At 50.3% G+C, this 115,343-nt stretch carries 91 protein-coding genes and 1 CRISPR repeat array (2 of these 92 cut by a window edge); of the genes, 54 read left to right on the top strand and 37 right to left on the bottom strand.

Features of this window, described 5'->3' with window-relative positions; all coding sequences use genetic code 11:
* The 4 genes from SD10_RS06040 to SD10_RS06025 form a co-directional block, all read right to left on the bottom strand.
* Positions 1 to 140 carry the start of a Rad52/Rad22 family DNA repair protein gene (locus tag SD10_RS06040; protein ID WP_046376134.1) on the bottom strand. It extends 364 nt beyond the left edge of the window, so only the first 140 of its 504 coding nucleotides appear in the window; its start codon is at positions 138 to 140; the stop codon falls past the left edge of the window.
* Positions 141 to 168: 28 nt separating this feature from the next.
* Positions 169 to 2,844, bottom strand: coding sequence for a DNA mismatch repair protein MutS (gene mutS / locus SD10_RS06035; RefSeq protein WP_046376133.1), 2,676 nt, complete (start codon positions 2,842 to 2,844; stop codon positions 169 to 171).
* A gap of 150 nt (positions 2,845 to 2,994) precedes the next feature.
* Positions 2,995 to 3,411, bottom strand: a complete 417-nt coding sequence (locus SD10_RS06030) for a putative toxin-antitoxin system toxin component, PIN family (protein WP_046376132.1) — start codon at positions 3,409 to 3,411, stop codon at positions 2,995 to 2,997.
* On the bottom strand, positions 3,411 to 3,653 hold the full coding sequence (locus tag SD10_RS06025) for a hypothetical protein (protein ID WP_046376131.1): 243 nt from the start codon (positions 3,651 to 3,653) through the stop codon (positions 3,411 to 3,413). The genes SD10_RS06030 and SD10_RS06025 overlap by 1 nt, the downstream gene beginning before the upstream one ends.
* Positions 3,654 to 3,745: 92 nt before the next feature.
* Between SD10_RS06025 and SD10_RS06020 the strand changes: the two genes are divergently transcribed.
* The 3 genes from SD10_RS06020 to SD10_RS06010 all read left to right on the top strand — a co-directional run bounded on the left by SD10_RS06020 (position 3,746) and on the right by SD10_RS06010 (position 5,922).
* Entirely contained in the window at positions 3,746 to 4,276 is a 531-nt protein-coding gene (locus SD10_RS06020; protein WP_046376130.1) for an RNA methyltransferase, read from the top strand.
* A gap of 75 nt (positions 4,277 to 4,351) precedes the next feature.
* Positions 4,352 to 4,828, top strand: a complete 477-nt coding sequence (locus SD10_RS06015; protein ID WP_046376129.1) for a hypothetical protein — start codon at positions 4,352 to 4,354, stop codon at positions 4,826 to 4,828.
* Between the two features lie 236 nt (positions 4,829 to 5,064).
* The gene (locus tag SD10_RS06010) at positions 5,065 to 5,922 is read left to right on the top strand and encodes a sensor histidine kinase (protein WP_227699157.1); all 858 of its coding nucleotides are present in this window, start codon (positions 5,065 to 5,067) and stop codon (positions 5,920 to 5,922) included.
* 98 nt (positions 5,923 to 6,020) lie between these two features.
* Here SD10_RS06010 and SD10_RS06005 read toward each other — a convergent pair whose 3' ends face one another.
* The 3 genes from SD10_RS06005 to SD10_RS05995 all read right to left on the bottom strand — a co-directional run bounded on the left by SD10_RS06005 (position 6,021) and on the right by SD10_RS05995 (position 11,892).
* Positions 6,021 to 9,788, bottom strand: coding sequence for a PVC-type heme-binding CxxCH protein (locus SD10_RS06005; protein WP_046376127.1), 3,768 nt, complete (start codon positions 9,786 to 9,788; stop codon positions 6,021 to 6,023).
* A 33-nt stretch (positions 9,789 to 9,821) separates the two neighbouring features.
* On the bottom strand, positions 9,822 to 10,934 hold the full coding sequence (locus SD10_RS06000; protein WP_046376126.1) for a Gfo/Idh/MocA family protein: 1,113 nt from the start codon (positions 10,932 to 10,934) through the stop codon (positions 9,822 to 9,824).
* Between the two features lie 67 nt (positions 10,935 to 11,001).
* Positions 11,002 to 11,892, bottom strand: a complete 891-nt coding sequence (locus SD10_RS05995) for a sugar phosphate isomerase/epimerase family protein (protein ID WP_046579117.1) — start codon at positions 11,890 to 11,892, stop codon at positions 11,002 to 11,004.
* A gap of 135 nt (positions 11,893 to 12,027) precedes the next feature.
* On the opposite strand from SD10_RS05995, the gene SD10_RS05990 reads away from it, so the two are divergent.
* Positions 12,028 to 12,900 carry an AraC family transcriptional regulator gene (locus SD10_RS05990; RefSeq protein WP_046376125.1) on the top strand — a complete coding sequence of 291 codons (873 nt, stop codon included), beginning with the start codon at positions 12,028 to 12,030 and terminating at the stop codon, positions 12,898 to 12,900.
* 57 nt (positions 12,901 to 12,957) lie between these two features.
* Here SD10_RS05990 and SD10_RS05985 read toward each other — a convergent pair whose 3' ends face one another.
* Together SD10_RS05985 and radA are read right to left on the bottom strand one after the other, a co-directional pair.
* Entirely contained in the window at positions 12,958 to 13,851 is an 894-nt protein-coding gene (locus tag SD10_RS05985) for an alpha/beta fold hydrolase (RefSeq protein WP_046376124.1), read from the bottom strand.
* Between the two features lie 116 nt (positions 13,852 to 13,967).
* Complete coding sequence (gene radA / locus SD10_RS05980) at positions 13,968 to 15,353, bottom strand: DNA repair protein RadA (protein WP_046376123.1); 1,386 nt, start codon at positions 15,351 to 15,353, stop codon at positions 13,968 to 13,970.
* 238 nt (positions 15,354 to 15,591) lie between these two features.
* Here radA and SD10_RS05975 point away from each other — a divergent pair, with 238 nt between their 5' ends.
* The gene (locus SD10_RS05975; RefSeq protein WP_046376122.1) at positions 15,592 to 16,266 is read left to right on the top strand and encodes a porin family protein; all 675 of its coding nucleotides are present in this window, start codon (positions 15,592 to 15,594) and stop codon (positions 16,264 to 16,266) included.
* Between the two features lie 121 nt (positions 16,267 to 16,387).
* Here the strand turns inward: SD10_RS05975 and SD10_RS05970 are convergent, their stop codons facing one another.
* Both SD10_RS05970 and SD10_RS05965 read right to left on the bottom strand, forming a co-directional pair.
* Positions 16,388 to 16,807 (bottom strand): LytR/AlgR family response regulator transcription factor, encoded by a 420-nt coding sequence (locus SD10_RS05970; protein WP_046376121.1) that lies wholly within the window; start codon positions 16,805 to 16,807, stop codon positions 16,388 to 16,390.
* Between the two features lie 242 nt (positions 16,808 to 17,049).
* The gene (locus tag SD10_RS05965) at positions 17,050 to 17,481 is read right to left on the bottom strand and encodes a LytR/AlgR family response regulator transcription factor (protein WP_046376120.1); all 432 of its coding nucleotides are present in this window, start codon (positions 17,479 to 17,481) and stop codon (positions 17,050 to 17,052) included.
* A 364-nt stretch (positions 17,482 to 17,845) separates the two neighbouring features.
* On the opposite strand from SD10_RS05965, the gene pheS reads away from it, so the two are divergent.
* The 4 genes from pheS to SD10_RS05945 all read left to right on the top strand — a co-directional run bounded on the left by pheS (position 17,846) and on the right by SD10_RS05945 (position 21,994).
* Positions 17,846 to 18,910, top strand: coding sequence for a phenylalanine--tRNA ligase subunit alpha (gene pheS / locus SD10_RS05960; RefSeq protein ID WP_046376119.1), 1,065 nt, complete (start codon positions 17,846 to 17,848; stop codon positions 18,908 to 18,910).
* Between the two features lie 108 nt (positions 18,911 to 19,018).
* Complete coding sequence (locus SD10_RS05955; protein WP_052731088.1) at positions 19,019 to 20,230, top strand: exodeoxyribonuclease VII large subunit; 1,212 nt, start codon at positions 19,019 to 19,021, stop codon at positions 20,228 to 20,230.
* Positions 20,231 to 20,311: 81 nt separating this feature from the next.
* On the top strand, positions 20,312 to 20,500 hold the full coding sequence (xseB, locus tag SD10_RS05950) for an exodeoxyribonuclease VII small subunit (RefSeq protein ID WP_046376117.1): 189 nt from the start codon (positions 20,312 to 20,314) through the stop codon (positions 20,498 to 20,500).
* A 147-nt stretch (positions 20,501 to 20,647) separates the two neighbouring features.
* On the top strand, positions 20,648 to 21,994 hold the full coding sequence (locus SD10_RS05945) for a DUF937 domain-containing protein (RefSeq protein ID WP_046376116.1): 1,347 nt from the start codon (positions 20,648 to 20,650) through the stop codon (positions 21,992 to 21,994).
* A 58-nt stretch (positions 21,995 to 22,052) separates the two neighbouring features.
* Here SD10_RS05945 and SD10_RS05940 read toward each other — a convergent pair whose 3' ends face one another.
* On the bottom strand, positions 22,053 to 22,613 hold the full coding sequence (locus tag SD10_RS05940; protein ID WP_046376115.1) for a DUF4136 domain-containing protein: 561 nt from the start codon (positions 22,611 to 22,613) through the stop codon (positions 22,053 to 22,055).
* 153 nt (positions 22,614 to 22,766) lie between these two features.
* On the opposite strand from SD10_RS05940, the gene SD10_RS05935 reads away from it, so the two are divergent.
* From SD10_RS05935 to SD10_RS05915, 5 genes are all read left to right on the top strand, one after another.
* Entirely contained in the window at positions 22,767 to 23,849 is a 1,083-nt protein-coding gene (locus SD10_RS05935; protein WP_046376114.1) for an SDR family NAD(P)-dependent oxidoreductase, read from the top strand.
* A gap of 66 nt (positions 23,850 to 23,915) precedes the next feature.
* Entirely contained in the window at positions 23,916 to 24,866 is a 951-nt protein-coding gene (locus SD10_RS05930; RefSeq protein ID WP_046376113.1) for a hypothetical protein, read from the top strand.
* A gap of 218 nt (positions 24,867 to 25,084) precedes the next feature.
* Positions 25,085 to 27,706, top strand: a complete 2,622-nt coding sequence (gene clpB, locus SD10_RS05925; RefSeq protein WP_046376112.1) for an ATP-dependent chaperone ClpB — start codon at positions 25,085 to 25,087, stop codon at positions 27,704 to 27,706.
* Positions 27,707 to 27,895: 189 nt separating this feature from the next.
* Complete coding sequence (locus tag SD10_RS05920) at positions 27,896 to 28,093, top strand: hypothetical protein (RefSeq protein WP_046376111.1); 198 nt, start codon at positions 27,896 to 27,898, stop codon at positions 28,091 to 28,093.
* 121 nt (positions 28,094 to 28,214) lie between these two features.
* The gene (locus SD10_RS05915; RefSeq protein WP_052731087.1) at positions 28,215 to 28,514 is read left to right on the top strand and encodes a PIN domain-containing protein; all 300 of its coding nucleotides are present in this window, start codon (positions 28,215 to 28,217) and stop codon (positions 28,512 to 28,514) included.
* Between the two features lie 16 nt (positions 28,515 to 28,530).
* Here the strand turns inward: SD10_RS05915 and SD10_RS05910 are convergent, their stop codons facing one another.
* Positions 28,531 to 29,304 carry a M48 family metallopeptidase gene (locus tag SD10_RS05910; RefSeq protein WP_046376110.1) on the bottom strand — a complete coding sequence of 258 codons (774 nt, stop codon included), beginning with the start codon at positions 29,302 to 29,304 and terminating at the stop codon, positions 28,531 to 28,533.
* Between the two features lie 261 nt (positions 29,305 to 29,565).
* Here SD10_RS05910 and SD10_RS05905 point away from each other — a divergent pair, with 261 nt between their 5' ends.
* On the top strand, positions 29,566 to 29,967 hold the full coding sequence (locus SD10_RS05905; RefSeq protein WP_046376109.1) for a Dabb family protein: 402 nt from the start codon (positions 29,566 to 29,568) through the stop codon (positions 29,965 to 29,967).
* Positions 29,968 to 30,027: 60 nt separating this feature from the next.
* Here SD10_RS05905 and SD10_RS05900 read toward each other — a convergent pair whose 3' ends face one another.
* Positions 30,028 to 31,500: an MFS transporter gene (locus tag SD10_RS05900; protein WP_227699156.1), complete on the bottom strand. Its 1,473-nt coding sequence runs from the start codon at positions 31,498 to 31,500 to the stop codon at positions 30,028 to 30,030.
* 161 nt (positions 31,501 to 31,661) lie between these two features.
* On the opposite strand from SD10_RS05900, the gene SD10_RS05895 reads away from it, so the two are divergent.
* Positions 31,662 to 32,810: an acetamidase/formamidase family protein gene (locus tag SD10_RS05895; RefSeq protein WP_046376107.1), complete on the top strand. Its 1,149-nt coding sequence runs from the start codon at positions 31,662 to 31,664 to the stop codon at positions 32,808 to 32,810.
* Between the two features lie 34 nt (positions 32,811 to 32,844).
* Here SD10_RS05895 and SD10_RS05890 read toward each other — a convergent pair whose 3' ends face one another.
* Together SD10_RS05890 and SD10_RS05885 are read right to left on the bottom strand one after the other, a co-directional pair.
* Positions 32,845 to 33,267: a hypothetical protein gene (locus tag SD10_RS05890; RefSeq protein ID WP_227699155.1), complete on the bottom strand. Its 423-nt coding sequence runs from the start codon at positions 33,265 to 33,267 to the stop codon at positions 32,845 to 32,847.
* An 87-nt stretch (positions 33,268 to 33,354) separates the two neighbouring features.
* Positions 33,355 to 35,019 carry an ArnT family glycosyltransferase gene (locus SD10_RS05885; RefSeq protein WP_046376106.1) on the bottom strand — a complete coding sequence of 555 codons (1,665 nt, stop codon included), beginning with the start codon at positions 35,017 to 35,019 and terminating at the stop codon, positions 33,355 to 33,357.
* 304 nt (positions 35,020 to 35,323) lie between these two features.
* Between SD10_RS05885 and pgi the strand changes: the two genes are divergently transcribed.
* The 5 genes from pgi (at position 35,324) to SD10_RS05860 (ending at position 40,341) form a co-directional block, all read left to right on the top strand.
* Positions 35,324 to 36,982 carry a glucose-6-phosphate isomerase gene (pgi, locus tag SD10_RS05880; RefSeq protein WP_046376105.1) on the top strand — a complete coding sequence of 553 codons (1,659 nt, stop codon included), beginning with the start codon at positions 35,324 to 35,326 and terminating at the stop codon, positions 36,980 to 36,982.
* Between the two features lie 161 nt (positions 36,983 to 37,143).
* The gene (locus SD10_RS05875; protein WP_046376104.1) at positions 37,144 to 38,010 is read left to right on the top strand and encodes a porin family protein; all 867 of its coding nucleotides are present in this window, start codon (positions 37,144 to 37,146) and stop codon (positions 38,008 to 38,010) included.
* A gap of 140 nt (positions 38,011 to 38,150) precedes the next feature.
* On the top strand, positions 38,151 to 39,053 hold the full coding sequence (locus SD10_RS05870) for a hypothetical protein (protein ID WP_046376103.1): 903 nt from the start codon (positions 38,151 to 38,153) through the stop codon (positions 39,051 to 39,053).
* 156 nt (positions 39,054 to 39,209) lie between these two features.
* Positions 39,210 to 39,776 carry a precorrin-2 dehydrogenase/sirohydrochlorin ferrochelatase family protein gene (locus tag SD10_RS05865; protein ID WP_046376102.1) on the top strand — a complete coding sequence of 189 codons (567 nt, stop codon included), beginning with the start codon at positions 39,210 to 39,212 and terminating at the stop codon, positions 39,774 to 39,776.
* Positions 39,777 to 39,792: 16 nt separating this feature from the next.
* Positions 39,793 to 40,341, top strand: coding sequence for an NADPH-dependent FMN reductase (locus SD10_RS05860; protein WP_046376101.1), 549 nt, complete (start codon positions 39,793 to 39,795; stop codon positions 40,339 to 40,341).
* 3 nt (positions 40,342 to 40,344) lie between these two features.
* Here the strand turns inward: SD10_RS05860 and SD10_RS05855 are convergent, their stop codons facing one another.
* From SD10_RS05855 to dtd, 6 genes are all read right to left on the bottom strand, one after another.
* Positions 40,345 to 40,680 (bottom strand): MGMT family protein, encoded by a 336-nt coding sequence (locus SD10_RS05855; RefSeq protein ID WP_046376100.1) that lies wholly within the window; start codon positions 40,678 to 40,680, stop codon positions 40,345 to 40,347.
* 125 nt (positions 40,681 to 40,805) lie between these two features.
* On the bottom strand, positions 40,806 to 41,957 hold the full coding sequence (locus tag SD10_RS05850) for a serine hydrolase domain-containing protein (RefSeq protein ID WP_046376099.1): 1,152 nt from the start codon (positions 41,955 to 41,957) through the stop codon (positions 40,806 to 40,808).
* 509 nt (positions 41,958 to 42,466) lie between these two features.
* The gene (locus tag SD10_RS05845) at positions 42,467 to 43,039 is read right to left on the bottom strand and encodes a DUF3109 family protein (RefSeq protein WP_046376098.1); all 573 of its coding nucleotides are present in this window, start codon (positions 43,037 to 43,039) and stop codon (positions 42,467 to 42,469) included.
* Between the two features lie 105 nt (positions 43,040 to 43,144).
* Complete coding sequence (locus SD10_RS05840) at positions 43,145 to 45,562, bottom strand: LysM peptidoglycan-binding domain-containing protein (RefSeq protein ID WP_046579114.1); 2,418 nt, start codon at positions 45,560 to 45,562, stop codon at positions 43,145 to 43,147.
* Between the two features lie 16 nt (positions 45,563 to 45,578).
* Positions 45,579 to 46,223 carry an O-methyltransferase gene (locus SD10_RS05835; RefSeq protein ID WP_046376097.1) on the bottom strand — a complete coding sequence of 215 codons (645 nt, stop codon included), beginning with the start codon at positions 46,221 to 46,223 and terminating at the stop codon, positions 45,579 to 45,581.
* Between the two features lie 90 nt (positions 46,224 to 46,313).
* Positions 46,314 to 46,766 (bottom strand): D-aminoacyl-tRNA deacylase, encoded by a 453-nt coding sequence (gene dtd / locus SD10_RS05830; protein WP_046579112.1) that lies wholly within the window; start codon positions 46,764 to 46,766, stop codon positions 46,314 to 46,316.
* Between the two features lie 590 nt (positions 46,767 to 47,356).
* On the opposite strand from dtd, the gene SD10_RS05825 reads away from it, so the two are divergent.
* Entirely contained in the window at positions 47,357 to 47,653 is a 297-nt protein-coding gene (locus SD10_RS05825) for a hypothetical protein (protein ID WP_046376096.1), read from the top strand.
* 17 nt (positions 47,654 to 47,670) lie between these two features.
* On the opposite strand, the gene SD10_RS05820 is transcribed toward SD10_RS05825, so the two are convergent.
* Entirely contained in the window at positions 47,671 to 49,587 is a 1,917-nt protein-coding gene (locus SD10_RS05820; RefSeq protein ID WP_227699154.1) for a S9 family peptidase, read from the bottom strand.
* Positions 49,588 to 49,864: 277 nt separating this feature from the next.
* Between SD10_RS05820 and SD10_RS05815 the strand changes: the two genes are divergently transcribed.
* The gene (locus tag SD10_RS05815; RefSeq protein WP_046376095.1) at positions 49,865 to 50,650 is read left to right on the top strand and encodes a DUF2490 domain-containing protein; all 786 of its coding nucleotides are present in this window, start codon (positions 49,865 to 49,867) and stop codon (positions 50,648 to 50,650) included.
* On the opposite strand, the gene SD10_RS05810 is transcribed toward SD10_RS05815, so the two are convergent.
* The 3 genes from SD10_RS05810 to SD10_RS05800 form a co-directional block, all read right to left on the bottom strand.
* On the bottom strand, positions 50,647 to 51,915 hold the full coding sequence (locus tag SD10_RS05810; protein ID WP_046376094.1) for a sensor histidine kinase: 1,269 nt from the start codon (positions 51,913 to 51,915) through the stop codon (positions 50,647 to 50,649). The two genes, SD10_RS05815 and SD10_RS05810, sit on opposite strands and share 4 nt — an antisense overlap.
* Positions 51,912 to 52,589 carry a response regulator transcription factor gene (locus SD10_RS05805; protein WP_046376093.1) on the bottom strand — a complete coding sequence of 226 codons (678 nt, stop codon included), beginning with the start codon at positions 52,587 to 52,589 and terminating at the stop codon, positions 51,912 to 51,914. The genes SD10_RS05810 and SD10_RS05805 overlap by 4 nt, the downstream gene beginning before the upstream one ends.
* A gap of 178 nt (positions 52,590 to 52,767) precedes the next feature.
* The gene (locus SD10_RS05800; RefSeq protein ID WP_046376092.1) at positions 52,768 to 53,352 is read right to left on the bottom strand and encodes a hypothetical protein; all 585 of its coding nucleotides are present in this window, start codon (positions 53,350 to 53,352) and stop codon (positions 52,768 to 52,770) included.
* A 236-nt stretch (positions 53,353 to 53,588) separates the two neighbouring features.
* Between SD10_RS05800 and SD10_RS05795 the strand changes: the two genes are divergently transcribed.
* The 3 genes from SD10_RS05795 to SD10_RS05785 all read left to right on the top strand — a co-directional run bounded on the left by SD10_RS05795 (position 53,589) and on the right by SD10_RS05785 (position 59,703).
* Complete coding sequence (locus SD10_RS05795) at positions 53,589 to 55,025, top strand: TolC family protein (protein WP_082111529.1); 1,437 nt, start codon at positions 53,589 to 53,591, stop codon at positions 55,023 to 55,025.
* A 97-nt stretch (positions 55,026 to 55,122) separates the two neighbouring features.
* Complete coding sequence (locus SD10_RS05790; RefSeq protein WP_052731086.1) at positions 55,123 to 58,350, top strand: efflux RND transporter permease subunit; 3,228 nt, start codon at positions 55,123 to 55,125, stop codon at positions 58,348 to 58,350.
* Between the two features lie 210 nt (positions 58,351 to 58,560).
* Entirely contained in the window at positions 58,561 to 59,703 is a 1,143-nt protein-coding gene (locus tag SD10_RS05785; protein ID WP_046579105.1) for an efflux RND transporter periplasmic adaptor subunit, read from the top strand.
* 42 nt (positions 59,704 to 59,745) lie between these two features.
* Here the strand turns inward: SD10_RS05785 and SD10_RS05780 are convergent, their stop codons facing one another.
* A complete protein-coding gene (locus SD10_RS05780; protein ID WP_046376091.1) occupies positions 59,746 to 60,978 on the bottom strand; it encodes an FAD-dependent oxidoreductase in 1,233 nt (410 codons plus the stop codon).
* Positions 60,979 to 61,067: 89 nt separating this feature from the next.
* Here SD10_RS05780 and SD10_RS05775 point away from each other — a divergent pair, with 89 nt between their 5' ends.
* Complete coding sequence (locus tag SD10_RS05775; protein ID WP_046376090.1) at positions 61,068 to 61,553, top strand: ankyrin repeat domain-containing protein; 486 nt, start codon at positions 61,068 to 61,070, stop codon at positions 61,551 to 61,553.
* A 61-nt stretch (positions 61,554 to 61,614) separates the two neighbouring features.
* On the opposite strand, the gene SD10_RS05770 is transcribed toward SD10_RS05775, so the two are convergent.
* Positions 61,615 to 62,331, bottom strand: coding sequence for an SDR family oxidoreductase (locus tag SD10_RS05770; RefSeq protein ID WP_046376089.1), 717 nt, complete (start codon positions 62,329 to 62,331; stop codon positions 61,615 to 61,617).
* 236 nt (positions 62,332 to 62,567) lie between these two features.
* Between SD10_RS05770 and SD10_RS05765 the strand changes: the two genes are divergently transcribed.
* Positions 62,568 to 63,956: a glycoside hydrolase family 88/105 protein gene (locus tag SD10_RS05765; protein ID WP_082111528.1), complete on the top strand. Its 1,389-nt coding sequence runs from the start codon at positions 62,568 to 62,570 to the stop codon at positions 63,954 to 63,956.
* 318 nt (positions 63,957 to 64,274) lie between these two features.
* Here SD10_RS05765 and SD10_RS05760 read toward each other — a convergent pair whose 3' ends face one another.
* Positions 64,275 to 64,667 carry a nuclear transport factor 2 family protein gene (locus SD10_RS05760; protein WP_227699153.1) on the bottom strand — a complete coding sequence of 131 codons (393 nt, stop codon included), beginning with the start codon at positions 64,665 to 64,667 and terminating at the stop codon, positions 64,275 to 64,277.
* 279 nt (positions 64,668 to 64,946) lie between these two features.
* Between SD10_RS05760 and SD10_RS05755 the strand changes: the two genes are divergently transcribed.
* From SD10_RS05755 to SD10_RS05730, 6 genes are all read left to right on the top strand, one after another.
* Positions 64,947 to 66,884: a tetratricopeptide repeat-containing sensor histidine kinase gene (locus SD10_RS05755; protein WP_046376087.1), complete on the top strand. Its 1,938-nt coding sequence runs from the start codon at positions 64,947 to 64,949 to the stop codon at positions 66,882 to 66,884.
* Between the two features lie 54 nt (positions 66,885 to 66,938).
* Positions 66,939 to 68,864: a tetratricopeptide repeat-containing sensor histidine kinase gene (locus tag SD10_RS05750; protein ID WP_046376086.1), complete on the top strand. Its 1,926-nt coding sequence runs from the start codon at positions 66,939 to 66,941 to the stop codon at positions 68,862 to 68,864.
* 114 nt (positions 68,865 to 68,978) lie between these two features.
* A complete protein-coding gene (locus SD10_RS05745) occupies positions 68,979 to 69,455 on the top strand; it encodes a DUF6252 family protein (RefSeq protein WP_046376085.1) in 477 nt (158 codons plus the stop codon).
* 3 nt (positions 69,456 to 69,458) lie between these two features.
* Entirely contained in the window at positions 69,459 to 70,100 is a 642-nt protein-coding gene (locus SD10_RS05740; RefSeq protein WP_046376084.1) for a response regulator transcription factor, read from the top strand.
* 17 nt (positions 70,101 to 70,117) lie between these two features.
* A complete protein-coding gene (locus tag SD10_RS05735; RefSeq protein WP_046376083.1) occupies positions 70,118 to 70,876 on the top strand; it encodes a hypothetical protein in 759 nt (252 codons plus the stop codon).
* Between the two features lie 61 nt (positions 70,877 to 70,937).
* Positions 70,938 to 71,837 carry a helix-turn-helix transcriptional regulator gene (locus SD10_RS05730; protein WP_046376082.1) on the top strand — a complete coding sequence of 300 codons (900 nt, stop codon included), beginning with the start codon at positions 70,938 to 70,940 and terminating at the stop codon, positions 71,835 to 71,837.
* On the opposite strand, the gene SD10_RS05725 is transcribed toward SD10_RS05730, so the two are convergent.
* Both SD10_RS05725 and SD10_RS05720 read right to left on the bottom strand, forming a co-directional pair.
* Positions 71,819 to 72,001, bottom strand: coding sequence for a hypothetical protein (locus SD10_RS05725; protein WP_046376081.1), 183 nt, complete (start codon positions 71,999 to 72,001; stop codon positions 71,819 to 71,821). The two genes, SD10_RS05730 and SD10_RS05725, sit on opposite strands and share 19 nt — an antisense overlap.
* A gap of 22 nt (positions 72,002 to 72,023) precedes the next feature.
* Entirely contained in the window at positions 72,024 to 72,464 is a 441-nt protein-coding gene (locus SD10_RS05720) for a DUF6934 family protein (RefSeq protein ID WP_046376080.1), read from the bottom strand.
* Between the two features lie 143 nt (positions 72,465 to 72,607).
* On the opposite strand from SD10_RS05720, the gene SD10_RS05715 reads away from it, so the two are divergent.
* The 14 genes from SD10_RS05715 to SD10_RS05650 all read left to right on the top strand — a co-directional run bounded on the left by SD10_RS05715 (position 72,608) and on the right by SD10_RS05650 (position 99,363).
* The gene (locus tag SD10_RS05715) at positions 72,608 to 74,527 is read left to right on the top strand and encodes a TIGR02556 family CRISPR-associated protein (protein WP_046376079.1); all 1,920 of its coding nucleotides are present in this window, start codon (positions 72,608 to 72,610) and stop codon (positions 74,525 to 74,527) included.
* Positions 74,528 to 74,531: 4 nt separating this feature from the next.
* Positions 74,532 to 75,425 (top strand): type I-B CRISPR-associated protein Cas7/Csh2, encoded by an 894-nt coding sequence (gene cas7b, locus SD10_RS05710; protein ID WP_046376078.1) that lies wholly within the window; start codon positions 74,532 to 74,534, stop codon positions 75,423 to 75,425.
* Positions 75,422 to 76,177: a type I-B CRISPR-associated protein Cas5b gene (cas5b, locus tag SD10_RS28615; protein WP_052731085.1), complete on the top strand. Its 756-nt coding sequence runs from the start codon at positions 75,422 to 75,424 to the stop codon at positions 76,175 to 76,177. The genes cas7b and cas5b overlap by 4 nt, the downstream gene beginning before the upstream one ends.
* Positions 76,178 to 76,224: 47 nt before the next feature.
* On the top strand, positions 76,225 to 78,642 hold the full coding sequence (cas3, locus tag SD10_RS05700; RefSeq protein ID WP_158500542.1) for a CRISPR-associated helicase Cas3': 2,418 nt from the start codon (positions 76,225 to 76,227) through the stop codon (positions 78,640 to 78,642).
* Positions 78,642 to 79,385 carry a CRISPR-associated endonuclease Cas6 gene (locus SD10_RS05695; RefSeq protein ID WP_046376076.1) on the top strand — a complete coding sequence of 248 codons (744 nt, stop codon included), beginning with the start codon at positions 78,642 to 78,644 and terminating at the stop codon, positions 79,383 to 79,385. Before cas3 ends, SD10_RS05695 begins: the two co-directional genes overlap by 1 nt.
* Positions 79,386 to 79,438: 53 nt before the next feature.
* A complete protein-coding gene (gene cas1 / locus SD10_RS05690) occupies positions 79,439 to 80,485 on the top strand; it encodes a CRISPR-associated endonuclease Cas1 (protein WP_046376075.1) in 1,047 nt (348 codons plus the stop codon).
* A complete protein-coding gene (cas2, locus tag SD10_RS05685) occupies positions 80,482 to 80,772 on the top strand; it encodes a CRISPR-associated endonuclease Cas2 (RefSeq protein ID WP_046376074.1) in 291 nt (96 codons plus the stop codon). Before cas1 ends, cas2 begins: the two co-directional genes overlap by 4 nt.
* A 2-nt stretch (positions 80,773 to 80,774) precedes the next feature.
* A complete protein-coding gene (gene cas4, locus SD10_RS05680; protein ID WP_046376073.1) occupies positions 80,775 to 81,362 on the top strand; it encodes a CRISPR-associated protein Cas4 in 588 nt (195 codons plus the stop codon).
* Between the two features lie 196 nt (positions 81,363 to 81,558).
* A CRISPR array of direct repeats spans positions 81,559 to 84,692; the repeat unit is 37 nt; unit sequence CTTCCAGAGGCTAATCCACGAGAAGAAGGATTGAAAC.
* Between the two features lie 290 nt (positions 84,693 to 84,982).
* Positions 84,983 to 86,677, top strand: coding sequence for a hypothetical protein (locus SD10_RS05675; RefSeq protein ID WP_046376072.1), 1,695 nt, complete (start codon positions 84,983 to 84,985; stop codon positions 86,675 to 86,677).
* The gene (locus SD10_RS05670) at positions 86,661 to 92,750 is read left to right on the top strand and encodes a hypothetical protein (protein ID WP_148562383.1); all 6,090 of its coding nucleotides are present in this window, start codon (positions 86,661 to 86,663) and stop codon (positions 92,748 to 92,750) included. The genes SD10_RS05675 and SD10_RS05670 overlap by 17 nt, the downstream gene beginning before the upstream one ends.
* The gene (locus SD10_RS05665) at positions 92,750 to 93,940 is read left to right on the top strand and encodes a hypothetical protein (protein WP_046376070.1); all 1,191 of its coding nucleotides are present in this window, start codon (positions 92,750 to 92,752) and stop codon (positions 93,938 to 93,940) included. Before SD10_RS05670 ends, SD10_RS05665 begins: the two co-directional genes overlap by 1 nt.
* Before the next feature lie 28 nt (positions 93,941 to 93,968).
* On the top strand, positions 93,969 to 96,086 hold the full coding sequence (locus SD10_RS05660) for a fibronectin type III domain-containing protein (RefSeq protein ID WP_046376069.1): 2,118 nt from the start codon (positions 93,969 to 93,971) through the stop codon (positions 96,084 to 96,086).
* Between the two features lie 2 nt (positions 96,087 to 96,088).
* Positions 96,089 to 98,926 carry a fibronectin type III domain-containing protein gene (locus SD10_RS28610; protein WP_052731084.1) on the top strand — a complete coding sequence of 946 codons (2,838 nt, stop codon included), beginning with the start codon at positions 96,089 to 96,091 and terminating at the stop codon, positions 98,924 to 98,926.
* A complete protein-coding gene (locus tag SD10_RS05650) occupies positions 98,923 to 99,363 on the top strand; it encodes a hypothetical protein (RefSeq protein WP_046376068.1) in 441 nt (146 codons plus the stop codon). Before SD10_RS28610 ends, SD10_RS05650 begins: the two co-directional genes overlap by 4 nt.
* A 16-nt stretch (positions 99,364 to 99,379) precedes the next feature.
* On the opposite strand, the gene SD10_RS05645 is transcribed toward SD10_RS05650, so the two are convergent.
* Complete coding sequence (locus tag SD10_RS05645) at positions 99,380 to 101,104, bottom strand: GMC oxidoreductase (RefSeq protein ID WP_046376067.1); 1,725 nt, start codon at positions 101,102 to 101,104, stop codon at positions 99,380 to 99,382.
* A gap of 238 nt (positions 101,105 to 101,342) precedes the next feature.
* On the opposite strand from SD10_RS05645, the gene SD10_RS05640 reads away from it, so the two are divergent.
* Both SD10_RS05640 and SD10_RS05635 read left to right on the top strand, forming a co-directional pair.
* Complete coding sequence (locus SD10_RS05640; RefSeq protein WP_046376066.1) at positions 101,343 to 102,701, top strand: cytochrome P450; 1,359 nt, start codon at positions 101,343 to 101,345, stop codon at positions 102,699 to 102,701.
* A gap of 210 nt (positions 102,702 to 102,911) precedes the next feature.
* A complete protein-coding gene (locus SD10_RS05635) occupies positions 102,912 to 103,289 on the top strand; it encodes an HPF/RaiA family ribosome-associated protein (RefSeq protein ID WP_046376065.1) in 378 nt (125 codons plus the stop codon).
* An 88-nt stretch (positions 103,290 to 103,377) separates the two neighbouring features.
* Here the strand turns inward: SD10_RS05635 and metK are convergent, their stop codons facing one another.
* The 4 genes from metK to SD10_RS05615 all read right to left on the bottom strand — a co-directional run bounded on the left by metK (position 103,378) and on the right by SD10_RS05615 (position 107,897).
* Positions 103,378 to 104,655 carry a methionine adenosyltransferase gene (gene metK, locus SD10_RS05630; RefSeq protein ID WP_046376064.1) on the bottom strand — a complete coding sequence of 426 codons (1,278 nt, stop codon included), beginning with the start codon at positions 104,653 to 104,655 and terminating at the stop codon, positions 103,378 to 103,380.
* Between the two features lie 85 nt (positions 104,656 to 104,740).
* Complete coding sequence (locus SD10_RS05625; protein WP_046376063.1) at positions 104,741 to 105,937, bottom strand: lycopene cyclase family protein; 1,197 nt, start codon at positions 105,935 to 105,937, stop codon at positions 104,741 to 104,743.
* 146 nt (positions 105,938 to 106,083) lie between these two features.
* Positions 106,084 to 106,977, bottom strand: coding sequence for a lipoyl synthase (gene lipA / locus SD10_RS05620; protein ID WP_046376062.1), 894 nt, complete (start codon positions 106,975 to 106,977; stop codon positions 106,084 to 106,086).
* A 134-nt stretch (positions 106,978 to 107,111) separates the two neighbouring features.
* Positions 107,112 to 107,897, bottom strand: a complete 786-nt coding sequence (locus SD10_RS05615; protein WP_046376061.1) for a hypothetical protein — start codon at positions 107,895 to 107,897, stop codon at positions 107,112 to 107,114.
* A gap of 249 nt (positions 107,898 to 108,146) precedes the next feature.
* On the opposite strand from SD10_RS05615, the gene SD10_RS05610 reads away from it, so the two are divergent.
* Positions 108,147 to 108,581: an OsmC family protein gene (locus tag SD10_RS05610; protein WP_046376060.1), complete on the top strand. Its 435-nt coding sequence runs from the start codon at positions 108,147 to 108,149 to the stop codon at positions 108,579 to 108,581.
* A gap of 5 nt (positions 108,582 to 108,586) precedes the next feature.
* Here SD10_RS05610 and SD10_RS05605 read toward each other — a convergent pair whose 3' ends face one another.
* On the bottom strand, positions 108,587 to 109,288 hold the full coding sequence (locus tag SD10_RS05605) for a hypothetical protein (protein WP_052731333.1): 702 nt from the start codon (positions 109,286 to 109,288) through the stop codon (positions 108,587 to 108,589).
* Positions 109,289 to 109,965: 677 nt separating this feature from the next.
* Here SD10_RS05605 and SD10_RS05600 point away from each other — a divergent pair.
* The 3 genes in view from SD10_RS05600 to SD10_RS05590 are tightly spaced (at most 52 nt apart) and all read left to right on the top strand, a layout consistent with a single transcriptional unit that may run on beyond the window.
* Positions 109,966 to 110,754: a FecR family protein gene (locus SD10_RS05600; protein WP_046579098.1), complete on the top strand. Its 789-nt coding sequence runs from the start codon at positions 109,966 to 109,968 to the stop codon at positions 110,752 to 110,754.
* Positions 110,755 to 110,784: 30 nt separating this feature from the next.
* On the top strand, positions 110,785 to 113,889 hold the full coding sequence (locus tag SD10_RS05595; protein ID WP_082111527.1) for a SusC/RagA family TonB-linked outer membrane protein: 3,105 nt from the start codon (positions 110,785 to 110,787) through the stop codon (positions 113,887 to 113,889).
* Between the two features lie 52 nt (positions 113,890 to 113,941).
* On the top strand, positions 113,942 to 115,343 hold the 5' portion of the coding sequence (locus tag SD10_RS05590) for a RagB/SusD family nutrient uptake outer membrane protein (RefSeq protein ID WP_046376059.1). 311 nt of this gene lie beyond the right edge of the window; only the first 1,402 of its 1,713 coding nucleotides appear in the window; its start codon is at positions 113,942 to 113,944; the stop codon falls past the right edge of the window.

The following is a 115,343-nucleotide window of genomic DNA, read 5'->3' as shown; positions in this document are numbered from 1 at the left end:
TGGTCGTCGAACCGCTGCATCACGCAGCGATTGGTAATGTACGGCACGACGATGATCTTCTGGCCATCTTTGGTTTGGCTTTGCACGCGCCATTCAATTTCCTGTACCGTTAGTGGAGCAGTTAATGCTTTCAGTTCCATTAGTTGTTCGTTGTTTACTTGGGTTTACTTACTCCGCCATTTTCAGCAGTTCATTCAGCTTCAATAAGGCTTCGATGGGTGTCAGGCGATTTACGTCGATGGTGCGTAGTTTTTCCTTAATTGCTTCGGATTTCGGATCGCCGGACTCGATGATACGCAGGGCCAGTTCGCGTTCCTGAGGCACGGCTTCCCGAATTTTTTCCCGGTTGTTCTCCCGATGGTGCGATGACTCCAACTGCTTCAGAATTTCATTGGCCCGGCTAACGATCTGAGCGGGCATACCGGCCATCTGGGCTACGTGAATGCCAAAGCTATGTTCTGAGCCGCCTTCTTTTAGCTTACGCAAAAAGATCACTTTGTTACCCAGCTCCTTCACCGAGACGTTGTAATTTTTGATCCGTGGGTTGTCCGTTGCCAGGTCGTTTAGTTCGTGGTAATGGGTGGCAAACAGTGTTTTCGGTCGACAATCTGTTTTGTTATGCAGGTATTCGGTAATGGACCAGGCAATCGAAACGCCGTCATACGTGCTCGTACCACGTCCGATTTCGTCCATCAGAATCAGGCTTCGTTCGCTCAGGTTGTTAAGAATACTGGCCGTTTCAGTCATTTCGACCATAAACGTACTTTCACCCCGCGAGAGGTTATCCGACGCCCCTACCCGCGTAAAAATCTTGTCGACCAGCCCCAGTTCGGCTACCGATGCAGGCACAAAACTACCCGACTGGGCCATCAGGACAATCAGCGCCGTTTGGCGCAACAGCGCCGACTTTCCGGCCATATTGGGCCCGGTAATGATGATAATCTGCTGGGTTTCGTCGTCCAGATAAATATCATTGGGAATATACGGCTCGCCGGGGGGCAATTGTTGCTCAATGACCGGGTGCCTTCCGTCTTTGATATTCAGCACTTTACTTTCGTTGATCGACGGTCGGACGTATTTATTTTTAACCGCAACCCGGCCAAACGAAGCCAGCACATCCAGCACCGACAGCACCCGGGCATTTTGCTGAATGGCCCCTACGTACTCACCGGCCGCAATCACCATGTCGTTGAACATCCGGGCTTCGATCTGGAAGATCTGCTCCTCGGCGTTCAGAATTTTATCTTCGTATTCTTTGAGTTCCGGGGTGATGTAACGCTCTGCATTCACCAGCGTCTGTTTCCGAATCCAATCGTCAGGGACGCGGTTTTTGTGCGCATGGGTCACCTCCAGGTAATACCCGAACACTTTGTTATACGCTATTTTGAGCGAGCTTATGCCCGTCCGCTGCACTTCGCGCTCCTGCAATTGCAGCAGGTAATCTTTTCCCGAATAGGCAATCGCGGTTAGTTCATCCAGCTCCGCATTGATTCCCGGCTTGATCATGCCGCCCTGGTTGGCGAGTGTCGGTGGATCTTCGCGCAGTTCCGTTTCAATACGGTCGAGCAGGAACGAAACCGGATTCAACTGATCCGCATACTTTTTAAGGGATCCTGCGTGAAGGCCAGGCGATTCATGCTGGCTCAGCGCCGTAATCAATAACTCTTTGATGGGCAGCACATGCTGCAACGACCGTTTCAGTTGCAGCAGCTCACGCGGGCTGATACGCCGTACGGCCACCTTCGAGACCAGACGCTCCAGATCGCCGATTTGCCGCAAGTGGTTTACCATCGTATCGGCCAGGTCGATGTCGTTGACGAGGAGTTCAACCATATTGAGTCGTTCGTCGATCAGGGCTTTCTCCTTGAGTGGCAGGTTGAGCCACTTGCGCAGCAGTCGAGCGCCCATCGGCGTAACCGTCTGGTCGAGAATCTGAATCAATGGAATGCCTCCCTCCTGCTGGGCGGTCGTCAGTTCGAGGTTGCGGATGGTGAAGCGATCCAGCCAAACATACCGGTCTTCTTCGAGCCGGGTTACGCGGGTTATGTGCTGAAGGTCCTTGTGCTCTGTTTCGTTCAGGTAGTGCAGAATGACACCAGCGGCAATGATCCCGTCGGGCAACCCATCAATACCAAATCCTTTGAGAGAGGTCGTCTGAAAATGCTGCTTCAGAAAGTTGTACCCGAAGTCATACGTAAACGCCCAGTCTTCGAGCGTATAGGTGTGAAATTTATCGCCAAACAGGGAGCCGAACTCCTGCCGATTACGCTTGCAATAGAGCACCTCCGACGGATTGAAGCTTTGCAACAGTTTATCGACATAAGCCGCATTTCCCTGCGATGCCAAAAATTCGCCGGTTGAAATATCCAGAAAAGAGATACCAAACTGATCATCCGGATTACCGGCACTGCCCTTGCCAAAATGGACCGCAGCCAGGTAATTATTACGCCGGGTATCGAGCACATTGTCGTTGAATGAAACACCGGGCGTTACCAGTTCGGTAACCCCGCGCCGAACGATTCCTTTTGCCACCGACGGGTCTTCCAGTTGGTCACAAATGGCAACCCGCTCGCCCGCCCGAACGAGTTTAGGCAGGTGGGTATCGAGAGAGTGATGGGGAAAGCCAGCCAGTTCTTCATTCGATCCGCCGTTGTTTCGTTTGGTCAGGGTGATGCCCAGAATCTTGCTGGCCCGAACGGCATCTTCGCCGAAGGTTTCGTAGAAATCACCGACACGGAAAAGCAGCAGCGCGCCGGGATATTTGGCTTTAATCTGGTTGTATTGTCGGTTGAGGGGCGTTTCGTTTTTCTTGACTTGTGGCTTTGCTGCGGTGGCTGATTTCACTGATTTTCGTTGGATTGTCGTTAACAAAAATAGTGATTTTTCAGGGGAAAAACGAGACCAAAAGCAAAGAGACGGAACAATTATCTTAGCCTAATTATTGATATAGCCCGCGTTTACCCATTTCAATACGAAGCCGTACACAACAGCATTTTAGTTATCCACACCTCGTAGTAATGCTAAAAATTCCTGAAGACTGATAACGGTTAATGAAGGAAAACTGATTCTCTCAAGAATGGCGTAATCCTTGTCATTACTGACAAGATAATCGGCATTGACACCAATAGCTAAATCCGAAAATTTATTATCATCCGGGTCACTTTCAATGAGCTCCCACCGGTAGAATGGTTCGGCAAAAACGATGTTCGGGGCTACAGTTAATGTGTGCAGGACAAGATGGGCCGTCAGCTCAGAGTACGTCAAGCTAAGGATCTCCTCATACTCCAGTAAAATTTCTGTACTGACATACCAGGTAAATAACCCTTCTTCAAAAGAGCGATAAAGGTCATAGAAAGGACTCTTCGGGGGAATAGAAGCCCGTAGGCAGTTCGTATCAATAACAACCCGCATCAACTCTTTTTGCGGGTTACGGGGAAGTCGTCATCAACCAGCATCCGATGAAAGTCATCTTCGGTATACCCTTTTTCCTCTACTGCACGATTTACCTCTTCCGTGAGTTGACTGGAAAAATGATTCATTAGCAAGCGACGAATCTCTAATGTCTGCTGCTGATTCAATCCTTGATCGAATAAACGCAGCAAGCTGATTTGTAAGTCAGTCAACTTACCAGCATGGGCATTTTCGGATACCATAGTTCAGCTAATTATAGATCTCTACTCCCAAAACTAACTATTTTCGAGCTTCTTCCGTTCTTTACAACTTAGTTTCCATTTAACTACACCTAATGCCTCTCCGCAAACTCGCTCTTGACGAACTCAACCGGCTATCGGTTTCTGATTTCAAAGACGTTGAAAAATTTCCGTACTGCCTGATCTTAGATGACATCCGTAGCCTGAACAATGTAGGCTCGGTCTTTCGTACGGCCGATGCCTTTCGGGCTCAGAAACTTTACCTGGGTGGCATCACCGGGCAGCCGCCCCACCGCGATATTACCAAGACAGCGCTTGGCGCTACAGAGTCGGTTGCCTGGCAACACGTGCCCGATGTCATTACGCTTGTTAAACAACTCCAGGCCAACGGTTGGCTGGTAGCCGCTGTGGAGCAGGCTGAAGGCAGTACGTCACTGGCCGATTTTGTCCCTGAGTCAAACAAACCCTATGCGTTTGTGTTGGGTAATGAGGTAACGGGCGTTCGGGAGGAGATCATTCAACTGGCGGATCTGGTGCTCGAAATTCCCCAGTATGGCACCAAGCATTCGCTGAATATTGCTGTCACAGCCGGGATTATTTGCTGGGACTTTCTCCAGAAAATGTAACAAAAACTTAACATTAGACTTTTGATTGTCACTAAAAAACCGTATTTATTTGTAAATTTTTTTCTTTCAAGTCAAATGGCAAACAAAACGGCAAAAACCAAACACAAATCGCTGGCATCCGATATCGCCAGTTCGATTCAAACCAAGCTCAGCGAAGCGGGTGAGGCTACAAAAAAAATGAAAAAATCCATCGAGAAATCGGCGGATAAACTAGCCAAAAAATTAGCTAAACTGATGCAGAAGGCCGAAAAGAAGGTGGCTAAGCCAGTGAAGTCGAGCGAAAAGAAATTAAAAAAAGAAGCGTCTAAAGCGAAGAAAAACGCCCAAAAAGCCGAGAAAAACGCTAAACGTACCGCCAAGAAAGCCGTTGCACTCGTTTCTGAAGCGGTTGACACCGCGACAAAAGCACCAGCGCCGAAAACAACTTCCCGCCCAGCACGCACCCAATCAACGGCCGCAAAACCAGCCGCCCCAAAAACGACCCGCCCAGCAGCCGCTAAAGCGACCAATCCTGTTGCGGCACCCGTAGCAACCCCGGAAGAAAACGCCTAGTACCATTCAGTACAATCACTATTTATTGAGTGCCCGCTTTTCGCGGGCATTTTTGTTGTAGCCTATTATTTTTATAGGCATCTTAGTGTGACATTTACAATGAGACCTCGTCTACTATAGGCTATATCTGCTTATGATACTAGTCCTTACTTAATCCCGAACAGACGATTAATCTAATTTAAGACGGCTTTATGCCTTACCGTTCAACTGCCGTTCCTCTATCAATATTCGCTTTTGTGTTGATACTCACAGCTGGCTGTGGGTTTAGAAGCTGGCTGTCGCTGTCAACAACCGACCCTACAGGCAATCCATCATCTGAATGGCTCATCCTGTTTGCCCTGGCTTTAGCTTTGCAAACACTGGCAGGCTATGGGCTATGGTGGTGGCTGCGCCGACGGCAGCGATCCGTGGTACAAACAGAAGTTCTGCATTCAATTGTCCACGAATTCCAGACACCCATTACGGCCATTCGAATGGCCGCCGATATTCTGGATTCTCCTATTGCCCGTAATCAGCCTGAACGAACTGAAAAATACGTCCGCATCATTCGGGAGGAAACAGAGCGGCTGCAACACCAGGTTGAAACGATGCTGACTCTGGCTCGCGCTGACCGCAACACGCTAACGCTTAACCTGGAGCCCATTCAACTCCATCAACTGCTTCACTCAGTAGCCGAACGACATGGTGAATACCTGACGCTGAGGCTGCTCGACGCAGACTCGCACATTCTGGCCGACCGGCTTCATTTAACAAATGTGCTGTACAATCTGCTCGATAACGCCGTAAAATACAGTTCGGATCAGCCTCGCATCATGATTCGGACCCGAGCCGATCAGGATGGCCTGACCATCGCCGTCCGCGATGAAGGCGTTGGAATTCCAGCCAAATTAATTTCTCAGATTTTTCAGCCTTTTTTTCGGGTTCATGACCGCAGCCAGGCGAGTGTCAAAGGCTTCGGATTAGGACTCAGTTATGTGCAGCGAATCGTTCAGTCGCATAACTGGACCGTATGGGTAAAAAGTGAACAGGGAAAAGGTAGTGAGTTTATCATTCAAATTCCGCCACCCTCTATTTTACCTCCCACTTCTGGCTAAAATCTGACAAGGCCAACAGCCACCTGATTACAGGCCTGTTAAAAGACAACGGGCAGCCATCATTCGATGGCTGCCCGTTGTCTTTTAAACGGTGTAGGTTATTTGGCGCTTATGCCTACAGGGGCTTTTGTCACTTTCATAATGCCATTCATCATCCGCCAGTGGCCGGGAAATGTGCATACGAATGGGTAATCACCAGGCGTAGCGGGCGCGGTGAATTTCAGCCGGTACGTTTGGTCCGGGTTCACCAACGGCGTGGCCGCAATGATCTGCGCTATCGAGGGCACATAGTTCTTTTCAGCACCATCTTTGGCCGTAATCAGTTTGTCGGCAGCGGCTCCAATAATCTCCATGCTCTTTTGTTTGCCAATGACCAGATTATGCTGCATGGCATCGGGATTTTCCAATACGATCTCAACTTGTTTACCGGCTGTCACGGTAAACTCTTTCTTGTCAAAGCGCATTTCTTCCCGAACCGTTTTCATCCGAACGACTTCTACATTGGGATCGGTGGGTTCGGTTTTGGCCAAGCCCCATACTTCATATAGGCGGGCTAGCCGTTCGCGGTTATCGGTCGATACGGTATTCGTCAGGCTAGCCAGAAATGTCTTATCCGCATCCCGGACTTGAGCCGTCTGCTTCATGTTCCAACCCTCCAAAACCCCTTTCATAATGGCTTCGCCCTGAATAGACCCCAGTTTTTGGCTTTGCCGCAGCAAGGCAACAATCGAGTCGACAGGCGCTACGGACGCATAGCTGCGCGTGGCCCGCTCCAGCGCATAAGCACTCAGGCTTTGCGGGGCACGGTAAACGAGCGTATGGGTCGCGTTGTTGTTCTGTTCGTTGCTTTCGGCAATGGCGTTTTCCCGGTCGAGCATAACGGAGATCGTGTAGTCACCGGGGCGCTCAAACAGTACGCCCATGTCGCCAACCCAGGGGCCGTTATTCGACTTGCTGATGGTTACCGTTTCACCGGGTTTGATGCCGGTATCGTGCGTCACACTCACAAAGTTGATCTTGGCACCTTCCAGATTACCCTTTGGGCCTTCAATTCGGACAGACATCGGAATAACGGTCCCGGCCGGAATGGCCACGCCCCCAGCGTTGGTAACGTCCACAAAAATACGGGCTCCCTCCCGAACCGAAGGCGACTCGGGTGTTGTCCGAATGGCCGCTACCACCAGGTCGGGCTGATTACCAGCGGGCGTTACGGTGGCTCTCTGCTCGGGCGCGCTAGGACCGTGCCCCTTGGTCGAATGACTGCTCATGTCGTGGGCAGGTTTCGGCTGAGAAGGCGCGCTCATGGCTAGTTGCCCCATGTATTTTTTCAGAAGTTGCCCATTCTGCCCCGTCAAAGCACAGGCGAAGGCGTCGGGCAACCAACGATCATTGGTTTCGGTGGCTTTATCGAGACGGGCAAGAATTGCTTTTTCCGTGGCGTCACTTTGCGGAGATTCCGACAGAGCCAGCACCGTATTCAGTACAACCAGCGGTTCCTTATCATTCAGCAAATCTGCGCTTAGCAACGTGCCAGCGGTTTCCTGTGTGTGTGGCAATACCTGAATGGCCGTTTTACGAACGCCAGCATCCTGATGTTTTAGGGCGCCCATAGCAGCCTGCGTCGCGGCACTGTTCGATCCATCCAGAGCACCCAACCCCTGCAAGGTCCACAAGGCATGAATGGCGGCCGGATTGATGCCAATTTCATCCACAGATTGATCATTCACCAGTGCAATGAGTTGGGGCACTACGTCTTTATTGTTCCGGTCAATCAGCAAACGTTGCGCCGTTGTCCGCCAGAACATATTTGTGTTTTTCAGCGCAGCTACCAGTTCCGCCGGGCGGTCTTTGCTCAAGGCCATTGGCGTATAAGCGGGTGCATTTTTGTACCCGACACGATAAATTCGACCATGCGTAAAATCACGAAGGGGCGTATCATACGCATTACCCGAACCGTTGGTAGCCCCTTTAGGCGTTGGGTTGTGCTGAATGATGAAACTGTACCAGTCAACGACCCAGACGGCCCCATCGGGACCAACTTCGGCAAACACCGGTGCAAACCACTCATCGGCCCCCGCTACCAGGTTGAAGCCTTCCGCATCTTCGAAATTAGTACCCGTTTTCTGCATCACGTTCTGGTGCAGAATGTGGCCCGTTGGTTCAGCGACGAAGGCAATTTTGTTCCAGTACTTTTTCGGGAAGGCGCGGGCCGTATAAAAATTATGCCCCGCAGCCGCCGTGAAGCCACCAAAGACATCCACCTGCCGAACCTTTTCGGTAATGGGCTTCATGTCCTTGTGGGTATCCGTGCTACGGCTGCCATTTTCGCGAATGTGGGCGGCACCGTGGTAATACCGATTAGGAATGGCCATGTACCAGCCGTGCGAGTTGTTGGCGGTTGACCCGAAAATATCGCCCGTTTCCGAGAAACCCAGCCCCCAGGTATTGTTCGATGTGCTGGTTACGTATTCAAGTTTAGATCCGTCGGGTTTGAAGCGAAAAAATCCCTGCGAGAACTTCACGCTGTCGGCACCCACCTTTCCCTTAAAGCCCGAATACCCCACGCTTCCCCAAATCCAGTTGTCGAACCCATAATGCAAATTGCTCGGTCCAGCATGGGTATCGAACGTACCAAAACCCGTAAAAACGATCTTCTTCACATCAGCCTTGTCGTCGCCGTTTGTATCCTGTAAGAACAGCATATGCGGTGCCTGCGACACATAGAGGCCGCCGTTGCCAAAAGCCATCCCGGTTGGAATGCTCAGCCCTTCGGCAAAATTGGTGAACTTGTCGGCCTTGCCGTCTTTGTCGGTGTCTTCGCAAATAACGATGTAATCGGAGCCACCTTCGGGCTTGCGCTCATTGGGATAATCTTTCGTAATCAGCGCATAAAGCCGTCCGCGTTCATCCCAGGCCATGGCTATGGGGTGCATCACATTTGGCTCGTGGGCAAACAAATCGAGCGTAAAATCCACGGGCACCTGAAGGTGCTTCATGGACTCTTCCGGCGAAAGAGGTTTTTGTTCCAGCTGTGGACCAGGGCGTTTTTCGTAGTTCGGTAGCTGCGCTTCCGTATACGCGAAAGGTTGAGGCTTCAGGTCGTCGTGCCGCTTTTTCACGTCGTCGCCGACTGCCCACAAAATACCCCGCTCCAGCAGTTGCTGAAATCCGGGCTGGCTCCAGGTGCGTTCGTCATGCCCATAAGCAGTGTAGAATACCCGCCCTTTACCATACTGCCGTGTCCAGGTGTAAGGTTCTTCCTTGACATTAGGTTTATCTGATGCCTGATCAGCTTTAATATCCCGAACGGCCAGCACGTTGTTGTCGGCTTGCAAATGGCTGTGCAGATACGTTTCGTCGTACGCTTTAAACGAAGGCAGACCTGCTACAATTGGGTTGTTAGGCTGCGTAAAATGGGTTTGAATGGTGTCCATTTTGTGGCGCCAGAACTGCCCGCCCACAACTTTATCGACGTATTCGGTTGAATTTCGGAAACAGTACGACGCACAGTGAACGGGAATAAGCCCTTTTCCCGAGGCTACATAGTCGAGCAACGCTTTTTCCTGTGGCTTTCCGATGCTGTCCCAATTGGCAAAAATCAGCAGGCCGTCATATTTATTGAGGTTGTCGGCGTTCAGGTCTTCCAGTTTATCCGTATACGTAATGTTAATGCCCTTGTTGCCCAGCGCGGCCATTAATTGCGGCACCCGCTCAATGGGCCGGTGGTGCCCGTTATCGCCCAGAAACAGGATTTCCGTCCGGCGCGGCTTCAGGGATTCCTGCCGACTAGCGGTTTGTGTCGCCGTTTGGCGGGCACATTGGGCAAGAACCAGTACTACCCCAATTGCTGTGAGTATCTTTTTCATAACTTTTATCATAACCGGCCGGCAAGGGCGGTTCTACATCGTATAATCAGGTAATTTAATCAATGCTCCACCCTGTAAAGCTGATTCGTGAGCCAGAATACCCACACTCGTCCAGTTGGCCGACTGTGCTGCATTAGGGAACGGATCACGGTCTTCAACGATGGCCGATACAAATTCATGCACCATGTGCGGGTGTGAGCCCCCATGGCCGCCCCCCTGTGTAAACGACAAATGTTGCTGTTCATCCGCATCATACACACCTTTGGTCGTAAAGCCGGCAATTTCAGCAGGCAACAGCCGGCCATAATCAGGAACAGTCACTTTCTCCGGAATCTCCGGCTCTGGCTTTTTGGCAGTGTGAATAACCGGTTGGTCGTCCTCAATCAACTGCCACTCAAACGATTTTTTATCCCCATACACTTCGAAACTCTCCCGGTATTGCCGGGCCACGTCGAACAGCGACCGATAGACATAAGCCGACAAATCGCTGTTCTTAAATTTAATATGCGCCGACTCGACCGCAAACGGCGAGTTGTGAATTTTGGCCAACTCTTCCCGAATGGTGCCCGATCCAAAGCAAGACACATAATCGGCCTCGAGTTTAAGCAAACCCGCTACGGGTCCTACGCAGTGGGTTGCGTAGTGCATGGGAGGCAGACCGGGCCAGTAGTCGGGCCACCCATCCATATCCTGCTGGTGGCTGGCTTTCAGAAACTGCACTTTCCCGAGTTCGCCCTTTTCATATAACTCTTTCACAAACAGAAACTCGCGGCTATACACCACTGTCTCCATCATCATGTATTTTTTACCTGACTCCTTACAGGCCTTCACGATTTCCATACACTCCTCCACGGTCGTTGCCATAGGCACCGTACAGGCGACGTGTTTGCCGGCCCGCAGGGCTTTCAGGCTCTGCTCGGCATGGTTAGGGATGGGTGAATTGATGTGGACAGCATCAATGGCTGGGTCGGCCAGCAATTCGTCGTAGTTACTGTAGCGTTTTTCAATGCCATACGCATCACCTATTTCGTTTAGTCTTTCGACGTTACGCTGGCAAATGGCATACATATTGGTGTTAGGATGCCGCTGGTAAATTGGAATAAATTCGGCCCCGAATCCGAGTCCGACAATAGCGATGTTAATCATACTTAAAGAGCGAATGAGTAAATAAGCGAAAGCTGAAGAGATACCAGATTACATGAACAAAATAGAGTTATGACGCGATCAATTCGCTCTTTCGCTCCGCCCCGGCGACCCGGTTCACGCTCTCGCTCTTTATGAAGGCAAGTCCGTCTATAGCCAACTGCTCGGGCGATTCGAACATAGGCCGAAAAATATGCGTGGCAGCTGCCAGTTCGGGCGGATTCGGGCCGAACGCTTCGATAGCAATCGGCCCTTCGTAGTTAATGTCTTTCAACACGCTAAACACATCGTTGAAGTTGACATGGCCCCTACCGGGTGTGGAACGATCATTTTCTGAAATCTGTACATGAACCAGATACGGTGCACATGTACGTAAGGCATCGCCTATGTTTTTCTCCTCGATATTGGCATGGAAGGTGTCGAAAGCAGCCCGGCAGTTAGGGTGGTCAACGGCTTCTACATACCGTACCAGATCGTCGGCGCAGGTCAGCAAATAGGTTTCAAACCGGTTCAGGTATTCGGCAGCCAACACAACGCCCTTCGTTTGCGCGTAATCAGCTACCTCACGCATACTGGTCACCGACCAGTTCCACTCATCGGCTGTAGCGGGCTTACCCGTAAACATCTTGAAGCCCGCATAAAATGGTCCCATCAGGATTGGCGCACCAACCACGGCACAGCAGTCAATAACTTGTTTCAGGTGTGTGATACCCGCCTGACGAACCGACGCATCAGGGCTTATCAGGTTATGCTCCGAGCCACAAAGCGTGCAAGCCTGAACCCCCAAACCTACTTCGTTAAGTTGCTGACCAATGCGCGTCCATTTCTCGATGTTACCCGGCGTGTTGATTGGGATTTCAACGAAATCGAAGCCACTTCGTTTTAGGAACGCGAACGTACCAGCCAACTCTTCGTCCATCGACATTGTCCAGACGAACATATTCATTCCTACCTTATTCATATTCGTTCCATAAAAAATCAAACAAATATAAATACTCCTTATCTTCGCCGTTTAGCCTTGATTAGCTAATTTCAACTCTATTTTTGCCTATTTTATAATTATTACCCGTAATTTGTGTTAAAAACCAACTACTGAATGAAACAGCCTCTCCGTAAAGACCTTGAACCCGTTGCGGCTTCATTCATTGTAAAAAAACTAGTGGAGCCTCACTTTGACCCCAACTGGCATTTCCACCCGCAATACCAGTTGTTTCTGGTGGAAGAAGGGACGGGAACCCGCTTTATTGGTGATTCAATTAAGCCGTTTGGTCCCGGCGATCTGGTTTTTCTGGGCCCAAACCTGCCGCATCTTTGGCGAAGTGACCAGGTTTACTTTGATCGGCAGTCAACCTTAAAAACCCGGGGCATTGTCGTTTACTTTACCGAAGATTTTCTGGGAAACGATTTCTTTACCAGGCAGGAAATGGCACCGATTCGTCAATTGCTCGATCAGGCCCGGCAAGGTCTTGAATGGACGAAAGATACGCGCAGTCGGGCAGAAATGGCCCTTCATAACCTAACCAATCAAGCCGTTGGCTTCGATCGGGTGCTCGGCCTGCTAACGTTGCTGAACGACCTTTCACGGGCCACCGATTACCGGCACTTGACCAGTCCAGGGTATACGAACACTGTGAAGCCCACTGAAACCGACCGAATGCAGTTGGTACATGATTATGTGTTGGGGCACTTTCCGGACGATCTCAGCCTGGATACCATTGCCGATCTTGCGGGTATGACATCACCCGCTTTTTGTCGGTATTTTAAAACACGGGCTAACAAAACCTTTTCCGAATTTGTCTCCGAGGTTCGTATTGGGCATGCCTGTAAATTACTGATGGATGGAAAACTAAACATCACCCAGATCAGCTTTGAGAGTGGATTTCGAACCCTGTCGAACTTCAACCGACAATTCAAGGATATTACCGGCCAGACGCCGTCGGCCTACGTAAAAACATACCGACAACTATAACAAAGCGGCTTACCCGTTTAGGGGTAAGCCGCTTTGTTATAAGAAGCTAAGTGAAGTTTAATACAAAGTAGTCGTTCCTTCTGGCTCCCGCACCACAACGCCCTCCTGAATAAAGGCAAGCAAGTCGGCCGTTAAGCGATCTTTCTCCGTAATGAACAAGCCGTGAGGAGCGCCATCATAAACGATGTACTGCGCGTTTGGCAAGGCGTTGGCGGTTCGTTCGCCCGATGCCTCGATGGGCACCGTCTTATCGGCATCACCATGAATAATCAACGCAGGCACCCGAATCTGCGCTAGATCATCCCGAAAATCCGTCTGAGAAAACGACTTAGCGCATTCGAGCGTCGCCTTATGAGACGCCACATAAGCGCGGGCAAAATCACCATCAAGGTGGGCCTGACTCACGGGTTGACTAAGCAGGCTTACACCATAAAATTGCTTGCCAAATGTTTGCAGGAAAGCTGCCCGGTCTTTCTGAATATTCTCGGCTATCTCGTCAAAGACATCCTGGTCGACGCCGTCTGGATTATCATCTGTTTTGAGCAGATAAGGCGTTACGGCACTTACGAAGGCTACTTTGGCTACCCGTGCACCACCATGACGGCTCATGTACCGGGCTACTTCGCCCCCGCCCATCGAAAAGCCCACCAGCGTTACATTCTGCAGGTTCAACTCGTCGAGAACAGCTTTCAGATCATCGGCCAGCGTGTCGTAATCATATCCATCCCAGGGCTGGCTCGACTTACCAAAACCCCGACGATCATAAGCCACCACCCGAAGGCCGTGTGCGGGTAGTTCGGCCAGTTGGTAATCCCACATTTCGTGGCTCAAGGGCCAGCCATGAATCAGCACAACCGTTGCCCCGGCAGCGCCCGTACTGGTTCCTAAATCCTGATAAAAGAGTTTAATGTCATTCCCGGACGCATCAGTTCCTGCTTTGATGTAGCTCATAACGTAAGGTTTTTCTAGTTGAGTTATTCTATTCAGCAAATAGAACTGTAATGGCAGGGAATAGTTAGAACTAAATCGCTATTTCAGGTATTTTCGCTGAGTAACGCCATACACGTTCACATAAGTACGCCCTGAAATACCTCGTCCAGACGCGATACAGGCTTTATGTTTATTTTGTACCCTTTTGTGTCCAGCCCTTTTAGATTGTACTTTGAAATAAACATCTGCTTAAAACCCAGCTTTTCGGCTTCGGCAATGCGGGATTCGATGCGGCTCACGGCACGCACCTCACCCCCTAATCCGATCTCGGCCGCAAAGGCCACCGACGGCGGAATCGCAATGTCTTCATAACTAGACACGATAGCCGCACAAACGGCCAGGTCAATGGCGGGGTCTTCTACCCGTAAGCCACCGGCAATGTTGAGGAATACATCCTGCTGACCAAGCCGGAAGCCACCGCGTTTCTCCAGAACAGCCAGTAGCATATTCAACCGCTTGGCGTCGAATCCCGTGCTGCTGCGCTGTGGCGTGCCATACGTAGCGACGCTTACCAGCGCCTGGCTCTCGATCATCAGCGGCCGGTTTCCTTCCAGCATTGACCCAATGGTGACGCCACTCAGCGCTTCGTCGCGCTGGGAGATCAGAATCTCGGACGGGTTTGTAACTTGCCGAAGCCCGTTGCCCAGCATTTCATAAATGCCCAGTTCATCGGTGCTCCCGAAACGGTTTTTATTAGTCCGTAAAATTCGGTAGGTGGTATGCCGGTCTCCTTCAAAGGTAAGTACGGTATCGACCATGTGTTCCAGTACTTTGGGGCCAGCCAACGTTCCTTCTTTAGTAATGTGACCAATCATAAATACAGGCACGCCACTTTCTTTAGCATACTTCATGAACTCGGTCGCACATTCACGTACCTGCGACACGCTTCCCGCACCAGACTCTACCAGCGACGACTGCATGGTTTGAATGGAGTCGATGATCAGAATTTCGGGTTCAAAATGCTCCGCTACCCGAAAGATATTCTGGGTGGAGGTTTCGGTCATCACATGGCAATCGCTGGTTGGCGCATCCAGACGTTCAGCCCGCATCTTGATCTGCTGCTCACTTTCTTCGCCCGATACGTACAACACACGCATGCCCGACAGGCTAAGGGCAATTTGCAGCAACAGAGTCGACTTTCCGATGCCCGGCTCACCACCAATCAGAACGAGTGATCCGGCCACAATACCGCCACCCAATACCCGATTCAGTTCATTATCGACGGTATAGATTCGTGGTTGTTCTTCGTAATTGATCGCGTGAAGCGCTTTGGGCTTAGCCGCTACTTTCAGGCCACCCGGCCCGGCCGATGGGCTGCGCCAGCCACCTTTTTCGGGTTCGTCTTTCTGAACGACTTCCTCTACAATACTATTCCACTCGCCACACGACGGGCAGCGCCCCATCCATTTTGCGGACTGGTGTCCGCAATTTTGACAGAAAAAAGTAGTTTTTAACTTGGCCATTTGGTGCTATATGACTTGTCGGCAAACCGCCCTGACAATATTCGTTGGGATGAATTTACAGAACCAATTAAACCCTTTTAACAGGAGATAATCCAACCGGCAGACATCGCTTCAGCGACTCATTTTATATCGGTTGTTCGGTAAATAGAGAACGCCGTTCGCTCGAAATAAGTTGGTTTCCCGTACCGTCCATGCTCAAATATCGTTTACTAACAAGTACATTATTCTACCAACAAGAATGAAAAAAATCCTGCTTTTCGCATCACTCACGATTCTGCCTGCTCTATCATTTGCTCAGGGTGGTTTTCAAATTGGCATCAAGGGAGGTGTTAATCTTTCCCGGCTCAGCTTTGGCAATTTCATTAACACAAGCGCCAATCCCAATGGCTCGCCAAACGTAAGCATTGATGGCCAGACTTTCCGAAACAACTTGAGCGACAGCTTCAACAGCAAAACGGGTACGTCATTTGGTATTTATACCCGCTTCGGTAAAAATCTGTTTATTCAACCCGAGTTACTTTACTCAACCCGAGCGGGGCAGTTTGGCGTTATCCGCAATGGCCAGACAGAGACGGTTACGGTGACAACAACCAGTTTCGATGTTCCCCTCCTGCTCGGTATTAAAGGCGGTCCCATTCGGGTGATGGCGGGTCCAGTCATTTCGTTCCGGATTGATGATAACCAGAAGTTGGGCCAGGCCCTGAGTCAGTATACAAGTGGTAGCTTAAACGATGCCTGGGCTAAAGCCTATTATGGGTATCAGGTGGGTGGCGGCCTCGACCTGGGCTCCTTTGGTCTCGATGTTCGGTACGAAGGAAACCTCTCTGATATTGCCCAAATTGAAGATAGCCAGGGTAAATTCAGCCAACGCCTGAAATCGTGGCAGGTTACGCTGGCCTACCGGCTATTTTAGACGTGGTACGTTAACGTATTACGTTAATGAAACAAATCAAGACTTGCTTAAAATGAGACGTGGCTGACGCACGAAGAATACTTTCGCGTCAGCCACGTCTCATTTTCTATTTTTCAAATGTCTAGTTCAACAACTTGAGCCAGTATTGGGCTAATTGCTGGGTAATATCCTTCATGCGCCGACGCGAGATCGCCACTTCCCGACCATCGGCCATTCGTACTTGCCGTTCGCGGTTGAAGATGTTGCGCTGAACGTAGGCCAGATTAACGATATATGATTTATGAATACGCAGGAACAGAGAGCCATCCAGCGTTTTTTCGAACTCTTTCAGGGTTTTTGATACCAGATACCGCTTGCGGTCACGGGTATGCAGAAACGTATAGTTCCCTTCTCCCTGTAAACACAGGATATCATCGACCGAAATGAAAATTGTACGATTCAAATAAGGCAGCGCAATACGCTGGGTACCACGCTGATATGACGTTGGAAATTGTGGAACAACAGCAAGTGGTTGTACAGAGGAGAAAATTGAAGCTTCCATAGTAGAGAATAGTTTTGGTTCAGTATTTAATATGAAGCAAAACTACTTTATGGGCGCTGGTTCAAAAAAGATAGCCTGATCGACAAGGGCTGCTCAAAAGAGGTAACCAGTTGCAAATCAGGCTATTGCACTAAACATAGTGCATAGGTTCGGGTGGATTTACCCACCCTATTGCGTAAAACTACGCAGTGCTCATATGTGCTATTTACGGGCACTTTTCGGGTAAAACCCATTTCCGTTCGTTAGCTAACGGCAATTGGCCGAAAATCGCGAATGCGGTCAACAAATACCTGAGCCCGACGGCGGGAAATTTTCACTTGTTGGCCATCCGTCAATTCAAGTTCACCTTCTTTTTTGATAAAAAACTTACGAACAAAACCTAGGTTTACAATGCAGGATTTATGCACCCGAACGAACGCCTGTCCATCAAGTAATGTTTCGTATTCTTTTAACGTACGGGAGACCAACATTTTAGTCCCGTCTTTCAAAAAGAAATTTGTGTAATTGCCACAACCTTCCAGACGAACGATCTCATCAACAGATACAGTACGTTTCCGATCGTAAAAAGGGATGAGAAGTTTCTGGAGACAGGTGGAATCGGCAATTTTTTCCACACTATTGTGGAAAGGTCTGGACATACTATCAAAGAGGGAGTCGTTAACGAATGCGTTCATAGTCGTTTTATGAGATGATTGTGTATTAATAGTTAGAGGCTGACATTCAGATACTTATTGCACTATTTCGGGTTTCGAAACGGCTCCCTATATCCCCTGTCGTATTAACTATAGTTACAAGAATCAGACCTAGTTATTGAAACCCACTCATTAAGGTAAATATCTTATACATAATTCCTTATTATTCAGGCATCCTATACCGATTAATCAACAAATTAAGGGACCATTTCAGATACTTTTATAACTTTTCATATGTCGGGGGTTGTGTATTAAAAACCCCAATTAGCTCCACGTAGCTTTAGAGGTCCCTGCTCTCCTGAGTTTTGCGTACCTTTGCCAAAGCAAGTAGTGAAACACGTAGCGTATGCTGGATAAAGTAAAAGACCTACACCAGGAGATTGAGCAATTCGACATTAACACGCCGGAGAAATTAGAGCTGTTCCGGATGAAATTCATTAGCCGTAAAGGTGTTATTACGGAATTATTCGAAAGCCTTAAAAGCGTCCCACAAGCCGATCGGCGGACGATTGGGCAAGAACTGAACGGCCTTAAAAACCTGGCTCAGGAACGATTTGAGGCATCTAGCCAACTCGTTGATGAACAACGAGATTCGGCTAACAGCGCGCCCCCCGTTGATCTTACCCTGCCAACCATACCGAATTTAACCGGTACGCAGCACCCACTGAGTCTGGTTCGGCAGCGAATTATTCAGATTTTCGAACGAATTGGCTTCGATGTGGCCGACGGCCCCGAGATTGAGTCGGATTGGTACAACTTTGGTGCGCTCAATTTTCCCGACAATCACCCGGCCCGCGACATGCAGGACACATTCTTTGTCGAGAAAGCCAGTGAGGGCGCGCCATCGGATATGTTGCTCCGTACGCACACTTCCAATGTGCAAATTCGATTGATGGAACGGCAGAAATCGCGTACGGACGGGGCGCCGTTCCGGCCAATTCGCTCCATTATGCCAGGTCGGGTATACCGCAACGAAACCATTTCGGCGCGGGCGCACTGCATGTTCCACCAGGTAGAAGGAATCTATATTGATCGGAATGTAGGTTTCAAAGACCTGAAAGACACGCTCTATCATTTTGTGAAGGAGATGTTCGAACCCGGAACTCAGATACGTTTTCGGCCTTCTTACTTCCCGTTTACCGAACCGAGTGCCGAGATTGACATATCCTGTCAAATCTGCGGTGGTACGGGCTGTAACATTTGCAAGCATACGGGCTGGGTCGAAATTGCCGGTTCGGGCATGGTTGATCCACAGGTGATTGCCAACTGCGGCATCGATCCGGAAGAGTATACGGGGTTTGCCTTCGGGATGGGAATTGAGCGGATCACCCAGCTAAAGTACGTGGTGAACGACCTGCGGCTCTACACCGAAAACGACGTACGCTTCCTGCGCCAGTTTGAAGGACTTTAAATCAAATTTGAATGACCGGGCCGCCGGTCCGGTGAATGAGCGAATGAGTGAATAGCTGACGTAAGCCTTTATTCACTCATTCGCTCATTCACCATTCACTTATTCAATATGTCTCCCATCCGCCTTTCTGATCTAGCATTTACGCTCGAAGCCGTTGTTGATGAAGCGTTCGGGCAGAAGGCTGTGTGGGTTGTGGCCGAAACCAGTGATATAAAAAATTACCCTGACCGGGGCTACTGCTTTCTAACGTTAGTGGAGCGGGATGCTGCGGGAGGTTCGGGACGCGAAACACTGGCTAAACTCGAAGCCTGTATCTGGCGGAAGAATTACCACGCCATCGGCGATTTTGAGCGGGCAACAGGCGTAGCATTTGCCCGAAACATTCAACTTCTGTTGCTGGTCTCGGTAGGGTTTAGCCCGGTATATGGCTTACGGCTGGAGATTCTGAAAATCGACCCATCCTATACACTGGGCAACCTCGAACGGGAACGGCAAGCTGTACTTGATACGCTCGTCAGGAACCACCCCGATCTGGTTTGGCTCGAAGCCGGTCAATACATAACCGCCAATCAGCTCCTGCCCCGTCCGGCCGTTATCCAGCGCGTGGCGCTCATTACGGCGCCTAACTCGGATGGCTGGCGCGACTTCCGCCATGAGCTTGCTCAAAATCCATTTGGTTATGACTTTGTCGTTGACGAATACCTGACGCAGGTGCAGGGGCAAGGAGCCGAACGGGCCATTTGTGGCCAGTTGGCTCGCATCGATACCAGTGGTATACCCTATGACGCCGTTGTGATTGTGCGCGGGGGTGGCTCGCAACTGGATTTTGGCTCGTTTGATACGTATTTAATGGGGCAGACAGTGGCCGGCTTTACGATTCCGATTCTGGCAGGGATTGGCCACGAACGCAACGTAAGCATCACCGATTTGCTTTGCCACCAGAGTGTAAAAACGCCTACTAAAGCGGCTGGTTTTTTGATCGAACATAACCGCCAGTTTGAAGAAACCTGCCTTCAGTTGCGCGACCGGTTACGCGTAATTGCCCGCGATATGCTGCAAACAGCCCGTGAAGATCTGGACCGTGAAACGGAGCGACTTCGGTTTGTTTCGCAGGCTTACTTCCGCGAATGCCACACGAACCTTACTGAGAAAGCAGTTACCTTACGGCACCTTGACCCATCGAATGTGCTTCGTCGTGGCTATGCATTGTTGCTTCGTGACGGGCGGATTTTAACTCAAACCGCCGATATTCAACCGGGCGAAACACTAGAGGTACAAATGCGTGATGGCACCATTACAACGAAAGTCATTGGTTTATAAAAGCGCCATAGGCCTTTATAGGTCCTAAACGGCAGCCTCGCCAGAGCAGACTGCCCATCATATTTTATCTGACAAAAACGAATGACTTACCAGGAAGCATACGACCAGCTCAGCACGCTGGTTTATGAAATTGAAAACGAGGAAGTGCCACTCGATGAGCTACCCGGCAAGATTCGGTTAGCGACTGAACTGATTACTTTTTGTCAGGATCGGCTCCGGGCCGTTGAAACGGAATATCAGGAAGTTATCGAACGACTGCCCAAACGTTAACAAAAGGAATTTATTAACGCCCTATGTGTAACCTTTGCCAAACCTTACCTAATTTTAAGCCCGGGGTCAATATACTAAGGTGCTCAGCGTCGTTTTAGGGTATGAGGTAGTAGACAGCACCATTTTGCCTGATCGAGTCGTTATTCTATGAATTTATTTGCCAATCTAACTACTGTTTTCAATCCGGAGGTTTTGTCGCGTATTGCCGATTACATCGACGAACCCATCGAAAAAACCAGCAAAGCCGTTGATGGCCTTGTGTATACCATTATGGGCGGGCTGATGAAACGCACAACGAGTGAAATTGGCGTCAATCAGCTATATAACCACATCCAGAAAGGCCGTTATGACGGCGGTCCCCTTGATAATCTGGTTACGGTTCTCCGCGACCCCGCTTATACAAATACACTTATTACGCAGGGCAATGAGGTAATCAGTCATTTGCTGCCCGCCATGAAAAGCTCGATTGGCAGCATGATTTCGAGCTATGCCGGTATCCGTAATTCATCCGCTATCTCGTTGCTGGGCCTAACAACCACCCTTGTTCTTCATGTACTTGGCAAACAGGTAAAAGATCAAAAACTGGATGCCGATGGCTTAGCCTCCGCCCTTTTCGCCGAACGGGAAACACTGGTCAATAATGTTCCCGAAGAATTCATGCCCCGGCTGGTTGAGAAAGTTGGCCTTCAGCAGGTGGTAGCCGGACTGGCCACACCCGCCCGACGCACAACCGTCGAAGCGTCCGGCCGGACCGTTTCCACTGCCACACGGCCGGCGATTAGTTACGACCTTACGGACGACTCAGATAACGATAATGGGGCGTTGACTAAATGGGGTGTTGGGGCACTCATCGCCGTTGCGCTTGCTTTTGGAGGGTATTATCTTTATCAAAATACCCAGAAATATTCGAACGACGGACAGGACACGACCGACGTTGCATCCGTGTCAAGCGATACCATTCAGGCTGATACCGTCACCCGGTCGCTTGCGGTGCCAAAGGAACCCGTCGCTAAAACAGCGCCGAAATCAACGTCAGCCGCTTCTGCTTCCTTAGCGCCCGCAACCAGCGCTACGGGCCTCGCTTCGGCTACTGGTACAGGCAGTTTAGCTCAGCAAATGACACCTTATCTGGGCAATGCGGCACTACCCAAGGGGCGTGTATTTCCCTTAACGGGCATCGCTTTTCAGCCAGGGTCGTTGTCTCTGACACCCGGCTCACAGGCGACCGTCACGGAACTGGCGACCCTGCTGAAAACTTACCCTCAATTACAGGTATTGCTAGTTGGTTACGCCAACGATGCACAGGGCGATTTCACCAATAAAAGCCTGTCCTTCAAACGGGTCAATGTAATCAAACAGCAGTTGGTAACCTCCGGCATTAACTTCCAGCGGATCGACGCCATTGGACGGGGAACAGGCGTTGCTAAAAATGATACATCGGGCGTCCCCAAACCAACCATGCGCAAGATTATGCTGAAGGTTGTCTCGAAATAAACGATAAACGAACTGATGAACAGCAACGGCTTCTCTGGCAACGGAGGAGCCGTTTTGGCTAAGATGCCTTTCCGGGAAACTTGCTGAACACCTTAGCAACCGCTTCGTTTATTTGCTCGGGCGTCACGCCTTTCTTACTCAGTATACTCGATACCGCAGCATCCCAAAGCAGGTTTTCCCGGCGGGAATCGACGATGTGTAAACTGAGCGTACCTTCCCGATACGTGCCAACCGGCACTTCCTGACTTTGCCAGTGATACCGACGCTGCCCGATATAGCGTGGGGCTTCATAGATTGTGGTTGGGCGCGTCTGCGTTTTTTCGTTGACCACCGTGCCAATATTCACCAGCAAATCGGGCTGGCCTGCTATGGGGTCTCCAGTCACTTGCTGATACCCACGATTAACCAGTTCCACCGCGACGGCTCGCTTTACCTGTTCCATCATTGCCTGATAAGTTGTACCGGGGCTAGGGTCAATTCGGCTGGTATCAATAAACGCAAATGTTCGGTAGGTCGACCAGTTGGCCGAGCCATCCTGTTCATTTTTGACGATCCGGTAACTGGAGCAGCCAGCGACTACACTAATCAGCACAAGCAGAAGAGCAACGACTGTTTTCATAACACTTTATTTTGTGACTTATGAACGCACGATAAAGCCATTTTGTGTTAAAAATTTAGACTCTAGGCTGCTTACAAACGGTCGATCATCGAAACAACTTTCGATGGTTGCAGTTCCATAAGGGTGTGTATACTCCACTAACTAATTACACGTATGAATCCAGAAACAGGAAAAACTGCTCTTATAACTGGGGCTTCCAGCGGAATCGGTCAGGAACTGGCCAAACTCTTTGCACAGGATGGCTATAACTTAGTTTTAGTAGGCCGTAGTGACGACAAACTGGATCGGTTGGGCGAAGTCTTTAAAAGTAATTACGGCACCCAGCAAATTACGGTCATTCACAAAGACCTGGCCCAGGAAGATGCCGCTCAGGATGTATATGATCAGATAAAAGCAAAAGGCATCATTGTCAATGTGCTGGTCAATGATGCGGGCGTTGGCCTCTATGGGCTGTTCGCTACCGACACGGACTGGGAGCGTGAAAAGTCGATGATTCACCTCAACGTGCTGTCATTAACCCAAATGACCAAGCTGTTCCTGTATGACATGCTGGCGCGTAATGAAGGAAAAATCCTGAATCTGGCCTCGCTCCTATCCATCACGCCAACACCCCTAATGGCTGTTTATGCAGGTACAAAAGCTTACGTTTACAACTTTACACAGTCGCTGGTGAACGAGTTGAAAGATACCAATGTGACCATTACGGCTCTCCTGCCGAATGCGACAGATACGGATTTTTTCAACAAAGCCGATGCTGAAAACACGAAAGTAACCGACGAACTGCAGGACCCTGTTATGGTGGCTAAGGCAGGTTACGATGCGCTCATGGCCGGTAAGCCTAAGATAGTGCCTGGCGGCTTCAAAAATAAATCGTATGAAGTTATGGCCTATGTGGCTCCACAGGAAACGCTGGCCGCGCTGATGCGCGATAAGATGTCGCAGAAACCCGATCCGGAAGAAAAAGAAGCGTCCATATCCCTGGCTTGGGGTATTGGCTTTGGCATCGCCGTTATTGCCGGAATCGCCCTGACAATTGGTTATAAAAACACCAGCGACTTTCAGAGAGCACGCTACCGTTACAAAGCTAAATCAATAGGTGACTCCTTATCAGACACCCTGTCTTCAGTACTGAATACAGCCGTAAGCAGCGTCGTTGAGGCTTATCAGACAACGAAAGAGAAAGCGCAGAAACTAGCCGATAAGGAGCAAGAGGTACAGGAAGAAGTAGTCGCATAAACTAGTCAACCACCCCAATCAAATTCTGAAACGGATTGGGGTGTCTTTACTCCCGTTCAATTTATCATGAAAAACTCATCGTTTTGGCGTATTGCAACGGCCATCTTTGCCGTTGGCAGTATACTGTATACAACGACATCCAGCAGCCGCTCCCGGCAGCAGAGTAAGGAACGGCATGAAGCTGGTCAGGAAGGGTCAGAATACGAGTACGATGTACCGGTTGAATACCAGAACGTATTCGAGAAAAACATGATCGTTCCCGCAGGCTGGTCATTTGGCATTGTGTGGTCTACGGTCTATTCCGGCTTAGCAGCCCTGATGGTTCATCAGGCATTACGTTCACAGGAATACAATCCACGGTACCAGAAGGCGTTGCCCTGGTGGTGGACAAGCTGGACACTCAATGCCCTTTTCGGCCGCTTCTTTTCGCAGAACGACCCACAAAGCATTATCATTTCCGACCTTGTGACGAAGTTCAATTTACCAGCGGCCCTGGCGCTGCACCAGAGTCTGGAAATTGGTAAAACAGATGTTCCCGCTCCCGAGAAATACCTTCGTATTCCCGTAAGTCTCTATGCGGGCTGGCTTACGGCGGCTACGGTAGTGGGCACGCCCAACACACTACTGACGGTCAATGCCTGGGAGCCTGATGAAGAGCGGGACGAACCCATTTCGGCCGGAATTCTGGCGGCCACTGCCGCTGTTGGCTATCTGATTGCCCGCCGACTCAACGATCCCTGGTACATGTTGCCGTTCGTAGCGGGATTCGGTGGTATCGCAACGCGTCAGTTGAAAAAAGAGCCGGTTGTTGGCTGGACAGGAGCTATTCTGGCATCTGCCTATGCGGGTCTACTTGCTTACTGGTTACCGAAGGGCAAATTCCACGCGTACGATCGACTCATCGTTCACGATACCGAAGCCGAAGTGCTGGCCGATCCCGTCGAAACCTGGGAACCACACCGAGCGGCCATTGCCCGGGAACGAATGAAACCGATTGAAGCCGAAGGGCTTGATTAATACGAAAGCCGCCCTGCGTTAACGCAGGGCGGCTTTTTTTCGCTTTGTACGAACCCATCCAATAACGACATTATGGCTTAAAAAACACCGTCTTGGCGCTTTTCCCCGCCAAAATGTCCGAAAAAACAGCCCGGCCCGCGATTTGTTAGTATAAGGTTATCTAATAAACAATCAAATCGAACCAGCTAACTGGAACGAGCAAACCGCCCTATACCATCATGGACTTCAAAAATTACACCATAAAAGCACAGGAGGTCGTGCAGAAGGCGTCGGAGATCGCCCTGGGCAACGGCCAGCAAGGGATCGAAACTGGGCACTTACTCCAAGCGATTCTGTCGGAAGATGAGAACGTTATTGGTTTCGTCGCTAAAAAAGCAGGAATCAATATAAAAAATACCAGCGGTGCTCTGGAGGCTATCCTGACCACCTATCCCAAAGTATCGGGAGGCAACGGGAGCGTATACCTATCGAATGATACGGCCACTGCTTTAGCTAAGGCCAGCAGTTATACCAAAGAATTTGGCGACGAATTTGTGAGTGTCGAGCTGATGTTTTTGGGACTAATGGCCGGTAAAGACCAAATTGCAACGTTATTGAAAGATGCCGGTTTTAATGAAAAACAAACGAAAGCGGCTATCAACGAACTTAGAAAAGGAAATTCGGTGAAAGATCAGAACGCAGAAGCTAAATATCAATCCCTGGAACGGTTCAGTATCAACCTGAACGAACGGGCGCGAACGGGCAAAATTGACCCGGTCATTGGTCGCGATGAAGAAATTCGGCGGGTACTGCAGATTTTGAGCCGCCGGACCAAAAACAACCCGATCCTGCTGGGCGAGCCGGGCGTTGGTAAAACTGCCATCGTTGAAGGCCTGGCTCAACGAATCGTATCGGGCGACGTTCCGGAAAACCTCAAAACCAAAACCATCGTCTCGCTCGACATGGGCCTGCTTATAGCAGGTGCTAAATACAAAGGCGAGTTTGAAGAACGGTTGAAGGCCGTTATTAAGGAAGTTACGGACTCCGATGGCCAGATCATTCTGTTCATCGACGAGATTCATACACTCATTGGGGCGGGTGCCGGTGGCGAAGGCGCGATGGACGCAGCCAACCTGCTGAAACCCGCTTTGTCGCGTGGAGAGTTGCATACGATTGGTGCTACCACGCTGAAAGAGTACCAAAAATATATTGAGAAAGATAAGGCGCTCGAACGCCGGTTTCAGGCCGTTATGGTCGACGAGCCCGACACAGCCGATGCCATTTCGATTCTGCGCGGCATCAAAGAAAAATACGAACTGCACCACGGTGTTCGGATTAAAGATGATGCGGTTATTGCCGCCGTTGAACTGTCGACACGGTACATAACCGATCGTTTTCTGCCCGATAAAGCCATTGACCTGATGGACGAAGCGGCTGCCAAACTGCGGCTGGAAATGGATTCGGTTCCCGAAGAACTCGATGAACTGAATCGCCGGATCATGCAGCTGGAAATTGAGCGCGAGGCCATCCGTCGTGAAAACGACAAGGAAAAAGAAACGATGCTGAATAAGCAGATCGAAGACCTCAGCGAGCAACGTAATGATCTGAAAGCCAAGTGGGAGTCAGAAAAAGAGTCGGTTAATGAAGGCCGGACGCTGAAAGAACAACTCGATCAGCTTCGTTTTGAAGCCGATCAGGCCGAACGCTCCGGCGATTACGGTAAAGTAGCCGAAATTCGGTACGGTCGTATTCCCGAAATTGAAACGAAGCTCAACACACTGACGAAAGAAGGTGCTGGTCAGGACAATTCTGAGCGAATGATGCAGGAAGAAGTCAGCGCCGACGATATTGCCGAGGTAGTGGCTAAGTGGACTGGCATTCCGGTGTCGAAAATGCTGCAGAGCGACCGCGAGAAACTGCTCAATCTGGAGAAAGAACTGGGCAAACGCGTAGCCGGACAAGCCGAAGCCATAGAGGTTGTAGCCGACGCAGTCCGTCGGAGCCGGGCCGGTATGCAAGACCCCAAACGGCCAATTGGTTCGTTTATCTTCCTGGGCACCACGGGTGTTGGTAAAACCGAAGTTGCCCGGACGCTGGCCGAGTATCTGTTCAATGATGAAAATGCGCTGGTCCGGATCGATATGTCAGAGTATCAGGAGCGCCACGCCGTGAGCCGCCTGATTGGTGCCCCTCCGGGCTATGTAGGCTACGACGAAGGAGGTCAATTGACCGAAGCCGTCCGCCGGAAACCCTACTCGGTTGTGTTGCTTGACGAAATCGAAAAAGCACACCCCGATGTCTGGAACATCCTGCTGCAAGTACTCGATGAAGGGCGCTTGACGGACAACAAAGGCCGTGTAGCCAACTTCAAGAACACGATTATCATCATGACCTCCAACATCGGCAGCCACCTGATTCAGGAGAAGTTTACAGAAGATGAGGGCTGGAACCACTCGCTGGTGCTGGAAGAAGCCAAAGCAGCCGTACTGGAGTTGCTACGCCAAACGATACGTCCCGAATTCCTGAACCGGATTGACGAGATTGTGATGTTCGAACCGCTGACGAAGGCCAATATCCGCAAAATTGTGGACATTCAGTTCCGTCAGATCAAGCAACGCCTGAACGAAAACGGTGTCCAGCTCGATGCTACCGACGAGGTACTGGACAAACTGGGCGAAGAAGGCTTCGATCCGCAGTTTGGTGCCCGTCCGCTGAAGCGTGTGTTGCAACGCCGGGTACTCAACGAACTCTCGAAGAGTATTTTGTCGGGCGAAGTCAAGAAAGACTCTGTTGTACTCATGGAGCTCAACAGCGACGGCGAAATCGCCTTCACGAATCTGGATGCAGAGATTGAGTTGTAATGAATTGATATACAGAAGCCCGGCTACTGAGAAGTGGCCGGGCTTTTTTGTATAGTGCTCATCCTTGATTTTAATAAAAGGTAGTGTTTACAGAAGCAGTCACTTATGAAAATGCGCCATGATAGCGTATGCGAAAAATGACACTTATTCAGTTCACATTCGTTATCTTCATAAAAACTTAGCCTGTGTATGATAGCCGATAAATTAAGTCCATTGCAATTGGAACTACTGAAAGTGTATTCATTCCAGCCTTCAGATCAGGATTTGCAGGCAGTTAAGAAGCTCTTAGCCGATTATTTCTCAAACAAGTTAGTCAATAATGTGGCTAAAGCGGTTGACGAAAAAGGCATTTCACAGGACGACTTAGATCGATGGTTGAATGAATAGACTACGTCTTGTGCTTGATACGAATGTCTTTTTAGTCTCGCTGGCTCCATAATATAAGTACCACTGGATTTACGAATGTATCATACAAGACAAATTTGATCTGTGTTTATCAACGGAAATTTTGCTAGAATATGAAGAAATTATTCAGCAACGATACGGGCTAACGACTGCAGATGCCAAACTAAGTTATTTACTCCTACTACCAAATGTCTACACGATAAATCCTTCATACCGTTGGAATCTTATTGAGAACGATAAGGATGACAACAAATTTGTAGACAGTTTTGTGGCTGCCAACGCCGATTATATTATCGGTAATGATAGGCATTTCAATGGATTAAACACCATTGGTTTCCCGCCAATACGGGTCTTGACATATGAAGAATTTGAGGAAATCTATAAGAAGCAATTACTAGGCTGACCGTTCTCTTTTAAGACTACTTTGCTAACCCATCTCGCCGGGCGCGATCCCGTACACGTTGAGCCCGGCTCTGGCTGTCGGGGTGGTCCGATACAAGCGAAGCCAACTTGCCCCCCTGCGCCCCACCGCTCAGCTTAGCCAATTTCTCAAATGAGGTAGCCAATGCCAGCACATTGTACCCATTGCGCTTTAGGAAGTCATAGCTGTAATCGTCCGCTTCGGTTTCCTGCTGGCGACTGAATTTGGCGCTTATCAGGTAATCAGCTACGCTACCCAATTGTGATTGAGCCACTTTGCTCACTGTACCTGAACCCGAGGATAGTGCATCGCGTAAAGCTGACGTTTGAAGTCCTCTTTTCATCGCATCCTTGGAATCATGGTTGATGACGTGCCCAATTTCGTGTCCCATAACGGCCAGCAATTCGTTATCGGTCATGATGTCCATGAGCCCTTTGAAGACACGCACGCTACCATCCGCAGTTGCAAACGCATTGACATCGGGCACTTTGTACACTTTAAAATTGAGGGGTAATCCACCTATGGTGTGATGGCGGCTGACGATTTTATTTAACCGTAATGTGTACGGATCGTTTGGAGCAGCTACTGGATTTTTAGCATCCATTTCTTTTATCGCCTGGCGAGATAAGTCGGCAACCTGGGCGTCGGAAACAGTAGCCGAACTAACAGCTTCCATCAATGCCTGCATCAGGCTAGGTTTGGTGGTCGTTTGAGCCTGACTTACGAATGGTAGCCAAGCCATGACAAAAATTTGTGATGCGATGCGTTTCATAAGCTGAGTTTTTGAGTGAATAAAGGGTTTCTTTTGGTAACAAATTCATTCTATAGACATGACAAATGCCTAAAAGTTTATTACAAGGATAAAATCAGGGAGATTTTGCCGTCTTACTTAGCTCCATTAAGCAAGAATAGTAACCTTATGCGCTATCAGCAAAGGCTGATTTTCAGTTAGATTTGCCTGAAGGTAAATCGTTTGGCATTTTTGTTTCTGAAAGGAATACTTTTCTTATAAATCCAATAACCAGATCATTAAATGAAAGAGCAATCACGGAGAAGTTTTGTAAAGAAAAGCGTTGCCGCCGGCTTAGGCGCTGGGCTTCCATCCGTTACAAACGCCCCTAAAGAATTATTTGTCCACCATGTGCTATTTTATTTAAAAAACGCTGGTAATGAAGCTGATAAAGCCAAATTATTGGAGGGGTTGAATAAACTGGCCAAATGCCCTACCATCAAGATGGTGCATATTGGTACACCCGCAGCAACGAACCGCGATGTCATTGAGCGGTCTTATGCTTATTCGTGGTTGTGCTTTTTCGACAGCCCCGCCGACGAAGAGGCCTACCAGAAACACCCCATCCACGATGATTTTCGAAAAAACTATGCCTCGCTCTGGGAAAAAGTAGTCATTTATGATTCAATAGGACCGAAGCGATAATTTTCCTTAAGCTGGGTGCCTGCGGATTTTCTTTGGTGTCTGCAGACACCCAACCACACATTAAGTAGCCATACCGACCGTCTGCCCATCGGTGGGCGCGACGGCAACGGGTTGTGTACTCTTACCACGCGTCAACGAAATAAGGGCTCCTGTCAACACCAGACTTGCCATGGTGAGATAAGCATAGTGCATGCCCAAAAGCTGAGCCGTTGTAGCCTCAGGCGTAACCTCATGCGCCAGGGCATACCGATTGCGGGTACTGTACCAAACGGCAGCGGCCAGTGCAATACCAACCACAAACCCCAAATTGCGCATAAAGGCAATCATACTACTGGCAATACCGCGCTGTTCCAGGGGAGCTGCATTGAGCGCACTGCTACTATTGGGCGACTGAAATAAACCAAAGCCCAAACTCACTAACGCACTTCGCCAGATAACATCTTTCCAGTCCCAACTGGCATCCAGAAAAGAAAAAGCGAAATAGCCACCAGCCGTAATCAATAAGCCAAAACTCGATAACCACCGGGTGCTGACACGACTGGACAGATAGCCGCCCAGGGGAGCAATAACGCTGAGCGTTAACGGACCCGCTAACAAAACCAAACCAGCCCGCTCAGGATTGAAGGCCAGTATCTGTTGCAAAAAGAAGGGAATCACGAATAGGTTGCTGCCCGAAGCAATGAATCCGCAAAAGGCGGCCAGGATAGCGGCCGTAAAAGGCCGAATGCGGAACAGGTTGAGTCGTAACATGGGCTCCTTAACGCGCATTTCCCAAATCAGAAAAAGCACCAGCAGAATACCCCCCACCGATAGCAGTCCGACAACGAGCGGATCATTCCAGCCGTAACGAGGTTCCGGGCCAAAATCCAGTCCAGTGAGTAAAGTAGTTACACCTACCAGAAACAACCCAGCGCCAACCAGATCGAACCGCTGACCCGTCACTTTAGGACTTGCAGGTAGGATGGTCCATGCCCGCCAGATAGCCAGTAAGCCAATAGGAACGTTTACAAAAAATATACTCGACCAGCCAAACTTACCGAGCAAAAATCCGCCAATGACGGGGCCTGCACTGGAACCGGCGGCCACAATGGACCCCATTATACCCAGCGCCTGGCCCCGCTCCTGAGGGGCAAAGGTATCGCTGATAATGGCCGGGCCAACGGCATAAATCATGGACGCGCCGATTCCCTGAAGTACCCGAAACCCCACCAGCGACCACAAGTTCCAGGCTAGTCCGCAAAGCAGCGACCCGAGCACAAACACGCAGAAACCCGTTATGTACAACTGTCGGCGGCCAACCCAGTCCGATAGTTTGCCCATAATGAGAAGCGTGCTGGTCGTTGTCAGCAGGTAACACAACACAATCCACTCCACGCTATCGCCAGCACCCAGCTCCCGACGGATGGTAGGCAGGGCAATGTTAACAATACTGCTGTCGAGGGTGGACATGAACGTACCAAACATGATCGTTCCCAAAATAATCCACTTGTTGGGCGACGACGATGCAGTGGTTGAAACAGGCGGTACAGACACAGGTAAATCAGGTTAATTCTGGAACGTAACTGGCTAAATAAGCCGGTTGTTCAGTACATGTACACGATAATTTGATATGAATCGGGCATTCGTTCATCAATTGTCCGCCGATTTCTTATCTTACTACGCTCATTCAACAATCTCTTTTCTACTACAACCTGATGAAAACATCCCGACGTACTTTTTTGCACAAAACCACCCAAAGCGGGCTGGCACTTCTGTCGACGGGGAGTCTGGCCACCGAAGCTGTACTCCACTCAAAATCGACCGACACTCCTTTATTGCATGATTTCACTGCCCAGGCGCCACTAAAGCCCGATCACGTCGTTCGCTCGTTACCCGAGAACATGGTTTGGGGTTATTTTGGGGCGGATGTTCCGCCAGTTTATAAAGTAAAGGATGGCGATGTAGTCGAAATTCAAACCGTCAATCCGTCGGGCGTGAGCCGCACGAACCCGGAAGAGTTTTATACGAAAAACAACTTACCCCTCGATCAGCACGCGCAGGAAGTCATTGCCATTATGAAAAATGTGAAACCCGAGCCGTCGGGTATTCGCGGGCACATGCTCACCGGCCCCGTTTACATCGATGGGGCCCAACCCGGCGATAGTCTCGAAATTCGGATCCTCGACTTAACCTTTCCGGCAGGCTTTGGGGTCAACAGTGTTTGGCCGGGCGGAGGTGGCATACCCGATGAGGTTAAAACCCGCGAAACATTTGTTTACCGCTACGACGCCAAACGGAAAACGGGTTCACTAAAAGAAGGCGTCGATATTCCCCTCAAGCCATTCATGGGCGTTATGGCTTTGTCACCACCTGCCGATATGGGGCGCCAGAGTTCGATTCCACCTGGATTTTTCGGCGGCAATCTGGATATCAAGCATTTGGTCAAAGGCACAACTTTACACCTCCCCGTCTCGGTACCGGGCGGGCTGTTTACAACCGGCGATGGACATGGCGCACAGGGAAATGGCGAAGTGAGTGGCGTTGCGATAGAAACCGCCATTAACCTCACCGTCAAGTTTATCGTTCATAAAGGCAAAACGCTGAAGCAACCACGGGCCGAAACTCCAACTCACTTCATTGCCGTTGGCCTGGACAAAGACCTCAACAAAGCCATGAAGAATGCGCTCTCCGAGGCCTGCGCGTTTATTAAGGATGAACTCGGCTTTACCTTCAACGAAGCCCTGTCCATTGCCAGCACGGGCGTCGACTTTGAAGTCAGCCAGGTAGTCGATCAGACCCTTGGCGTTCATGCCATGATTCCCAAGTCGATCTTTACAAAGAAGAAATTTGAGTACTGGTCGTAACGTGGATCGCACGGGCGCCCCGATCTTGTCCGCGTCACTTTGCCACCACCTGCACAACATACGTGCGAAGGGGCTGTCCGCTTCCGGCGGCATTCATAGGCTTGGCCGAGAATGTAACATTTGCCGTACCGACGGTCACCCCTTTTATCTGGAAAACCGTTGGACCAGCGCCCGTGCGCTTAAGCGTGTCAACGGCTGGGGCCAGTTGCTGCCTGGACACTTCTACAACTTCCTGATTATCTGATGTACCAATTAACTCCAGTGAATTATCGCCACGACTGGGGACTGAGATTTCTTTAATTTCTCCAACGGAAACCCGGAGCTTTTTTTGAGAACCGGCTCCCGACTGGCTACTTTTGCTACAGGCAAAAAAGGTGGCGGTCAAGCAAATAAGCCAAACGAATGGAGTCGCCCGGCGCAGCCAGGTACGAACGAAAAATACGAGTGATAACGTCATTGAGGTCGCCATACCGGTATAACTGGCTAACGGCCCCAACGGTTTAAATCTGGTCACTCTTGCTCTAATCAGGCCAGCTTTGGGGCGTTACTTTGCTTTTCGCTGGTAGAAAACAAAGCCATTTTCCTCACCGGTTTTTCGAACATCGGGCAGTGAATCCAGAAGCGTAGGTTGCTCGCTGGCTTTGCGAATGAACAGCACATCTTTGTCGATTCGACCCCGAAGAAGCCATTCGTCATCATACGATTTTGGATTTGTGACCGGTGGTTTCCGGGTATAAAAATAAGGACCATAACTATGATACCCGTAGGTTCGCACGTAGACGTTCTGCCCCTGGGCCCGTTCGAAAAAACGCATGGCCGCATCCTGCGAAATTCCTTCGATCCGGCCAATAAAAAACCAGAGCGTCAAGGTGATAAAGACGGCCATTCCCCCAAAAAGCGTTAAGGATGCCCGCGCTGTTTCACGCTGGTTGAACCAGATGATGGCCAGGATTAGGATAAACAACAACCAGATACCCGGCAATACTTCCCAGCCAGTCCAGTTCACCTTCGCATCCAGGTTACCCTGCGTAAACGCATCCTGATCCGCATACGATTTCACAATGTCCATGCGATGAGCCAGGATGGGCAACCCAACAATGGCTGCTACGTAAATACCCCCGACCACAAGCAAGCCCGCCCGCATCCAGTTGTTAAACTGTATTTTTCGCTCTTCCAATTGCATCAGTGTCAGAGCCGCAAAGTAGGTTAGGGGGAAATAACACAGGGATGAATAGTGCACAATTTTCGACTGCACGATGCTAAAGAGCACTAACACAACCCAGAATAGGATGAGCATCCACTTCCGAAACTCCCGCTGGTAGTTTCGTTCAATAAACAGCGACCCAAAGGCACGAATACCGAAAATAGACGCCGGAAAACAACCTACTAATAGAATGATGACATGATAGGCCGGAAAGCCAACATGACCGGCATCGGGCGTACTAAACAGCCGAAACTGATAGGCCAGAAAATTACGCATCAACTCAGGGCCATGCAGGAAAATGTCCAGCCCGTACCACAACAGCGATACGAAGGCCGCGGCCACCGAAAAAACCAGAAATTGTACAGGAGAAATAAACCACCGGAAGCGGCTTAGCATCCAGTAAACGAGTAGTACCAGACACACGATGAGGTAAGCTACCGGTCCTTTGGTCATAATACCCAGGCCTAATACCAGGCCCCCAATCAGGATGTAGGACCACTCATTTTTGGGTACGGTCATCGCCCCCCCAAGGCGTTCACGCTTCCAGGACGCAAAAATCAGGTTAACTAGACCCACGAAAATAAACAGGTTGAAGAAGGGGTCAATAATGCCCGAGCGGAAGTACAGATGGGGCGTTACCGACCCCAGATAAGCCAGCGCCCACAACCAGCCAAAACGATGCCCGTGTAGTTTTTGGCCAAGGTTGTAGAGGTAAACCAGTGTGATGATACCACAAATGGCATTAGGCAGCCGGGCCGAAAATTCATTGATACCAAAGAGATTCATCATGGCCGACTGAAACCAGAAAAACAGGGGTGGCTTTTCGTAAAACGGCTTAAAATCTATGTGAACGTGCAGGTAATCACCCAAGGCAATCATTTCACGGGCGCACTCGGCAAAGTTGATTTCGTCCCAGTCGAAAAGGCGGACGCCCCCCAGAAACGGGATGAAAAACAAGGCCCCTGTAACGACCAGCACCAACGAATAAAAAAGTTTTTGATTCATTAAGGAAGTATAAAATGTCAATAATGAGCTCCTTTCACTGGAAAAGAACGCGTAAAAATAGCCGAAAAAAGATTGCCGGGATTACCGATATTCGCGCCGACAAGTCAGTTTATGGTTTTCGGTTCACACTGTAGCCGACATCTCCCTGCCGTGGCCCGTGTCCCCACGGGCCACTCGACCGGAGGGTAACGTTGGCTGACGCGCCCACGGCCTGTGAGGACACAGACCACGGAAGAAGACACAAGACAGGGAGTCGTACAGCCCGAAAACCATAAATCGTAAACGTTATAACCAGCAACCCCTTATGCTCGCTAATCATCGATTCACCAGTTTACCGGCTTATACCCAGCTGCAGGCCCACTACGATAGTCTGAAAGATCAACACCTGCGTGATCTGTTTGCGCAGGACCCTGACCGATTTAACACCTTCACACGCCAGTTTGAGGATATCCTCCTCGATTTCTCCAAAAACCGCATTACTACCGAAACCCTTGGTTTGCTGGAACAACTGGCAGAACAGGCGGGTCTGAACGATGCCATCGGAAAAATGTTCTCGGGCGATAAGATCAACCGGACAGAAGACCGCGCTGTGCTGCACATTGCCCTGCGCAACCGCTCGAACACGCCAATTCTGGTCGATGGTCAGGACGTGATGCCGGACGTCAATGAGGTGCTGGGCCATATGAAATCGTTTACGGAGCGCATCCGGTCGGGCGAATGGAAAGGCTACACGGGCGAAGCCATAACGGATGTGGTAAACATTGGGATTGGCGGTTCAGACCTTGGCCCTGTGATGGTAACCGAAGCCCTGAAACCCTACGCCGACGACAAAAAGCTGCGCGTTCATTTCGTTTCCAACGTAGACGGCGTACATATCTACGAAACTTTGCAGACCGTTCGCCCCGAAACTACGCTGTTTCTGATTGCGTCCAAAACCTTCACGACGCAGGAAACCATGACCAATGCCCAGTCGGCACGGCAATGGTTCCTGGATTCGGCTAAAGATGAAGCAGCGATTGCCAAACATTTTGCGGCCCTGTCGACCAACAAAAAGGACGTTGAAAAATTTGGAATCGACCCCGACAACATGTTTGGTTTCTGGGATTGGGTAGGCGGCCGGTATTCGCTCTGGTCGGCCATCGGCCTTTCTATTGCTCTGTACGTCGGCTTTGATAAATTTGAGGAATTGCTGGACGGAGCTCATGCGATGGACGAGCATTTCCGCGACACACCCATCGATCAAAACTTACCCGTCATTCTGGCTTTGGTAGGCATCTGGTACAACAACTTTTTCGGGGCACAAACCGAAGCCATCCTGCCTTATGACCAATACATGCACCGGTTCGCGGCTTATTTTCAGCAGGGCGATATGGAAAGTAACGGCAAATCGGTTGACCGCGACGGAAATCCGGTCGATTACCAGACAGGGCCAATCATCTGGGGAGAGCCCGGCACCAACGGGCAGCACGCCTTTTATCAGTTAATTCACCAGGGAACGAAGCTCATTCCATGCGATTTTCTGGCCCCGGCCATTAGCCAGCGTCCCATTGGCGAACATCACAAAATTTTAATGGCTAATTATTTTGCCCAAACTGAAGCCCTGATGAACGGCAAAACGGAGCAGGAAGCCGCCGATGAACTGCGCAAATCGGGTAAGTCTGACGAGGAGATTCAGTTCCTGGCTCCGTTCAAAATGTTCTCCGGAAACCGACCTACCAATTCTATTTTGTTCAGGAAATTAACCCCCCGGACACTGGGCAGCCTGATTGCTATGTACGAACACAAAATCTTCGTCCAGGGCGTAATATGGGACATTTTCAGCTTCGACCAGTGGGGCGTGGAACTGGGCAAACAGTTGGCCAGCCGCATCCTGCCCGAGCTTCAGAACGATGCGCCTGTTAGCTCACACGACAGCTCCACAAACGGGTTAATGAACGCCTTCAAAGCCATGCGTGCAGAGTAGGAATATGAAAGTATGACGGAATTTTTTTTTACTCATTGGTCAAATTAAAATTTTTCCAAAATTAGAATAGTTCAAAACATTGCCAACAAGCGGCCTGTTAATGGGGTGTAATTACGATTACATCCCATTGTTGTATAACTCAACGCTTTAAACAAAACGCTATGAAACGGCAATTCTCACTCTTGGCAGTGTGCCTCTGTGGTATCGGCTTTGCAAACGCCCAGACCACCACAAACACCTACTCAACAACAGGTGCAACAACGAACTCTTCGTATACTTCTCCAGTAACGACTGACAGCACGAATTCGACCAATTCGACAAACAGCATGTCGAACTCGACGAACACGTCAAACACAACAACGCCTAACAGCACGTACTCGACCAACAGTACACCAACGGACGTTACAACAACGACCACTACGGTAGATACGGATCGTCCGGAACGCGTTAAAGCAACCAAAGATTACAAGAATTTCGTGTTCGGTATTTATGCGGGGTTAAACTCAACGAAACTGAAGGGCGAGTCTACGGGCGGTACCATTTCGGGCCGTTTGGGCTATCAGGCTGGTTTCTTTGTGCGGGGCGGTGGCCGTTTATTCGGCCAATTAGGTGCTGAGTACTTCGCGTCAAGCTCTAACTACTTCACCAAAGGTGATGGAACCACAGCTAAGCAGATTCAGGATCAGATTAATATCCAGTACATTCAAATTCCGGTGTACATCGGCTACAAACTGCTTGAATCAGATCGTGGTATCTCGGCTATCCGGTTACAGGTCGGTCTGGAATACGCAAACCGGATCAATTCGAGCAGCGGTCAGTTTAACCTGACGAACTCGGAGATCAAGAGCGGTACCTTTAATGGCCTGGGCCAACTAGGCTTTGACATTGGTCCCCTGTTGATCGACCTGACATATCACTACGGCTTGAGCGATTCGATCAAGAATCCAACCAACGGTAACGTAACGTCGACTGGCTTCAATGGTTCGGCACGTCGTATCCTAAGTGCTAGTGTTGGTTTCAAGTTCTAATCACACACAGTACATGAACAAAGCCGCCTTCCAACGAGGGCGGCTTTTTCATACCAGTAGCCCGCTAACATATCACTTGTTCCGGCAAACATTCATCATCTGAGGGCGGTTGTAGGAACAAATACTCAACGTGTCACACTATGAAAACATTAACAAAAACAGTGCTCCTGGCAGCAGGCGTATGCAGTACGAGTCTCGTATTTGCGCAACAAAATTCGTACGATGACCGCTATGATCGGTACGACCGTAATGACCGTACTTACCGGCGTGATGAGCGTAGGGATGACCGGCGCATGGAGGAACGACTCGACGAACGACGGGAATATAACCGCCGGGAAGAAGAAGAGCCTCGGTATAACAACCGGTACGAAGAACGACGGGGCGACAGTCGGCGGGATGACCGCATGTATGATGAGCGCGATTTGAGCAAAGCTTACGACGAAGGTTTTGAGGATGGGCAGCGCAATCAAATTGTCAGCGAACGGCAGGAACGTCGCGAGAACTATAAACACTTCACCTTCGGCATTTATGGCGGGGCTAACTCAACCCGGTTTGAGGGAGAAACCACAAACGGACAGGGTTTAACAGGTCGGCTAGGTTACCAACTTGGCTTTCTGGTACGGGCTGGTGGCCGGGTTTATGGCCAGATTGGCGCCGAATACCTGACATCGAGTTCACAGTTTTACAAAGCAGGTGACGGCCAGGCCAGTAATGTTGGTGATCTTATTGGTAATATCGATCAGCGCTATTTACACATTCCAGCCTACATTGGTGTTAAACTAGCGCAGTCCGATCGGGGTGTATCAGGCATACGCCTGGCCCTGGGGGCTGAATATGCCACTCCGCTGAGCACCGATAAAAACGATTTCAATTTAAGTAATGCCGATTTTCAGGCGGCAACGGTTAATGGCCTGGCCAACATTGGCTTCGATGCAGGTCCCATTGCGCTCGACTTTGTTTACCATTACGGCTTTGCGGATGTACTGACAAGCGGTAACAGCAAACGCCGGATTTTGGGTGTAAACCTGGGCTTCAAATTTTAACGTTAAAAGAGTAGTCAGGCAGAAAAGTCGTCAGTCAAAGTAGGTATAGAAGTCGTAAGTTTGCCATAAGGCCGTAGAGTCTGGCTGACACCCGCGATTTACTCCTGCTGCGACTTACGACTTTTTCTACTTTACACCGTTTAGAACTTGTTTCCCATGAACACCCTCTTCCCAATTTTTGTCAAGGCCGAAAACCTGCACGTGCTCATCGTTGGCGGGGGATATGTCGGGCTGGAGAAGCTCACAGCTTTGCTCGGCAATTCGCCGGAAGCCCGAGTCACGCTGGTAGCGTCCGAGATTCGGGGTGAAATTCGGGAAATGGCGCAGCAATATCCTAAGCTACAACTCATTCAGGAGCCCTATCACTCGCTCTACCTTTCCGACAAAGATCTGGTCATTGTCGGCACCAACGACAAGGCAGTCAACCGACTGGTGCAGGAAGATTGCAAAGCCCGGCGAATTTTGGTCAACGTAGCCGATACGCCCGACTTATGCGACTTTTACCTGAGTTCGGTGGTCAAGAAAGGAGATTTAAAAATCGCTATATCGACCAACGGCAAGTCGCCCACATTTGCCAAGCGGTTTCGGGAAGTTCTCGAAGAAATTTTACCCGATAGCTTGCAGGAAACCCTCGAAAACCTGACAGCCATCCGAAATCAGCTCAAAGGCGATTTTGTGCAGAAAATGGAGAAACTAAACGAGATCACCAAGGTGTTGCGGTAGATATCGACGTACCGCCATGCACATTCTCGCCATATCGGGTAGCCTCCGGGCCGGATCCACAAACACATCGCTCCTTCGCGCTGCAGCCGAACTGGCCCCGACCACCGTAACCATTACGCTCTACGATGGACTAGACGACATTCCAGCGTTTAGCCCTGAGCGTGACAAGGAAAACAAAACCGAGTCGATCAACAAACTACGAACCTTGCTTCAGGAAGCGGATGCTGTACTGTTCTGCACCCCGGAATACATTCACAGCATGCCTGGCATTCTGAAAAACATGCTTGACTGGCTGGCCTCTTCGGGGGAATTTGTCGATAAACCCGTTGGGGTGATCAGCGCCGGGCCATCTGACACGGGTGGTTCACGGGCACATGCCGCGCTGTCGTATACGCTCGCTATTCTGACGGCTCAACTTCCTGAAAAAGCGTCGCTCATTGTGCCCTTCGTCAAGACAAAACTGGACGCCAGCGGCCATGTGACCGACTCTGTCCTAAGTCAGCAATTAAGGGATGTTCTTGATGCCCTGGTTCAGGCCGTTCAGCTCAAGAAACAGCCGGCTTAACGACTATAAAGTCAATTCGATCATTGGGTCCCAAAAGCGGGTTTTGAACTCAACGACCCGATCATTATCCACCCGAACGCCTTCGTCCTCAAGCAGTTGCTGCATGATGGTCGGCCCGCCGAAAAAGTGTTTCCCCGTCAGTACGCCCACACTATTAACCACCCGATGGGCGGGTACATCCGGGCGGTTATGACAGCCATTCATGGCCCAGCCCACCATGCGGGCACCAGCCCGCAGACTCAGGTAGCGGGCAATTGTTCCATAGGTTGTTACGCGGCCTTTGGGCACCAGGCGGACAACCTCATAAACTTCCTCAAAGTAATCGCGTTGTTCGGGCATAATCTGCCAACTAGTTATTCGATCAATACGTACCCCAAACTGCTCTTTTCTACCGCACGGGCAACTCCGAAACATCTGCTTGCTAACGCGGCCGTCTTGGTATCTTGCAAGTTAGGTTATCTTCACTAGTTTCTCATTTTCGCGATCAACTCACGGAATAAAACCGGCCACCAGTCGATGTTTCCCCACCGTTTACCAAACCGAACGATGACCGTGTCATGGAGAGGGCTGCAATAGATAAATTGCCCCAGATCGCCCAGCGCAAAAAAATCGGACTCCTGATGCGGGCCGTTGCGATACCCCCACCACAAGTATTTGTAGTAGCCTATGGGGCTGGATACCCATTGGCCAAGGGGCGGCTTATTACGGCTCATGTACCGTTGGTAGTCGGCTGCTTCATCGAACAGCGGTATACTGGTGCTTTGCGTTATCCAGGCTTCCGGAATAATTTGCTGATCACCGAATCGGCCTTGGTTTAAGTAGAGTAAGCCAAATCGGGCAACATCGCGGGCAGTCGCATTAAAGCCCGTATCCATTTTAGCAAAGCCGGAATGGATACTGTCAATATTCCAGGAAGCCGGTTGCTCGGCCCCCATCCGGCTCCATATTTTCTGTGCGCAATAATCGGGCACGGCCATGCCCGTTACCTTCTCCAATAACCGCCCAAGCAACAGTAAATTGTATTTGTTATAGTGGTAGTAGCGGCCGGGCGGTTCAATGGATTCACACTCGAGGAGTTGTTGACGTAAATCAAGGCTGTAGTGAATCCGGGCCTCATCAGACCAGGGCATTTGGCCTTCCCGGTACAATAGGCCGGAACTCATGCAAAGTAAATGCCGGATTGTTAAAGCAGGACTAATCCGGTTAGCTAATTCAGGGAGTTGCGGCAAAACAGGGCTATCTACACCCGGCAAACTACCCTCGTTTAAGGCGATTCCTACCAATGCCGATACGAGCGCGTGTGTGACCGACAAGGAGGTGACTACACTATTGGCCGTGTAGTCGTCAAAATAGTTTTCGTAGATGAGCTTATTCTGATGAATGATCAGAAACGAAGTTGTACCTGACTGATGCAGAAATGACTCCAGCGACTGCTGAGATGCTTTTTGCTGATGCGTGATTGTGACGGGCCCTGCCTTTAATGCCGGCCCCAACAACAACGGCATCAGCCGCTCCGGATTGTTGGGTATCAACTGTATAGGAAATCGCCGGTGATCGTCAAGATTCGGTAGGTTCCAGGCGATACACCGGTATAGGTATGATAAATTGGTGTCCATGTCTACTGATGAACCTACTGGCAATTTTTATTCGTTCAATTAGCTTAAACCGAGATCCATACGATAAACATACCATTGTTTGCACTACGGTTAATTTACTAAAGTTAGAATAGGCCAACTTTATAGCACCGTTTTGAGCAAAAAATGTATTTATCGATTGAAGGTATGTCTTTTTTTTAATCTGAATTAATTTGGAGTTATATTTTTCCCTGTAGGATGGCTATTACCAAACCTACGCCGGCTTTTTGGCAAATTTTCCACTTAGTTGAGTAAAGGATTGTAGCCCATGCAGCCACGATAAATCCTATACGCTAAAGGCTATATAGTCGCTCAATGAAGGGAAATTTCTGTCGGCTTACACACAAGCTGGTTATAGGCTACTCCTTTCGTAAAACGTCTCATTACTCGTGCTACACAAAAAATAGAGCCGATGCTGGCAAACTGACGGGCAGTTTCCAGGTGCATCGGCTCTATTTTTATCTAAATAAATACGAGAGAAAAGCAACTAGCTAAACGTCACTTTTCTCTTCAATTGCCTTCGATAAACGGCCATACCATTCTTCACCGTAGGCCCGCACTAGCGCTTCCCGGACAAACTTATAGATGGGCACGTTCAGCTGTTCGCCGAGGCCACAAGCCGGGCTGCAAATCGGCCAGCGATCGTAATTCAACGCGTGGAAAGACTCATATTTCGTCACACGAATCGGGTATAAATGACAGGAAATGGGTTTTTTCCAATCTACCTTCCCATCATTATACGCTTCTTCAATACCGCATTTCAAAATACCGCGGTTGTCCCAGGTCGCATATACGCACTCCCGTCCTGCTACGGTCGTTGTCACAAAGCCACCCGTCTCATCGGATTCATAGCCACCTTTCTGTTCAATAACGCGAATCCCTTCAGGCGATAAATACGGCTTTATATCTTTATAAATTCGATCCAGAATGGCAGGCTCATCGCCCTCCAAAGGGGCACCCATATCGCCTTCAACGCAACAAGCGCCTTTGCATTTATCTAAGTTACAAACAAAAAATTTTTCGGCGACATCGTCGCTAATGCAGGTATTGTCAATCAGTATCATGTATGTAAAGATACAAGTTGACCGACAAATTTTTGTGATAAACCCGGTTAATTAAAAAAGCCGCCCCGGTCCGGAGCGGCTTTTTTACAAGAGGGAATCCGGCTACTAAGGCTTCATAATTTTAATTTTCTGCCCCACCTTAACGCCTGAATCCGTCAGGTTATTCCATGTTTGAATCTGCTCAATCGTGACTCCGTAAATTTGCGAAATCCGGAACATGGTTTCCCCTTTTGCCACGGTATGATACGTCACCGCCGATTCGGGTGCCGATGTTGTTTTGGTCGTCACCGATGGCTTCACCAGCCGACCGCCAGGTGTAAGTTTCACGGCCAGCTTTTGTCCAACTTCGAGTTTATCGGCGGTGGTCAGATTGTTGAGGGAAAGTAACTCATCAACCGTCAGCCCATAAAGTTTAGAAATACTGTAATATGTCTGGCCCGGTTCTACGGAGTGCGTTGTCGCCGACCGATTCACGCTAGCAGGCGCAGAAGAGCGAGTTGAGGCCGCTTCCGTCATTTCTTTCGGTTCCGGGTTGGTCATGACGGGTGCGGCCGGGCGCGTTTCCGCTCTTGTAACGGCAGGTGGAGCCGGGCGAGGTGGCGCTTTGGTCGTTGGGGCGGCAGTCGGAATGGTCAGTGATCCATCAGCCTGCTGCTCACGTGGTCCCTCATACTTGCCCGTTTCAGGGCGACCCATATCAGGGCGACCCATATCCATGTCGGCAACCGGCGCGGGCTTCGTACGTGGGGTGCTCGTGTAGGTATCTTTTGGTTTCGGTGCGGTCGCTACAGGATTGCTGTCCGCCTTGTCGCGTTCAGGTGTGGTAGCCACCGGCACCGCTTTAGTTGGTTCTGGTCCATCGGGCGTTCTGACAATAACAACCCGCTGCGATCCATCACTACTTTCTGACCGATTCGTGCTGGTTGGTACGGGTGGCCTGGTTGTTGTCGGGGCGGGGCTTGTTGTTGGCTGGATAGACGGGCGTTGCGGCTCCGGCCGCTGGGGGGTAGCCGGCTCCGATGTACCATCATTGGGGGTTACTCCCCCACCAACTAATTTAGGCTGATACATCTTCCGTTCCGAAGCATTGCGTGGAATGCCATCACTACCCGATACGGGTCGGGAAGCGCCACCTGTTGACGCTGAGGCAACCTCCTGACGAGTTGCGGGCGTTGGTGTACGGTCGTAGACGGGTGCCGTAGGCGAATTGATGATTTCAATTGGCTTATTGTTGGGTCGGCGTTCGCGCAGCCACATAACGCGCCCGGTAGCCAGTTTCTGCACCCGATCCAGGCGGTTGTAGCGCATTAATTTCTTCAGCCGAAGGCCATACCGCTGCGATATACTCCGAGCCGTTTCGTCTTCGCGAACCGTATGAAACGGCACGAGTGCTTTTTTGCGTTTTTTGGCTAAATAATAGATATCATTGACCAGTACCGGATCGTGGTCGCTCATGTCGTTGTAGCGCAGGAAACTCGACAAACTGATTTTCGCTTTCCGGGCCAGTGATCCTGCATTGTCACCAGCCTGGGCCTGAATACCAGGCAAACCGTTAATCTCGTACAGAACCGGGTCATTTTTGCTGCTCATGCCCGTTGTTACGCGCCGTAATACAGGGAAGCCAACATCGTTCTGAACAAATTCAGGTGTTTTCTTGGCGTCGACGTTGACGATTTTCTGCCGAATATCATTGATCTGATCGCTTGCTACCGGAATCGCCATGACGTAAACTTTGTCGGTCGGTACGCCATCGCCCAACACCCAACGGTTGTATTTACGAAGCTCAAATTCATCGACGCCCAGTTCTTCGGCAATGGAGCGCATGGTTTTGCCGCCCCCGTTCGGGTATTCGATAAGCGCAAACCGGTTGCTCGTCTGGTGAAACTTCAACGCACTTTCAATGGCGACTTTATGGGCAAAAAACCGCAGAATGTAACGATCTGTATTCCCGTCCAGCGCTACTTCGCGGGCATAGGCCCAATCGGGCGGAATCAGTTTGGCAATCCCCCCTGCCCCGAGGTAATAGGAGTATAGAGAAGCAACCCAGTTATTGAACTGCCCATTGCTTTTTTTGAGGTATTTGGCGGCTCCGTGCGTGGAGCCGGTAATGCTTTTTCGTTCGTCGATTTCTTCATCCACGCGCAACCCGTTATCAACAGCGGTTTCGCGCTTGAACTGCCAGTAGCCGACAGCTGTCGATGAAGATACGGCATCGGGCGTTAGCGAGCTTTCCTGAACCGCTAGGTATTTGAAATCAGTCGGAACATCTTCGTCGATCAGGATAGACTCAATCATGGGGAAGTACAACACCACCCGATCAAGTTTAGCCGTCCAGTATTGCCGGTTGGCCAGTAAAGCATTTACGTCCTGCTGCACAATACGCCGGGCATCGGGGTTGAGCCGTACCGAAATATCGGCAAACGTTACCTGCTCCGGTACAATTGGGATGGATGTCGTTTGGGCCGATACGCTCAGTCCGATCAGAATGAGGAAAAGAGTTAAGGAAGTTAGCAGTTTATTCATTGTCATTGTCGGTAAATCAGTTCCGTTTTCTAAGTATCATAATCCCATCCCGAATGGGCAACAACACATTCTCTACGCGCGGATCATTATGAACTTTTTGGTTAAAGGCCTGGACGGCAAGTGTGTCTAAATCAGCCGGTTTGACCGATTCAACAACCTTGCCAGACCATAATACGTTGTCGGCCAGGATAAAGCCGCCGGGTTGCACTTTGTCAATTATCAGGTCAAAATAAAGGGATAGATTGCGTTTATCAGCGTCGATAAACACCAAGTCAAACGTTTGGTTTAGGGTTGGGAGTATGTCTGTTGCCGTGCCAAGCCGAAAATCAATGGCATCGTTCAGCGGTGATTGCCGCCAGTAAGACCGGGCAAATTCTTCCAGTTCTTCGTTCTGATCGATCGTAATAAGCTTCCCGCCATCGGCCAGCCCTTCGGCCAGACACAGCGCCGAGTAACCCGTGTACGTACCAATTTCAAGTACATACCGAGGCCGGATCATCCACGAAATCATTGACAGGAAGCGGCCCTGCACATGCCCCGACAGCATGCGGGGAGCCATTACATGGGCGTGGGTGTTTCGGTTAAGCCGACGCAGCAACTCGCTTTCGGGCGAGGTATGGGCATCGGCATAGGCCGTAATATTGGGGGGTAAAAAATCCATTCGGCAATTCGCCGGCTCACAGATGCGGCCGGTTCGGGCTGGTTTTAGTAAAAGTAACGGATAACGGTAACATATTGGTCATGCCTGACCTTAAATCCGATCTTTTGAGTCGATCAAAATAGTTACCGGACCATCGTTCAGCAGGGATACTTTCATATCAGCCCCAAACTCGCCCGTTTGAACAGGCTTTCCCAATTCAGCCGATAATTGAGCAATCATGGCTTCATAGAGCGGTATGGCTACTTCCGGCCGGGCGGCTTCGATAAAGCTGGGCCGATTTCCTTTTTTGGTACTGGCATGCAAGGTAAACTGGCTGATCAGCAGAATGTCGCCACCAACGGCGGCCAGGTCGAGGTTCATCTTTCCTGCTTCGTCGCTAAAAATTCGCATCCCGACAATTTTTCGGCTCAGCCAATCAATATCCTCGCGGGTGTCGGTATGCGTGATACCCAATAAAATAAGAAATCCGGTGCCAATTTGACTTTTCACCTGATTATCAATAACAACAGAAGCTTGAGAAACACGCTGAATGACGGCTATCATAGCAGAAATACAAGAGGTAATACGGCAAAAGTACATATGAATTGTTATACTCCTCCGCCCTCTTATCGACAAGTTGATAAGCCGTTTCCTCAGAATTATTATATGTTTACGCTTTATATACGTTAAACTTGCATGAATAAGTCAATTTTAATCTGGCGGGTGTCAGATTTACTGGTTGATTTTTACCGTATACTAGATAAATAGAAAAAAGTATTCACCCCGATTAAACTCTTTACAGATTTAGCAGTCATAAGCTTTACGATTACATTTTTAACTTTGACGCCCCCTGCGGATTTAGAAACCATGAATAAAACATTCTTTTTACTAATCATACTTGTTAGTGCGTTAGCCGCCTTTTTTGGCTATTGCGCCATATTGATTGATTGGATTCAGGATTATTCAACTGGTACTTATTCCCGTAATCATCTGGAAGCTGCACTAGAATCCAGTGCACTTTCGCTTTACACCTTCTTCGGTGTAAAGTTTTTTTATAGACATGTGAATTCACTGAGGTAGCCCATATCCGGCTACTTAATTTTGGTCTCCTTGAGCCCCGAGACTTCAGGGAGACCTCCTCAGCCAATACCTTTATGTGGTGGAAGAAAACGAAAGTATATAGTAAACAGATTTTGAAAGACGCGAACCTCGATCCAGTTCCGTTTGTGAAAGAGCGGGTACGAATGGAATTTGCCCGAACCGTTCTGGAGCCATTGCCCATCACCCAAACCGACCAGGGCAATCAGGTCGAGTTTCAGGCCGATGCCATTGTTTTAAGTTTACCGGCATGGCAAACGCTGAAAGCAGAACTAACGGCCCTTTCGGAAGCCGTCACTCCTGCTCAGCGCAGCACCATTACGAAAATCATTGACGCTATCGAAACGGAGTAACTGTTGGTGGCAGACGGCTACCTCAGTACATCCGGACTCCGGAGGTATTTATCCAGGAATTCTTTCACCGCTTTATAAGCGGTGATTTCATTTTCTTTCTTCACGAACCCATGCCCTTCATCGGGAAACGTGACATACTCGACGGGCACGCCATTTTTCTTCACGTTTGCCACAATCTCATCCGATTCAATTTTCAATACGCGCGGATCGTTAGCTCCCTGAATTACCAGCAACGGCTTTTTGATGCGCTGCGTATGAAACAAAGGCGACTTGTTGTACAGAGCGACCGAATCTGTCTTCGGGTGCCCAATTTCCTTGAACATGGCGTCGCGTTGTGGCCCCCACCATTCGGGCATGCTGTTTAGGGTGCGAAGCCAGTTGGCTACCCCAAAAATGTCGACGCCAACGGCAAAATCATCGGGCGTAAAAGTCAGGCCCGCCAGCGTCATGTAGCCGCCGTATGAACCGCCCATGATGCCGATTCTGGCCGGGTCTACATAGCCCGTGGCCACCAGTAACTTCTTGGATTCAACGCAGTCTTTCAGGTCGGCATCACCATGTTTACGGTCGTCGGCAGCATAAAACGTTTTGCCGTACCCCGAGCTACCCCGGTTGTTGACAGCCAGCACCACATACCCGCTGTTGACCAGATACTGCACCAACGGCGAGTAGGTCAGGCGAGTTTGGCCACCCGGTCCACCATGAATGGACAGAATAGCGGGAAGCTTATCGCCAGCGGTTGCGCCTTTGGGTGTATACAATAAAGCAGGCACCTCCATCCCATCGAACGATTTATATCGCACCACCTCACCCGCAACCAGATCGTTGGCATCGATTTCAGGATTCAATCCACGCACCAACGGAGTAACTTTACCGGATTTGAAATCGTACGAATACAGGGTTGCAGGCGAATTAGAGCTATTTACATAAAACGTCATCCGTCCTTCGCTGTCGGTAATGTTCACTCCCGTTACGTCACCACCGGGCAATGCAGGTAACTTTATGGCCTGATTGGTACGGGTATCGATGATTTTGAGTTCGGTTCGAGCGTCGTTGTTTACCGACAGTACCCGGTAACGGCCATGATGTGACAGATAGTCTGACGAAATATCCCAGCTCGCCTTGTCGAGCACCGTACTTTGCCCGGTGGCCAGGTCATACGCTTTTACATAAGCGAATTCATTGCCTTCGTCTGTCGAAATCATGAGTTTCTTCCCGTCGGGCGTAAACCCTTCCGGCCCATTGTTCACCTCACCTTCGTGTTTGGTCAGCAGTTTGGTTTCTTTGGTTTTCGTGTCATACAGATACACGTCGCCATTCGATGTCGTAATGGTTTTTGCCAGGGCGATGTAGCGTTTATCGGGCGACACATCGCCGGGGAAAAAGCCTCCCGGATTCTCAAAAATCAGCTTTGGTTTTAAGGTTGCCAAGTCCATTTCATACACATCGAAAGCGGCCCGGTTGCGCTGGTTCGATTGATAAAAAAAACTTTTGCGATCATAGCTGAGCCCGGCAAACTGAAATTTGGTCTTTTCGGCAGGGGTCAGATCAGCCACGGCCCCATCTTTCTCCCGCAAGTAGATATGGCTCAACTCATTACCGCCCTGATCGCTGCTGTACAGGATCCGGCCGTCGGGCAGATAGCCAATGGCAAAAATGGCGTTCGTTTTTGACGAGGTCAACTGTTTGGGCTGACCAGTTCCATTGAATGGGATTTCATAGAGATTGAACACACCATCCTGATTGCTGCTGTAAAGCACCGTCTGCTCGTCGGGCGAAATATCAGACCCGCCAAAGCGAATGGTCTTCATAAACTGCTCAATGGTGTATTTCCGGACAGCGGTCGGCCTAGGCGCAGGTCCGGCCTGTGTCATACCTGCCAGCCCATTCAGGCTGAGGAGCAAAAGAGTTCGTGAGAGAAGTTGGCTGTTCATAGGGAAACCAGTAGGTAGAGGAATGAATGATATATCGAAGTCAACAGAAAGCAAGTGGAGCAAAGTTGCTCATTAATTTTTGCCTTACGTGCTGCTTACCAGATTTTTAGCCTATGATTTGAGTGAAAGGTAATTCTGCCTACTCCGGTGCACACAACCCCATCCGGTACACATCGATCCGAACGGTAGATTATCAAATTATTAAGGATTGACCCCCTGGTTTCACACGAGCGTAACGATGAGTAATTTTACCTCTCTTTACTATACGTAACCTGTTGTGATTCCCGTTCGATTTCGTTTTGCCTTTCTGATTATACTTTTATCAAGCATCGTCAGCCGCAGTCTCGCCCAAACATCCATTACTCCCTCATCGCCCTGGGGAACCTGGTTGATCGCCACCGTCCAGTTGCCTGCTGGCGAGAAAAAATGGGGTGGTTTCGCCGAAGTACAAGGCCGCGCCAATGGCGTGTTCAGCCAATTCTTCTACAATGAATTGAAAGGTGGAGTCAGCTACGACCTCGACAAAAACTTTACCCTGACCGTAGCCGGCGGGCGTTACGCGACCTACGATTATCAGGCCCTATCCGACGGGCCGCTGAACACCGAGAAACGACTGTGGGAGCAACTGATCATTAACCAGTATCTGACCCGGCTGAAGTTTGAACACCGCTATCGGGTAGAGCAACGCTGGTTTACCTTCCGTGATGGAACGACTCCGTATCGCAGTCGGATACGCTACCGACTCAATATGTTCGTGCCGATAAACAACCACACAATTACGGCGAAAACGGCCTTCCTGTCAGCCTACGATGAGATTTTCCTTAATCCGGTCGGGCCAACCTTCGAACGGAACCGCCTGTATGCCGGTGTCGGCTATCAGTTTGATCAACAGTGGATTCTGCAACTAGGCTGGGTAAACCAGACCAACTATAATGCGGCTAATTTCGATCAGGGAATCTTCACTCCCCAACTGGCAACGGGGAAAAACAACCTGGTCGTAGGACTCACGTATCGGCTAAAACGTCGGAATTCATCGGAAAAGCTCCCCACACAACCCGACTAAGGCTGCGACCGGGTCAGGCAAAACTGGTGAATACCTTCCGTTTCCTGATAGTCAATGCTCAGGCCGTAACTATCGCCGATCTGCCGGATGATGGACAAGCCCAGTCCTACCGAGTCGGGCCCTGTGCTCTCTTTCTTGAACCGCTCGAACAGTCGCTCCGGGGATGATGTCAACTGGCCACCCGTATTACTCAGGCACAACTTGTCGGTAGTCGCGACCAGCTCGATCCGGCCATTTACCTGATTGTGTTTGATCGCGTTATTGACCAGATTCGTCACCAGAATATCGGCCAGCGCGGGTGGGAGCATCACATCGAAGGGCTTCATTGCCTGCATACTTACCGACAATTCTTTGAACGACAACACCTCCTCCATATCGGTTAACTTTTCGGTCAGTAGGCCGGCCAAATCAATTATCTGGCTATCATTGAATTGCCGATTTTCAATTTTGGCTAGCAATAACAACCCCTGATTCAAACGCGATATCCGCCGGGAAGCCTGATATATACTCTCGATCCAATGTGTTTGCGTTTCAGTTAGTTGTTCACTCTGAATGAGTTGCTCTACTTTAGCATTGATGAGTGCCAGAGGTGTCTGCATCTCATGCGATGCGTTTTCGGTAAATTCCTTCAGGCTTCGGTAATCCTGCTGCATCTTATCGGCCATTTTCTGCAACACGTCATTCAACTCCCGAAACTCGGTTATTTGGGGGCTGTCCAGTGTGAGCGACGCGCCACTGCTCAAATCAAAGCCTTTAATCCGGGCTAAGGTATCGTAAAATGGATACCAGAGACGCCCCGACAGCTTTCCCTGAAACCAGAACGTACCGGCCAGCAACAAGCCCAGAAAGAGCATCATGGCCACGGTCATAACTTCAATGAGACGGTAGGTCTGAATCAGGGATTTGCGAATCTCAACCCGATGCACAACGCCCTGAATGGGCTGATAAAACGTTAGTTGACGAAACGGAATCAGCTCATGGTCATACCGGTTCAGGATGAGTGTATCCGAAAACTCCTCCCCGCGCGCACCCCTTCCCACTACGGGCGTCACATTGATTTTATTCTCGACAAAATAAGGAATGTTCGACCAAGCGTTGTGAGCGCGCACGTAGGTTTGAAAATCGCGCTTTTCAACCCGCAGCCGATTCTCGACTTCCTCATAGATGACCAGCCGGATAATCTGGTAAAAAGCAACCGCCGTCAGCAGGTAGATGACCAGCGAAAACGCCAGGTAAATTCGGTTGGTTTTGGTGAGGAGTTTCAAGGTTGACTGAATTTATAACCGATGCCGTAGATGGATTGTACATAATCGGCGGCCCCTTTTTCAAGCAATTTGCGACGCAGATTTTTAATGTGCGAATACACCATATCGAACGAATCGGCGGAGTCGATGTTGTCGCCCCAGAGGTGTTCGGCAATCGATGCTTTGGTCAGGGCAACATCCACGTTCGACAGAAAGTAAAGCAGTAAATCATACTCTTTCCGCGACAGCGGGGTTGGCTGACCCGTCACGAAAACATTGCGGGTATGGGGCACCACAACGATCTCCCGGAATCGGATTTCTGTGTGTCCGCCAAACTGCCGCCGACGTAGCAACGACTTAACCCGGGCGTTGAGCTCCGACAGATGAAACGGCTTGGTCAGGTAATCATCCGAACCAATTTCCAGCCCTTTTAACTTGTCTTCCAATGCGTTACGGGCCGATATAATGATTACACCGGTGGTCGCGATCAATCGTTTGAGCGTCTCAATGATTTGAAATCCATTGCCATCGGGTAAGGTTAGATCGACGATAACGCAGTCGTAGATGTACAGGTGTATCTTTTCTTCTGCCTCCTGAAACGTGGCCGCCGTTTCGCATATGTAGCCGTCTTTCACCATGTACTCGGTAATGCTTTCGGCCAGGCCCTGTTCATCTTCAACAACCAGTACTTTCATAACGTCACCCAAGCTAGTAGACCCCTAAAGTAGCTGTCAATGTTGGAAATATTTGGGACGTTTTGGGGGAGCATTTTATAAACGAGACGCTTGATGCCAAGCCTATGTATACCAAATCCTGGTTGATGCCTATCAACTACTCCAGGGCGTTCGTCATTGACACACGACAAGTCGGCACTTACTTATACGCCATCCGCCTGGGGAGCTGATTGACTAGCCAAAGGCAAAACAGGGCGTTAAAAACCAGTGTAAAAGGAATGACGGATATATTCTTAAAGAACAAAATAATAGCCCATTCAGAAGCCTGGCTTGAGATAACCTGGCGGCTTTTCAAGGTTATGTACAAACAGGTCTCATAGGCAATATGAGTAATCAGCGCGTTAAACAGGAAAGCTATACCTAAAAACGCCACAAGATTGACCAGCAGGCTACCCCAATTCGTCCGCATTTTTTGGATGGCTAAACGCCAGCCCTGTTCACGTCCCTGCTTATTTGTTGCAAATTGAACAAGGCGGACTACCCCTTTTCTGACATTGGTCAGGCCCAGTGTATAGAGGAATATCAGAATCCGGGCCGACTCAACAACCAGTTCGAGCAACGTATTCGACAATGGACTGACTGGCCCGAAGGCCTTGAGCTGAATAGCTCGCCCAAAAGCAGCGACCAGACCTAAACCGAAGATGGTCAAAAAATGATTTTTGAGAAACCGGATTGTGGAGATAGTCCAGTCCAGTGATTTGAGCAGTTTCATCGATACAGTCATATTTACATGGTGGTCAAGTGGCTTTACTATACTAGCTGCTGCATTTATTTCCAGTACTAAACTCATCTTACACGCAATCTACTCATTCTCCTAACAGGCTATTTAAAATCGCTTAATTCCTTAAAATCCAGCCAAATATTTCTACCAACGCCTGTTTTCCCAAATGTTTCCAACATTGACTTCTTGTTTTGTAGACACCTGGTCGAAAGTCAGCTTCGTTCAACCAGGTGCTGTCCATGAAAAAGGCACATTCTTGCTACTCGTTAACAGGGCTCCCGGCCCGCGTTGGCTGCCCCAAAAAGGCGGGCGGTTTACTCCTGCTCACGCTGGGTTTGCTCACCTATCAGGCGCAAAGCCAGATGATACCACTTCATCAACTTGTTGACCAAAGCGTTCGGCAATATCCGTTCCTGAAAGCAAAACAAGCCGAAGTCAGCAGTGCGGAGCGACGCATAAAAGCCAGCCGGATTGAGCTGTTGCCCTCGCTCATTGTCCAGGATCAGTATACCTACTCGACCAGCAACAGCCTGAACGGCTCGTTTTTCCCGAATGAAGGCACCGCCATTTCGACGTCGGGTGGCGTTCGGCCAACGGCAATCTCACAGGCCAGCTTTGGTAGCTTTACCAGTGCGGTGATTGAGTGGCGGGCCATTAATTTTGGCCGGATCAAGGCCAATATAGCCGTTGCAGAAGCCGATTTACAGCGTAGTCGGGTTGATTACGAAAATGAAATCTTCCAGCATCAGGTTCGCACAATCGACGCCTATTTGCTCCTGCTTATCAACCAGAAGCTGGTTCAGATTCAACGAAGTAACCTGGAGCGTGCACAAACGTTCAAACGGGTCGTCGATGCGGGCGTTCGGTCGGGAATGCGGGCGGGTGTCGATAGTTCGCTGGCTACGGCAGAGGCCGTTCGGGCCAGGCTACTCCTGTTAGGCAGCCAGCAACAGGAACAAGTGCAGCGCCTGCGTCTCTCCGAATTAGCCGGACAATTGCAGCCTAACATGCAGGTCGATAGCATGCATTTCTATACGAATCTGCCCAGCAGTAATTTTCTCTCGGATTCCATCTCGCCAAAAAACCCAACCTTAAGGCTTTTTCAATCGCAGATCAACCTGTCGACGGCCAGAAGCTTGGCCACGCAACGATCCGGAATGCCCACGATCTCATTGGTGGGCGTCGGAAATGCCCGTGGATCGGGCTTTTCGAATCAGGGCGACATCTTTCTGGCCAATCAGGCGAATGGCCTGGGGTACCAGGTCGGGAATTATCTGGTTGGCCTCGTAGCCCGCTGGAATCTGACCAATATCCTCCGGGTTCGGCAGGATTATCACGCCGATCAGTTTCTGGTCGAACGGTCGCGGCAGTTGTTCAACACCCAGCGTCTGCAAATTACCCGACAATACCAGGAGGCCGAAACGCAGTATCAGGTAGCGCTGGAACAGGCCCGTCAGGCTCCAGTTCAGCTTCAGGCTGCCCGGCAGGCATATAACCAGGCCAACTCCCGTTACCAAAGCGGCCTGACCGATTTGGTGACGTTACTCCAGAGTGTCGTAACCCTCAACCGCGCTGAAGTCGATGGCTATGTAGCCACCAGCAACGTGTGGCGCTACCTTCTGCTGAAGGCGGCTGCTGAGGGCGATTTATCGCTGTTTATGAATCAGGTTAAATAAGGTTTACGGTTTGTGGTTGGCTGACCGCACCGGCGGACCGGCGTCAGCATCGCCTGCGTCAGCCAACCATAGACCGAATACCGTAAACTAATTAATCATGTACAACATCATTCGTTCCGCGCTGAGAAAACCGATTTCGGTGGTTGTGGCAGTCATTGGGCTCTTATTTTTCTCGGTGATGTCGCTCTTCACCATTCCGGTCGATATTTTCCCGAGCCTCGATCTGCCCACTATTTATGTCGTACAACCGTATGGCGGCATGGCTCCTGATCAGATGGATGGATTCATCGCAACCCGCTATCAGGATCACTTCCTGTATGTATCGGGTATTCGCGACATCGATGTTAAAACGATTCAGGGCTTGTCGCTTATTAAACTATCGTTCTACCCCGGCACGGATATGGCCCAGGCTGCGGCTGAGGTAGCCAACAACGTCTCGCGGGCCAAAGCCTACATGCCTGAGGGAACCGTGCCACCCCAGGTCGTTCGGTTCGACGCCAGTTCGGTGCCGGTGGGCCAGCTGGTCTTTGAAAGTCCAAGTCGCTCACTAAACGAAATTCAGGATTATGCGTCATCGCGGGTGCGGCCCATGTTCTCCCGCATTCCGGGCGTATCGAGTCCCCCACCCTTTGGCGGCAATCAGCGAACAGTCATTATCAAAGTAAACCCGCAACTGGTCCGTAGTTATCAGCTTACTCCTGAAGAGGTTATCAAATCCATTGTGATCAATAACCAGCCCTCACCCGCTGGCAATATCCGCATTGGTGAAAAAGCCCTGATGACACCCGTCAACTCCCTGGTGAAACGGCCGGAAGACTTCCTGAACATTCCGATTCGGGTGGGTTCGGGTCCAACGGTGTTCGTTCGGGATGTGGGGACGGTTGAAGATGGTGCCGACGTAACCGTGGGTTATGCGCTGGTGAACGGCCGTCGGGCGGTGTACATTCCGGTGGTTAAAAAGTCGGATGCCTCGACGCTGGATGTGGTCAGCAATATTCGTAAAGCCATGCCCGACCTTCGGGCTGCCGTGCCGGAAGATGTCAAGATTTCCTACGAATTCGACCAATCGGTTTACGTTACCAATGCCCTGAAAAGCCTCGTTACAGAAGGTATTCTTGGAGCCGTATTAACGGGTCTCATGGTGCTGCTGTTTTTGCGCGACTGGCGTAGTGTTATCATTGTGGTGGTCACGATTCCGATTTCGATTCTATCGGCCGTAATCATGCTGAACCTGTGCGGCCAAACGATCAACATTATGACCTTATCGGGCCTGGCGCTGGCCATCGGGATTCTGGTTGACCAGGCTACCGTAACGATTGAGAACATTCACCAGCACCTGGAGACGGGCAAGCCCAAAGCCGTTGCCATCTGGGATGCCTGTAAGGAAATCGTTTTCCCCGAATTTCTGATTCTGCTGGCTATTCTTGCCGTATTCGCACCGGCTTTCGTGATGAGTGGCGTACCGCGTTCCATGTTCCTGCCCCTGTCGCTATCCGTTGGGTTTGCCATGATTGCGTCATTCCTGCTCTCGCAAACCTTCGTACCCGTACTGGCAAACTGGTTGCTCAAAAGCCATCCCCCACACGAAGCGCCCACACTGGCCCTCGATGCGCAGGAACGCCACGCCATGCTGCATGAAGGCGATCATCCGGCAACGAAAGTGACTGGTTTCGAGAAGTTTAAACAACGCTATTCATCGGTACTTGAAAACGTCCTGAACCGTCGGAAGCTGGTTGTGAGTGGCTATCTGGCGGGAAGTCTGGCCATCATCGTCGTGTGTTTCATGGTGATTGGTACCGACATTCTGCCCCACGGCAACAGTCACCAGTTTCAGATGCGGCTGCGAATTCCCGATGGCACACGCGTGGAACGAACCGAAACCGCCACGTTGAAAGTACTCGACATCATCAAAGAAGCCGTCGGGAAAGACAACGTCGAGATTTCATCTGCTTACGTGGGAACAGTTCCGTCCAGCTACGGAACATCCAACATCTTCGTGTTCAACAGTGGTCCGCACGAAGCCGTTTTGCAGGTCTCGCTGAAAGAGGAGCATCCGGTGAACATGGACAACCTGAAAGAGGATCTTCGGGCACGGATCGCGAAGGCGTTACCTACGGCCAACATTTCATTTGAGCCAATCGAGCTGACGGAAAAGATCATGAGCCAGGGGGCATCGACGCCCATTGAAGTGACGGTAGCCGCCAAAGATCTGAGTGAAGCCGGCCGGTTTGCCAACAAGATTCGGGAGCGGATGACGAAGATCGACTTTCTGCGCGATGTTCAGATTGCCCAACCGTTGGCCTACCCCATCCTGAAAGTAACGATGAACCGCGAGCGGGCGGGCCAGTTGGGCGTTACCTCTACGCAGGTGGCCCGGTCGATGGTCGCTGCCACTTCCTCCAGCCGGTTTACAGACAAGAACCTCTGGCTCGATGAATCGAAAGGGCTGGCTTATCAGGTGCAGGTGCAGATTCCGGAGTATCAGATGAGCAGCGCCAGCGACATTGGCAATATTCCGTTGAAGAGTGGGGAGATGCACCCGCTCCTATCGGATGTAGCCACTTTTTCGGAAGGAACGGCGCCGGGAGAATATGACCGGGCGGGCCCAAACCGACTCGTCACGATCACGGCCAATTTACAGAAAAAAGACTTGGGCACGGCACAAAAAGCCGTGCAGCAAGCCATCAAAGAAGCAGGCGAACCTCCCCGTGGTGTTCTGGTCGAACTGGGTGGGCAAACCAGCCTTCTGACCGATACCCTGAGCAGTTTGCAAACAGGTCTGCTCGTGGCCATTGTCATTATTTTCTTACTACTGGCGGCTAACTATCAGTCCTTTAAGCTGTCGCTGGTAATTCTGGCGGCCATTCCGGCGGTGGTAGCTGGAGCCTTGCTCATGCTGCTGGCCTGCGGTGCTACGCTTAATCTCCAATCGTATATGGGCCTGATCATGTCGGTGGGGGTATCAGTCGCCAACGCCATTCTGATGGTAACGAATGCCGAGAACCTACGCCTGGAAATCGGCGACACCCGCAAGGCCGTTGTGCTGGCCGCCAACAGTCGGATTCGCCCGATTCTGATGACCAGTATCGCCATGATTGCCGGCATGGTGCCCATGGCGTCGGGTCTTGGCGAAGGGGGCGATCAGATTGCTCCGCTTGGCCAGGCCGTTATTGGCGGCTTGATTGCCTCGACGCTGGCAGCGTTGCTGATTCTGCCCTGTGTGTTCACTCAATTCCAGACAAAAGCGACCACCCAATCGGTGTCGCTGGACCCGGAAGACCCGGAAAGCAAATTTTATCATCACGAACTGAGTCCCGGCCTGTAGCCTAAACTATTCCCGTGGTCCGTGTCCGCACGGACCCTATATCCGGCAGGAAAATTTGTCTGCAACGGCGTGAGCGGTCCGTGAAGACACAGACCACGGGAATGCCCCTTACCAAGCCGTGCGGGTAGCCCGTACTTTATCCTCGTCGATTGTTCACCTCCAACCGAAACAGACATGACTTCGTTAATTCCCAATCGCTCTTTTACAAAGATGAAAACGCTTTTAACCGCTGTAGGAATCACATCCGTTGCGGTGGGCTTTGCGGCCTGTTCGTCGGCCAGCAGCGACAACAAACCGGCGGCCACGAAAGAACCTGACATACAACAGGTTGAAGTAACGACTGTACAAGCCCTGCAGCCCAACAACCGGGTAACCCTGCCCGGTGAATTGAAGCCCTGGAATCGGGTGAATATGTATGCTAAAGTAAAAGGGTTTGTGCGCGAAATCGCCGTAGATCGGGGCACAACGGTTCATAAAGGACAGGTACTGGCCCGGCTCGACGCACCCGAAGTAATTTCGGAACTTAGTCAGGCACAGGCGCAGGTTCAGGCGCAGGAGGCAACTCTGGTTGAACAAACAACGCGCGCTCGCGCCAGCCGACTGACCTACAATCGGTTGGTGCAAACAGCCAAAATGGAAGGAGCCGTCTCGGCCAATGAACTGGATCAGGCGTTGGCAAAAATGCAGGCCGATAGCGCGATGGTTGCTGTAGCGAAGGGAACGGTGCAGGCCGCCCGCTCCAACTACCAGGCCAAAACAGAGCTTCGGCAATACCTCACCATTACCGCTCCTTTCGACGGTATGGTGATCGAACGAAATATCAGTCCCGGCGCGTTGGTCGGTGCAGGTGACAGCGGCAAACCATTGTTCGTACTGGAAGATAGCCGCACGTTGCGCCTGACGGTAGCCATTCCCGAAACGTTTGCCAATCAACTCCAAAACAAGAGTGCCGTTTCGTTCACCGTAAACGCCATGCCCGACCGGCATTTCAACGCCAAACTGGCTCGTTCGGCTGAAAGCCTGGTAGAAGCCAACCGGGCGATGATGGCCGAATTCGACGTTGCCAACGCGTCACACGAACTCAAATCCGGTATGTACGCCGAGGTGATGATGCCGGTAACAAGATCGGGCAAAACCATGTTCGTTCCGACAACATCGGTGGTGAGTTCGAGCGAAAAGATGTTTGTCATTAAGGTGAATGACAACCGGGCGCAGTGGGTATCGGTTCAGAAAGGTAATGTCGTCGATAGTTTGGTCGAGGTGTTCGGCGACCTACCGGCCGGAACAACTATTGTGAAGAAAGCCTCCGAAGAAATCCGGGATGGCCAGGCGATTCAGTCCGCCAAACGGTAAACGGATAGACGCTAGCTCGATAAACCTTGGCTCTACAGTCTGTCAGTTTACCGTTGTGCGGATGTGTTCGGGTCGGGGCCCTATACCGATCAGGTAAGCAGGTAGACGACGGATTAAGGGTACGTGCCGAAATAACCAGATGATGTATGGAGGAACAACAGCAGGTTGGGTGATCGACGCATTGATCAGCCGTTTATGAACGGCAATCTGACCCGCCTGAATAACCCGAACCGGCCACTGACGACGACGCTGAACGCTGGCTAGTTGCTGAACACCTACCGGTCCTTCTTGTAGAGAGCCAGTCAATAGATTAGCCGTAGCCACTGCATCCTGAATCGCCATATTAACACCGACTCCACCCGCTGGCGACATGGCATGAGCTGCATCACCAATGCAAAGCAACCCCGGCTTATACCACTGCCGCAACCGGTCAACTTTCACCGTCAATAAGCTGACCTGATCCCAAGAGTTCAGCTCGTTGACCTGATCGCCCACAAAAGGAGCCAATTCCCGAATATCGGCCTGCAAAGCCGCTATTCCCCGTTGTTTTATCGAGTCGAACTGCCCTTTCGGAATGATATAGCCGCATTGAAAGTAGTCGTGCCGATCAATCAGAACCATAAACTTGCCCGACTTGAAGTAGCCCAACGACATCTCTCCAATGGCTGGATCTTTCGGAATTCTCATCCAGAGCACGTCAATTGGAACCCCAAAATCCTGTACCGACAAACCCGCTTTTTGCCGGACGAGGGAGTTTCGGCCATCGGTGCCCACCACTAAATCGGCCCGAATGATGAGTTTGCCCGTGGGCGTTGTCGCTTGCACGCCCACAATCGCCCCCTTCTCTTCCATTAGGTCTGTTGCTTCCGTTTGCAGATGCAGGCGAAAAGTCGGGTATTGCTTACCTTTTGCGGCCAGAAAATTCAGGAAGTCCCACTGGGGCATAAACGCAATGAACTTGCACTGAGTTGGCAAATGAGCAAAATCGGCAATGGGTACCGTTTGCCCATTGACTGTTGCCTGAACCGCCCGCAGCTCCTGATGTGGTAGCTGAAGAAATTCAGTAAGCAGTCCCAGTTCAGCCAGTAGCTCAAGGGTAGACGGGTGAATGGTATCTCCACGAAAATCGCGCAGAAAATCGCGGTGCTTTTCCAGCACAACCACCTCCACGCCCGAGCGAGCCAGCAGAAAGCCCAGCATCATTCCGGCCGGCCCACCACCGACAACACAGCAGCGGGTCGTTATCGTTTCCTGAGACTGAGATGCGGTTGACATAGACTATACTTTTTTAAAACAAACAATCCATGTTCCTTTGTTTACTTATCTGGTAACGTCAATTTCGACGTGCTCAACTGTACTTGTTTATGTCTTTTTATTCCTATCGCCCCGAAGACCTACTCTTTGATGCCGCCCGTAAGGGTGATACGGCCTACATCAAAAAATTAATTGATGAACAGGTTGATGTCAATACACAAGACGGCAAAGGTTTTACGGCCTTGATCATAGCCGCTTATGATGGGCATGCAGACGCTACCAAAGCGCTGCTGGCCGCCAAGGCAGATGTCAATGCGCAGGATCTGAGCGGTAATACAGCGCTAATGGGTGTTTGTTTTAAAGGCTACCCCGAGATTGCCCAACTGCTAATTGAGCATGGCGCTGACCTCAATATACAAAATGGCAACGGCGGCACGGCTCTGATGTTTGCGACCTTGTTTGGCCGGAATGCACTCGTAAAGCTGATGCTGGATGCGGGTGCCAACAAATACATTCAAGACAAGCGTGGGCTGACCGCCCTCGATCTGGCCGTTCAGCAAGGCAACGAAGAAGCCTGGCTGCTGCTGAAAGATTAAGTAATGGCGCAGGGCCGGGCCACGCTGGCGCCGGCCTTGCGCCATTACTTAATCTTTCAGCCTATTTCCCACCCGGCCGCGTCGGGCGAACTTCAATCTTGCTGGGGAGCGTACGGGCAGGCATGTGAATCAGATCAGCAACGATCTGCCCGATGTCTTCCGGCTGTATTTTCCAGGCGTCTTTCTCGTTGGGCTCGTGATCGTTGAAATACGTAGCTACCGAGCCTGGCATGATTGTCGTTACTTTGATGCCCTCACTACGCAGGTCGAGCATAATGGCTTGTGAGAAACCCACCAGGCCAAACTTACTGGCGTTATAGGCCGCTCCTTTTTCAAAGAAGTTGGTCCCGGCCAGACTCGAAATGGTAATAAAATAACCTTCTGTTTGTTTCAACGCAGCCAGTGTCGCTTTCGCGGTATAGAAGACACCCGTCAGGTTTATATCAATGGTTTCGTGCCACAACTCAGGAGTGAGTTCCTGAATGGAAGCAAAGTGACCCACACCAGCATTGGCAATCACGTAGTCGAGCTGCCCCCATTGCTGTAAAATAGTGTCGACGGCCCGTTGCTGCGAGGCCAGATCACGAACATCGGCCGCCAGGCCAAGCGCCGATCCCGGTCCGATTTCATTTAGTTTGGCCGCGGCCAATTCAGCGGCTACCGATGAGCGGCTTGTAATCGCCACGTTAATACCCTCCCGAATAAGCACCTCGGCCACGCCATAGCCAATGCCCTTCGAGCCGCCCGTAATGAGCGCGGTTTTGTTGTTGTCTGCCATGAATAAACGAATAATAATAAGAATCTGGCGAGGGAAGTCGCCCAGGAAAACAACCCGGGAGGCCGTCTTAAAGTTTTGCCGACTCTCCGGCTAAATTCAACAGGCACAGGAGGGTGCATGATAGAAGATCATGTGTCTTGTGGCATCTTTGCTAATTAACTTACAGTAGCCAGGAGAATCTGCTGGCTACCTGCGCTTCTTATTGATTGATTCCGTCCTTGTTGCTTATCCGTTCTATGTCTACTTACCTACCTATTCGCCCATCTGTCACACGCCCGCTGGGTTTGTTTCTGGCTTGCCTTACTACCGGACTTACCCTTTATGCCCAGCCGGGTGCACCGAAAGCCAATGATTCGACAACACCCCTGCACCTGCTCCAGCCCGATTATCCGGTTCCATATGGGCAACCTAAAGTAGCCGATGTTACGAATGCCCTTAACCGGATTTATACGTACCTGGAAGCCAACACACCGACACAACTCGTTGACAAAGAGACAAATAAAGAACTAACACCCGGTGGCACGTTTAACCCTAACGCGATCTTCAAACCTGGCGATTTTCGGTTGATCAGTTACGAATGGGGCGTAACGTATGCCGGGATGCTGCTTGCCAGTGAAGCCACCGGCGATGGCCGGTACGCTGATTACACCAATAAACGACTTCAGTTCATCGCCGAGCAGCTCCCCTACTTCCGGGCGCAGGTAACAGCCGACCCGAAGGCCAATACGCCCATGCGGTCGGTGGTAGCGCCCCACGCCCTCGACGATGCCGGGGCCATGTGTGCCGCCATGATTAAGGCTAGCCGCGCCGGGGGCATTAAGGCCAACATGCGGCCCATGATCGACAACTACATCAACTACATTCAGACGAAAGAATATCGTCTGGCCGATGGCACGCTGGCCCGCAATCGGCCACAGCCCAATACGCTCTGGCTCGATGACCTGTTCATGAGCGTTCCGGCGCTGGCTCAAATGGGAAAACTCACCGGCGATCAGACATACTATGATGAAGCGGTGAAGCAGGTGACTCAGTTTTCGAAACGCATGTTCAATCAGCAAAAAGGATTGTATATGCACGGCTGGGTGGAGAGCATGAGCGTTCATCCTGAGTTTCATTGGGCGCGGGCCAATGGCTGGGGTATTCTGACAGCGGTTGAATTACTGGATGTGTTACCCACCAGTCACCCCGGCCGGGCAGGCATTCTGGACTTACTCAGAGCCCATGCGAAAGGATTGGCCGCTCAGCAATCGGGTTCAGGATTCTGGCACCAGTTACTCGACCGGCCCGACTCGTATCTGGAAACTTCCGCAACGGCAATTTACGTATATGCCTTTGCGCACGCCATCAACCAGGGATGGCTCGATCCGCTGGCCTATGCTCCGGCTACCCTGCTTGGCTGGAACGCCGTATCGACAAAAGTTACGCCAAACGGCCAGATTGAAGGCGTTTGCGTCGGTACAGGAATGGGTTTCGACCCGGCGTTTTATTACTACCGGCCCATCAACGTCTATGCGGCTCACGGGTATGGACCGGCTTTGCTGGCAGGTGCCGAGGTAGTCAAATTACTGAAGAACAAAACGTTTGAAATCAATGACAGCTCGCTGCAATTAACGCAGAAGAAATAATGAACACACGCAGCGCCCATCAGGCAGGTGAGTTCAGGAGAGTCCGTTGTTTCGCTCTTCTTACATTTAATAAATTTATCATAGGTTATTAATCAAACAAGCCCGCCAGACTTCTGGCGGGCTTGTTTATTTGTGGCAAGAAACCTGTACATATTAACTACTTGGCTCATCCGTCGAGGGAGTTCTCCAAGGGATATGTCCTCACGAGCGTCAGCAATGGCGTTGTGGTGTGTTGTGATGTCAGTTTCTTAAAACTGACAAGAGAGGTTTCTCAAAACCTCGTTCAGTTGACCGCCCGTCTGATAGGTTTTAAGAAACCTATATCTTCACGGCCTGACGAGCCAGTAGCTTCCAGTTTCCTTTCTGCTTCACCCAGACCAGTAAAACCGCCAGTTTGGCCTGACCGGGTTTGCCGTCGTTAGCCGTTTCGGCCATGAGTTTATGCCGCACCATAGCGGTGTTGTCGACCACGGTGATGGTTTCTTCCGTTAAGTCAATGGTTTTGAAGTCCGATGAGCCACTGGTGAGGGCTTCGACAAACGCTTTCTTATCTTCTATTTTTCCCGTCGAATGGCCGTAACTCAGGTCATCGGAAGCCAGCGACTCCAGTTTTGCCTTGTCGGGGTCGATCATAAGTTGTTTCAATTGTTGAACAGCCTGGGCTACAGCCGCTTGCTCTTTTCCCTGTGCCAGGGTCCTGGTGGTTAGCATACTACTTAAAGCGACAATTGCCAAGAGAATGGTTTTCGTATACATCATTGATAAGGGTTACGTGGAAGATACCATTGATAAACAGAGTCCCTACGAACCTCTGCCACGCTAGTAAAAGCGAAAGCGCCGATTTTTTACCGTATCAGGTGTCGATAAACCAAACACGGGCTCGTTTTTACACGCCTGACATTCACAAATTCGACGGTAAATGACCGTATGCTAAACCGTTTATTGATTGATTCTGAATAAATTATTAATTAGCGTTAAAGGCTATGACGAATGAAAAACATCTCTTTGCTTGTTTACTTCTGTTATTTAGTAACAGGACCTTATACAGTCAGGGCGCAGGTACCGCAAACCCTCGACTCCGTAACGGTTTACCTGAAAAATCACACAAGTCAGGATACAAACTACGTCCGTGCGCTCAACGTCATGGGCCGCGAGCTTCACTCAACAGCTAATCCTGATTACAAACGGGCGGACTCTGTGCTGCAGCTATCGGAGCAACTGGCCATGAAGCTTCAGTATGGACTGGGTCTGGCAAAGGCATACACCAATCGAGCCTCCATTTATTACCTGACAGATCGGCCACAGCAGGCGCTGGAGTATTTTCAAAAAGCCCTGACAATAGCCGAAACCCATAAACTTAACCCCCGATTCATTTGTGGAGCCATCTCCAACATAGCTGCGGCTTTAAGTAAGTTGGGGCAGTACGATAAAGTAGTGGCAATGGAACTCCGTTCGCTGCGGCTTCAGGAACAGTATAACGTGCAGCCACGAATTGCCACGACCTATGGCGGCATTGGCAACGCATTCAGGGAACTGAATAAGCCTCGTGAAGCGCTGCCTTATTACCGGCAGGCGCTGGCCCTTATGAAGACCACGAAAAACACCAGTGGTATGGGTATTATCGAGAATAACATAGGCATCTGCTACGATAACCTGAAGCAGTACGACAAGTCTCTCCCCTATTACAAACAGGGGTTAAAACACGCACAGGAGGCAAAGTTTGAACTGCTACAGGCGGATATCCTCGTTAATATTGGTTTGGCGCTGAAATTATCGAAACGCCCTGAAGAAGGCATTCCCTTTGTGAAGCGTTCGCTGGCTATTGCCCAGAAACAAGGGCACCAAGCCGGTATGGCTACTGCTTGCTTCAACCTGGGCCAGCTTTACGAAGAACTGAAACAATATACGCCCGCCGAAACGTACATGTTGAAAGCACTCCAGTCGGCCAGAGAACGCAACAACAAAGAGCAAATCAATAATTACACGCAGGGGCTGGCCGATCTGTACGGGGGCATGAAGAACTTCCAGCAAGCCTACGCCTTCCAGCTCGAACGAAACCAGCACATCGACTCGATGACCACCGTCCGAACCACCGCCGAAGTCCAGCGACTGGTGGCCCACTACAAATCCCAACAGAAACAAGACCAGATCAACCTGCTCCGACAGCAGGCTCAGATCCGGGAAGAAGAACTGACCAACAAACGACTCCAAACCAACGCCCTGCTCATCGGCGGGCTGCTCACCCTGCTGCTGGGAGCTGCCGTATCAGCCTGGCTGTTGAACCGGGCCCGCCTGCGCCGACTCCAGGAAGCCCAGACCCTGCGCAAACAGATTGCCCACGACTTGCACGATGAGGTGGGCAGCACCCTGAGCAGCATCTCCCTGCTGAGTGGCATGGTCAAAGGCCTCATCGCCCAGAACCGCCCCGAATCCGTCGAGCGGGCCATCCAGAAGATCAACACCGACGCCCGCCAGATTCTGGAGGCCATGGACGAGATCATCTGGACCATCAACCCCGGCAACGACTCGCTGCACCGCATCGCCATCCGCTTGCAGGAGTATGCCCAGCCCCTGATGGAGTCGAAGGGTATCCGTTTCTCGCTGGTGGCTGAGCCGGCCCTGGAGGGGCTGCCCATCTCGATGGAAGTGCGTCGCAACCTGTACCTGATCGGCAAGGAGGCCATCAACAACCTGGTCAAGTACTCCCAGGCCAGCCAGGCCACCCTGCGTTTTGAGCATCAGAAGGAGCAGCTCAAGGTGGTCATTGAAGACAACGGTCGGGGTTTCGACCCGGCTCAGCCCAGCCAGCGGACTGGTCAGAGCAGCATGCAGCAGCGAGCCAAAGCCATGGGCGGCTCTTTAGAAGTGCATTCAGCTCCAGAACAAGGGACCAGTTTAGTACTGATCACATCGCTTGTCGCTCAATAGTATTCACTTTACAATTAATTGGCTCACATTATATAGGTCTGATATAACTACTCTATGAAAAACGGCTACGTAAGATTTGCCATTATATTAAGTTTACTCGTTAGCACACAGGCGGTTGGCCAGGTCCCCAAATCGCTCGATTCGCTGGAAGTTTACCTGCAAACGCATACGGCTACTGATACCAACTACGTGAATGCCCTGCTGCAACTGGGGAAGTTGACGACCCGGACAAAAGCCAATTATGACCGGGCTGATTCGTTGTTGCGGGCGGCCGAAAAAGTAGCCATTAAGTTACAGTTCGGGCTGGGCATCTATCAGGCAAATACCTATCTAGGTGCCAACTACTACCTGTGGGATAAGCCCCAACAAACCCTGGACTATCTTCAGAAAGCATTAACTATTGCTAAAGCCAATAAGCTTCCTCCTCGCTTACTGGCAAACGCGATGACCAACCTCGGAACGGCGTATCGCAACATGAATCAGCACGAAAAAGCACTCGCCATTTCCCTGAGTTCGCTTCGAATGCAGGAACAGTATGCCATTCTGCCCCGCAATGAAAATACGTACACAGGCATCGGCCTTGCCCTGAAAGACACCAGGCGACCCCGCGAAGCCATCGAGTATTTTCAACAGGCACTCGTGCTCAACCGTCAGTTGAAAAGCCCGTACGGCATGGCGATTACCGAACAGAATATCGGCCGATGCTACGATAATCTGGAACAGCAAGCAAAAGCGCTGGCCTACTACCGCACTGCCCTTAAACACGCAAAAGAGTCTGAATCGGACTTGCTGCAGGCCGATATTTTAGTCAATACGGGTTTGGCCCTCCGAAAAGTAAACCGACTTGAGGAAGCCAAACACGCCATAGAGCAGGCCTTGGCCATTACCACCAAACAGCAGATTAAATCGGCGATGGCTACGGACTATTTTAACCTGGGCCAGGTCTACGAAGAGCTGAAAGACTACAAACCAGCGGAGCAGTTCATGAAAAAAGCGCTTCACTTAGCCCACGAACTGAACGATAAAAACAAGATTGGTATCTACACGCAGGGGCTGGCCGATCTGTACGGGGGCATGAAGAACTTCCAGCAAGCCTACGCCTTCCAGCTCGAACGAAACCAGCACATCGACTCGATGACCACCGTCCGAACCACCGCCGAAGTCCAGCGACTGGTGGCCCACTACAAATCCCAACAGAAACAAGACCAGATCAACCTGCTCCGACAGCAGGCTCAGATCCGGGAAGAAGAACTGACCAACAAACGACTCCAAACCAACGCCCTGCTCATCGGCGGGCTGCTCACCCTGCTGCTGGGAGCTGCCGTATCAGCCTGGCTGCTGAACCGGGCTCGCCTGCGCCGACTCCAGGAAGCCCAGACCCTGCGCAAACAGATTGCCCACGACTTGCACGATGAGGTGGGCAGCACCCTGAGCAGCATCTCCCTGCTGAGTGGCATGGTCAAAGGCCTCATCGCCCAGAACCGCCCCGAATCCGTCGAGCGGGCCATCCAGAAGATCAACACCGACGCCCGCCAGATTCTGGAGGCCATGGACGAGATCATCTGGACCATCAACCCCGGCAACGACTCGCTGCACCGCATCGCCATCCGCTTACAGGAGTATGCCCAGCCCCTGATGGAGTCGAAGGGTATCCGTTTCTCGCTGGTGGCTGAGCCGGCCCTGGAGGGGCTGCCCATCTCGATGGAGGTGCGTCGCAACCTGTACCTGATCGGCAAGGAGGCCATCAACAACCTGGTCAAGTACTCCCAGGCCAGCCAGGCCACCCTGCGTTTTGAGCATCAGAAGGAGCAGCTCAAGGTGGTCATTGAAGACAACGGTCGGGGTTTCGACCCGGCTCAGCCCAGCCAGCGGACTGGTCAGAGCAGCATGCAGCAGCGAGCCAAAGCCATGGGCGGTACACTCGCGGTCCAGTCGACACCGGGCCAGGGAACCCGGCTGCAATTAGTCGTCTCGCAATGAGCCTCATACATTTATCCGATTTACGAGCATCAGCAGACCCGCTACTTTTGTCAGACAAGGCCCGACGATCGAGTGACCTGCTCGGATAGCCTTCTGACTTAATTCAACTGTCTGATGAAAACGCTCAAAATTGGTTTTATGCTGGGTATAATTGCCCTCTCGATTTCGTGCAGTAAGAAAGAAGACACCCCCGTTACACCGGCCAGTACGGGCGTCATGACCGCTCAGATCGACGGGCAGTCGTTCACGTCGGACCAGGCCGGGGCAACGTATAATAAAGTGAGTAAAGACCTGACCCTTGTGGGGTATAACAGCGTCCATATGACCGGGTTTACACTGGAAAAATTTACGGGCACAGGCACTATGGCGCTCGTCGATATCAGTAAACCCGGCAGCACGGGCAGCTATATCGACGTAAAAACAAACATAAATTACACGATCCGGGAAGGTCGAACAGGCACCGTTACGGTAACGAAGTTTGATGGAAGCAACCTCGAAGGCACGTTTTCGATGAAGACGTACAATAGCCAGCAGAAGCGCGAAGTCGCCGTTACGAATGGAACATTCAAGCTACCGGTAGAGACTCTATAGCGTATGATCCGTATTTCTATTTTTGATGACAATGACTCCCTGCGTGAAACGCTGGCACTGGTTTTCGACGCGACCGACGATCTGATCGTTACGGGAAAATACCCAAATGCACTCACAGCGGTCGACGAGGTGCTGTACAACCAGCCGGATGTCATTTTAATGGATATCGATATGCCCGGCCGCACCGGCATTGAAGCCGTCAGGCTCATTCGGGAGCAGACAACACGACCTAAAATTCTGATGCTCACCGTCTTCGAAGACGTTGACCGAATTTTCGCTGCCATCTCGGCAGGGGCCGTGGGCTATCTGCTGAAGAAAACACCCGCCGATAAGATCATTGATGCCATTCGGGAAGTCATGAGTGGTGGAGCCGCCATGACACCCTCCATTGCCCTTAAAGTACTGGATGCTTTTCGACAGCCAAAAGGTTCGTCGTCACGCGCTGATGCGTTTATGCTGACCGATAAAGAGAAAGAAGTGTTGCAGCGCCTGGTGGAAGGCGATAGCTATAAACTCATCGCGCACCACTGCAACATGAGCATGGGCACCGTTCGCACACACATTGTCAATATTTACGAGAAACTGCACGTCAATTCCAAGTCAGAAGCCGTAGCAAAGGCACTCAAGACAGGCTTGTTCAAATGAATTCCCAGTAACTAACCATGCCGTCTACTTTCCTGCCCATTCTTCTACTAACGGCTACCCTAACGGCCTGCCAATCCGGCTCCTCGGCCAATGGTCCGTCAGGGGGTAGTACCCAGCCTGAGTCACTGACCAACACCGCACAGACACAAGGAGTCAGCCAGAATCAGGCGGCCGTTGTCGCCAATGATTTCCTGATCATACCGGGTGAGCGGGTTGGCCCAATTAAAGCGACGACTTCCGAAGCCGACTTACTCCGGCTCCTGGGTCCGGCAGTCGTTACTGCCGGTGACACGATCTATGGCGCCGAAGGGACCGAGCTTATCGGCACGACGCTTTACAAGGACACCTCCGATGAGGTCCAAATCATTTATACCGACGAAAAACGGACAGCCCCCGAAACGGTACTTATTTGCCCAAAACTATTTGACGACGAAGGACTTCCAATCAAAAACTTACCCCCAACGCACTGGGTCACAACCGATGGGCTGCGCATTGGCACAACGCTAACTGAGTTGGAGAGCCGTAACGGCAAACCGTTCAAACTTTGGGGATTTGCCTGGGACTATGGCGGTCAGGTATCGAACTGGCAGGGCGGCAAACTAGCCCAGCTATCCGAAAAAACGTTCCTGTCCCTAACGCTCGGGCCACCTGCTTCCCGCACCCCGGCGCAGGAAAAAGCCTACAATGAATTGATGGGCGACAGCGAATTTTTATCCTCCAACAAAGCCATGAAAGCGCTCAACCCGACGGTAGTTAAACTATCCGGAAATTTTTAATAAATACAGCCATTTTATTCTTTGCCATATTTTACGTACTTGGGCGCTTGTCTATCCACCCATGGCAGCCCAGCAAAATTTAACGCGTACTCTCAAGCTCATCCGGCTGTTAAAACAACGGCCTGGCAAATCGCTAACCCAGTTAGCCCAAATTCTCGAATGCGACCCGCGCCATGCCCGACGCTACATGGATGCTCTGGAAGAGGCCGGGTACTGTATCGACAAGGAAGGGAAGCGACCACCCCGTTTCTTTATTTTTGAAGACGAACGAAACCAGCAGGCCAGTTTCACCGAAGAAGAAGCGCAGTTACTTCATCAGGCATTAGCCACTTTTTCGGATGCCAACCCGCTCCTAGCCCCACTCCGGCAGAAAATCTATACCCAGTCGACGTTGCTGCCTATCGCCAACGGATTAATCGACCAGCACCAAAGCCTGGTGGTGGCTCAGCTTGCCGAAGCCATCCGCGACCGGCGGCAGGTGCATCTGTTGCGGTATCATTCGATCAATAGTAATTCGATCAGCGACCGATTGGTTGAGCCGTATAGTTTTTCGGAGAATTATACCCGCCTGACAGCCTACGAACCTGAATCGGCCACGACAAAGACCTTCAAAACGCAACGCATCGAGGATGTCCGGGTACTGGAAACGGCGCAGACAAACCCGCCCGCCGAAGTACTCGTTGACCCTTTCGACTGGCCGGGTGAACCAAAAAAAGTAAAACTTCGACTCACCTATCAGGCGTATCGCCTATTAAGAGAAGAACACCCATTGACTCAACCTGATCTAATCCACATGGCTGATGCAGATTTCCCATACGTATACAGCGGTACGGTACGAAGCTGGATAGGCCTGGGCCGGTTTGTACTGGGGCTACCGGGTGAGGTGACAGTAGATAGCCCGGACGCCTTTCGGGATTATTTGCGGGGGCGGCAACACTCAGCTTATTTTTGGGAAACTTGATTTCCCTTCTTCGCCATAAATGCATTCCAGTCAAAATCTTTCAGAACTGTATTCCAAACATAGTCCGTTTTAGCCTGAGCTGCTTCTTCGACGGTGTCAAATTTCCGACTGAGAGGGTGATTGGGTGGCAATTTTCGATCTGTCTTTTTTACTATTACTGCCATGATCTTCTGTTTTTTATCAATACTACAATTGTTTCAGGGAAATCACAAAAGCCTGATAAGACTTCCCCTTGCTAAACGATTCAGTTCCATCTTCTGTAACTCCCAAAACATCAAAACGCTTTTGAATCTCACCTAGTTCACGATTAATTACCCCCTGATACAATCTTGTTCGGCTGGGTGTACTGCCAGCTATGAAAACAGATGCCTGGGGATATTTATGGAAGAATGTAATCAGAGTTTGAATGACGGTAGCTAAAATGGTATCGCGGTCGCCGTTATCACTAGTAATCCCGAAATCAGCTTTACCCTGGTCGTCAGTATCACCTAAGGCGAGATTATACACATTTGGAAAAGGAAGTTCCTGGTAGATAATGACTTTGCGAACTACGCGCTGCCCAATACTGGTAAACTCATATCGAAGGGCTTCAATGGATGACGTGAATTCGTAAAACGGTTGATTCATGAATGAATAGTGGCAATGGTGTAATGCAATTGCCGGAAGGTATCAATAAGTTAAACGAAGTTACAAATTTTCACCAAAGCGGTTTGTGACACAATACGTCCTTTTTCAAGAATTACTTTGCTGACAAGAAAATAAGAAGAGGTATGCAGGATAAAGCAGTTGCTGCTATTGGGCGGCTAGCCTTACAAAAGAGCGGACAAGCTGAGCCGTATCAGTTGTACGTGGAAAATATGTTTCCCGGCGCAGGGGTTAATTATGATGTCTTGCTGGCTGTATTTTCATTCACTACCGAAGATAGCCAACTTGTGTGCCGCTTCGAAGGGGTTGATACAGAGAAAGCGAACGAAACATCGTATCAGAAGTACGTATATCGAAAGGGAGCCGCTAATGGCGGGGACGTAACATTCACAACGAAAGCGGGCGATTTAGCGAAGAAACTCAACACGCTGGTTGGCAATCAGGTCAAGAAAGCCATTGCGCTATGTCGGGTTTCCAACTATCAATACGACTTAGGCATGTTACTGTCTTTGCAAGATCGCCTTACGAATGACTATGACACGATTCTGCTGGCCTTACAAAATGCGTATACTCTGATGGACAAGAAACGGCAGCAGGCATCCGGGTTAAGTTTCCGTTTCGAGTTTGATGGGGAACGTAAGTACCTCGCTGACTTCCCCATTTTTCAACAACAGGTTCTGTTGCATGGCACGTCGGGTAAATCAGAAAAGTATAACGTAACCTCGCAGGGAACTAACCAGCTTTGCTCGATCTGTCTGGAAAATAAGCCTTTGCTGCACGGTTTTGCGTCGCCATTCAAATATGCCACAGTTGACAAGCCGGGGATGGTCAGTGGGTTCTTCAGCCGGCGTAACAACTGGAAAAACTATCCTATCTGCTCTGACTGCTCGCTTGATTTTGAGTATGGCCAGAAGTATGTAGCGCAGAAGTTGAAAAAGTACTTCTACGGCACCAGCTATTACATGATTCCTAAAACGGTACGAAGTCAGGACAAGGAAGTATTGGAAGAGGCATTAGCCACAATCGATTCGTTTGAATATATACTTAAGGAAGCAGGTCAGATTCGATTTGCAGAAGATGATCTAATGCGCTTGCTTGGTGATTCTGGAGGAGGTGATGCCTTTAGCTTAAATCTGATGTTCTTTGAGGAAAATCCGACTACGAAAGCTATTAAGATTAAATTATTACTAGAGGAAATTCTTCCTTCTCGATTCCGTAAACTATTCTCTGAGGTTCCGGGGAAGGTGAACCCAAACCCGCTTTACAAAGGAGTTGATGGGACAAGCAAAGACCCCTCTAATTTAACATTCTCATTTGGTTTGTTTAAGCTGTTCTACGAAGATGATTTTTACGCAATTGTTAATGATGTGTTTGTGGGGCAGCCGATAAATCGACTGACACTATATGGCCGTTTCATGAAGATTATTAAAGACAGCTATTTCAATACGTCTTTCGTGAATAAGGTCCCGCAAACCCCAAAATTGCTCATTCTCAAAGCACACCTACTACTCAACTACCTCTCACAGCTATCCCTTATTACCACAAACCAAACCATACATATGCAATCAGAAGAACTAACAGAAGAAATTCGACCAGATGAAAAATATGGTCGTGCTTTTGATGAAGTGCTATTCCGGCAGTTTGTCAAAGATAACATTGGAGCCTTTCTACAGAATGATGCTCAGGTAGGAGTATTTGCCTTGGGTGTCTTAGTTAAACTGTTGTTAAACATTCAGAGAAATAAGCTTAATGGAGCGTCGCCATTTGAGAATAAGTTGAAGGGCTACAACTTAAATGCAGAAAATCTCAGAACCATTTACCGAGAAACACTTGACAAGTTGGAGAAATATCGGAAACCTGGAAAACGGTATGATGAGTTACGCCAAATTATTAGTGATTACTTTATTATTAACAGCCATCGCCTATCATTGATGCCTAACAATGAACTGTCATTCTACTTCGTAGCAGGCTTAGAAATGGCATATAAATTTCGCACAGCAAAAGCACAAACACAGGAAGAATTAGACGACCAAACCGAAAACTAGCCCCATGACTACCCTAAGCAACCGTACCGAAATCCTGTTTCTCTACGAAATCGAAAACGCCAATCCCAATGGCGACCCACTAAACGAAAACCGTCCTCGGTATGACTCCGAAGAAAATAGAGTATTGGTTTCGGATGTTCGTCTGAAGCGTACTATTCGGGATTACTGGTATGAGTACAAAGGCTATAATGGCACAGATGGGAAAGACATTTTTGTGCGCGAAACCACCTATGAAGACAAGGGCAAGACGTTTGTTTCAGACGGAAAACGTCGGGCAAAAGCTTTCCAGGAAAGCAAGCAGACGGTTCTAGATCAGTGCATCGATGTACGAACCTTTGGCGGTGTTTTACCTCTCGACAAAGACTCGATTACACTGGTTGGCCCAACGCAGTTTCAGATGGGCAAATCGCTTAACAAGACGGACATCGTGACCGAACAAGGCACGGGTGCGTTTGCCTCGGGCGACGGAAAGGGACAGGCAACATTCCGTACGGAATATAAAGTGCCTTATGCCCTGATTGGCTTCAACGGAATCATCAACGAGAAAGCGGCTGCTTATTCGCAAATGACCGATGATGACAAAGCGTTGCTGCTGGAAGGAATCTGGGAGGGTACTAAAAACCTGATTTCACGCTCTAAGTTTGGGCAAACCCCTCTGCTGCTGATCACCGTCGAATACAACGAACCGTACTACATCGGTGGATTACGGCAACGGCTGAAACTGATTACAGAAAAGAACGAAATGCAACTGCGTAGTACCGATGACTACACGCTTGACGTATCTGTTCTGATGGCTGAACTTGTTTCCCAAAAAGATAAAATCAGTAGCGTAACGGTACGGATAGACCCTCGGCTGAAAACGTCGCAACCACTCACCAACGGACTTCTTACGCTATGAACGACAACCGCCTGATCGTCTTTGAGTTGTCGGGCGAATACGGTCATTTTCGCAAGTTCAACACCACTACATCACCGTTAACATACCCAATCCCAACCCGAACAGCCTTAACGGGCGTTTTGGGGGCTGTGTTGGGCGTTGAGCGGGAAACGGCTCCCGGTCGATTCACCAACAATGTCTTGCCTGTTCAGGAGCTTTTCGGTACCGATGCCTGTCAGTTGGCCGTCCAGCTACTTGCGCCCGTCAAAAAGGTGAACATTGGCTTTAACCTGCTGGATACGGGCAATTCGTTTTATGAGATTCGCAAAAGTGGACGTACCCAGATCGAGTTTGAGCTTCTCAAGAATCCAGCTTTTCGGGTATTTGTTCGGCTCAAAGACGAGGGACTGTTTGATCGGTTAGCCGATCGGTTGATCAACCGTTCGCACCATTTTACGCCCTACTTAGGATTGAGTCAGTTTACCGCAAACCTTCAGGACGTGCGTGTTACACGGGGTAGCGTTCGTACCGCTACGGCTGGGTACGTACCTGTACAATCGACCGTGAATCTATCGCTACTGACCACAACGCCCCCCATTGAGTTTGATCAGACGGCGCATTATTATGTGGAAACGATGCCCATCGAACTGAGTCGTGACCGAGTGGTAATGCGTTATGGCGAGGTGCTTGTTAACGCCGATGTCGGTTCGGTCATGGTTCAGGCTAATGAGTGGTTTGAAACACCTGATTTTGGCAATATTCTATTTCTCTGATGCTATACTCACACCCCGGCGTTCCGCTCATTGACCACACGAAAAACGTGGCCGACTCATGCCGTCTACTGTTGCAAAGTCGGGTAACTAACTTTGATTTGCCAGACGGCTTACTGGCTGATGTTGGCTATTTGGCCGGGGTGTGCCACGATATAGCCAAAGGAACGAGGTATTTTCAGCATTATCTTTTGACTCCTAATCACGAGCGTATTGGCCCCAAAGAACACGCCTTGTTGTCATCATTGCTGGCTAAACAGGTTGTTACACAATACTTGCTACCATTTGAGTTGACAAGTATTGATCGCCAACTGCTCCCGTATCTGGTGTTTACAGCGGTAAAGCGACATCATGGAAATTTGAATGATTTTAGGGAAGAGTTATCTCTTGAATCGAAAGTCGAAATTTTATGTGAACAGATTGAGGTTTTTGATGATGAGCCGCTGATTCAGGAAATTCTGGATAAGTTGATGACCGTAGTGAGTTTTAAGTTCGACTGGCAGTCTTTCAAACAATATGTTAGAAAAAAAGAGTTTGTTGATGAGTATTTGGGTGTAGGACACAGATTGTTGAGAACAAACGGCTTATACGCTAAATCAGATCCCGATACTAAAAATCGGTACTATTATTGGCATCAGTTATTCTACGGAACGCTGCTTCTTTCCGATAAGTCAGACGTAATTTTAAAAGGAATTACTGGTCAGGGGGCAGAACGGCCATCACTTTCCGCTTTAGAGAGTTACCGAAAACGGCGCGGATTTGACTCGCCAAGAACGGCACTGGATGGGCTAAAAAATCAGGCTTATCATGAAACACTGGCTAATCTGGACCGGATATTTTCGGTAAACCAGCATCTGTATTCAATCACGTTACCTACCGGTTTAGGCAAAACGTTGACCTCACTGGCTGTTGGGCTGGCTATGCAGCAAAAGCTGAGTTTGCTGGCTGGTCGTCTCGTTATTACAATTCCGTTCACGTCAATTATCGACCAGAACTTCAGTGTATTCCAGGAAGTCTTTAGCAATCCAACATCGGACATTCTACTCAAACATCACCACCTAGCCGAACCGGCCTACAAGGTTAAGGATGATACTGTTGAGGATGATACAGAGGAAGAGAAAACGAAAAAAACACTGGATCAGGATAAAAGTCAGTTTTTGATTGAAACATGGCAGTCGGGGATTGTTGTGACAACCTTCGTTCAGTTATTGGAATCGCTCTTTTCCAATGACAAAACGAAATTGCTCAAACTGCCTAATCTCGCTAACTCGGTCATTATTCTGGATGAGATTCAGCAGATTAAGTACGAACTATGGCCGCTCATTCGGCAGGCATTTATGACGCTTGGCGAACGCTATAATTGTTACTTCATTCTGATGTCGGCGACACAACCATTAATTTTTACGCCAGGTGAAGAGATTCAGGAGCTGGTGCCGAACTACAAAGATTATTTCAGAAGCCCGCATTTTAACCGGACTAAACTTATTAATCGCGCTCGTCAGGAAGTCAGTTTTGCCGAGTTTAAGCAGGATGTGATTGATTACTGCATAGACAATCCAGCGAAAAACATGCTAGTAATTTTGAACACCAAGCAATCTACACTAGACTGTTTTAAGGCTGTATCAGGGACTCTAGACGAAGAGGCAACCGATGTTTATTACCTAACAACATTGATCACACCCTTTGAACGAAAGCGAATTATTGACCGGATTAAAACCTACAAGGGGCCAAAGCAACAGGTTATTATTTCAACCCAGCTTATTGAAGCTGGCGTTGACGTTTCGGTTCATACCGTTTTTCGTGTTCGATGTCCGCTTGATTCTATCATTCAAGCGGCTGGTCGGGCCAATCGTTATAATGAGAAAGAATTCGCAAGCGAAGTATTTCTGTATAACATAACAGAGTTGAAGGCTATAAGTGGTAAAGTTTATGGAGGAGACCTTCTGGTAAAAACAGACAATGTACTTAAGGGGGTAGATGAAACAGACGAGCATGGTTATCTAGAACTCATTGAAGCCTATTTTAAGGAAATTAAGAAACAGGCCGATGTACTAGTATCTCCCTATCTAACTGCCTTACAGGCACTAGACTTTGCAAAGGTTGGAGCTTTTGAATTTGTCGACGAACAAGACACCGAGTCTGTCTATATACAGCTTAATGAAGAAGCGGAAAATCTTTGGGGCCAGTATGTTGACATAAGTAATGAAAAAGATTTAAAGCCTTACGAGCGAAAACGAAAATTTGCCCTTATCAAAGCCAGATTTTATGAGTACGTAGTGAACGTACCCCTGCCTTATGAAGCCAGTGGTGTAAAGGCCAAGACCATAGTTTTTGATGAAGAGAAAGAAAACTTTTTCTACGTATCGCACCGCAAAAATCCATCTACCTGTTACAGATACGAGTATGATGATTTTCGTAACAATACTGGATATGTCCCAATTGCACGGCAACTAACCTACAACCACTAATGACCACCACACCCCCCCAAACCCTAATCCCGATCACCACCATCACCTTTCCCGAAATCGCGCTTCGGACTCGCGATGCGCATAAGTTGCGGGGGTATTTCGGGGAGTTGTTTAAGGCCCATTCGCCCCTGTTGCACAATCACCTGGAAAGCGACGCCGGAACAGACGGGGGCGTGGCTGTGAAGTTTCGCTACGCCTATCCGCTGGTGCAATACAAGGTGCTCAATCATATACCCACCCTCGTTGGGCTGGGTGAGGGCGCTACCTTGCTCACGCAGTTGTTTTTACAGATGCGGGAAGTACAGATCGAAAATCAGACCTTCCCCGTACTGAGCAAGCACATTCGGCATGAGCAAATCCCCATCGGCATTGCAGACGACCTAATCGAGTATCGGTTCGAAACGCTCTGGATGGCCCTCAATCAGGATAACTTCCGCGACTATCGACGCTATGCCGAAGCCGAGCAACAGGCACAACTAAAACGGGTACTCACCAGTCAATTACTGGCCCTGTTCCGGGAGTTTGGCCTGTGGCTGCAACCTCACGAACGTATTCTGGTTCGGCTATCGGTAGAGGAACGGACAACGCAGTTCAAAAACCAGACAATGGTCGCGTTTACAGGGGGCTTTCTGGCCAACGTCATCCTGCCCGATGGCATCGGACTGGGAAAAGCCGTATCGCGGGGGTTTGGGGCTATACAACGAGTGAAAGAGCGAATGAGTGAAAGAGTGGCTGGCACATGATTGCTGACACGTCAGCCACTCTTTCACTCATTCGCTCTTTCACTCGTTAAATCATGCAACTCCACATCAGCACCTACGGAACCTATCTGCACGTCAAAGACGCCATGTTCGATGTTCGTCGGAAGGGCGAAGATGGCAAAGTCATCAACGCCACGTATTCGGCGGAGAAGGTAACGCATATATTGCTGGCTACGGGCACAATGCTCAGTACCGACGCCGTGCGGCTGGCTATGCGTCATAATGTCGACATCGTATTTATCGAACAACAAGGCGATCCTATTGGCCGGGTCTGGCACGCCAAGCTCGGCAGTACCACCAAAATCAGAAAGCGACAGTTAGAGGCCAGTTTAGGGCCCGATGGGTTGCGGTGGGTCCGGTCGTGGTTGCTGGCTAAACTGGATAACCAACTGGGGTTTATACGGAGCCTGAAAAAACACCGGCCGCAACACGCCGATTTTCTGGACGACAAACTGATTCGAACAGAGGCCCTGGCCTTGTCGATCAATACACTGGCGTCGGCCACTGGATCGGCAACCTGCGTAGCCGATGTGGCCGATACCCTGCGGGGCCTGGAAGGCACGGCGGGCCGGTTGTATTTCGAGACGCTGAGTTATGTATTGCCTAAAGAATACCAGTTCAACGGGCGGAGCAGTCGCCCGGCGCAGGATGCCTTCAACGCCTTTCTGAACTATGGCTACGGCATGTTGTACGGTAAAGTAGAGAAAACACTGATGATGGCCGGGCTTGACCCGTATGTGGGCTTTTTACACCGCGACGATTACAATCAGTTGAGCATGGTTTATGACTTCATCGAACCCTATCGGGGTTGGGTCGATGAGGTGGTGTTTCGGTTGTTTACGGCCAAAAAAGTCAATAAGTCACACGTGAGTGAAGTGTCGGGCTCAAAAACGGGACAATCGCTCAATACCGACGGAAAATCACTGTTGGTGAATGCTTTCAACGAATTTATGGACAATGATCCCATTCGGTACCGAGGCCGCAACCTCGTCAGAAGTCATTGTATGCAGCTCGATGCGCATCAGTTTGCGAACGAACTGATCGGAAAAACGGGCGGTCTGCCCGATCTCATAAAGCTATGATTATTTGGGTACTCTACGATATCGGCAAGGATAAGGCGCGTACGAAAGCCGCCAAACGGTGTCAGCAGGCGGGTTTGTATCGGGTGCAGTTTTCGTGCTTTCTGGGGACGCTGACGCAAAATCAGAAAGACACGCTGCAACTGCAGTTGGAAGAACTCATCGACGAAGAAACGGACAAGGTCTATATTTTTCCGATGAGCCGGGGCGAATTACAGCAAACAGCCCTGCTGGGGCAGGCATTCGACAAGAAGTTGGTAACCGACGAAATACGAGCTTTATTTTTCTGACCATGACCCTCACCCCATCGCACATTATCGAGCATTTATTCTGTCCGCGCTTTACGTATTTCGAGTATGTTCTGGCGATTCCACAGTATGAAGAGAAAAATTACAAAGTCATGCGGGGGCGCAACCTCCACGACGAGCGACTGGAGCGTAACAAAGATTATCTGCGAAAGCGGGTGGGCAGACCGGGTGCGCCCGTGACGGAGAAGCACACCGATCAGTACCTAACCAACGAGCTGATGCGGGGCGTGGTCGATGAGGTACTGGGTTTCGGCGACGGCACAATGGCCCCGCTAGACTATAAATTTGCCGAGTATAAAGACAAGGTGTATGAAACCTACAGGACGCAGCTTTACTGTTATGCCTGGCTAATTGAAGTAAACTTTGGCCGCCTGGTCGACCGGGGCTTTCTGGTCTACACACGCAGTAACAACCGGGTTGTGGAGGTGCCCATTACGGAAGAAGACAAACTGGATGTAAAGCAGGCGGCCGAAGCTATTTTCACCATTATCGACCGTAATTTTTACCCAAAGGCTACTAAAGCGAAGGCACGTTGTGTAACTTGCACATACCGCAATATTTGCATCAAATAAACCGATTCCGGCTGGCAACCTATTTTAAACGGCCTCAAACTGGCCGCTAACTATTTATCTGTCAACCGGATACCTTTACGGAAAGTCTGTAAAAATTGCCAATTTCTTATGTACTTTGACCTGCTAAATAACGAAAAGGAGTGTCTTCAAGAAGGGCTTATCTCCCTATCCATGAGCGCATTAGGCATCCCGACGCCTTCCAGAGGCTAATCCACGAGAAGAAGGATTGAAACCTTCCTGGTAATTGTACTCAGTTAACTGAAGTAGCTCCTTCCAGAGGCTAATCCACGAGAAGAAGGATTGAAACCCCTATCGTACCGTTAGGTATGAGCGTTTCGAATACCCTTCCAGAGGCTAATCCACGAGAAGAAGGATTGAAACCTTGATAACCTTGCCCGCGATACGTTCAGCATCGGTACTTCCAGAGGCTAATCCACGAGAAGAAGGATTGAAACCTTCTGGAATTTGCGTTGTGTTACGCAATTCATTCATTCTTCCAGAGGCTAATCCACGAGAAGAAGGATTGAAACCGTACATATAGCCGTTGTAAACGTTGCTATTGTTGACTTCCAGAGGCTAATCCACGAGAAGAAGGATTGAAACCTACCCGGTTAACGGCCTGTTTATTGGCTTCTAAAGCCTGTTCCTTCCAGAGGCTAATCCACGAGAAGAAGGATTGAAACGGATTAGTCGAGTTAGTCGAAGATATACCCGTTAGCCACTTCCAGAGGCTAATCCACGAGAAGAAGGATTGAAACCGCATTACACGCAATTCAACGATGAGCAGTTTAGCGCCTTCCAGAGGCTAATCCACGAGAAGAAGGATTGAAACCGCCCTTCGTTACGGCTTCGGGGTTATCTGTATCGGCTTCCAGAGGCTAATCCACGAGAAGAAGGATTGAAACTTTGATCGGCTCTTTCGATAAAATAACGCGTAGTCTCTTCCAGAGGCTAATCCACGAGAAGAAGGATTGAAACCGGCAAACAGGCCGCGCTCTGCTCCACGATTTCCCGCTTCCAGAGGCTAATCCACGAGAAGAAGGATTGAAACTCCAATCCTGATCCTTCCCACAAATAATATTCTGTGATCTTCCAGAGGCTAATCCACGAGAAGAAGGATTGAAACGCCCGTAGCGACTTCTTAACGATGTAGTTAACGATGTCTTCCAGAGGCTAATCCACGAGAAGAAGGATTGAAACCGGCATGTCTGAAAAATTACAGAAAGCCGTGGGATTCTTCCAGAGGCTAATCCACGAGAAGAAGGATTGAAACTCTGTAAAGTATTAACATGAATAATGAAGTCATGTCCTTCCAGAGGCTAATCCACGAGAAGAAGGATTGAAACTTTACCTGACGCGGCCGGGTGGCGGAACGGTAGACCCTTCCAGAGGCTAATCCACGAGAAGAAGGATTGAAACTCACTTGACGAGGATTTCAACCAGGCGTTGTTCAATGACTTCCAGAGGCTAATCCACGAGAAGAAGGATTGAAACCCTACAAGCTTCAGGAACTGGTCGAATGGGTTGCCCTTCCAGAGGCTAATCCACGAGAAGAAGGATTGAAACTCACATTTGGCGAAATCGTCAGCATTGAAAACTACACCTTCCAGAGGCTAATCCACGAGAAGAAGGATTGAAACTTCAAATAGCGCTTTCACCTCAACGCCTAATGCAGTCTTCCAGAGGCTAATCCACGAGAAGAAGGATTGAAACACACCCGGATGCAACAGCGGCTGTATATCCTCCAGGCTTCCAGAGGCTAATCCACGAGAAGAAGGATTGAAACTCGGCACAAGCTGGACGCGGACCGATGCCCCCCAAATCTTCCAGAGGCTAATCCACGAGAAGAAGGATTGAAACGGTATTGTCTGGAGCGGCTATGGCCTGCTATCTGGGGCTTCCAGAGGCTAATCCACGAGAAGAAGGATTGAAACACGTCGCCACGTTACCGGATAAGCCCTTGCCTGAGTCTTCCAGAGGCTAATCCACGAGAAGAAGGATTGAAACTGCCCGTCAATATGACAATACGGGCGTTGATATAACCCTTCCAGAGGCTAATCCACGAGAAGAAGGATTGAAACTTCGACCAGACGGATCAACCGGTAATCAACCGGGAACTTCCAGAGGCTAATCCACGAGAAGAAGGATTGAAACCTGAACGTGTTGTGCCCCGTACTGTGATACTTCATGCACTTCCAGAGGCTAATCCACGAGAAGAAGGATTGAAACAAAAAGGTGGACTATTCACAGGCGAACAGACTATTCTTCCAGAGGCTAATCCACGAGAAGAAGGATTGAAACTCATCTTGATTGCCTTTGTATCCTTTCGATACTACGACTTCCAGAGGCTAATCCACGAGAAGAAGGATTGAAACCGGGTACCTCCGATGCTGAGGGCGGGTATTACGAACTTCCAGAGGCTAATCCACGAGAAGAAGGATTGAAACGAATAAGCCTGCATCACATTATTAAGACTTCTGTTTCTTCCAGAGGCTAATCCACGAGAAGAAGGATTGAAACTCACCTACTTGGGTAATTCAAAACAAAAGGTTTGGCCTTCCAGAGGCTAATCCACGAGAAGAAGGATTGAAACTAGTTTCCATGATCGTAGATAGGAAAGCCCGGCTCAGACTTCCAGAGGCTAATCCACGAGAAGAAGGATTGAAACCGGGTACCTCCGATGCTGAGGGCGGGTATTACGAACTTCCAGAGGCTAATCCACGAGAAGAAGGATTGAAACGAATAAGCCTGCATCACATTATTAAGACTTCTGTTTCTTCCAGAGGCTAATCCACGAGAAGAAGGATTGAAACTCACCTACTTGGGTAATTCAAAACAAAAGGTTTGGCCTTCCAGAGGCTAATCCACGAGAAGAAGGATTGAAACTAGTTTCCATGATCGTAGATAGGAAAGCCCGGCTCAGACTTCCAGAGGCTAATCCACGAGAAGAAGGATTGAAACCCATAACGGACGAGGACTGCGGCAACCTGTTCAACTCTTCCAGAGGCTAATCCACGAGAAGAAGGATTGAAACTCCGTGACAGAGTTACCATCCGTCAGATGCAGGCTTTCTTCCAGAGGCTAATCCACGAGAAGAAGGATTGAAACATCATAAAGCGCGTTAGGCCGAAATTGACACGCCGGTCTTCCAGAGGCTAATCCACGAGAAGAAGGATTGAAACGACTTTGTCAATCCACCCAGCCCGACCTACAGTAAAACTTCCAGAGGCTAATCCACGAGAAGAAGGATTGAAACCGGTTATATCGGGCCGTCCCGGTAGTGGAAAATCTGACTTCCAGAGGCTAATCCACGAGAAGAAGGATTGAAACATGAATCCTACGCCCCCAAAGCCCGTAACACCACCGGCTTCCAGAGGCTAATCCACGAAGGATTGAAACTGAAATCAACAAGTCGGTTACTACTAAAAACCACGCGTACTTCTACGCAATATAGTTGGATATTCGCCCTAACAGTAAAGAACGCAAACCGCTATCGATCAACGGCTTACTCACTAAACATTTCTGCGCGTAGTTTCCCTATCATACATTTATCCGATTGATGCGCGCAGGGTAGGTAAGTAGTTTTGACACCAGTTAGCCGAGTCAAATATCTGTCAGGAATGCGCCAATGTCTACTACTTTTCGTTTACGGGTTTTGGTTGAGCTGTCCAGCCTGGGCACAAACCAATCCATCAGCGGGGAAGGCTTCACCCGTTAAAGTATCGGGTGGGCTAAACGCCTATGCAGGCTTCTACACCGCCAGTGGCATCGCAGCCCGCAACCAACTCTCCCCTTTCGGCCTGAGCGGTTCGGTAACGGTCGCTTTGCCCGGTGGCATTTCGCTTCCGTTTTCGGCGGTACTCGGCAATCAGGGGAGCAGTTTCCGGCAACCGTTCAACCAGTTCGGCGTGTCGCCTACCTACAAATGGGCTACCGTACATGCAGGCTACCGGAATGTATCCTTCTCACCGTTCACGCTGGCTGGGCATACATTTCTGGGTGGTGGCGTTGAGCTGAATCCCGGTAAACTCCGGTTAGGCGCAGTATATGGCCGGTTCAATAAAGCCATCTCCACGAACCTGGCTGAGCCCGACATTGTTCCGGCTTACGGCCGAACGGGCTACGCCGTAAAGGTAGGCTACGGCAAACCCGCTAATTACGTCGACCTGATCATGTTGCGGGCCAAAGATGACTCGGCCTCCATCGTGTCGGCCCCACAGTCTGTCTCACAGACCGTTACGCCCGCCGAGAATCTGGTCGTTGGCCTGACAACCCGGCTACTGATCGTCAAACACGTTACCGTTGAGCTGGACGGTGCCGTTAGTGCCTACACCCGCGACGTTCGGAGCAGTCTGGTATCGGCAGAAGGGAGTAACCCCGTCACGCGCTTCTTCGGCAGACTCATCACGCCCCGACTCGCCACGCAGCTTACCCAGGCGACCCAGGCCGCTATCGGGTATCGGGTCCAAAATGCAGGGATCAAACTGCAATACAAACGCATCGATCCAAATTTCCAGACGATGGGAGCCTACTACTTCCAGAGCGATATTGAGAGCTATGCCATTGCTCCGAACCTAACGTTGATGGACGGAAAACTGCGGCTGTCGGGGAGCTATGGCATTCAGTACGACAACCTGGCCAACAACAAAAGTGCGCGTACTGGCCGAAAAATTGGCTCCCTGGTTGTCTCCTACAATCCAGCTACCGCCTTTGGTATTGATGTCCAGCTATCCAACTACGGCATTAGTCAGCAGGCCGGTTTTCGCCCACTCATCGACACCATCCGGCTGGCACAGAACAACCTCTCGGCGACCATCAATACACGCTACACGCTCCAGAAAGAAGATGTGCTGCAGGTGTTCACCCTTACCACAACTTACCAGAAACTGAGTGATCTGAACGCCACCACTGCCAGCCAGACCGAAAACAACAATATCAACCTGAACTTGGGCTACTTCTATCAGCAAACCACCACGGGCTGGGGCTTCAATGGGATGCTGTCTTACACCCAGACGCAGCTACCGATTGCAATCGGCGATACCAATCGAACGGTGCGGTTCTTCGGGCCAACGCTGGGCGCCACTCAGTCTTTCTTTGAGAAGAAATTAACCACATCGGCCAATGCCAGCTATCTGGTCAACCAGCAATCCGGCATAACGGGAAAAGTCATGACGATATCCATCAACGGTGGCTATCAGGTGACTAAACGACAGACGCTCAATGTGTCACTTAATTACCTGAATTCAAATACAGGCCTTCAGGAACAGACTTTCAACGAACTAAGAGGCAATCTCGGCTATGGCATCTCTTTTTAAGAATTTTCCGCTTATAACGGCGCTTCTTGTCCGCAAAGCCGCAACGGTTCTACAAAGGATCCGGAGCGTTAGGCTCCTTTGCGTTCTTTGCGCTATCCTTTGTGTCTTTGCGGTTAACCCCACACAAGCACAAACCTTCCCCCTGCAAATTCAGGTGAGTGTGCTGCCTCCTTACAGCGCCTACTTACAGGACTACCCCGGCGCGGGTCAGCAGGTGCGGGTTTTCCTGATCAACACCAGCCGAAACACCTACCAGATCCGCCTGGCGGGGCAGTTGACCGGCGATAATGGGATCGAGATTCGTACCTCGCCCAACTATCGTCCGCCAAGACCCCTGACCGTACCGCCTGGTCAGACCCTGCTAAGCCGCAACGATCTGGAAGGGCTCTTCGACCTGAATCAGATTGAGGTAACCGGGATTGACAAAAACCTGCTGGCCCGTGGCTTTCCCCTGCCCGACGGCACTTATCAGCTTTGCGTGCGCGCCTATAACGAAACCCCAACTAACACCGCCGTAACGGCCTTCGGACAACCGCTGTCGGCTGAGTTTCCGCTGGGCTGCTCGGCCCCTATTGTGGTCCGTTCAGTTGAGCCTCCCATTCTTATTTCGCCCCTTTGCGATGCCGAAGTGACGGCAACGACTCCGCAGGCCGTTGTCTTCACCTGGACGCCCCCGGCGGGTGTTTCGCCCGCGCAGGTGGATTACACACTTCGGATTGTCGAGCTGCCCCAAACGGGGGTCGACCCGAATGTGTTTATTGATGCCGTGGCCTTGCCAAAGTCGGGCGTGGAGGTCCGGAATTTGCGGACAAGTACGTTTTTGTACGGCCCCACCCAACCGCCCCTAGTCGTAGGCAAGCGGTATGCCTGGCGGGTGCAGGCCATCGACCGCTCCCGGAAGCTCAACTTTTTGAACGACGGCAAGAGCCCGGTTTGCTCGTTTATCTATGGAACGGGGCTGCCCGTTCTGGCCAAAAAACCGGGGCTTGAATTAGTGCAGACGCCCGCGTTGCCGATATTACCCATTCCCGGTTTGGATGCGCAGGACACTCCCCCGGCGGGCGCTACAGCCATAGCCGACAAAGTACCGGCCCCGTCAACGCCTTACGAGCTAAAAATAACGAACTGCAATTGCAAAACACCACCGTCGAGTACTGAAGGTAGCGTAGCCGATAACCAGGCTGTCCTTACCAAAAAACAATTGACTGTCGCTGGGTTTACGGTCGATCTGGCGGGCATACAGTTGGACGCAGAACAGAAAATTAATGGGACAGGTACCGTACAACTCCCGTATGTGGGTGGGGGCTATATCAAGCTGCGCGTATCGCTTAGCAAGGTACAGTGCAACCCGGCGGGTCAAGTCATTGCCGGTAAAGTCCGTGGGTTACTACAACAGAATGCCAGTCTGTTACCTGGTTACGATAAGCCTGATTTTAGCGCACTGGACCTGAAACCAGCTGATGTAAGTGAGATCAGCAAAAAACTGAGCGCCATTAAAGATCAGGTCAAGGAAAGTATCACCAATTCCAAGAATAGTATCGGTTGGGAAATGCCGCTGGGCGTGTATACAGCAAACGTAGATGTGGCCATTACCAATGTTGTGTTTGAGCCTGCTCAGGCTTATTTCGATGCCGTTACCTGGTTCAAAGTCGCAAGCGCACAATTTGGGGGTGTTCCGCTGAGTGCAACTAAAGTATGCATGAGTCCAGACAAACCAATCTGTGGCGACATGACACTTTATCTGGGACTGGATATGCCCCTGTCTACGTTATTGACGCTGAAAGGAGCTACAACAGACGTCAATAACAAGTCGGCAAATAATCTTGATTTCAAGAAGATTACGAACGTCAACCTGAATAATTGGGACTTTAAAACGTTCCATATTGTCGCCGATCTGAAACCGCCTGGCCTAAAAGAAGCCAACGGCATAAACAAGGATAAAGAGCTGGCAGTTACTCTGGTCTACGACTCCCCCAAGGCCGATTTGAACGACTGGACCACTACAGTCGAATTCCCTGACTTTTACGTCGATAAACTCTCTCGCGATTTCATCTTTTCGATGGATGGCAAGCCCGGCATTTACGATCAGTCGGAGTTGCCAGATGAATACACGGCCAAGTTACCGAATGATTATCCGCAGGCTGGACAGAAACCGGGAGCCGAGTGGAAAGGCTTGTTTTTCCCCAAGTTGAACGTGACGACAACAGTTCTGAAGTCGCTCAATCAAGGCAAGCCGTCAACAGTGTCCGTCGAAAACCTGATCCACGATGACAATGGCTTTACGGGTGCCTTTATGGCCACACCCGTTATCTCGCTGGGCGACGGATCGCTGGATGGCTGGTATTGCTCAGCCGATACGTTGAAGCTTAACCTGCTGATGAGTCAGTTTAAGAATGCGCGACTGGCCGGGCGGGTTGTGATGCCCATCTTTAAATACAATCCCGACGAGAAGCAGATGGAAAAGGGGTCGATCTGGCCATATACCTGCACCCTCTCGAAAGATGAAAAGCCCAACGGCGGTCTGACGTACCAGTTCCAGATCGTTTCGCCAAAAGAAGATGTCAATGTAAAGCTCTGGGCCGCCAAACTATCCGTGCTTGACGGCACCAATATCACGGTAGGCAATCAGGGCAATAAAGACGGTGCGTTCAATGCCTCGGTTACGCTCAATGCCAAACTGAGTGTAGATGCCAAAATCGTATCGCCAGGCATGACCATCCTGGGCATGAAACTGCAAAGTTCGCCCGCCGATGGGACCAGCTATTTCACTTCCGGCACCATTAATTCCTCCTTTGCATCGCCCCAAAAATCGCTACTGGCCGCTGCCGACGACGAGGGCTTTCCGGTCACGATCAAGAGCGTTAGTCTGGATAAAGTAAAGGGCCAGGCCAGCCAATACGATTTCAAATTCACGGGCGACATTACGCTGATGGAGGGAAATATTCACGCGGCCATTACGCCCTATGTCCGGTTCAAAATCGGCTTCGGCGCCAATAAGCGTCCCGACTGGGGCTTAGACAAGGTGGGGGTCGATTCGGTGGGTATTCACGGGAATCTGAGCTTCATGCGCATCGACGGCACAGCGGACTTTTTCGACAATGAAGCCCCTTACGGTACTGGTTTCAGAGGTGATCTGAACGTCAAGCTATTGGGTGCGGGCTTTTCGGTAGGCGGCTATTTTGGGCGGGTCAATGGATTTCGATACTGGCAAGTGGGGGGCAAGGCAGACCTGCCTGCCCCCGTTCCGATTCCAGGTACTCCGCTAACCCTGGCTGCTTTCGGCGGGGGCGCCTTCCACAACATGATCAAGGAAACCCAGACCGATGAGAAGGGCAAGCCAAAAGTGGGTGCTCCGGTTAAATTCACCCCCAGCCAGAAACACGACGGGTTTGAAGTAGCGGTCGAAGTAACGATGCAATCCAAAGACCTCTTCGATATGAATGGCGTAATGGCGGCTACTGTGAGCACCGAGAACGGCTTTCATTTGAGCGATTTACGATTAGACCTGGATGCTGCCCTGTTTGGTCCTGAACCCGATAAGGCGCTGGCCACAGGTGTTGGCTTTATTGATGTCAATTTTGATAAAGGCTACTTCGACAGCAAGTTTGGGCTTAATATGCATTATGGAACTACGAGTGGCGTATTCAGTGTGACTGGGAGCGGAGATATGGGTTTACACGTTTCCTTCCCGTCGTCGCTGGGCAATCCGGATCCAAAGCAGGATTACAGCAAAGAGAAACCCGGTGACTGGTACTTCTTTATCGGTCTGCCCGATGCAACACCCTGCGGCAATGCCGACGACTGTTTCGCTAATTCGGAACGGATAAAGCTGGCTATCAAAGTAAAAAGTTTAGGGTCACTCACGTTTGGGTCCTATTTTGTGATGTATCACAATCTAAAACCAGATGGAGTCACGACATTACCACCACCACCCTGGGGTATGTCGGCGGCTGATCTGGAGGCACTAGGCTACAAAGGTGTTCATTTAGCCGGGACCGATGCACTGGCTTTTGGTTCAGGGTTTGTCACCGACGACAAGTTTGAATTTGGCCCCTTCGAAGCCAAGTTTCACGCAGCGTTCGGCTTCGATCTGGCCCTGCAAAAAATAACCGCTCCCTGTAGCAGTGGACAGATACCGGGCATCAATGGCTGGTATGCCAACGGGCAGATGTATGCCGACCTAGCGCTGACGCTCGGTATCAACATCGACATCTGGATATATTCGGGCTATCTGGAACTCCTCAAGGTGCAGGCGGCCGCCTTGCTTGAAGGCGGCATGGTAAACCCGATCTGGATACATGGGAGCATTTTGCTACGCTACCGGGCGCTGGGCGGACGCATCAAGGGCAGTACTACCTTCGAGATGTGGTATAACAAAGATGAGCAGTGTAAACCGGCCTTCGAGCAGCCCAATCCGTTTGCGGACCTGCCCATCATTGCGGGCTTGACTCCCGAAAACAACAGCAAGAATGTATCGGTTATTTCGCCTTACTACGCCGAATTTAGCTACCCCGTTCGGACACTGATTCAGATCAATGATGTTGACTCTCTATCGAGACAGCCTGTTGCGAGCTTCCGCACGTTCCGGCTGGATTTTACGAGTGGTACAGCCACCAATCCGTTTGTCACAACGCAGTTGCAGGCCAGTAGTACAAACCCAAACTGTTCGCTCGATAACAGTGGCCGGCTGCGGTTCGGTAATGACCCCGACGGCGGTGGAAACTTCAACGTAACGTTTTTCCGCGATGCTACCCTGCCCCCTAATGCCAAGCTCAGCGTATCGCTGACGGTGGGTGTCAAGTTATTGAACACGGGTACCAACCAGTACGACCCTTACTACTACAAGAGCCAACTGGTTGCGGAGACGAAATCGTACACTTTTACAACGGGCGAGTGTGTCAGTTCGCTTAGCCAGGAGGGAGCGGTTCCATCAGTCGCCTATTCCTATCCGTTCGAAGGGCAACGGTACTTCACCATTGGCGACGGCGGGATTTTCGGCTACGTTGAACTGTCAAGCAATTTCGGCTGCTGCCTCGATAAGATTCAGAGCGACAAGTATTACCGGCTCAGTGTGCGCTATACGGCTCTGAAAGACAATAAGTTCGACAAGAAAGACCCTGGCAGCGTCTGGACGAACAACAGTGCCAAGTTCGACGGGAAGCTGTTGCGCTTCGGGATTCCAATTAATTTTCTGCAAAAGAAAACCCTGTACCGAATTGAGATCTTCCGCGAACCAACCGACGCGCTGGTGGCCGAACAGAAAAAAATCATTGCTCAGCAGAAAGGTAAAATTAGAAAAGAACTGGAAGACACGTATCTGAGCGGAGAGAAAGCCGAATATGGCTTCGGTAGCGCTGTTACAGTGTCATCTAAACCAGGCCCTGGGCCCGGCACAGGCTTGATGAGCAATAAAGTAGCCTCTGTCAATGGGTTGGCACAAGGTTATAATGCGGCTTATGTCGACCAGACGGTACAGAAAGAGAACAGCCAGCAGGGGAACGCCATCGGGGCAAAAGTGACTGGGCAATCGGTTGGAACGATGGCAGATATCAAGCTGGGCAAGGGCAAAAGCGACGAAGAAGTAGACGTAAAAACGCAGCTGGAGCAGCCGGTTTATACCTACTTTTTCCAGACCAGCCAGTATAATACACTAGCCGAAAAGCTGAAAGCCAGCCCATTCCTGGCAGCAGAACAGAAAACCGTTCGGACGAGTGATATCGAAGCCTACACCATTCCGATTCAGAGCCCTGAGGGTTTCGATAGCTACGAGCTGCTTTGGAAAAAACTGCCCAACGGCAGCGTGTTGCCTCCGCTGGTGCTGCAAAAAGTACTGGATTCAACGAATCCCTGGTTTGCCGACTTCGTAAAACCAATGGTCAGCCTGATCAACGGTTTATCGAACTACCAGTTGGGTAATGGCAATATTCTGTTCAAAACCGCTGACAACACCGCTGCCCCTACTGTCAATTATGATCAGCTGATGCGGCAGGTCGTACTCTTCAATCAGGGTGGTTTCGACAATGCGCAAACTCCAATCTCAAAAAATAACCTGAAAGGCATTACGCAGAACTAATGAAAGCAAAAAACTTACGCCGTGTTTACGCCATTGCCGGGCTACTTTCTCTGATCGGGAACCTAATGAACCCGTCGGTATGCCAGGCTCAGTATTCAATGAAGATGACCCAGCAGGATATGACGAAGGCGGCCAATACCGTCATCACAACGGATAATGCCGACAAAAAAACGGCGTCAATGGCCTTGGCCGGACAGGCATTCGCTAGCTCTCCCGGAAAATACGGCATGATGTTTCTGAACGTGCCCGTGTATAAAGCCTATGTCGAACGGCTGGAAGACAACATCGATGTACTGCTCAGTACACTCAATGGAGCTTACCCGCAACGTAAAGTACTGATTGATAAACTCATAAGCCTGGCCAGTAGCCTGACCTATGCGTATCAGATGGCCGTTGGGACGCAAACCGGTCAGCCCAAAAGTATGAGCCAGGCAGGCCGGGAAAAGTTTATGAAGAGCATCAGCACATCGTTGAATCTGGATTTCTACACAGAGGATTTTATCTCCCTGAATGATGACTACCGCAATTATTTCTTTTCTGGCCGATTACAGAATGCTGCCGTTGCATCGGGTGAAGTGTCTATCACACAATACGATCCGAATATGGCGTATATGTCTTCTCAGGGCAGCGATCCCAGCCGGGGGAAAGACCGGATTCGTGATACGGCCAAAGACTGTGTGGCCCTGGTGCTAAGTGTAGTTAAACAAACCGAGACAGTGGGCGCTATAGGTCAGGCCGTGTCTAGTGTCGGATCTAGTGTAGGAGCCGCGCTGGGAAGTTCGGCGGCTTCAACAGGCTCAGTCCCTAACAGCGCGCAGGTGGATAAGCTCTTCAAGACGTTCACTAGTGTTAAAGGTGGCAATTATTGGCAACTGACCAAACCGGGTTCTGTTATTGGCTTCTACCTCAAGCAATTGCCTGGTGCTACACTCGCTTCCGACGTAACGATGAAAGACGGCACCGGCGACCGCTACGTCGATAAATATGCGTTCGAAAATGGTCTTCAGCCATTTCCGTCATCTTTTGCACTGGATTTGGCGAAAACAGTCAGTAATGATTTTTCAGGTGTAGGGGTAGTAACGGTTCCCGGCGGCACCAATGGAGTCATTGTTGTTCAGCCCAGTTCATCATCGGGAAATACGTCCGGTCAATCATCTGGCACGCCCGCCCCACCAACCCCTATTCATTAATTGCCAGACCCCTTTTAGAAACTCGATCATGAAGGTATTCGTCACACTTCTCATTTTGCTCTTCAGTATGTGGGGCTCTGGTCTGCGGGCCCAGAGCACAACTACGCCAACTGCGACCCGTCCTTCCACGCAAACAACAGTTGCTAAATCCGATACCTATTTCGAGCTATCCATGATCGGTCGGTCCTTTGGCGATTCGGTTGTGGTTCGGTGGGCACCGCACAACGTTATTCTATACCGCGAAATCAATCGCAGCGGAGGGTATATCCTGACTCGCCGGAGCCTGGGCGCCAATGGTCGGCTACAGGTCGATTTCCAGAAAGATATAAAGGCCTGGACGCTCGACGAATGGAAACAACGGGTTTCACGTACCGATAGCCTGGCGGCTGCCTGCGCCCAATTGATTTACGGCAAAAGCAGTGTACTCCAGTCGGCCAACGATCCGGTTACACTCGACAAGCTGATGCAGCAGAAAAGTCAGGACGATTTTCAACTGATGTTTCTGCTACTGCTGGCCGATGAAAACGTGCGTCATGCAACAGGCATGGGACTGGGCTATGTGGACCGGGCCGTCAAAAAAGGCGTACAGTATTTTTATTACCTCACCCCGCGCTACAACGGCAAGCTGTTATCCGTCGATGAGCAAAAAGTACTGGTCAGTAATACCGGCACGTATAGCCGACCACCCATGCCAATTGTTCGGGCCGAACAACAAGACCGGGCCATCAAACTTAGCTGGGATCGGCAGGTTACCGATGAACTGTTCTCGGCCTATTACATCGAACGTTCAGCCGATGGCGGACGAACATTCCGGCGACTAAATCGGCTGCCTTACACGCAGGCACCTATTCAGTCGGAACAGGCACTGTATAGCTACGTCGATTCGCTGAAACAGAACTACGTCAAGTACCAGTACCGGGTTGTGGGTATCTCGCCCTTTGCTGAGCGCAGTATCCCATCGCCTGTACTGACCGCGCAGGGTGTCGACTTAACTCCGCCTGTTGGGGTCAGAAATGTGCAGGCCAAACACCTGGGCGGCAGTAAAGTCCGCATTACCTGGGAACAACCCAGCCTGTCACCCGATTTTGCGGGGTATGTTATTGCGCGGGGAAACGACGAAAGCAAGCCATTGATTCCGCTGACAAAACAGGTGTTGGGGAAAACAGTGCGTGAATATGTCGACGAAACGGCGAACCCTTACGAGAAAACGTTCTACAAGGTGATGGCAATCGACACGGCGAAAAACTCGAACCCGTCGATGGCGGCTTACTGTACGTTCAAGGACGTGACCGGTCCGGCCAAGCCTAAAAATTTGCAGGGATACATTGATACAACAGGCTTCGTGCGGATAGTTTGGGACCCTAACAAAGAACCGGACATCCTGGGCTATGCCGTGCTGATGGCGAATCAGGCCGACCATGTGTTTACCAACCGCACCAGTAGTTATCTACCAACCAGTGTTTTCGATGACCGCACTACGCTAACTACCTTAACGAAAAAGCTTTATTACCGGGTTGTTGCCTACGATAAAAACTACAACCCCAGCCCTCCTTCCGATATTCTGGAATTGGCCAGGCCCGACAAAGTAGCCCCTGCCAGCCCCGTCATCAGCGACTACGTCGCCAGTGACACCGCGATTGCCTTGCGGTGGGTAGCCAGCATCAGCGAGGACGTACGGGAACAGATCTTGTTCCGGCGTGGCGCCAATACCGAGACCTGGCATCAGATCAGCAAGCTGACGCCAAAACTGAACAGTTATGTGGATCAGCAGGTAAAGCCGAACACGCCGTACAGCTACATGCTCGTAGCCGTCGATTCAGCCGGCCTGCGATCTGCCGAATCGTTCCCGCTCAATACGAATACCTTACAAATGGCACCCCGTCCGGCTAAGCAACTCAGCGTACAGGTAGGGCCCGATGGTAAGACCATCATCTTAAGCTGGAAGCATCCCGATCAATATGCCCGTTTTATCATTTATCGATCAAATGAGGCTAAGCTCCTGCGCTCATACGATGCCGTTAACCGCGAGCAAACCTTTACTGACAAAGCCATTCAGAAAGGCCAGTACGAGTACGCGATCAAAGTAGTCTATCAGGACGGGCGCGAGTCTGGCCTCTCGAACCGGGTGAAAATTGATATCAAATAGCCATGAAACCACACCTGCCCTATTTACTACTGAGTTTGACGATGTTGGTAGCCACTCGTGTGTTCGCCCAGTCCAACGCGCCGACGGGTCTGACCGGTACGGCACCGGCTTACAACCGGGTCGTGCTCACCTGGAAAGACAATTCGACGAACGAAACCAGGTTCGAGATCGAGCGAAACAACTTCACTAGTTTCACCAAAATCGGTGAAGTTGGCGCTAATGTCACTACCTATACGGACAATAGCGTTGGGGGCGGAACCTACCGCGTTCGGGCCGTTTTCGTGACTGGCGCAACGGCCCTCTCGAACGAATTCACCATCAGCACCCCGCCCGAGCCACCCGGTATCCCAACGGGCCTTACCGTAACCCCACAGAACAGCAACAGCATTAAATTAACCTGGAGCAATGGGTCGGGAAGCGCCCCCACCGACTACCGGATTGAACGGGGAACCACCTCAGGCGGCCCGTTTAATCTGCTGCAAACGGTGGCATACAGTCGGGCGCCAACGTTTACTGACGGTAGTGTAAGCGGTGGTCAGCCGTATTGTTATCGGGTCAGGTCCCAGAGCGGCAGCGTCGTGTCCGAGTTTACAGCGCCCGTCTGCACTACCCCACCTTTAGCGCCAACCAATGTCAAAAATTTACAGGCAAACGCCCTGAGCAGTAGTTCCATTAAACTGACCTGGGATCGCTACGGCAAAGAATCCGGCATTGGTATCGAACGCCGAACGGGCCAGTCGGGCGATTGGCGTCAAGTGGCTACCACGCTGGCCGATGGGGGTGAATTTACGGATAACAACCTGAACAGCAACACGGAATACTGTTATCGCATCTCCGAAAGCGGGCACGATTATTCCAGTACGGCCTGTGCTACCACTCAGCAAAGCGCCCCCAGAGCGCCCGCCCGGTTAACGGCTACAGCGGTGTCATCGTCGCAGATTAATCTGACCTGGGCCGACCTATCTGATAATGAAGCGAACTTCGAACTTCAGCGTGCCGATAGCCCCGGTGCTCAATTTTCGACCATTCAGACGCTAGGGCCAAATACAGTGACCTTCAGCGATCAGGGTTTACGAGCCAGCAACCAATATTGCTACCGGATTCGGGCCGTAAACAGCGTTGGGGCAAGCGAGTACACAGACAGCCAATGCGCGACGACGCAGGCACCACCCGTGGGCGCTCCGCAAAATCTGGTCGCCACCGCTACCTCCACCACCCAGATCAATCTGACCTGGGCGGGTGTGTCCGGTGCCACAAGCTACCAACTCGAACGAAGCCCAAACGGCAATGACGGCTGGACGAAAGTGGCTGATCCGGCTGGCAATGCTGTCAGTTACGACGATCCGGGACTGACGCCGAATACCCGTTATTACTATCGGATTCGGGCCCTTATCAATGGTACTCCAGGCCCTTTCAGTAACGTAGCCAACGCCCTCACACCCGATGTTCCTCCGGCAGCACCAGCGCGACTGGTGGCCACGGCTGTTTCTTACAACCAGATCAACCTGACCTGGGCTGATCTGTCGGGCAATGAAAGTGGATTTCAACTGGAGCGAAGCCCGAACGGGACGGATGGCTGGAGCAAGTTGGCGGACCTGGGCGTTGATGCGACGAATTACGAAGACAAAAGTGTACAACCCCAGACGCATTATTTCTATCGGGTGCGGGCGGTCAATGCTGCGGGCCCATCAGCTAATTCCAACGTTGCCGATGCAACGACACCGGTTGGCCCGCCCGTTGCTGCCCAGGATCTCAAGGCTACGGCAGTTTCAACGACGCAGATCAGCCTGACCTGGAGCGCTATTGCCAATGCCGCAACCATCCTGATTGAGCGAAGCCCAGACGGCACCACTGGCTGGACATCCCTTACCACTGTTACGGGTACGGCCACCAGTTATGCAGATAACAACCTGGCCGTCAATACCCACTACTATTATCGGATCAGAGCTACTAATGCAAGTGGACAGGGACCAACCAGCAATGTGGTGGATGCCACCACCCCCGATGTACCACCAGCCCCACCCGCCCGATTGACGGCTACGGCCGTATCGCCTATACAAATCAGTCTGGCCTGGGCCGATCTGTCGGGGAACGAAAGCGGCTTTGAGTTGGAGCGGGGTGCCAGGGCCACGGGTACATTCGAAAAAATTGCCGATTTACCAGCCAATACAACGAGCTACGAAGACAAGAATCTGAAGGATAACCAGTCGTACTGCTACCGGGTCCGGGCTAAGAACGCGGCTGGCCCATCGGCCTATACCGATGCAGTTTGCGCCACCACACCCCTGGCACCACCCGCCAACCCGACTAACCTGACGGCGCAGGTATTCGATTATGATCAGATTCGGCTAAACTGGTCAGCTTTGAGCTCCACAGCGGTTACGGTGGTCATCGAACGATCGAACGATCCCACGTCCGGGTTTGTCGAAATCAAGCAGCAACCGGCAAACCAAACCAGTTATGTGGATATGGGTTTGCAGGAGTTTACGACTTACTATTACCGCATTCGGGCCGTAAATACGGCGGGTAATTCGGGCTATTCCAACGTAGCCAGTGCCCGGATCGAAGAAGTGATCATTGCGGTAGAAGATGAATTAGCTTCCCATACGACACTCTACATGAATCAACGGGATCTGCACATCATTACCAACTGGTATTCGTCCATGCGCACTACGGTGCAGATTATGACCGCAACGGGCCAGCCGGTCCTCACCGATACACGCAAAGTGAATCCGGCCGATGCCTGGCAGTACGCCCTTGATCGGCTGCCGACAGGTATCTATATCATTGCCATTGTTGCCGACGGGCGCTCGCTCACCAAACGAATCGTAATCCCATGAAAAACCAATTAGTTCTTCTCTTCCTGCTGGTCAGTCTTGGCAGTTGCCAACCCAAACCGGTCAAACCGATCACGGATTTGCTGGGCAAGGTCTGGAAAGCCAATACGGTTAAAGAAGCGGATCAGTTGGTGTTTACGCTGGGAGCGACCACAAACATTAAACCGGGCTATATCAATTTCAGACTCGATCTGAGTCAGCCCAATAAAGTCAATTTAAAAGATGTTGATGGGCGACTCGTAACCGGCACCTGGTCCGTCTCGACCGATAACAAGCGACTGATCCTGGACAACCTCAACCCGAAACCCACCAACACGGGCGGTCTTATTGAATACTATATTCTGTCGGAGCCAGATGGGTCGTCGTTGCAGTTGGAACGAACCTCAGAAAGTCGAAAAACCGGCAACACGATTGACCAGTATGCCTTAATTCCGGAATAGGTTTAGCTTTCGTCTCTTATAAGTTTGTCTTCTTCATTTCGCTTACCGCAAAATTCACAGCTCGGGCCGTCAGCGCCATAAAGGTAATCGACGGATTCTGAGTACCCGTCGAGGTCATGGCGGCACCATCCGTCACGAACACGTTTTTAACGCTATGAAGCTGGTTATGGGCATTGAGTAGCGAGGTTTTGGGATCGCGCCCCATCCGTACACCGCCCATCTCGTGAATGTCGAGGCCGGGGTTGCGGTGATCATCGTAGGGTTTAATGTGCTTGCAACCCGACTTGTCCAGCATCTCGGCGCCCTGCTCCAGAAAATCCTTCATCACCTTAAGGTCATTGTCGGTATAATCAATGTTCGTCACGAGTTGCGGAATACCCCAGGGGTCTTTCTGGTCGGGGCTGAGCCGAACCTGGTTTTCATAACGCGGCACGGTTTCGGCCTGCATCATCATGAATACATGCCAGGCGCCGGGGTCGCTCAGTTTATCTTTAAAATCAGCGCCAAACTCATCCTGCCCGGTTCCGCGCTGCCAGTTGCCACGAGCCGCACTAAATGCTACCATATATCCCCGCTGGAAGTCCGTTTCCTGCTTCCGAACGTTTCTGAAGTTGGGCATGAAGGCCGTTGTCGGGCGACGGCCATAATAATAGCCATCGTCGAAGCCCTCATAATCAGCCACAATATTGCCCCGGTAGTTATGAAACGCCACATAACGGCCCAACACGCCACTATCATTTCCAAGTCCGTTCGGGAATCGGCGGGAGGTTGAATTAAGAAGAATCAGGTTCGTGTTCAGGCAGGCGGCATTGACAAAAATGATCCGGGCGTAATACTCGGTCATCTGTTTGGTATGCGTATCGATCACCCGAACGCCGGTCGCCTTGCCCGCCTTTCCGGCTTTTCCTTCCTCATACATAATCGAATGCACGACCGAATCAGGTCGTAGGGTTAACTTGCCTGTTTTGGCGGCCCACGGAATGGTCGACGAATTGCTGCTAAAATACCCGCCATAGGGGCAACCCCGGTAGCATAAATGCCGCGCCTGGCACTGGGCCCGCCCCTGATCGTAGTGAATCTGTTTAGGCTCCGTCAGGTGAGCACACCGGCCAATGATGACATGCCGATCCTGGTAACTCTCGGCAACACGTTTCTGAATGTGTTTCTCCACACAATTCAATTGCCAGGGTTTTAGAAATTCGCCATCAGGCAGCGTTTCCAGGCCGTCTTTGTTGCCGCTGATGCCCACGAATTTCTCCACATGGCTATACCAAGGAGCAATATCGTCGTAACGGATCGGCCAGTCGATGGCGGCCCCATCGCGGGCATTAGCTTCGAAATCAAACTTGCTCCAGCGCTGCGTTTGCCGCGCCCAGATCAGCGACTTCCCGCCCACCTGATAGCCCCGAATCCAGTCGAATGGCTTTTCCTGTACATAGGGATGCTCGGCATCTTTCACAAAAAACTGCTGCGTTCCTTCGTCCAGCGCGTAGCATTTGGTAGCGATTGGATTCTCTTTATCAAACGTATCAGACATCCGGTTCCGGTGCGGAAACTCCCACGGATTGAGCGTTGCCGTTGGGTAGTCGACAATATGTTTCACATCGCGTCCACGTTCGAGCACGAGTGTTTTCAATCCTTTTTCGCAGAGCTCTTTAGCCGCCCAGCCGCCACTGATTCCCGAGCCAATCACGATGGCGTCGTAGGTGCGGGCAGCTTTGGCATCACCGGTAATGTTCATGGGGCACAGGTTTAATAAGTAAAGATAAGCGAGGGTGAGGACAAAGTTACAAGATAGGTTTTGACAATAAATTTACTGTCGCTCGGGTTAGCAATGGATTTATTGTCAACAATTAAAGAACCGTCGATAACCCTTTAACCGAAGTGGCGCAGATGGCTGTTGATTACGCCTAGCGATTCTATCCGGTCGTTCGTATCTTTATTGCGGGCCTGAGCCAGAGTCAGGCCATCTTTTCTGAATGGAAACAAGTACCGCCCCCACTCAACCCGTTCCCCTGCATCCTGGTCTGCCGTTCCTCGGCAATACACTTGCCTTTCTTCGGAATCCGCTGGGCACGCTGGATACGTTGCAGCGAAATCACGACCGTCTGGTTCATCTGCGTATTGGTGGCCGGCATCAGTACCTGGTGCTGCAACCCGAAGATGCCAAACACATTTTGCAGGAAAACCACCGGAATTATGGCCGTTCACCGGCGTTTGACATCCTCAAAATCTTCCTGGGCAATGGACTGCTCACCAGCGATGGCGATTTTTGGCGCAGACAACGTCGACTGGCGCAACCGGCCTTCCACCGGCAGAAACTGGCTGCCTTGACCCAGACAATGATTTCGGAAACGGCCGACTGGATTGACGAACTCAGTGGCCATAACCTGAAAGAGCCGGTCAATGTCTCGCAGGCATTTATGGACGTCACCATGCGCATTGTCTGCAAAACCCTGTTTGGGTCCGATACCAATGGCAAACTCGACGGTCTTTCCAACGCGTTAGACACACTCAATTACCTGGCAAACAATCGGATGTTATCACCGCTCCGGTTCCCTTACTCGTGGCCAACACCCAACAACCAACGCTCCAAACGGGCAAGGATGCAGGTCGATTCGTTTATTTTCGGACTGATCGACGAACGGCGAAAAGCCCTCGACGAACGTGATGATTTATTGGGGATGCTGCTCAGCGCTGAAGACGAAGAAACGGGTGAGCGCATGTCGAATCAGCAACTGCGGGATGAATCGGTAACCATTTTTTCGGCGGGTCACGAAACCACAGCCGTTTCGATGGCCTGGACGATTCATTTACTCACCAAACATCCCGACGTGCTGGCCCGGCTCAAGGCCGAGAGCCAATCTGTTCTGGGAGATGCCCGAACGCCACCACCTGAAGCTTTCCGCGCGTTAACATACACCATGCAGGTTGTTCAGGAGTCTCTGCGGCTTTATCCACCCGCCTGGATTATGAGCCGACGGGCGCATCAGAACGATCACGTGGGCCCGTACACGATTCCGGCGGGCGATACGGCGTTGGTCTGCCCCTATCTTCTCCACCGCGACCCAGCCAACTGGCCTAACCCGGATCGCTTCGATCCGGAGCGGTTCGCGCCGGGTGGGCTTAAGGACAGGTTGCATTCGTATGCTTATTTGCCTTTTGGCGGAGGGCCGCGTTTATGCATCGGCAACCAATTTGCCCTGATGGAAATGCAAATCTTGTTAGCCCTGTTCGTGCGCCGTTTTACGCCTAAAGCCGCCGGAAATCAGCGCATCGTTCCGAAGCCATTAATTACGCTACGACCTAATCAGGCGATTCGGGCCGTTCTGGAGTAATTCTACAATTATACTTTTCGAAGAACTTTACTGTGTAACCGTTCCACGCTTTTCGAAAAGTATAGACGCTTCAACCATTTAACTCATAAAGTGGAGATTGTGCGTGAAACATGGTTGTATCTTTCATAGAGGCTATTGACTTTCTGATCGATAAAGCCAACCTTAGTCAATCCATTGATGTTCTGATCAATTCACCTTAAAAGCGACACAATGAGACTACAAATTAATGCCGTTAAGTTTACGGCCGATCAAAGCCTGTTAGATTTTATCCAGGCTAAACTCGACAAGTTGGACACATTTCATGACCATATTATTGGCGGAGAGGTGTTTCTAAGGCTAGATGGAGCCGACTCCAACAAGGTTAAAGAGAAGGTAGTGGAAGTCAGGCTGATGTTGCCGGGCAAAGAACTGTTTGTCAAAGAACATGACAAGAGTTTCGAAAGCGCAACGGACCGCGTGATGGATGTGCTGAAAGATAAGCTTGTTCGATTTAAACAAAAACGTAATGATATTTCCAGTCCTGCCATCGTCGAAGCGCAAACGCAGGTAGAAACAGAAGATGAGGTCTTTGAGGCCGATGAGTTATAAACGAACAGAACATTGCGATAAACAGAAAAGCCACTCCCATAAGAGTGGCTTTTCTGTTTATGACGCGTATAGAAACCTAACTGGCTTCTTACAAGCCGAATTCAGCTTTTACCTGATCAACGAAATCCAGTTTCTCCCAGGTGAACAGTTCAACCTCAACTTCTTTCGTTTGCCCGTTCGAACCGAATGTTTTCTTTACGATTTCGTTCTTACGACCCATGTGTCCATAAGCAGCCGTTTCGGAATAGATTGGGTTACGGAGTTTAAGCCGCTGCTCAATCGCATAAGGACGCATATCGAAAATGGCGGCTACTTTTTCGGCAATCTCGCCATCGTGCATGTCTACTTTCGATGTGCCGTACGTATTCACATACAGACCACAAGGCTTGGCAACGCCAATGGCATACGAGACCTGCACCAGTACCTGATCGCAAAGACCAGCCGCGACCAGATTTTTGGCGATGTGCCGGGTAGCATAGGCGGCCGAACGGTCTACTTTGGATGGATCTTTTCCGGAGAACGCACCCCCACCGTGAGCGCCTTTACCACCGTAGGTATCCACAATAATTTTACGGCCGGTTAGACCCGTATCCCCGTGGGGGCCACCAATCACGAACTTGCCCGTTGGGTTAATGTAATAGGTAATGTTATCGGTGAACAAGCCGTGAAGCTCCGCCTTTTGCGCGGCTTTCACGCGCGGAATGACAATATTGATAATGTCATTCTTGATTTTCGCCAGCATCGTTTCGTCATCGGCAAAATCATCGTGCTGGGTCGACACCACAATCGTATCGATACGAATGGGCTGGTCGTCGTCAGAGTATTCAATCGTCACCTGCGACTTGGCGTCTGGCCGAAGATAAGGCATCAGCTCAAGTTCGTTGTTGCGAATTTGTGACATCTCCCGCAGAATGGCGTGGGCCAGATCCAGCGGCAACGGCATGTAGTTATCCGTTTCGTTGGTCGCATACCCAAACATCATACCCTGGTCACCCGCGCCCTGCGCATTGGCCAGCGTCTCGAAATCGGGGTTCTCCACCTTCCGATCAACGCCCTGGTTAATATCAGCCGACTGGTCGTGAAGGGCCGAGAAAATGCCGCATGAGTTGGCTTCAAACATGTATTCGCTCTTGGTGTAGCCAATTTTACGAATGACATCGCGGGTAATTTTCTGAACGTCCAAGTAGGTATCCGTCTTGATTTCTCCCGCCAGTACGACCTGACCTGTGGTAACAAGCGTTTCGCAGGCTACTTTACTGGATGGATCGAAAGCCAGAAAATTATCAATTAATGCATCGGAAATTTGGTCAGCAACTTTATCGGGATGGCCCTCGGAAACAGACTCGGAAGTGAAGAGATAAGGCATTGCGCTATCTATAGAACTTGGTTTGAAAGTGCAAAGCTACGAGTTTCTGTGTAGGGCACAAGCCGATAACTAAGTCGGATTACGCTCACCCGACTATCTTTCGGCGTAATACATCAAAAAAGGCATTAAGAAACGGCCTGAATGGCATGGTTGTAAACAGCCGTAATTCGTCTATAAAGCTTGTGTCTTCATCCAGAAATGTGAAGACCCGCCCCGGATTTTCGGTATAGACGCGGGTAAAAATATCATCGGCCGGGTGCCGATGCTTCTCCAGTACATTCAGGAAAATACTGTCATAAAGTTTAAATCGGCGGCCAAACCAGGGAGCCGGCCGGTGAGGCTTGCCCGTTTTTACCAGATTTTGGACAATCGTTTGCAAATACCGTTGTGTTCGCTGGAATGTGTAGCCCGTTGAAGCTTTGGTATAACCACCCGATGTGCCAATCCGAACAATGTGATCAAACGGATTTTCCGGGGCGGGCTCATCCGACATCGGAATTACACCATACTCAGTTTCGGTAATTTCATACGCACCAGCCTGCAGGTATCGGTTGATGTATTGACGTAGCTCCAACTCGTACTCGCTATCGGTGAGCAGTTTGTCATTAAATAATGTAAACTCGACCAACGCCCTTCGTTCATCGAAGGGCAATACGTACAGAAACCGGCAATCGCCGTGTTGTTCCACCCGAAAGTCCATGATTTCAGGCCGTTGGGGGTCAAAGCACACATGCTCAGTCTTAATAACCCATCCCTTAAAATGTTGTAATAGATTGTGGTTTTCGGGCTGATCTAGCTTGAGCAGAAATGTACTATCGAACACATAGTCAGCAATGTATGGCGCATCATCGGCAATCACAAACCCTCCCTGTGGGGTATCTTTTATTCGATTAATGGTTGCCTGCTTCCAATCAATATTGGGGTATTTGGCCAGTTCCTGTCGTATGAACGCGTAGAAATCAATACCTCGTAGCATCTTGTACTGGTACGCCCCCATGTCTATCGGTCCGGCGTAAGTTGTGCCATGAAAACTGACCGTATCCCAGGAGCGAAACAGTATAGACTGAAAGGGGTTTGACCAGATGGCCGGTTCACCTTTGCTTTCGGAAGGAGAGGGCTCATTTTTTCGCTCCCAGAAACACCAGGTGCGGTCGTTGCTATTTTTAGCTTCCCGGTCCAGGATTAAAATGCTTCGGTCGCGTAACGGTGACTGACTTAAGTAATATGCCAGACTCAAGCCCGCCATGCCTCCCCCGGCAATGATGAAGTCGTATTTTTTCATGCGGCAAAGAAAAAGTCCGAACCCAGGGCCCGGACTCTCTTCTCTAAGTCTATAATAAACTTAATTGTTTTAAGAAGTCGTGAAAGCGGTGAGCGGCTGACCCACATTTATACCGACGTCATTAATCACTCACGATTTACCACTTTTTATACGTTCACATGCTTCTCGGCATGGTAACTCGATCGAACCAATGGGCCAGACTCGACGTATTTCAGGCCACGTTTCAGCCCTTCTTCGCGGTATTTAGCAAAGGTTTCGGGATGAATCCATTCGATCACCTCATGGTGCATTTTGGTTGGCTGCAGATACTGGCCTAATGTTAAAATATCGAGTCCGTTTGCCGCCAGGTCATCCATTGCTTTTGCTACCTCGTCGTAGGTTTCGCCCAGACCGAGCATAATACCCGACTTTGTACGTTGGCCGTATTCTTTCGTACGCCGGATTTGCTCCAGACTACGCTCATAGCGAGCCTGTGGCCGAACGCGTCGATAGAGCCGCTCAACTGTTTCCATATTATGCGAAACAACTTCCTGACCCGCCGAAATCATGCGTTCGAGAGCTTCCCAATTGCCTTTCGTATCAGGAATCAACGTCTCAATAGTCGTTGCAGGCGACGCTTCTTTAATCAATCGTACCGTTTGGTACCAGATTTCGGCACCCCGGTCTTTTAGCTCATCTCGATTGACGGATGTCAGTACCGCATGCTTAACCTTCATCAGTACGATCGCTTCGGCTACGCGACGAGGCTCATCGGTATCATATTCATTGGGACGGCCTGTTGCGACAGCACAAAAGGTACAGCTTCTGGTGCACACGTTCCCTAAAATCATAAAGGTAGCGGTGCCGGCTCCCCAGCACTCGCCCATGTTCGGGCAGTTGCCACTCTCGCAAATTGTATGGAGCTTGTGTTCATCCACCAACTTACGAACTTTTGCATATTCGGGGCCAATGGGCAGTTTCACGCGAAGCCAGTCGGGACGTTTCGGTACGCCCGCCCGGTTACGTTGTTGTTCGGAGGGTATTACGGGTAGTTCAATCATGTCACCTCAATCCTTTCCAGCAAAATTCGTTTTTCGAACGTAAAGTTCACAAATCGGGATGGAGGACGCAAACGGGACGAGCGTATAGGCGGGCGGTGATGTCGATCTACGCGTTAGCCTTTCCGCTCGTCTGTTTATTTTTTGCTACCAAAAAATAAAGTAATATACCCCGATGTGAAGAAACTACGGTTTCCGTCTTCGCGTTTGCCAGCCGGATCGGGGTTGGGGATGATAACGATCTTATTGGGGAAAGCTTCGGCCAGAAAACCAATTTCAACACCCGTGGTATTGTTTCGAAAGGCACTCAGTTCGAAACTGAGTGCCGCTTTTAAGTGCAGGCCAACGGTCAGCTTCGATTCGCCAATTCCCTGAAAAAAGCCACCGGCTCCCGTAACGGTTTCGCCAGCCGAGGTAGCAAATCCATTAACCTGTGATGCAGGCACGGTTCGGGTCTGGTTTCCGTAAGAAACTTCAAGATAATAAGGCTTAATGATGCCCAACGACGGGCCCGCAGCCAGAATACCACTGATGGCAATTCCTTCATCGGCGCTACGCTGGAACAATTTCACCTCCCTGCCATAGGAAGGCCGCAAAACAAACAGGTAATTTTCCTTTCCATCCAGATAACCGGAACCGATATTATTAATGGATGACCGGAGTTCTTTGGGGTGTTTTACATTTACTAGTTCAACGCTGAGATACCGGTACTGCGGCATCCCGAACAGCGAATTGGACAACTGCCTGGATTGCCTGAACACAAAGCCGCCAACAATACCCGAGTTTGTGTTTGTTGTGATGCCAAACGTGGTTATGGTCTTATAATTATCCTCTTCAGCATCAGCTTTTTGCGCTGCGGCCCGCTGCACAGGCAGAAGAAAGGTGCATAGCAAAAAACCAGTCAATACGTATATAGTTCTCATCGTCGTAAAATCCTGAAATAAAAATACTATTTTTTGCTATCGTTACCAACATCAAGCCGAAGTATTAGCGTAACTATCCGTTCATCTATATGTTTAAGTTTATAAATCAGGAAGGGATAAAAGCCATAAGTTGTAAGTTTGTAGATCACCAGTACCGGCAACCGTCGGGATGCTGCACAGCACCGAACAGACAGCCTTAACTGGTTTGCGTTAACGACTTACCCCTACAAATCTCTTATTTACCGTTTTATGGCAACCATTCATATTGACTACCTGGGTGACTTACGCACTGAATGCGTCCATCTGCAATCGGGTACCCACATCAACACCGACGCTCCTACCGATAACCAGGGCCGGGGTGAAGCTTTTTCTCCTACGGATCTGGTTGCCAATGCACTGGGCACCTGTATTATTACAACAATGGCTATTTTTGCTCGTCGGGAGGGTATTGAATTGAAGGGAAGTAAGCTGGACGTAACCAAAATCATGACCAGCCAGCCGCCAAGGCGCATCGCTCGCATTGAGATTGACCTGACACTACATAGCGATGGGTTACCCGATGATGCAACCCGCGCTCGTCTTGAAGCCATTGCGCATACGTGCCCGGTAGCCATCAGCCTGCACCCTGACATTGAACAGGCCGTGAGCATTCGGTGGGAAGACAGCATTCCCATTTCGGAATAACTGGGCTACCGGATTTTATCGGCTTTTTTGCGTTTCTGCCGCCAGCGCTTTACGTCGGCGGTCAGGTTTTCGAGAAAAAACGATGGTCCTACAGATAAGTAAAGTCCGGTATAATTGATTTGACTTTCGGGGACATCCCGCTTCAAAATAAATCGGTAGCCTGTCAGTACATTGAGGCCAAACCAGTGCAATGGACGTAGCCAGCGCACGACCGGGAACTGATAGGCTGCCGATACTCCCACGCCCAACGGCAAAAAAACACCCCTGGCCACTTCATTTCTACCAGCTTGGTCATCGTTGATTTCATATCTGGAATGGCCATACCCAACCTCAATGGGCAAACTAACTTCAAAGGATTTTCGGCGGAGCAGATAACGCTCATAATAGACGGTGGCAATGCGCAGATGGCGCGTGACCGATTCTGACGTATTGGGCAACAGGCCCGGCCGATCAATACGCTGATTGAGAAAATAAAAACCAGCCCCCGCCTTAAAACTGGCCGACCGACCGCCCTGAAGCGCAGGCCTATCCCGTTTCGGCGGAAACAAAAAACCCGCTCTCACGCCATACACACTGACCGGAATCCGGCGATTATCTTCAGTGCGAGTATCCTTAAAGAAGAAAAACCGTTGATCAGTAGACGCCGTAAAGGTCAACGATTTAGGCTGCGCTAACTGAGCGCTTGTTGTATCGGCTTTCTTTTCCAGAGGTTGACATACAGTTCCGGAACGTACCTGCCAGGGTATCAAAAATAAAAAAAGACTTGTACAAGCGATCTGTACAATGTATTGAAGAGTTGTCTGCCTAGGTTGTGTGTTTCTTTTCATCATGCGATGAATACATAACCGATAAAGACAACAATGGTTAGACTACTAATTGCTGCGGTTACTTATAAATCAGCCAAATACGATTAATTTATAGTAAATGGACAAAGGAAAAAGTGAAAGCAGTTCGTGAAAACGCCATAAAGTAATCCGTATAATACCGTAAAGTCTATAAAAATAAACTATCCTTAGTAGAGCCATATGAGATAAATACAATATCTGCCCGTTTGCATTCTTATTGACTACTTCTCAAAGACGAACTAAGGTTAGTTTTAAAACTAGGTTTCTTCCAAGAAAATCTACTATGGCTCCTGTTCGGGAACGTTCCCGGTAACGCTTGCATAAAAAAAAGTTGGTTTTTTCTTTCTATTATCTATTATTATTTACAAGCTTACGATAGTGTTGAAGAAACTACAGTTTCAACATTATTGCCTCAATCGTCAAATAGTCCATAATTAATATAACCACTAACCAACTTTCCCTCGATGTCTAAAGACTTACTATCATAAGTAGAAACCCTTACGCCTGGCGCTTTGACTTACACGAAACTGTTACATACCGTGTCTAATAAGTCATATTCTGCCTACAGCGCTGAGGAGTTCGCCCTCGACGACCTGTTTGTCCGTTGGGTGAAACACCCTAACGACGAAGAGGTAGCCTCGTATTGGCACATATGGCTTTTGAATCATCCTCATCAGGAAGAGACGGTTGAGACAGCACGTGAATTGATTCGTACGGGTAGCCTCCCCTACCTGCCGGGCCTGTCAGCGGATGATGTTTCATCGGTATGGGGGCGGATTCGCGAATCACTCCAGACAATGGACGATGTTCGCCCGCTTCAACCCGACGTACGAGCCGTTGTTGGCTGGTGGTATTTTATCCGGACGGCGCTGGCCGCATCGGGCGTAATAGCACTAATTGGCTGGGCCCTCTGGATGCAGTACGGCCCTAACCAATCGGTTTGGAGCATCAATGCACCAGCTGGTCAAACCCGACAGATCCGCCTACCCGACAACTCAACCATGACGCTTTATCCCAATAGCAGCGTTCGGTATGCACGAAGATGGGGGGACGAAACGCCAAGAGCTGTATGGCTGGACGGAGAAGCTGATTTCGCGATAACACACCGGAGTGACACCTCATCGGCTCGGCTGTTCAGGGTCCATACAGGTGGGCTTACGATTGAAGCGCTCGGCACCATCTTTCGGGTACGGCAACGTCCCAAAGGCACTTATGTAGCCCTAACCTCAGGGCAAGTCAACTTGCTGCTAAAGCACCAAGGTCCTATTCAACTTAACCCCGGTGAAGCCATCGAGGTGGCGGCTGGACCAGCCAGGATCTTACCCTAGTCAATAACCTTTACACTAATCTAATCTAACATGCAGACAACTATTACCCAACCACCACGCCTGGCGTGGCTTCCTCTGCTTGGTCTGACGGCACTCGTGCTGGCTGGCCAACCGGCGTTGAGCGCTCCGCCTTCACCTCGGCTACTAACCGGAAATCCAGCGCAGGAGCGCACCGTAACAGGAAAAGTGCTCTCGTCCGACGATAATGCGGGTTTGCCAGGCGTCAACGTTGCCGTGAAAGGAACTACCCGTGGTACCACCACCGACGCCAACGGCGAATACCGTATATCGGTGACCAATAGCCAGTCTGTGCTGGTTTTCTCGGCGGTCGGCTTTGTGACCCAGGAGGTCACTGTCGGCAATAAATCAGCCGTCAACCTAACCCTGAGTACCGATACCCGCGCGCTGAATGAAGTGGTGGTGGTAGGTTATGGTTCGCTGAAAAAGAGCCAGACAACCGGGGCTATCTCGTCAGTGACACCCAAGCAAATTACCGAACAACCCATCACCAACATTGGTCAGGCCATGCAGGGCCGGGTTGCGGGTGTGGATGTGGCGCAGTCGGGAAGCCGGCCGGGCTCGGTGCCAACGATTCGGATTCGGGGACGTCGTTCGTTCAATGCCGGTAATGACCCGCTCTACGTTGTGGATGGGATTCCGCTGGCAAGAGAGTACGAAGACATCAACCCGAACGACGTGGGTTCGATGGAGATCCTGAAAGATGCTACCGCCACGGCTATTTATGGTGCCAGAGGGGCCAATGGCGTTGTGCTGGTTACGACCAAACGGGGTAACCCAAACGGTAAGACAACCATTAGTTACGATAACTATGTCGGCTTTACCGATGCCCTTGATAAAGTCAAGTTATTCAGTGGTTCCGAATTTGCCGAATTCGTTCGGGAAGCTTACCGCACTACAGGTAACTACAAAGACGCAAACGGCAATCCAGTCCCAACGGGCGTGGCGGATGCCTATGCGGATTCAAAAGTAGCTGTTTTAGGTGGCGACCCCAATGTAGCTGCGGGTATAGCTGCGGGACGCAACACTGACTGGCAGTCCTTGATTCTTAAGCAGGGAATTCAGCAGAACCATTCGCTGGGTATCCAGGGCGGGAACGAAAAAACGCAGTTCTATATTTCAGCGGGCTTTTTCCAGGATAAAGGAATCATGCCCGGGCTGGATTTCACCCGCTATTCGCTGCGTGCCAACATTGATCACCAAATCAACAAAGCACTCAAAGTGGGAATTTCTTCCTATATGATGTATTACTTACGTAATGGCGAGAATCTGAACCCATACAATTTTACCCTTCAGCAAAACCCGCTTGGCCGCCCCTACGATGACAGCGGGAAATTGATTTTCTCGCCAACCAACGATGCCCTGCTGACCAATCCACTTGCCGAGGTTGTGCCGGGTGCTCAGATTGAAGAACGGAAGAAATACCGCATTTTCAACAGCGTTTATGCCGAAGTAAGCATTCTGGATGGCTTGAAGTACCGGGTTAATTTCGGACCTGACTTTACCATTAACCGGTATGGCCGTTTTATCGGTGCGCAAACGAACGCCCGGAAGGGCGGGGATCCACAGGCGACCAACGCTGCTGCCTTCAATTTCGACTACACGCTGGAGAACGTGGTGACGTACAACAAAAAAATTGGCGATCACAGTCTTGGCATTACAGCCCTACAATCCATTCAGCGCGATAACTCCGAGTTAAATCAAATTAACGTGCAGGGCGTTCCAGCCGAAACGCAGTCGTTCTATAATGTGGGGAACGCCAGTTCGGTGCTGGGTGTCGGTAGCGGTCTGATCCAGTGGACGATCAACTCCTTTATGGGTCGTGTCAACTACGATTATAAAGACAAATACCTGGTTACGGCCACCATTCGCCGGGATGGATCAAGCCGGTTTGGCGAAAACACCAAATATGGTAATTTCCCTGGTATTGCCCTGGGCTGGAATATCAGCAATGAAGACTTCATGAAAGGATCTACCTGGGTTGATCTGCTGAAACTACGGGTCAGTCGCGGTTCGGTTGGTAACCAGGGCGTAGCTCCCTACCAAACACAGGGGTTGCTGGGACGTACTGTGTATGCGTTTGGCAATACGCCCGCCTACGGGTATCGCCCAGAAACGATTGGTAACCCCGATTTGCGGTGGGAAACCTCTACTACCACAAACGTTGGTCTCGACTTCAGCCTGTGGCGCGGTCGGTTAACGGGTGCTATCGAATTGTATCAAACGAAAACAACCGACCTGCTGCTATCTGACCAGTTGCCAACATCCATCGGGTTCAACGCTGTTACCCGAAACATCGGCGAGACCCAGAACAAAGGGGTGGAAGTGAGCTTATCCACGGTAAACGTGAATACGAAAAGTGGCTTTAAATGGACATCCGATATTGTGTTCTCCAAGAACAGTGAATCGATTATCTCCCTATTTAACGGACCGGTTGATGACGTAGGCAACAAACGGTTTATTGGCAAACCGCTGACCGAGTTCTATGATTATAAGAAAGCCGGTATCTGGCAGACCAACGAGGCTGATGCAGCTAAATCATACCAGAGTGCGGTTGGTCAGATTAAAGTGCAGGATACAAACGGCGACGGTAAAATTACGGCCGATGACCGCGTATTCCTGGGCTCCGACATTCCGACCTGGAGTGGCGGTATCACGAACCGGTTCAGCTATAAAGGATTTGACCTGAACTTCTTTGTTTATGCCCGGATTGGCCAGACAATCCTGAGCGGTTTCCACCGCGATAACAACCAACTGGCTGGCCGGTATGAGCAGATTAAAGTGGATTACTGGACGCCAAATAACCCAACGAATGAGTTTCCCCGGCCGAACTCAAGCCAGGAGTTTCCGGTCTACAACTCGGCTATTATTTATTTCGACGGTTCATTCGTGAAAGTAAGGAACATCAACTTTGGCTACACGTTTCCATCCAGTGTTACGTCAAAACTGCGCATGCAGTCGTTACGGGTATTTAGCAGCATTCAGCAGCCGTTCATTTTCTCGTCCTACCGGTCGAAATACAACGGTGTTGACCCTGAGACAAGCGATGGCACAGTTAGCAATGGTGTTACGCCCGCTACCCGGGTAGTGACCTTTGGTTTGAACGTCAAATTCTAAGCGCATAGCCCTTAAGCGATGTGTTTATAAAACATCTCAAGATTCAAAAAACATGAAATTAATCAGTTCACATAAATCATTCCGTATTCTGGCTCTAACCGCTCTCCTGCTGAGCGGTCAGGCGTGCAAGAATGTACTGGATGAAACTGTAATCTCGGCCATCGGCAACGATTACATCAATACACCCAAAGGCTTTGAAGATGCTGCTAAAGCGGCTTATTCGTCGATGCGAACCTTTTATGGTTCGGAGCGCGGGCTGACCATGACCGAATACGGTACAGACCTTTACACGACCGGTGCGGATGGAAGCTACAAAGGGTTCCACTATTACGATACCCAGATGAACAGCTTCGTCGATATTATCCAGCAAGTGTGGGAAGAGCTATACCGAGGCATTAATACCTGCAACGCCGTTATCGAACGGGCGCCGGCGGCTACCGTTTCGGATGCGACAAAAAAACTACGGGTGGCGGAGATGAAGTTTCTGCGGGCGCATTATTACTTTATTCTGGTACAGCAGTGGGGCGGTGTCGATCTGCGCCTAACGGAAACAGTACTGCCCACCAAAAAAACCAGCCGGGCTACCGAAGCCGACGTTTATAAAGCGATTACGGCTGACCTGGAAGCCGCTATTCCAGACCTACCTACCACCAAAGCATCTGCTCAGTCGGCCAGTGATTACGGACGGGCGACCAAATCGGCAGCAGAGCATTTGCTGGCTCGTGTTTATCTGACCAAAGCCACCTCATCAGCGAAAGCCGCTGACGATTATGCCAAAGCGGCAACGTACGCCCAGAATGTGATCACCAACTACGGGTACAAACTATTGCCCGATTTTGCCAGTGTGTTTGCGCAGGGAAGCGGTGAAATCAACGACGAAGTCATCTTTGCGGTGCAATACACATCTGACCCGCTAACCAACATTAATTCGGCCAATACCAACAATGGTGAAGGTAATAAGCTGCATTTATATTTTGGGATGCAATACGATGTGCAGCCAGGCATGAAGCGCGACATTGCCAATGACCGTCCGTTCAAGCGGTTAAGACCAACTGTTTATATGCTTGAAACTGTATTCAAAGACCGGGTCAATGATTCTCGCTACAAAAAGACGTATAAAGATACCTGGCTGAGCAATAACCCTGGTACGGATCTGAATACCTCTTTTGACAACAGTAAGGCTAAGATGACATTAAAAGCAGGTGACACAGCGATCTATATTCCAGGTGTTGAATGGACGCTGGCACAGCGGGCCGCCAAGCCTTACCAGGTTTTAGTGCCCAGTGCTTATACGGCAGCGTTGTTCCCAACGCTGCAAAAATTCCTGGATCCAAATCGCCCTGATCTTACCTACGAAGCTGGTAGCCGCGATTACCTGGCCTTCCGTTTAGCCGAAACGTACCTAATTCTGGCCGAAGCCCAGTTCAAGCAGGGTAAAATGGCTGAAGCTGTCG

It is taken from the genome of Spirosoma radiotolerans, assembly GCF_000974425.1.
Classification (GTDB): Bacteria; Bacteroidota; Bacteroidia; order Cytophagales; family Spirosomataceae; genus Spirosoma; species Spirosoma radiotolerans.
The sequence above is the reverse complement of the archived record's forward strand: the minus strand, read 5'-3'. Positions and strand labels throughout refer to the sequence as shown.

Bases quoted from the DNA above. Each gene is read 5' to 3' on its own strand.
- SD10_RS06030 (WP_046376132.1), bottom strand. From the start codon at position 3,411: ATGCGGGTTGTTATTGATACGAACTGCCTACGGGCTTCTATTCCCCCG.
- SD10_RS06025 (WP_046376131.1), bottom strand. From the start codon at position 3,653: ATGGTATCCGAAAATGCCCATGCTGGTAAGTTGACTGACTTACAAATC.
- SD10_RS06020 (WP_046376130.1), top strand. From the start codon at position 3,746: ATGCCTCTCCGCAAACTCGCTCTTGACGAACTCAACCGGCTATCGGTT.
- SD10_RS06015 (WP_046376129.1), top strand. From the start codon at position 4,352: ATGGCAAACAAAACGGCAAAAACCAAACACAAATCGCTGGCATCCGAT.
- SD10_RS06005 (WP_046376127.1), bottom strand. From the start codon at position 9,788: ATGAAAAAGATACTCACAGCAATTGGGGTAGTACTGGTTCTTGCCCAA.
- SD10_RS06000 (WP_046376126.1), bottom strand. From the start codon at position 10,934: ATGATTAACATCGCTATTGTCGGACTCGGATTCGGGGCCGAATTTATT.
- SD10_RS05995 (WP_046579117.1), bottom strand. From the start codon at position 11,892: ATGAATAAGGTAGGAATGAATATGTTCGTCTGGACAATGTCGATGGAC.
- SD10_RS05990 (WP_046376125.1), top strand. From the start codon at position 12,028: ATGAAACAGCCTCTCCGTAAAGACCTTGAACCCGTTGCGGCTTCATTC.
- SD10_RS05985 (WP_046376124.1), bottom strand. From the start codon at position 13,851: ATGAGCTACATCAAAGCAGGAACTGATGCGTCCGGGAATGACATTAAA.
- radA (WP_046376123.1), bottom strand. From the start codon at position 15,353: ATGGCCAAGTTAAAAACTACTTTTTTCTGTCAAAATTGCGGACACCAG.
- SD10_RS05975 (WP_046376122.1), top strand. From the start codon at position 15,592: ATGAAAAAAATCCTGCTTTTCGCATCACTCACGATTCTGCCTGCTCTA.
- SD10_RS05970 (WP_046376121.1), bottom strand. From the start codon at position 16,807: ATGGAAGCTTCAATTTTCTCCTCTGTACAACCACTTGCTGTTGTTCCA.
- SD10_RS05965 (WP_046376120.1), bottom strand. From the start codon at position 17,481: ATGAACGCATTCGTTAACGACTCCCTCTTTGATAGTATGTCCAGACCT.
- pheS (WP_046376119.1), top strand. From the start codon at position 17,846: ATGCTGGATAAAGTAAAAGACCTACACCAGGAGATTGAGCAATTCGAC.
- SD10_RS05955 (WP_052731088.1), top strand. From the start codon at position 19,019: ATGTCTCCCATCCGCCTTTCTGATCTAGCATTTACGCTCGAAGCCGTT.
- xseB (WP_046376117.1), top strand. From the start codon at position 20,312: ATGACTTACCAGGAAGCATACGACCAGCTCAGCACGCTGGTTTATGAA.
- SD10_RS05945 (WP_046376116.1), top strand. From the start codon at position 20,648: ATGAATTTATTTGCCAATCTAACTACTGTTTTCAATCCGGAGGTTTTG.
- SD10_RS05940 (WP_046376115.1), bottom strand. From the start codon at position 22,613: ATGAAAACAGTCGTTGCTCTTCTGCTTGTGCTGATTAGTGTAGTCGCT.
- SD10_RS05935 (WP_046376114.1), top strand. From the start codon at position 22,767: ATGAATCCAGAAACAGGAAAAACTGCTCTTATAACTGGGGCTTCCAGC.
- SD10_RS05930 (WP_046376113.1), top strand. From the start codon at position 23,916: ATGAAAAACTCATCGTTTTGGCGTATTGCAACGGCCATCTTTGCCGTT.
- clpB (WP_046376112.1), top strand. From the start codon at position 25,085: ATGGACTTCAAAAATTACACCATAAAAGCACAGGAGGTCGTGCAGAAG.
- SD10_RS05920 (WP_046376111.1), top strand. From the start codon at position 27,896: ATGATAGCCGATAAATTAAGTCCATTGCAATTGGAACTACTGAAAGTG.
- SD10_RS05910 (WP_046376110.1), bottom strand. From the start codon at position 29,304: ATGAAACGCATCGCATCACAAATTTTTGTCATGGCTTGGCTACCATTC.
- SD10_RS05905 (WP_046376109.1), top strand. From the start codon at position 29,566: ATGAAAGAGCAATCACGGAGAAGTTTTGTAAAGAAAAGCGTTGCCGCC.
- SD10_RS05895 (WP_046376107.1), top strand. From the start codon at position 31,662: ATGAAAACATCCCGACGTACTTTTTTGCACAAAACCACCCAAAGCGGG.
- SD10_RS05890 (WP_227699155.1), bottom strand. From the start codon at position 33,267: ATGACGTTATCACTCGTATTTTTCGTTCGTACCTGGCTGCGCCGGGCG.
- SD10_RS05885 (WP_046376106.1), bottom strand. From the start codon at position 35,019: ATGAATCAAAAACTTTTTTATTCGTTGGTGCTGGTCGTTACAGGGGCC.
- pgi (WP_046376105.1), top strand. From the start codon at position 35,324: ATGCTCGCTAATCATCGATTCACCAGTTTACCGGCTTATACCCAGCTG.
- SD10_RS05875 (WP_046376104.1), top strand. From the start codon at position 37,144: ATGAAACGGCAATTCTCACTCTTGGCAGTGTGCCTCTGTGGTATCGGC.
- SD10_RS05870 (WP_046376103.1), top strand. From the start codon at position 38,151: ATGAAAACATTAACAAAAACAGTGCTCCTGGCAGCAGGCGTATGCAGT.
- SD10_RS05865 (WP_046376102.1), top strand. From the start codon at position 39,210: ATGAACACCCTCTTCCCAATTTTTGTCAAGGCCGAAAACCTGCACGTG.
- SD10_RS05860 (WP_046376101.1), top strand. From the start codon at position 39,793: ATGCACATTCTCGCCATATCGGGTAGCCTCCGGGCCGGATCCACAAAC.
- SD10_RS05855 (WP_046376100.1), bottom strand. From the start codon at position 40,680: ATGCCCGAACAACGCGATTACTTTGAGGAAGTTTATGAGGTTGTCCGC.
- SD10_RS05850 (WP_046376099.1), bottom strand. From the start codon at position 41,957: ATGGACACCAATTTATCATACCTATACCGGTGTATCGCCTGGAACCTA.
- SD10_RS05845 (WP_046376098.1), bottom strand. From the start codon at position 43,039: ATGATACTGATTGACAATACCTGCATTAGCGACGATGTCGCCGAAAAA.
- SD10_RS05840 (WP_046579114.1), bottom strand. From the start codon at position 45,562: ATGAATAAACTGCTAACTTCCTTAACTCTTTTCCTCATTCTGATCGGA.
- SD10_RS05835 (WP_046376097.1), bottom strand. From the start codon at position 46,223: ATGGATTTTTTACCCCCCAATATTACGGCCTATGCCGATGCCCATACC.
- dtd (WP_046579112.1), bottom strand. From the start codon at position 46,766: ATGATAGCCGTCATTCAGCGTGTTTCTCAAGCTTCTGTTGTTATTGAT.
- SD10_RS05825 (WP_046376096.1), top strand. From the start codon at position 47,357: ATGTGGTGGAAGAAAACGAAAGTATATAGTAAACAGATTTTGAAAGAC.
- SD10_RS05820 (WP_227699154.1), bottom strand. From the start codon at position 49,587: ATGAACAGCCAACTTCTCTCACGAACTCTTTTGCTCCTCAGCCTGAAT.
- SD10_RS05805 (WP_046376093.1), bottom strand. From the start codon at position 52,589: ATGAAAGTACTGGTTGTTGAAGATGAACAGGGCCTGGCCGAAAGCATT.
- SD10_RS05800 (WP_046376092.1), bottom strand. From the start codon at position 53,352: ATGACTGTATCGATGAAACTGCTCAAATCACTGGACTGGACTATCTCC.
- SD10_RS05795 (WP_082111529.1), top strand. From the start codon at position 53,589: ATGAAAAAGGCACATTCTTGCTACTCGTTAACAGGGCTCCCGGCCCGC.
- SD10_RS05790 (WP_052731086.1), top strand. From the start codon at position 55,123: ATGTACAACATCATTCGTTCCGCGCTGAGAAAACCGATTTCGGTGGTT.
- SD10_RS05785 (WP_046579105.1), top strand. From the start codon at position 58,561: ATGAAAACGCTTTTAACCGCTGTAGGAATCACATCCGTTGCGGTGGGC.
- SD10_RS05780 (WP_046376091.1), bottom strand. From the start codon at position 60,978: ATGTCAACCGCATCTCAGTCTCAGGAAACGATAACGACCCGCTGCTGT.
- SD10_RS05775 (WP_046376090.1), top strand. From the start codon at position 61,068: ATGTCTTTTTATTCCTATCGCCCCGAAGACCTACTCTTTGATGCCGCC.
- SD10_RS05770 (WP_046376089.1), bottom strand. From the start codon at position 62,331: ATGGCAGACAACAACAAAACCGCGCTCATTACGGGCGGCTCGAAGGGC.
- SD10_RS05765 (WP_082111528.1), top strand. From the start codon at position 62,568: ATGTCTACTTACCTACCTATTCGCCCATCTGTCACACGCCCGCTGGGT.
- SD10_RS05760 (WP_227699153.1), bottom strand. From the start codon at position 64,667: ATGCTAACCACCAGGACCCTGGCACAGGGAAAAGAGCAAGCGGCTGTA.
- SD10_RS05755 (WP_046376087.1), top strand. From the start codon at position 64,947: ATGAAAAACATCTCTTTGCTTGTTTACTTCTGTTATTTAGTAACAGGA.
- SD10_RS05750 (WP_046376086.1), top strand. From the start codon at position 66,939: ATGAAAAACGGCTACGTAAGATTTGCCATTATATTAAGTTTACTCGTT.
- SD10_RS05745 (WP_046376085.1), top strand. From the start codon at position 68,979: ATGAAAACGCTCAAAATTGGTTTTATGCTGGGTATAATTGCCCTCTCG.
- SD10_RS05740 (WP_046376084.1), top strand. From the start codon at position 69,459: ATGATCCGTATTTCTATTTTTGATGACAATGACTCCCTGCGTGAAACG.
- SD10_RS05735 (WP_046376083.1), top strand. From the start codon at position 70,118: ATGCCGTCTACTTTCCTGCCCATTCTTCTACTAACGGCTACCCTAACG.
- SD10_RS05730 (WP_046376082.1), top strand. From the start codon at position 70,938: ATGGCAGCCCAGCAAAATTTAACGCGTACTCTCAAGCTCATCCGGCTG.
- SD10_RS05725 (WP_046376081.1), bottom strand. From the start codon at position 72,001: ATGGCAGTAATAGTAAAAAAGACAGATCGAAAATTGCCACCCAATCAC.
- SD10_RS05720 (WP_046376080.1), bottom strand. From the start codon at position 72,464: ATGAATCAACCGTTTTACGAATTCACGTCATCCATTGAAGCCCTTCGA.
- SD10_RS05715 (WP_046376079.1), top strand. From the start codon at position 72,608: ATGCAGGATAAAGCAGTTGCTGCTATTGGGCGGCTAGCCTTACAAAAG.
- cas7b (WP_046376078.1), top strand. From the start codon at position 74,532: ATGACTACCCTAAGCAACCGTACCGAAATCCTGTTTCTCTACGAAATC.
- cas5b (WP_052731085.1), top strand. From the start codon at position 75,422: ATGAACGACAACCGCCTGATCGTCTTTGAGTTGTCGGGCGAATACGGT.
- SD10_RS05695 (WP_046376076.1), top strand. From the start codon at position 78,642: ATGACCACCACACCCCCCCAAACCCTAATCCCGATCACCACCATCACC.
- cas1 (WP_046376075.1), top strand. From the start codon at position 79,439: ATGCAACTCCACATCAGCACCTACGGAACCTATCTGCACGTCAAAGAC.
- cas2 (WP_046376074.1), top strand. From the start codon at position 80,482: ATGATTATTTGGGTACTCTACGATATCGGCAAGGATAAGGCGCGTACG.
- cas4 (WP_046376073.1), top strand. From the start codon at position 80,775: ATGACCCTCACCCCATCGCACATTATCGAGCATTTATTCTGTCCGCGC.
- SD10_RS05675 (WP_046376072.1), top strand. From the start codon at position 84,983: ATGCGCCAATGTCTACTACTTTTCGTTTACGGGTTTTGGTTGAGCTGT.
- SD10_RS05670 (WP_148562383.1), top strand. From the start codon at position 86,661: ATGGCATCTCTTTTTAAGAATTTTCCGCTTATAACGGCGCTTCTTGTC.
- SD10_RS05665 (WP_046376070.1), top strand. From the start codon at position 92,750: ATGAAAGCAAAAAACTTACGCCGTGTTTACGCCATTGCCGGGCTACTT.
- SD10_RS05660 (WP_046376069.1), top strand. From the start codon at position 93,969: ATGAAGGTATTCGTCACACTTCTCATTTTGCTCTTCAGTATGTGGGGC.
- SD10_RS28610 (WP_052731084.1), top strand. From the start codon at position 96,089: ATGAAACCACACCTGCCCTATTTACTACTGAGTTTGACGATGTTGGTA.
- SD10_RS05650 (WP_046376068.1), top strand. From the start codon at position 98,923: ATGAAAAACCAATTAGTTCTTCTCTTCCTGCTGGTCAGTCTTGGCAGT.
- SD10_RS05645 (WP_046376067.1), bottom strand. From the start codon at position 101,104: ATGAACATTACCGGTGATGCCAAAGCTGCCCGCACCTACGACGCCATC.
- SD10_RS05640 (WP_046376066.1), top strand. From the start codon at position 101,343: ATGGAAACAAGTACCGCCCCCACTCAACCCGTTCCCCTGCATCCTGGT.
- SD10_RS05635 (WP_046376065.1), top strand. From the start codon at position 102,912: ATGAGACTACAAATTAATGCCGTTAAGTTTACGGCCGATCAAAGCCTG.
- metK (WP_046376064.1), bottom strand. From the start codon at position 104,655: ATGCCTTATCTCTTCACTTCCGAGTCTGTTTCCGAGGGCCATCCCGAT.
- SD10_RS05625 (WP_046376063.1), bottom strand. From the start codon at position 105,937: ATGAAAAAATACGACTTCATCATTGCCGGGGGAGGCATGGCGGGCTTG.
- lipA (WP_046376062.1), bottom strand. From the start codon at position 106,977: ATGATTGAACTACCCGTAATACCCTCCGAACAACAACGTAACCGGGCG.
- SD10_RS05615 (WP_046376061.1), bottom strand. From the start codon at position 107,897: ATGAGAACTATATACGTATTGACTGGTTTTTTGCTATGCACCTTTCTT.
- SD10_RS05610 (WP_046376060.1), top strand. From the start codon at position 108,147: ATGGCAACCATTCATATTGACTACCTGGGTGACTTACGCACTGAATGC.
- SD10_RS05595 (WP_082111527.1), top strand. From the start codon at position 110,785: ATGCAGACAACTATTACCCAACCACCACGCCTGGCGTGGCTTCCTCTG.